105 protein-coding genes and 4 tRNA genes (2 of these 109 only partly in view) are annotated in these 111,296 nt (G+C 62.8%); 65 read left to right on the top strand and 44 right to left on the bottom strand.

The window, feature by feature from the left end:
- Positions 1-304 carry the 3' portion of an adenylyl-sulfate kinase gene (gene cysC, locus ACQ4WR_RS18815; RefSeq protein WP_436489143.1) on the top strand. 233 nt of this gene lie to the left of the window's left edge, so the window shows 304 of its 537 coding nt (coding positions 234-537); the start codon falls outside the window, past its left edge; the stop codon is at positions 302-304.
- On the top strand, positions 301-2,310 hold the full coding sequence (locus tag ACQ4WR_RS18810; protein WP_436489141.1) for a diguanylate cyclase domain-containing protein: 2,010 nt from the start codon (positions 301-303) through the stop codon (positions 2,308-2,310). Before cysC ends, ACQ4WR_RS18810 begins: the two co-directional genes overlap by 4 nt.
- 3 nt (positions 2,311-2,313) lie before the next feature.
- On the opposite strand, the gene ACQ4WR_RS18805 is transcribed toward ACQ4WR_RS18810, so the two are convergent.
- Positions 2,314-3,231, bottom strand: coding sequence for a pyridoxal-phosphate dependent enzyme (locus ACQ4WR_RS18805; RefSeq protein WP_436489139.1), 918 nt, complete (start codon positions 3,229-3,231; stop codon positions 2,314-2,316).
- Between the two features lie 152 nt (positions 3,232-3,383).
- Between ACQ4WR_RS18805 and ACQ4WR_RS18800 the strand changes: the two genes are divergently transcribed.
- Complete coding sequence (locus ACQ4WR_RS18800; protein WP_314631968.1) at positions 3,384-3,719, top strand: hypothetical protein; 336 nt, start codon at positions 3,384-3,386, stop codon at positions 3,717-3,719.
- 55 nt (positions 3,720-3,774) lie between these two features.
- Here the strand turns inward: ACQ4WR_RS18800 and ACQ4WR_RS18795 are convergent, their stop codons facing one another.
- Positions 3,775-4,278: a MarR family winged helix-turn-helix transcriptional regulator gene (locus tag ACQ4WR_RS18795; RefSeq protein WP_102293169.1), complete on the bottom strand. Its 504-nt coding sequence runs from the start codon at positions 4,276-4,278 to the stop codon at positions 3,775-3,777.
- Between the two features lie 365 nt (positions 4,279-4,643).
- Positions 4,644-5,405 (bottom strand): DeoR/GlpR family DNA-binding transcription regulator, encoded by a 762-nt coding sequence (locus ACQ4WR_RS18790; RefSeq protein WP_436489136.1) that lies wholly within the window; start codon positions 5,403-5,405, stop codon positions 4,644-4,646.
- Positions 5,406-5,599: 194 nt separating this feature from the next.
- Here ACQ4WR_RS18790 and glpD point away from each other — a divergent pair, with 194 nt between their 5' ends.
- The 8 genes from glpD to glpK all read left to right on the top strand — a co-directional run bounded on the left by glpD (position 5,600) and on the right by glpK (position 14,831).
- The gene (gene glpD, locus ACQ4WR_RS18785) at positions 5,600-7,168 is read left to right on the top strand and encodes a glycerol-3-phosphate dehydrogenase (RefSeq protein ID WP_436489134.1); all 1,569 of its coding nucleotides are present in this window, start codon (positions 5,600-5,602) and stop codon (positions 7,166-7,168) included.
- An 81-nt stretch (positions 7,169-7,249) separates the two neighbouring features.
- Complete coding sequence (locus tag ACQ4WR_RS18780) at positions 7,250-8,353, top strand: ABC transporter ATP-binding protein (protein WP_436489132.1); 1,104 nt, start codon at positions 7,250-7,252, stop codon at positions 8,351-8,353.
- Between the two features lies 1 nt (position 8,354).
- The gene (locus ACQ4WR_RS18775; protein WP_436489130.1) at positions 8,355-9,458 is read left to right on the top strand and encodes an ABC transporter ATP-binding protein; all 1,104 of its coding nucleotides are present in this window, start codon (positions 8,355-8,357) and stop codon (positions 9,456-9,458) included.
- The gene (locus tag ACQ4WR_RS18770) at positions 9,455-10,342 is read left to right on the top strand and encodes a carbohydrate ABC transporter permease (RefSeq protein WP_102293165.1); all 888 of its coding nucleotides are present in this window, start codon (positions 9,455-9,457) and stop codon (positions 10,340-10,342) included. The genes ACQ4WR_RS18775 and ACQ4WR_RS18770 overlap by 4 nt, the downstream gene beginning before the upstream one ends.
- Positions 10,339-11,145: a carbohydrate ABC transporter permease gene (locus ACQ4WR_RS18765; protein WP_374755226.1), complete on the top strand. Its 807-nt coding sequence runs from the start codon at positions 10,339-10,341 to the stop codon at positions 11,143-11,145. The genes ACQ4WR_RS18770 and ACQ4WR_RS18765 overlap by 4 nt, the downstream gene beginning before the upstream one ends.
- Positions 11,146-11,176: 31 nt before the next feature.
- A complete protein-coding gene (locus tag ACQ4WR_RS18760; protein ID WP_180979313.1) occupies positions 11,177-11,452 on the top strand; it encodes a DUF2160 domain-containing protein in 276 nt (91 codons plus the stop codon).
- 71 nt (positions 11,453-11,523) lie between these two features.
- The gene (locus ACQ4WR_RS18755) at positions 11,524-13,251 is read left to right on the top strand and encodes an ABC transporter substrate-binding protein (protein ID WP_102293162.1); all 1,728 of its coding nucleotides are present in this window, start codon (positions 11,524-11,526) and stop codon (positions 13,249-13,251) included.
- Positions 13,252-13,337: 86 nt separating this feature from the next.
- Positions 13,338-14,831 (top strand): glycerol kinase GlpK, encoded by a 1,494-nt coding sequence (glpK, locus tag ACQ4WR_RS18750; RefSeq protein WP_436489127.1) that lies wholly within the window; start codon positions 13,338-13,340, stop codon positions 14,829-14,831.
- A 4-nt stretch (positions 14,832-14,835) separates the two neighbouring features.
- Here the strand turns inward: glpK and ACQ4WR_RS18745 are convergent, their stop codons facing one another.
- Complete coding sequence (locus tag ACQ4WR_RS18745; protein ID WP_436489125.1) at positions 14,836-15,198, bottom strand: hypothetical protein; 363 nt, start codon at positions 15,196-15,198, stop codon at positions 14,836-14,838.
- Complete coding sequence (locus ACQ4WR_RS18740; RefSeq protein ID WP_436489123.1) at positions 15,195-15,761, bottom strand: YdcF family protein; 567 nt, start codon at positions 15,759-15,761, stop codon at positions 15,195-15,197. Before ACQ4WR_RS18740 ends, ACQ4WR_RS18745 begins: the two co-directional genes overlap by 4 nt.
- 153 nt (positions 15,762-15,914) lie before the next feature.
- On the opposite strand from ACQ4WR_RS18740, the gene ACQ4WR_RS18735 reads away from it, so the two are divergent.
- Positions 15,915-16,424 (top strand): hypothetical protein, encoded by a 510-nt coding sequence (locus ACQ4WR_RS18735; RefSeq protein ID WP_436489121.1) that lies wholly within the window; start codon positions 15,915-15,917, stop codon positions 16,422-16,424.
- An 8-nt stretch (positions 16,425-16,432) separates the two neighbouring features.
- Here the strand turns inward: ACQ4WR_RS18735 and ACQ4WR_RS18730 are convergent, their stop codons facing one another.
- On the bottom strand, positions 16,433-17,068 hold the full coding sequence (locus ACQ4WR_RS18730; protein WP_436489119.1) for a cysteine hydrolase family protein: 636 nt from the start codon (positions 17,066-17,068) through the stop codon (positions 16,433-16,435).
- Positions 17,069-17,210: 142 nt separating this feature from the next.
- Here ACQ4WR_RS18730 and ACQ4WR_RS18725 point away from each other — a divergent pair, with 142 nt between their 5' ends.
- A complete protein-coding gene (locus ACQ4WR_RS18725) occupies positions 17,211-18,179 on the top strand; it encodes a GlxA family transcriptional regulator (protein WP_436489261.1) in 969 nt (322 codons plus the stop codon).
- Here the strand turns inward: ACQ4WR_RS18725 and ACQ4WR_RS18720 are convergent.
- Entirely contained in the window at positions 18,156-19,016 is an 861-nt protein-coding gene (locus tag ACQ4WR_RS18720) for a tetratricopeptide repeat protein (protein WP_436489117.1), read from the bottom strand. The two genes, ACQ4WR_RS18725 and ACQ4WR_RS18720, sit on opposite strands and share 24 nt — an antisense overlap.
- Before the next feature lie 150 nt (positions 19,017-19,166).
- Here ACQ4WR_RS18720 and ACQ4WR_RS18715 point away from each other — a divergent pair, with 150 nt between their 5' ends.
- Together ACQ4WR_RS18715 and ACQ4WR_RS18710 are read left to right on the top strand one after the other, a co-directional pair.
- The gene (locus ACQ4WR_RS18715) at positions 19,167-19,931 is read left to right on the top strand and encodes a helix-turn-helix domain-containing protein (RefSeq protein ID WP_436489115.1); all 765 of its coding nucleotides are present in this window, start codon (positions 19,167-19,169) and stop codon (positions 19,929-19,931) included.
- Positions 19,932-19,989: 58 nt separating this feature from the next.
- Positions 19,990-20,928, top strand: coding sequence for a DMT family transporter (locus tag ACQ4WR_RS18710; protein WP_436489114.1), 939 nt, complete (start codon positions 19,990-19,992; stop codon positions 20,926-20,928).
- Here ACQ4WR_RS18710 and ACQ4WR_RS18705 read toward each other — a convergent pair whose 3' ends face one another.
- Positions 20,929-21,573, bottom strand: a complete 645-nt coding sequence (locus ACQ4WR_RS18705; protein ID WP_436489112.1) for a response regulator transcription factor — start codon at positions 21,571-21,573, stop codon at positions 20,929-20,931. It abuts the gene before it with no gap.
- Positions 21,566-23,482 (bottom strand): sensor histidine kinase, encoded by a 1,917-nt coding sequence (locus ACQ4WR_RS18700; protein ID WP_180979305.1) that lies wholly within the window; start codon positions 23,480-23,482, stop codon positions 21,566-21,568. The genes ACQ4WR_RS18705 and ACQ4WR_RS18700 overlap by 8 nt, the downstream gene beginning before the upstream one ends.
- Before the next feature lie 326 nt (positions 23,483-23,808).
- Here ACQ4WR_RS18700 and ACQ4WR_RS18695 point away from each other — a divergent pair, with 326 nt between their 5' ends.
- Together ACQ4WR_RS18695 and ACQ4WR_RS18690 are read left to right on the top strand one after the other, a co-directional pair.
- Positions 23,809-24,969 (top strand): GGDEF domain-containing protein, encoded by a 1,161-nt coding sequence (locus ACQ4WR_RS18695; protein WP_436489109.1) that lies wholly within the window; start codon positions 23,809-23,811, stop codon positions 24,967-24,969.
- A gap of 26 nt (positions 24,970-24,995) precedes the next feature.
- A complete protein-coding gene (locus ACQ4WR_RS18690; RefSeq protein WP_436489107.1) occupies positions 24,996-26,660 on the top strand; it encodes a methyl-accepting chemotaxis protein in 1,665 nt (554 codons plus the stop codon).
- An 89-nt stretch (positions 26,661-26,749) separates the two neighbouring features.
- On the opposite strand, the gene ACQ4WR_RS18685 is transcribed toward ACQ4WR_RS18690, so the two are convergent.
- The 3 genes from ACQ4WR_RS18685 to ACQ4WR_RS18675 form a co-directional block, all read right to left on the bottom strand.
- Complete coding sequence (locus tag ACQ4WR_RS18685) at positions 26,750-27,316, bottom strand: carboxymuconolactone decarboxylase family protein (RefSeq protein WP_436489106.1); 567 nt, start codon at positions 27,314-27,316, stop codon at positions 26,750-26,752.
- A gap of 130 nt (positions 27,317-27,446) precedes the next feature.
- A complete protein-coding gene (locus tag ACQ4WR_RS18680) occupies positions 27,447-27,794 on the bottom strand; it encodes a hypothetical protein (protein WP_436489104.1) in 348 nt (115 codons plus the stop codon).
- A 148-nt stretch (positions 27,795-27,942) separates the two neighbouring features.
- Positions 27,943-28,443, bottom strand: coding sequence for an Lrp/AsnC ligand binding domain-containing protein (locus tag ACQ4WR_RS18675; protein WP_102293148.1), 501 nt, complete (start codon positions 28,441-28,443; stop codon positions 27,943-27,945).
- A gap of 104 nt (positions 28,444-28,547) precedes the next feature.
- On the opposite strand from ACQ4WR_RS18675, the gene ACQ4WR_RS18670 reads away from it, so the two are divergent.
- From ACQ4WR_RS18670 to ACQ4WR_RS18610, 13 genes are all read left to right on the top strand, one after another.
- Positions 28,548-29,837 (top strand): D-amino acid dehydrogenase, encoded by a 1,290-nt coding sequence (locus ACQ4WR_RS18670; protein WP_102293147.1) that lies wholly within the window; start codon positions 28,548-28,550, stop codon positions 29,835-29,837.
- A 13-nt stretch (positions 29,838-29,850) separates the two neighbouring features.
- Entirely contained in the window at positions 29,851-30,966 is a 1,116-nt protein-coding gene (gene alr / locus ACQ4WR_RS18665) for an alanine racemase (RefSeq protein WP_436489101.1), read from the top strand.
- An 84-nt stretch (positions 30,967-31,050) separates the two neighbouring features.
- Positions 31,051-31,608, top strand: coding sequence for an NADPH-dependent FMN reductase (locus ACQ4WR_RS18660; protein WP_102293145.1), 558 nt, complete (start codon positions 31,051-31,053; stop codon positions 31,606-31,608).
- A gap of 170 nt (positions 31,609-31,778) precedes the next feature.
- The gene (locus ACQ4WR_RS18655) at positions 31,779-33,362 is read left to right on the top strand and encodes a diguanylate cyclase (RefSeq protein ID WP_436489098.1); all 1,584 of its coding nucleotides are present in this window, start codon (positions 31,779-31,781) and stop codon (positions 33,360-33,362) included.
- 134 nt (positions 33,363-33,496) lie between these two features.
- A complete protein-coding gene (locus ACQ4WR_RS18650; RefSeq protein WP_436489096.1) occupies positions 33,497-34,033 on the top strand; it encodes a hypothetical protein in 537 nt (178 codons plus the stop codon).
- A 41-nt stretch (positions 34,034-34,074) separates the two neighbouring features.
- Positions 34,075-34,497: a hypothetical protein gene (locus ACQ4WR_RS18645; protein ID WP_436489094.1), complete on the top strand. Its 423-nt coding sequence runs from the start codon at positions 34,075-34,077 to the stop codon at positions 34,495-34,497.
- Between the two features lie 106 nt (positions 34,498-34,603).
- Complete coding sequence (locus tag ACQ4WR_RS18640; protein ID WP_436489092.1) at positions 34,604-35,047, top strand: hypothetical protein; 444 nt, start codon at positions 34,604-34,606, stop codon at positions 35,045-35,047.
- Position 35,048: 1 nt separating this feature from the next.
- Positions 35,049-36,419, top strand: a complete 1,371-nt coding sequence (locus ACQ4WR_RS18635) for a TolC family protein (RefSeq protein WP_436489090.1) — start codon at positions 35,049-35,051, stop codon at positions 36,417-36,419.
- 2 nt (positions 36,420-36,421) lie between these two features.
- Positions 36,422-37,804, top strand: a complete 1,383-nt coding sequence (locus ACQ4WR_RS18630; protein ID WP_436489088.1) for a multicopper oxidase family protein — start codon at positions 36,422-36,424, stop codon at positions 37,802-37,804.
- A gap of 164 nt (positions 37,805-37,968) precedes the next feature.
- On the top strand, positions 37,969-39,624 hold the full coding sequence (locus ACQ4WR_RS18625) for a methyl-accepting chemotaxis protein (RefSeq protein ID WP_436489086.1): 1,656 nt from the start codon (positions 37,969-37,971) through the stop codon (positions 39,622-39,624).
- Between the two features lie 73 nt (positions 39,625-39,697).
- Complete coding sequence (locus ACQ4WR_RS18620; RefSeq protein ID WP_102293137.1) at positions 39,698-40,465, top strand: transporter family protein; 768 nt, start codon at positions 39,698-39,700, stop codon at positions 40,463-40,465.
- A 92-nt stretch (positions 40,466-40,557) separates the two neighbouring features.
- Positions 40,558-41,067 carry a hypothetical protein gene (locus ACQ4WR_RS18615; RefSeq protein WP_436489084.1) on the top strand — a complete coding sequence of 170 codons (510 nt, stop codon included), beginning with the start codon at positions 40,558-40,560 and terminating at the stop codon, positions 41,065-41,067.
- Between the two features lie 20 nt (positions 41,068-41,087).
- Positions 41,088-42,386 carry an NAD(P)/FAD-dependent oxidoreductase gene (locus ACQ4WR_RS18610; RefSeq protein ID WP_102293135.1) on the top strand — a complete coding sequence of 433 codons (1,299 nt, stop codon included), beginning with the start codon at positions 41,088-41,090 and terminating at the stop codon, positions 42,384-42,386.
- A gap of 44 nt (positions 42,387-42,430) precedes the next feature.
- Here the strand turns inward: ACQ4WR_RS18610 and ACQ4WR_RS18605 are convergent, their stop codons facing one another.
- Entirely contained in the window at positions 42,431-42,946 is a 516-nt protein-coding gene (locus ACQ4WR_RS18605) for a DUF6265 family protein (protein WP_436489082.1), read from the bottom strand.
- 157 nt (positions 42,947-43,103) lie between these two features.
- Here ACQ4WR_RS18605 and ACQ4WR_RS18600 point away from each other — a divergent pair, with 157 nt between their 5' ends.
- Entirely contained in the window at positions 43,104-43,700 is a 597-nt protein-coding gene (locus tag ACQ4WR_RS18600; protein ID WP_436489080.1) for a hypothetical protein, read from the top strand.
- Positions 43,701-43,712: 12 nt separating this feature from the next.
- On the opposite strand, the gene ACQ4WR_RS18595 is transcribed toward ACQ4WR_RS18600, so the two are convergent.
- The gene (locus ACQ4WR_RS18595) at positions 43,713-44,426 is read right to left on the bottom strand and encodes a sensor histidine kinase (RefSeq protein ID WP_436489078.1); all 714 of its coding nucleotides are present in this window, start codon (positions 44,424-44,426) and stop codon (positions 43,713-43,715) included.
- A gap of 318 nt (positions 44,427-44,744) precedes the next feature.
- Between ACQ4WR_RS18595 and ACQ4WR_RS18590 the strand changes: the two genes are divergently transcribed.
- Complete coding sequence (locus ACQ4WR_RS18590; RefSeq protein ID WP_102293131.1) at positions 44,745-45,140, top strand: hypothetical protein; 396 nt, start codon at positions 44,745-44,747, stop codon at positions 45,138-45,140.
- Between the two features lie 101 nt (positions 45,141-45,241).
- Here the strand turns inward: ACQ4WR_RS18590 and ACQ4WR_RS18585 are convergent, their stop codons facing one another.
- Together ACQ4WR_RS18585 and ACQ4WR_RS18580 are read right to left on the bottom strand one after the other, a co-directional pair.
- Positions 45,242-46,225, bottom strand: a complete 984-nt coding sequence (locus ACQ4WR_RS18585; protein ID WP_102293130.1) for a GGDEF domain-containing response regulator — start codon at positions 46,223-46,225, stop codon at positions 45,242-45,244.
- Between the two features lie 302 nt (positions 46,226-46,527).
- Positions 46,528-49,023: an ATP-binding protein gene (locus ACQ4WR_RS18580; RefSeq protein WP_436489075.1), complete on the bottom strand. Its 2,496-nt coding sequence runs from the start codon at positions 49,021-49,023 to the stop codon at positions 46,528-46,530.
- Between the two features lie 326 nt (positions 49,024-49,349).
- On the opposite strand from ACQ4WR_RS18580, the gene ACQ4WR_RS18575 reads away from it, so the two are divergent.
- The 5 genes from ACQ4WR_RS18575 (at position 49,350) to ACQ4WR_RS18555 (ending at position 50,423) form a co-directional block, all read left to right on the top strand.
- Entirely contained in the window at positions 49,350-49,490 is a 141-nt protein-coding gene (locus tag ACQ4WR_RS18575) for a hypothetical protein (protein WP_180979303.1), read from the top strand.
- 11 nt (positions 49,491-49,501) lie between these two features.
- Positions 49,502-49,578, top strand: a tRNA-Arg gene (locus tag ACQ4WR_RS18570).
- 82 nt (positions 49,579-49,660) lie between these two features.
- Positions 49,661-49,737 (top strand) — tRNA-Arg (locus ACQ4WR_RS18565).
- A 78-nt stretch (positions 49,738-49,815) separates the two neighbouring features.
- Positions 49,816-49,892, top strand: a tRNA-Arg gene (locus tag ACQ4WR_RS18560).
- Between the two features lie 454 nt (positions 49,893-50,346).
- Positions 50,347-50,423: transfer RNA gene (locus ACQ4WR_RS18555), tRNA-Arg, on the top strand.
- Positions 50,424-50,478: 55 nt separating this feature from the next.
- Here the strand turns inward: ACQ4WR_RS18555 and ACQ4WR_RS18550 are convergent.
- The gene (locus ACQ4WR_RS18550) at positions 50,479-51,354 is read right to left on the bottom strand and encodes a helix-turn-helix domain-containing protein (RefSeq protein ID WP_102293128.1); all 876 of its coding nucleotides are present in this window, start codon (positions 51,352-51,354) and stop codon (positions 50,479-50,481) included.
- Positions 51,355-51,469: 115 nt separating this feature from the next.
- Between ACQ4WR_RS18550 and ACQ4WR_RS18545 the strand changes: the two genes are divergently transcribed.
- Positions 51,470-52,426, top strand: coding sequence for a phytanoyl-CoA dioxygenase family protein (locus ACQ4WR_RS18545; RefSeq protein WP_436489073.1), 957 nt, complete (start codon positions 51,470-51,472; stop codon positions 52,424-52,426).
- Between the two features lie 92 nt (positions 52,427-52,518).
- A complete protein-coding gene (locus ACQ4WR_RS18540; protein ID WP_436489071.1) occupies positions 52,519-53,664 on the top strand; it encodes an alpha-hydroxy acid oxidase in 1,146 nt (381 codons plus the stop codon).
- Between the two features lie 40 nt (positions 53,665-53,704).
- On the opposite strand, the gene ACQ4WR_RS18535 is transcribed toward ACQ4WR_RS18540, so the two are convergent.
- The 6 genes from ACQ4WR_RS18535 to ACQ4WR_RS18510 all read right to left on the bottom strand — a co-directional run bounded on the left by ACQ4WR_RS18535 (position 53,705) and on the right by ACQ4WR_RS18510 (position 59,153).
- A complete protein-coding gene (locus ACQ4WR_RS18535) occupies positions 53,705-54,409 on the bottom strand; it encodes a hypothetical protein (RefSeq protein WP_436489070.1) in 705 nt (234 codons plus the stop codon).
- Positions 54,410-54,529: 120 nt separating this feature from the next.
- The gene (locus ACQ4WR_RS18530; protein ID WP_436489069.1) at positions 54,530-55,036 is read right to left on the bottom strand and encodes a P-loop nucleotide/nucleoside kinase family protein; all 507 of its coding nucleotides are present in this window, start codon (positions 55,034-55,036) and stop codon (positions 54,530-54,532) included.
- A gap of 206 nt (positions 55,037-55,242) precedes the next feature.
- Positions 55,243-56,073 (bottom strand): DUF6624 domain-containing protein, encoded by an 831-nt coding sequence (locus tag ACQ4WR_RS18525; protein ID WP_436489067.1) that lies wholly within the window; start codon positions 56,071-56,073, stop codon positions 55,243-55,245.
- A gap of 10 nt (positions 56,074-56,083) precedes the next feature.
- Positions 56,084-56,752, bottom strand: a complete 669-nt coding sequence (locus ACQ4WR_RS18520) for a hypothetical protein (RefSeq protein ID WP_436489065.1) — start codon at positions 56,750-56,752, stop codon at positions 56,084-56,086.
- Between the two features lie 42 nt (positions 56,753-56,794).
- A complete protein-coding gene (locus ACQ4WR_RS18515) occupies positions 56,795-57,562 on the bottom strand; it encodes a CPBP family intramembrane glutamic endopeptidase (RefSeq protein WP_436489064.1) in 768 nt (255 codons plus the stop codon).
- Between the two features lie 13 nt (positions 57,563-57,575).
- Positions 57,576-59,153 carry a sensor domain-containing diguanylate cyclase gene (locus ACQ4WR_RS18510; protein ID WP_436489062.1) on the bottom strand — a complete coding sequence of 526 codons (1,578 nt, stop codon included), beginning with the start codon at positions 59,151-59,153 and terminating at the stop codon, positions 57,576-57,578.
- 137 nt (positions 59,154-59,290) lie between these two features.
- Here ACQ4WR_RS18510 and ACQ4WR_RS18505 point away from each other — a divergent pair, with 137 nt between their 5' ends.
- From ACQ4WR_RS18505 to ACQ4WR_RS18475, 7 genes are all read left to right on the top strand, one after another.
- Positions 59,291-59,854, top strand: a complete 564-nt coding sequence (locus ACQ4WR_RS18505) for a GNAT family N-acetyltransferase (protein WP_436489060.1) — start codon at positions 59,291-59,293, stop codon at positions 59,852-59,854.
- Positions 59,851-60,198, top strand: coding sequence for an SMI1/KNR4 family protein (locus ACQ4WR_RS18500; RefSeq protein WP_436489058.1), 348 nt, complete (start codon positions 59,851-59,853; stop codon positions 60,196-60,198). Before ACQ4WR_RS18505 ends, ACQ4WR_RS18500 begins: the two co-directional genes overlap by 4 nt.
- Before the next feature lie 12 nt (positions 60,199-60,210).
- Complete coding sequence (locus tag ACQ4WR_RS18495) at positions 60,211-60,750, top strand: GNAT family N-acetyltransferase (protein ID WP_436489056.1); 540 nt, start codon at positions 60,211-60,213, stop codon at positions 60,748-60,750.
- Positions 60,747-61,451 (top strand): response regulator transcription factor, encoded by a 705-nt coding sequence (locus ACQ4WR_RS18490; protein WP_436489055.1) that lies wholly within the window; start codon positions 60,747-60,749, stop codon positions 61,449-61,451. The genes ACQ4WR_RS18495 and ACQ4WR_RS18490 overlap by 4 nt, the downstream gene beginning before the upstream one ends.
- Positions 61,444-62,667, top strand: coding sequence for a sensor histidine kinase (locus ACQ4WR_RS18485; protein WP_436489053.1), 1,224 nt, complete (start codon positions 61,444-61,446; stop codon positions 62,665-62,667). The genes ACQ4WR_RS18490 and ACQ4WR_RS18485 overlap by 8 nt, the downstream gene beginning before the upstream one ends.
- Positions 62,668-62,742: 75 nt before the next feature.
- Complete coding sequence (locus tag ACQ4WR_RS18480) at positions 62,743-63,630, top strand: extracellular catalytic domain type 1 short-chain-length polyhydroxyalkanoate depolymerase (RefSeq protein ID WP_436489051.1); 888 nt, start codon at positions 62,743-62,745, stop codon at positions 63,628-63,630.
- Positions 63,631-63,693: 63 nt separating this feature from the next.
- The gene (locus ACQ4WR_RS18475) at positions 63,694-64,194 is read left to right on the top strand and encodes a DUF1993 family protein (protein WP_436489049.1); all 501 of its coding nucleotides are present in this window, start codon (positions 63,694-63,696) and stop codon (positions 64,192-64,194) included.
- A gap of 13 nt (positions 64,195-64,207) precedes the next feature.
- Here the strand turns inward: ACQ4WR_RS18475 and ACQ4WR_RS18470 are convergent, their stop codons facing one another.
- From ACQ4WR_RS18470 to ACQ4WR_RS18460, 3 genes are read right to left on the bottom strand one after another with little or no spacing between them, the layout of a single operon-like run.
- A complete protein-coding gene (locus ACQ4WR_RS18470) occupies positions 64,208-64,663 on the bottom strand; it encodes a hypothetical protein (protein WP_436489047.1) in 456 nt (151 codons plus the stop codon).
- Complete coding sequence (locus ACQ4WR_RS18465) at positions 64,660-65,640, bottom strand: D-2-hydroxyacid dehydrogenase (RefSeq protein WP_436489045.1); 981 nt, start codon at positions 65,638-65,640, stop codon at positions 64,660-64,662. The genes ACQ4WR_RS18470 and ACQ4WR_RS18465 overlap by 4 nt, the downstream gene beginning before the upstream one ends.
- Complete coding sequence (locus tag ACQ4WR_RS18460) at positions 65,637-66,599, bottom strand: LysR family transcriptional regulator (protein ID WP_102293113.1); 963 nt, start codon at positions 66,597-66,599, stop codon at positions 65,637-65,639. Before ACQ4WR_RS18460 ends, ACQ4WR_RS18465 begins: the two co-directional genes overlap by 4 nt.
- Positions 66,600-66,747: 148 nt before the next feature.
- Between ACQ4WR_RS18460 and ACQ4WR_RS18455 the strand changes: the two genes are divergently transcribed.
- From ACQ4WR_RS18455 to ACQ4WR_RS18430, 6 genes are all read left to right on the top strand, one after another.
- Positions 66,748-66,957, top strand: a complete 210-nt coding sequence (locus ACQ4WR_RS18455; RefSeq protein ID WP_146012254.1) for a hypothetical protein — start codon at positions 66,748-66,750, stop codon at positions 66,955-66,957.
- Positions 66,954-67,814, top strand: a complete 861-nt coding sequence (locus ACQ4WR_RS18450) for an alpha/beta hydrolase (protein WP_102293112.1) — start codon at positions 66,954-66,956, stop codon at positions 67,812-67,814. Before ACQ4WR_RS18455 ends, ACQ4WR_RS18450 begins: the two co-directional genes overlap by 4 nt.
- Before the next feature lie 271 nt (positions 67,815-68,085).
- On the top strand, positions 68,086-69,330 hold the full coding sequence (locus ACQ4WR_RS18445) for an efflux RND transporter periplasmic adaptor subunit (protein WP_436489043.1): 1,245 nt from the start codon (positions 68,086-68,088) through the stop codon (positions 69,328-69,330).
- Between the two features lie 2 nt (positions 69,331-69,332).
- Entirely contained in the window at positions 69,333-72,533 is a 3,201-nt protein-coding gene (locus tag ACQ4WR_RS18440) for an efflux RND transporter permease subunit (protein ID WP_436489041.1), read from the top strand.
- Positions 72,527-74,044, top strand: a complete 1,518-nt coding sequence (locus tag ACQ4WR_RS18435) for an efflux transporter outer membrane subunit (protein ID WP_436489259.1) — start codon at positions 72,527-72,529, stop codon at positions 74,042-74,044. Before ACQ4WR_RS18440 ends, ACQ4WR_RS18435 begins: the two co-directional genes overlap by 7 nt.
- Before the next feature lie 309 nt (positions 74,045-74,353).
- Positions 74,354-74,911, top strand: coding sequence for a fasciclin domain-containing protein (locus ACQ4WR_RS18430; protein WP_374755225.1), 558 nt, complete (start codon positions 74,354-74,356; stop codon positions 74,909-74,911).
- 54 nt (positions 74,912-74,965) lie between these two features.
- On the opposite strand, the gene ACQ4WR_RS18425 is transcribed toward ACQ4WR_RS18430, so the two are convergent.
- The 7 genes from ACQ4WR_RS18425 to ACQ4WR_RS18395 all read right to left on the bottom strand — a co-directional run bounded on the left by ACQ4WR_RS18425 (position 74,966) and on the right by ACQ4WR_RS18395 (position 81,228).
- Positions 74,966-75,229 carry a hypothetical protein gene (locus tag ACQ4WR_RS18425; RefSeq protein WP_436489039.1) on the bottom strand — a complete coding sequence of 88 codons (264 nt, stop codon included), beginning with the start codon at positions 75,227-75,229 and terminating at the stop codon, positions 74,966-74,968.
- Between the two features lie 54 nt (positions 75,230-75,283).
- The gene (locus ACQ4WR_RS18420) at positions 75,284-75,625 is read right to left on the bottom strand and encodes a hypothetical protein (protein ID WP_436489038.1); all 342 of its coding nucleotides are present in this window, start codon (positions 75,623-75,625) and stop codon (positions 75,284-75,286) included.
- A 115-nt stretch (positions 75,626-75,740) separates the two neighbouring features.
- Positions 75,741-76,763: a serine hydrolase domain-containing protein gene (locus tag ACQ4WR_RS18415; RefSeq protein ID WP_436489036.1), complete on the bottom strand. Its 1,023-nt coding sequence runs from the start codon at positions 76,761-76,763 to the stop codon at positions 75,741-75,743.
- A gap of 73 nt (positions 76,764-76,836) precedes the next feature.
- Positions 76,837-78,081 carry a PepSY-associated TM helix domain-containing protein gene (locus ACQ4WR_RS18410; RefSeq protein WP_436489257.1) on the bottom strand — a complete coding sequence of 415 codons (1,245 nt, stop codon included), beginning with the start codon at positions 78,079-78,081 and terminating at the stop codon, positions 76,837-76,839.
- A 15-nt stretch (positions 78,082-78,096) separates the two neighbouring features.
- Entirely contained in the window at positions 78,097-80,262 is a 2,166-nt protein-coding gene (locus tag ACQ4WR_RS18405) for a TonB-dependent siderophore receptor (protein WP_436489035.1), read from the bottom strand.
- Positions 80,263-80,484: 222 nt separating this feature from the next.
- The gene (locus tag ACQ4WR_RS18400; protein WP_436489033.1) at positions 80,485-80,817 is read right to left on the bottom strand and encodes a hypothetical protein; all 333 of its coding nucleotides are present in this window, start codon (positions 80,815-80,817) and stop codon (positions 80,485-80,487) included.
- Positions 80,818-80,868: 51 nt separating this feature from the next.
- Positions 80,869-81,228 (bottom strand): hypothetical protein, encoded by a 360-nt coding sequence (locus ACQ4WR_RS18395; protein WP_436489031.1) that lies wholly within the window; start codon positions 81,226-81,228, stop codon positions 80,869-80,871.
- Positions 81,229-81,472: 244 nt separating this feature from the next.
- Between ACQ4WR_RS18395 and ACQ4WR_RS18390 the strand changes: the two genes are divergently transcribed.
- Complete coding sequence (locus ACQ4WR_RS18390; protein ID WP_436489029.1) at positions 81,473-82,759, top strand: sensor histidine kinase; 1,287 nt, start codon at positions 81,473-81,475, stop codon at positions 82,757-82,759.
- Positions 82,759-83,493: a LytR/AlgR family response regulator transcription factor gene (locus ACQ4WR_RS18385; RefSeq protein ID WP_102293105.1), complete on the top strand. Its 735-nt coding sequence runs from the start codon at positions 82,759-82,761 to the stop codon at positions 83,491-83,493. The genes ACQ4WR_RS18390 and ACQ4WR_RS18385 overlap by 1 nt, the downstream gene beginning before the upstream one ends.
- A 67-nt stretch (positions 83,494-83,560) precedes the next feature.
- On the opposite strand, the gene ACQ4WR_RS18380 is transcribed toward ACQ4WR_RS18385, so the two are convergent.
- The gene (locus tag ACQ4WR_RS18380; protein WP_102293104.1) at positions 83,561-83,884 is read right to left on the bottom strand and encodes a hypothetical protein; all 324 of its coding nucleotides are present in this window, start codon (positions 83,882-83,884) and stop codon (positions 83,561-83,563) included.
- Between the two features lie 225 nt (positions 83,885-84,109).
- Between ACQ4WR_RS18380 and ligD the strand changes: the two genes are divergently transcribed.
- The 3 genes from ligD to ACQ4WR_RS18365 are packed head-to-tail and all read left to right on the top strand — an operon-like array spanning position 84,110 to position 88,064.
- The gene (gene ligD / locus ACQ4WR_RS18375; protein ID WP_436489026.1) at positions 84,110-86,614 is read left to right on the top strand and encodes a DNA ligase D; all 2,505 of its coding nucleotides are present in this window, start codon (positions 84,110-84,112) and stop codon (positions 86,612-86,614) included.
- Between the two features lie 57 nt (positions 86,615-86,671).
- A complete protein-coding gene (locus ACQ4WR_RS18370) occupies positions 86,672-87,133 on the top strand; it encodes an Rrf2 family transcriptional regulator (RefSeq protein WP_436489024.1) in 462 nt (153 codons plus the stop codon).
- Between the two features lie 16 nt (positions 87,134-87,149).
- Positions 87,150-88,064: an NAD(P)/FAD-dependent oxidoreductase gene (locus ACQ4WR_RS18365; protein WP_436489023.1), complete on the top strand. Its 915-nt coding sequence runs from the start codon at positions 87,150-87,152 to the stop codon at positions 88,062-88,064.
- Positions 88,065-88,103: 39 nt separating this feature from the next.
- Here the strand turns inward: ACQ4WR_RS18365 and ku are convergent, their stop codons facing one another.
- On the bottom strand, positions 88,104-89,018 hold the full coding sequence (gene ku, locus ACQ4WR_RS18360) for a non-homologous end joining protein Ku (RefSeq protein ID WP_436489021.1): 915 nt from the start codon (positions 89,016-89,018) through the stop codon (positions 88,104-88,106).
- A 3-nt stretch (positions 89,019-89,021) separates the two neighbouring features.
- Positions 89,022-89,999 (bottom strand): SDR family oxidoreductase, encoded by a 978-nt coding sequence (locus tag ACQ4WR_RS18355; RefSeq protein WP_436489019.1) that lies wholly within the window; start codon positions 89,997-89,999, stop codon positions 89,022-89,024.
- A 126-nt stretch (positions 90,000-90,125) separates the two neighbouring features.
- On the opposite strand from ACQ4WR_RS18355, the gene ACQ4WR_RS18350 reads away from it, so the two are divergent.
- From ACQ4WR_RS18350 to ACQ4WR_RS18335, 4 genes are all read left to right on the top strand, one after another.
- Positions 90,126-90,707: a TetR/AcrR family transcriptional regulator gene (locus tag ACQ4WR_RS18350; protein ID WP_436489017.1), complete on the top strand. Its 582-nt coding sequence runs from the start codon at positions 90,126-90,128 to the stop codon at positions 90,705-90,707.
- A 68-nt stretch (positions 90,708-90,775) separates the two neighbouring features.
- Positions 90,776-92,416, top strand: a complete 1,641-nt coding sequence (locus ACQ4WR_RS18345; protein WP_436489015.1) for a SulP family inorganic anion transporter — start codon at positions 90,776-90,778, stop codon at positions 92,414-92,416.
- The gene (locus tag ACQ4WR_RS18340) at positions 92,413-92,802 is read left to right on the top strand and encodes an Imm1 family immunity protein (protein WP_436489013.1); all 390 of its coding nucleotides are present in this window, start codon (positions 92,413-92,415) and stop codon (positions 92,800-92,802) included. Before ACQ4WR_RS18345 ends, ACQ4WR_RS18340 begins: the two co-directional genes overlap by 4 nt.
- A 119-nt stretch (positions 92,803-92,921) precedes the next feature.
- The gene (locus ACQ4WR_RS18335) at positions 92,922-93,299 is read left to right on the top strand and encodes a DUF2750 domain-containing protein (protein WP_436489011.1); all 378 of its coding nucleotides are present in this window, start codon (positions 92,922-92,924) and stop codon (positions 93,297-93,299) included.
- Positions 93,300-93,469: 170 nt separating this feature from the next.
- Here ACQ4WR_RS18335 and ACQ4WR_RS18330 read toward each other — a convergent pair whose 3' ends face one another.
- The 7 genes from ACQ4WR_RS18330 to tssF all read right to left on the bottom strand — a co-directional run bounded on the left by ACQ4WR_RS18330 (position 93,470) and on the right by tssF (position 102,698).
- Complete coding sequence (locus ACQ4WR_RS18330; protein ID WP_102294279.1) at positions 93,470-93,949, bottom strand: GNAT family N-acetyltransferase; 480 nt, start codon at positions 93,947-93,949, stop codon at positions 93,470-93,472.
- 79 nt (positions 93,950-94,028) lie between these two features.
- Positions 94,029-95,159 (bottom strand): T6SS immunity protein Tli4 family protein, encoded by a 1,131-nt coding sequence (locus tag ACQ4WR_RS18325; protein WP_258002935.1) that lies wholly within the window; start codon positions 95,157-95,159, stop codon positions 94,029-94,031.
- A gap of 3 nt (positions 95,160-95,162) precedes the next feature.
- A complete protein-coding gene (locus tag ACQ4WR_RS18320; protein ID WP_102294278.1) occupies positions 95,163-97,016 on the bottom strand; it encodes an esterase/lipase family protein in 1,854 nt (617 codons plus the stop codon).
- A complete protein-coding gene (locus tag ACQ4WR_RS18315; protein ID WP_436489009.1) occupies positions 97,013-99,607 on the bottom strand; it encodes a type VI secretion system Vgr family protein in 2,595 nt (864 codons plus the stop codon). The genes ACQ4WR_RS18320 and ACQ4WR_RS18315 overlap by 4 nt, the downstream gene beginning before the upstream one ends.
- 12 nt (positions 99,608-99,619) lie before the next feature.
- Entirely contained in the window at positions 99,620-99,874 is a 255-nt protein-coding gene (locus tag ACQ4WR_RS18310) for a PAAR domain-containing protein (protein WP_102294276.1), read from the bottom strand.
- Positions 99,871-100,929: a type VI secretion system baseplate subunit TssG gene (gene tssG, locus ACQ4WR_RS18305; RefSeq protein WP_436489006.1), complete on the bottom strand. Its 1,059-nt coding sequence runs from the start codon at positions 100,927-100,929 to the stop codon at positions 99,871-99,873. The genes ACQ4WR_RS18310 and tssG overlap by 4 nt, the downstream gene beginning before the upstream one ends.
- Positions 100,893-102,698, bottom strand: a complete 1,806-nt coding sequence (gene tssF / locus ACQ4WR_RS18300; protein ID WP_436489004.1) for a type VI secretion system baseplate subunit TssF — start codon at positions 102,696-102,698, stop codon at positions 100,893-100,895. Before tssF ends, tssG begins: the two co-directional genes overlap by 37 nt.
- Before the next feature lie 237 nt (positions 102,699-102,935).
- Between tssF and tssK the strand changes: the two genes are divergently transcribed.
- A complete protein-coding gene (tssK, locus tag ACQ4WR_RS18295) occupies positions 102,936-104,282 on the top strand; it encodes a type VI secretion system baseplate subunit TssK (RefSeq protein ID WP_436489003.1) in 1,347 nt (448 codons plus the stop codon).
- 102 nt (positions 104,283-104,384) lie between these two features.
- On the opposite strand, the gene ACQ4WR_RS18290 is transcribed toward tssK, so the two are convergent.
- The gene (locus tag ACQ4WR_RS18290; protein ID WP_436489001.1) at positions 104,385-104,660 is read right to left on the bottom strand and encodes a hypothetical protein; all 276 of its coding nucleotides are present in this window, start codon (positions 104,658-104,660) and stop codon (positions 104,385-104,387) included.
- Between the two features lie 10 nt (positions 104,661-104,670).
- Between ACQ4WR_RS18290 and ACQ4WR_RS18285 the strand changes: the two genes are divergently transcribed.
- The 3 genes from ACQ4WR_RS18285 to ACQ4WR_RS18275 form a co-directional block, all read left to right on the top strand.
- Entirely contained in the window at positions 104,671-107,607 is a 2,937-nt protein-coding gene (locus ACQ4WR_RS18285; RefSeq protein WP_436489000.1) for an ATP-binding protein, read from the top strand.
- Positions 107,604-109,775: a sensor histidine kinase gene (locus tag ACQ4WR_RS18280; RefSeq protein WP_436488998.1), complete on the top strand. Its 2,172-nt coding sequence runs from the start codon at positions 107,604-107,606 to the stop codon at positions 109,773-109,775. The genes ACQ4WR_RS18285 and ACQ4WR_RS18280 overlap by 4 nt, the downstream gene beginning before the upstream one ends.
- Positions 109,776-109,949: 174 nt before the next feature.
- A protein-coding gene (locus ACQ4WR_RS18275; protein WP_102299268.1) for an EAL domain-containing response regulator crosses the window boundary here: on the top strand, positions 109,950-111,296 show its 5' portion. The gene runs 858 nt beyond the window's last position; the window shows 1,347 of its 2,205 coding nt (coding positions 1-1,347); its start codon is at positions 109,950-109,952; its stop codon lies off the right edge, out of view.

Raw genomic sequence — 111,296 nt, 5'->3', positions numbered from 1 at the left:
CCTGACTGTCATCGCCGCCTTCATTTCTCCGTACCGCGCCGACCGCGCCATGGCCGCGCAGGTCATCGGTGCCGGCCAATTCATCGAAATCCATGTCAGCACGCCTGTCGCCGTGTGCGAGGCGCGCGATGTCAAGGGCCTGTATGCCAAGGCGCGCGCGGGCCAGATCGCGCAATTTACGGGTGTGTCGGCGCCGTATGAAGCGCCGCTGGATGCCGCCCTGACGCTCGATACGCAGGCGCTGGCACTTGAGGAGTCGGTCGAACGCATCTGCCAGTATCTGTGGCAAAGGCAGCAGCAGTGACGAGCTGGCGAAAACGGCTGCGCCGGCGCCTGCCCGCCAGCCTGAAGGCGCGCATGAGCGTGGTCGTCTTCCTGCTGGTGCTCGGCGCCGTCGCCTTGCTGGCGCTGGCCACCCTGGCCGTGGCCGAACGGGGCATGCGCGACGTCACGGGGCGCCAGCAATATGTGTCGCTGTCCAGCGCCGCCGTCTTCATCGACGAGGAACTCGATGCCAAGCGCAATGTGCTGCGCGTCGTCGCCGACAGCCTGGCGGCTGGCGGCGCGCACGATGATGCCAGCCTGCAGCGCTTCCTGGCCGCGCAAACGGTGCTGGCCAGCGAGTTTTATTCGGCCGGCGTGGTGGCGGCCGACGGCGTCCTGCTGGCCAGCGTGAGCCCGTTCAAGGCGCAGGCGGGGATGAGCCTGAAAGGCCGGCCGTATTTCGAGCAGACGCTGGCAACCAGGCGCTCCGTCATCTCCGCGCCGCTCAACGGCAGCATCTCGGGCATGCCCGTCGTCGTCGTGACGCAGCCCGTCTTCAACGCGCACGGTGGCGTGCGCTATGTGCTGGCGGCCAGCGTGAACCTGCGCCAGCCCGATTTCCTGGGACGCCTGGACGCGCTCAAGCCGGGCAAGGGCGGCTATCTGTACATCATGACGAATGAGGGTGTCATCGTCGAACATCCGGACAAGTCGCGCATCATGCAGCATATCGAGGCAAATGGTCCGATCAGCCTGCCCACGCGGCGCGCCATGCAGGGTTTCGAAGGCTGGATGGCGGGCACCACGGCGCAGGGCGTCGATGCGCTGTTCGCCTACCATCGCATCGCCGGCACGGGCTGGATACTGGCGTCCGTGTATCCGATGAACGCGGCGTTCGCGCCCTTGCATGCGATGCGCAGCAAGATCCTGCTGGCCGCCGTGCTGCTGGCGGGCCTGGCCGGCCTGGCCGGCTGGCGCGTGGTGCTGCGCCTGTTGCAGCCTTTGGAACGGCTGCGCCGGCAGGTACACCAGATTCGCCGCCAGCGCCTGGGCATCGAAGCGCTGCAGATCGAACGGCGCGACGAGATCGGCGACTTGAGCCGCGACTTTTACTCGCTGGTGGCCGAGCGCGAAATCGCCGAGGCGCAGACGCGCGACAGCGAACGGCGCCTGAAGCTGCTGACGGACCACGTGCCCGTGGTGATCGTGTATATCGACCGCGAGCACCGCTACCAGTTCATCAACGCGACGTTTGAAAAATGGTTCGGCAGGTCGCGGCAGGAAAGCATGATGCAGTCTATCCGCGACGTGCTGGGCGAGGAAGCGTACCAGCTGCGCGAGGAGTACCTGCTGCGCGCCTTCGCGGGCGAGGAAGTCGAGTACGAATTTACCATCGAGGGCGAAGGGGGCGGCGCGCGGCGCGCCTTCCAGACCAGTTATGTGCCCGACGTGGACGAGAGCGGGGTGGTGGCCGGCGTGTATGGCCTGATCCATGAAATCACCAAGGTCAAGGCGGTGCACACGGCGCTGCAGTTTGCCGCCGCCACCGATATCCTGACGGGCATCGCCAACCGCCGCCGCTTCGACGAACAGCTGGCGCAGAGCATGCAGCGCACGCGCGCCACGCAGGCGCCGATGGCGCTGGCCTACCTCGACATCGACCGCTTCAAGGCCATCAATGACAGCCTGGGACACCATGCGGGCGACGAGGTACTCAAGGAGTTTGCCAGCCGCCTGGCACGCAGCGTGCGCGCCAGCGACCTGGTGGCGCGCCTGGCAGGCGATGAATTCGTGATCATTTTCGAGGGCGTGAAGAGCGCGGCCGAAGTGCGGCAGATCGGCGCCAAGATCATCGATGCCATCCGCGCGCCATTCGACCTGGCCAGCGGCGCGCTGCCCGTCACCACCAGCATCGGCATCGCCATTTTCCGCGCCGGCGAACTCACGCCGGCGCAGCTACTGGACCTGGCCGACCAGGCCCTGTACCAGGCCAAGGGGCAGGGCCGCGATGGCGTGGCGCTGATCGAGGCGGCCACGCCGCAGTAGCCCTTACAGGCTGGCGGCCCACTGGTCGAGCTGCTGCGTGGTGGCGGTGACGCCGCCGCAGACGATGACCAGCACATTGCGGTACGGCGCCAGCTGCGGCACGTTGCCGTAGACGGCCGCCAGGGCCGCGCCGCACGCCGGCTCCACCACCAGGCGCTGGTCGCCGATGAAACGCCGGCAGGCGTCGACGGCGGCCTGGTCCGAGACCACCACGCTGTGCAGCAGGCGTGTCTGGCTGATGTGGAAAGCCTGGGCGCAGACCTGGCGCGCGGCCAGCGAGGTGGCGATGCTGCTCACGGCGGGCAGGGCCACATGTTCGCGCGCGGCGACGGCGGCCGCCAGCGAGGCGGCGCCCTGCGTTTCCACGGCGACCAGGGCCACGTCATCCCAGCCATTGCGCTGCAAGCCTTGCGCCACGCCGGCCAGCAAGCCGCCGCCGCCCACCGACAGCACCACGGCGTCCGGTTTCAGGCCCGCCTGCGCCACTTCGTCGATCATGCCCGCGTGGCCTTGCCACAGCAGCGGGTCGTCGAACGGGTGCAGAAACGCGTCTTGCGGCGTGAGCATCGATTGCGCCAGCGCGTTGGCTTCCTGCCAGGCGGCGCCATGCACGATGACTTCCGCGCCTTCCTGCGCGATCAGGGCCCTGGCCCTGGCGCTGGTGGTTTCCGGTACGACCACGATGACGGGGATGCCCAGCTGGCGGCCCGCATACGCGACGGCGATGCCGGCATTGCCGCCCGAGGAAGAGATGAAGCGGCTGGCGCCACGGCGCGCATATTCTTCGCACGCCAGGCCGATGCCGCGGATCTTGAAGGAGCCAGGCGGCTGCAAGGCTTCCAGCTTGAGCCAGATGGCGCGCTCGCTGTGCAGGCTCAGGGCGCGCGAGTTGAGCAGAGGGGTTTCGATGTGCAGGGCCATGCGTGTTCCATGTAGACAATCAGACCAGTATCTTAGCCCGGATGACAGTCATGGCGGTGTCCCGCTGAGCACGAAAAATTTCCACACGACAATTTGCAAAGTTGATAAACTAAATTAAATTTTTTTCTACTTTAAAAAACAAAGGAAAAGTAATGGCAACTCGTATTGCAATGAAACACAAGGACACGGGCCTGATGAAAGACGGCTTTTACGGCTTTTCGTGGACCACGTTCTTCTTCGGCTTTTTCCCTGCCCTGTTCCGCGGCGATTTCATTACTTTTATCGGCGCCTTTGTCGTCACGGTAATCATCGGCCTGTTTACCGCCGGCTTCGGCATGTTCATCGTCGGCGTGGTGTGGGCCTTCCTGTACAACAAATACTACACGGGCAAGCTGCTGGAGCGCGGCTACGTGCTGGCAGGTTCGCCAAGCGAAAATGCAGAAGCGGCCGCTGCCATCGGCATCGCCCTGCCATCGCCGACTGCCTGAGCCATCGGCTGGCGATTCCTCCAAGGGCGCTGCGGCGCCTTTTTTTTATCACCCGTCAGTTCAGCGGCGCGCTCTTGAGCTGATGTGCGCGCGCCACTTCCTTCATGGCTTCGAGCAAGTCGTCGCGCAGCTGGCGTGGCAGCTTGCCGAAGAATTCCTCGTCGTTCTGGTCGGCCATGCCTGCCAGTACGGGCACCAGGGCCTCGCCTTCGGTGGTCAGCTCGATCGAGTGCTGGCGGCGGTCGGCCAGCAGGATCGATTTGCTGACCATGCCCTTGCTTTCCAGGCGGTCGATGAGTTTCGAGACGGCGCCCTTGCTCATGCCGGCTACCTGCGCCAGCACGGTGGGCGAGGTGCAGCCGAGACGGAACATTTCGCGCAGCACCACCCATTCGGATACCGTCACGCCATTGGCTTCGGCCTTCTTCTGGAAGCTGTGAGAAACATGGTTGGAAACGAAACGCAGCCAGTAACCGAGATGTGCTTCCAGTTCGCTGACGTGAGCGCTGTTGGGATGGGAGGCTTGCGGCATGGCGGCCGCTTCAAAATTATGGCTCATTTCTTTTCCTTCACTGGGCGGCGCTGCCGGCATGGTTAAGGCCTTGGCGCTTGCTGTCGAGTGGTTTGTTGGGGAATAATCGTCTTGCGTGAGGTAGTTCTAACACTGTTTTCACTGGAAATCATTTAGCTGCAATGCGCTCGTCTTCGCGGTCTTCTTCATTCTATTGCTTTAAGTGCATAAAAAGCAATATCAGGCGAATAATCGTACTGCCGGAGAGGAAGATTAAAAAAATAACGCATGTTGCATCAATGGTAACAGCATTTCTGGTGAATAGATAAATATTTCATATCATTCAGTGTGCTTTCCCACATAAGGCGTCTTGCCCTCGCGACAGCTGCCGTGCCACGCCGCCCCGGTGCGCCTCACGCCGCGACAAGCACCTTGACGCGCGCGTCGCGCAATACTTCGGCAAAGCGGGGCGGCGGCGGCGCATCTGTAAACAGGATGTCCACTTGCGCCAGGTCGGCCAGGCGTACCAGTGCCTTGCGGCCGAATTTATGCTGGTCGGCCACCAGCCACACTTCGCGCGACTGCTCGATGATCGCTTGCGCCACCTTCACTTCGCGCGCATCGAAGTCGCGCAGGCTGCCATCTTCGTCGATGCTGGAAATGCCGATGATGCCGATGTCGACCTTGAACTGGCGGATGAAGTCGATGGTGGCTTCGCCCACGATGCCGCGGTCGCGCCCGCGCACCACGCCGCCGGCCACGATCACTTCGCAGGCCGCGTTGTCAGCCAGGATGGCGGCCACGTTCAGGTTGTTCGTCACCACGTGCAAGCCCGTGTGGCGGCCCAGGGCGCGCGCCACTTCCTCGGTGGTCGTGCCGATATTGATCAGCAGTGAACAGCCGTGCGGCACTTGCGTGGCGACGGCGGCGGCGATGCGCCGCTTGGCCTCGCTGTTGAACACTTGCCGCTGGCTGTAATCGATGTTTTCCACGGACGAGGGCAAGCCCACGCCGCCGTGGTAGCGGGCCAGCAGGCGCGCTGCCTCCATCTGCTTGACGTCGCGGCGCACGGTCTGCGGCGTCACTTCCAGCTGCTGGGCCAGCTCTTCGACGGACATCGTGACCTTCTGGCGCACCACTTCCAGCAGGCGGCGCTGGCGGGGATTCAAATTCATGGGCATGTCTCTTTTAAAATCATAAACGAACAGAAACGAACAAATAGTATTGAAAATATGTTGCTATGTTTTCGTATTCTGGCGTAACCTTATTCATATTGCATGCGTATCACATCAAACTTGATCTTAACGGCAGTTGCCGGCAGTGCCTAGTCTTTCCTGGCGCACCGGTACTTCACAGTGACGGAGTCCCGATGGCGGCAGCACTGCAGGACGAGGAAGCGGCAGACGGCACGCTCGCATGCGACGTGCTGGTGGTGGGCGGCGGCATCAACGGCGCCGGCGTCGCGCGCGACGCGGCCGGGCGCGGCCTGTCCGTGGTGCTGTGCGAAAAGGATGACTTGGCCGCGCACACCTCGTCCGCCTCGACCAAGCTGATACACGGCGGCCTGCGCTACCTCGAATACTATGAGTTCGGCCTCGTGCGCAAGGCGCTGATCGAACGCGAAGTGCTGCTGCGCTCGGCGCCGCACATCATGTGGCCGCTGCGTTTCGTCATGCCGCACGCGAAAGGCCAGCGTCCGGCCTGGCTGATACGCGCCGGCCTGTTTCTCTACGATATGCTGGCGCGGCGCGAACTCTTGCCCGCCTCCAGCGGCATCGACCTCGCGCGCCATGCGGCGGGCCAACCCTTAAAACCCGAGTTCAAGCGCGGCTTCGTGTATTCCGATGGCTGGGTCGACGATGCGCGCCTGGTGGTGCTCAATGCCATCGATGCGGCGGAGCACGGCGCGCGCATCCTGACGCGCACGCGCTGCACGGCCCTGGCGCGCGAAGGCGAGGGGGAGGGCGCTTCCTGGCTGGCCACCTTGCAAGATGCCGACGGGAAACAAACGGCCGTGCGCGCGCGCAGCGTCGTCAACGCGGCCGGGCCATGGACGGCGCAATTCCTGCGCCAGGCGGCGCCCGCCGCGCCGCACCGGCATTTGCGCCTGATCAAGGGCAGCCATATCGTCGTCAAGCGCCTGTTCGCGCATGATCATGCCTACATTTTTCAGCATCCCGATGGCCGCATCGTGTTTGCCATTCCCTATGAGCACGATTTCACCCTGATCGGCACCACCGACCTCGATTACCAGGGCGACAGCGGCAAGGTGGAAATTGACGACGAGGAAATTCGTTACTTGTGCGAACTTTCCAGTTACTATTTCAGCAAGCCTGTCGATCCTGCCGACGTGGTCTGGACGTATGCGGGCGTGCGCCCGCTGGTGGAAGATGCGGCGGCCGATGCCAAGGCCGTGACGCGCGATTACCGTTTCGAGCTGGAGCAGGATGGGGTGCCTTTGCTGAGCATTTTCGGCGGCAAGATCACCACGTTTCGCAAGCTGGCCGAGGAGGCGGTGGATGTGCTGGCACCGCTGTTGCAGCAGGGTGCAACGCGGGGGGCGTGGACGGCCAAGGCTTGCCTGCCTGGCGGCGACCTGTTCGGCAGTGCGCCGCAAAACCGCGCCGTGCGCGAATTCGGCCAGTTCGTGCAAGGCGTGCAGCGCCAATACGCGTGGCTGCCGGCGCCGCTGGTGGCCCGTTATGCGCGCGCGTATGGCACGCGCATCCACGTGCTGCTGGACGGGCGAACGGACGTGGCGGCCATGGGCGAGGAAATCGCCACCGGGCTGTACGCGGCGGAAGTCGATTATGTGCGGCGCCATGAATGGGCCGTCAGCGCGGCCGACATCCTGTGGCGGCGCTCGAAGCTGGGCCTGCACCTGCCGCGCGCGACGGCGGACACGCTCGATGCCTGGCTGGCGCGGCACCCGTTGTAGCCCGAGAAAAGATCGTGCTGGCGACCGCTTCCCGCAGAGGACGCGGCGAAGAATAAGAACACATCACTGGAGGAGAAGCGCGTGCAACTGGTACTGGACAAGATCAGCAGGAAGCAGGGTGCTGACGACTATTTATATCCGATGTCGCTGGCCCTCGTGCCGGGCGCCATCAATGTGCTGCTGGGTACCACGCGTGCCGGCAAGACGACCCTGATGCGCGTGATGGCGGGCCTGGACAAGCCCAGCAGCGGCACGGTCACGGCCGATGGCGTGGACGTGACGGGCGTGCCCGTCAGCAAACGCAACCTGGCCATGGTGTACCAGCAATTCATCAACTATCCGGCCTTCACCGTCTACGACAATATCGCCTCGCCCTTGCGCCTGCGCAAGGTCCCCGAGGAACAGATCCGCGTGAAAGTGCAGGCGCTGGCCGAGCGCCTGCATATCACGCCGTACCTGCAGCGCACGCCGGGCGAGCTGTCCGGTGGCCAGCAGCAGCGCACGGCGCTGGGGCGCGCGCTGATCAAGGATGCGTCATTGCTGCTGCTCGACGAACCGCTGGTCAACCTCGACTACAAATTGCGCGAGGAATTGCGCCGCGAACTGACGGAACTGTTTTCCAGCGGCAGCACGACGGTCGTGTACGCCACCACGGAACCGCTGGAAGCGCTGCAGCTGGGTGGCCACGTTGCCGTGTTGCATGAAGGCCGCTTGCTGCAGCAGGGGCCGACCCTGGATGTCTTCAATGCGCCCAATTCCATCGCCGTGGCGCGCACCTTCAGCGATCCGCCCATCAACCTGATCGCCGCGCGTGTCGATGCGCACGGCGTGGCGCAGGCGGCGGACGGCCTGGCCATCCACTTGAGCGGCGCACAGCGCGCGCGCCTGGGCGGGCGGCAAGACGTGATCCTCGGCGTGCGTGCGCACAGCCTGCATCTGTCGCCCCAGTCCGATGGCGACGTGCCCATCGCCGCGCAGGTGGACCTGGCGGAAATCAGCGGCTCGGAAACCTATGTGCATGCGCGCCGTGGCGAGCTGGCGCTGGTGGCCCAGCTCGGTGGCGTGCACAATCTGGAAATCGGCAGCGCCTGCACCGTGTATTGCCAGCCGCATGCCTTGCTGATCTTCGGCGACGATGGCGCGCTCCTGTATGCGCCAGTGCACGCCACGGCAGGGGGAGCCTGACATGGCGCGCATTGAACTGCTCGACCTGGCCCACGCCTACAAACCGAACCCCACGGCACCGGCCGACTACGCGCTGCGGCCGATGAGCATGGCGTGGCATGACGGTGGCGCGTATGCCTTGCTGGGGCCGTCCGGCTGCGGCAAGACGACCTTGCTCAACATTATTTCCGGCCTGGTAAAGCCGTCGCATGGCAAGGTGCTGTTCGACGGCAAGGATGTGACGCAACTGCCCACGGAAGCGCGCAATATCGCCCAAGTGTTCCAGTTTCCCGTCATTTACGACACCATGACCGTGCATGATAATTTGGCGTTTCCACTGCGCAATCGCGGCTGGAAGGAGGCCGAAGTGCGCAAGCGCGTGCAGCAGGTGGCGCAGATGCTGGAATTGACGGGCGACCTGAAGCTGCGCGCCAGCGGCCTGTCCGTGGACGCGAAGCAAAAGATTTCGCTGGGACGCGGTCTCGTGCGTCCCGACGTGGCGGCCGTGCTGTTCGACGAACCGCTGACGGTGATCGACCCGCACCTGAAATGGCTGTTGCGCAGAAAGTTAAAGGAAATCCATCACGAACTGAAACTGTCGCTGATCTACGTCACGCACGACCAGGTGGAAGCCTTGACCTTTGCCGACCAGGTGGTCGTCATGACGCAGGGCGAAGTGGTGCAGACGGGCAGCGCGCAGGCGCTGTTCGAAGAACCCGAACACACGTTTGTCGGCTATTTCATCGGCAATCCGGGCATGAACCTGCTCGATTGCACGGTGGACGATGGCGGCGTGCGCGTGGCGGGGCAACTGCTGGCCGTGTCCGCTGCCGCCCGCGCGGCGCTGTCGGGCGCGCAAGGCAAAATCACGGTCGGCGTGCGGCCCGAATTCGTTGAATGCCTGGCGACGGGAGAGGGCGGCGAAGCGGATGCGGAAAATACCCTGGCCGCCACCGTCAGCGCCGTGCGCAACATGGGCACGCACTACCTGGCCGAGTTTCGCTTGGGCGGTGCCACCGTGGCGGCCAAGCTGCGCGCCATCGATGCCGTGGCGGGCGCGGATGTGCGGCTGCGCTTTCCCCAGCAACGCACCTTGTACTACGTCAACGATAAGCGGGTGGCATGATGATCAATAACGGTAAAACCGATAACAACCGCCGCGCCTGGCTGCTGATCTTGCCCGTGCTGCTGTGCGTGGCCTTTTCCGCCATCCTGCCGCTGATGACGGTGGTGAACTATTCCGTGCAGGATATTTTGAGCCCCACGCAAAAGGTCTTCGTCGGCACCGAGTGGTTCCGCATGGTCATGCTCGATGGCGACCTGCACAGCGCCTTGCTGCGCCAGCTGCTGTTTTCCGGTTCCGTGCTGGCGATCCAGATTCCGCTGGGCATCCTGATCGCCCTGTGCATGCCGGCCGATGGCTGGAAGGCGTCGCTGGCCCTGGTGCTGATCGCGCTGCCCCTCCTGATCCCCTGGAACGTGGTTGGCACCATCTGGCAAATCTTTGGCCGCGGCGACATCGGCCTGATGGGCTATACCCTGAACCAGCTGGGGTTGGACTACAACTACAACGGCAATTCGCTCGACGCGTGGCTGACGGTGATGGTGATGGATATCTGGCACTGGACGCCGCTGGTGGTGCTGCTGTGCTATGCGGGCTTGCGCGCCATTCCCGACGCGTATTACCAGGCGGCACGCATCGACGGCGCCTCGCGCCTGGCCGTGTTCCGCTACATCCAGCTGCCGAAACTGCGCAATGTCTTGATGATCGCCGTCTTGCTGCGCTTCATGGACAGTTTCATGATCTACACGGAGCCATTCGTGCTGACGGGCGGCGGTCCGGGCAATGCCACCACCTTTTTGTCGCAGTACCTGACGCAAAAGGCCGTAGGCCAGTTTGACCTGGGACCGGCCTCGGCCTTCTCGCTGATCTATTTCCTCATCATCCTGCTGTTCTGCTTTGTGCTGTACACGTGGATGCAGCGCGTCGGCACGGGAGACCAGAAATGATGAACCGCAAAATCAGTGGCGTCATCCTGATCGTCTTCCTGCTGGGTTCCTTGCTGCCCATCTACTGGATGCTCAATATGTCGCTCAAGACCAACGAGGAAATCGTCGGCGTGCTGAGCCTGTGGCCCGAGCAGCTGACGTTCGCCAACTACAAGACCATCTTTACGGACCCGTCGTGGTACAGCGGCTACATCAATTCCATGATCTACGTGGCGCTGAACATGGTCATGTCGGTCACGGTGGCCTTGCCGGCCGCGTATGCGTTCTCGCGCTACAACTTTGTCGGCGACAAGCATCTGTTCTTCTGGCTGCTGACCAACCGCATGACGCCGCCTGCCGTCTTCCTCGTGCCCTTCTTCCAGCTGTATTCGACTGTCGGCCTGATGGATACGCATCTGGCCGTGGCGCTGGCGCACATGGTCTTCAACGTGCCGCTGGCCGTATGGATACTGGAAGGCTTCATGTCCGGCGTGCCGAAGGAAATCGACGAGACGGCGTATATCGACGGCTACAGCTTTCCCCGCTTTTTCATTCGCATCTTCCTGCCGATGATCAAGTCGGGCGTGGGCGTGACGGCCTTCTTCTGCTTCATGTTCAGCTGGGTGGAATTGCTGCTGGCGCGCACCTTGACATCCGTCAACGCCAAACCGATCGCCGCCACCATGACGCGCACGGTATCGGCGGCCGGCATGGACTGGGGCGTGCTGGCGGCGGCCGGCGTCTTGACCATCGTGCCCGGCGCGCTGGTGATCTGGTTCGTGCGGCATTACATAGCCAAGGGTTTCGCGATGGGGAGGGTGTGACATGGAAAACAATACGGATAGCACAGCCAGCCTGTTCGGCTGGATGGCGTGGACGCCGGAAGTGGCCGTCTTTTTCATTTGCATCGGCCTGATGCTGGCCGGCATGACGATCTGGCAAATCCGCTCGCCCAGCATCGAGCGCAAGGGTTTCCTGCCGATGCCGACGACGCGCGGCGACCGCCTGTTCATCGGGCTGCTCACGGCGGCGTATGTGAACCTGGCGTGGGCGGGATTCACGGAAATGCAGCAATCGATAGGTGCCGCCATCAGTTTTGTGTTGCTGTTGATTTTGATGCGTTGGGGATGACCGGCTTGCCGGTGTTGATGGAGGCCGGATCGCCAGCAGGCATCCGGCAATAACTATAAGGGAGATTCACGATGAAATTGAAGTTCACGGTCTTCGCGGCTGCGGCCATGCTCGTGTCGAGTGCGGCCCTGGCTGACGCCAAGCAGGCGCAAACCTGGATCGACAAGGAATTCCAGCCATCCAGCCTGAGCAAGCAGCAACAGCTTGCTGAAATGCAGTGGTTCATTGATGCGGCCGCCAAGCTGAAGGCCAAGGGCATCAAGGAAATTTCTGTTGTCTCGGAAACCATCGACACCCACGTCTACGAATCGAAGACCCTGGCCAAGGCCTTCGAGGAAATCACGGGCATCAAGGTGCGCCACGACATCATCCAGGAAGGCGACGTGGTGGAAAAGCTGCAGACCTCCATGCAGTCGGGCAAGAGCATCTATGACGGCTGGATTTCCGATTCCGACCTGATCGGCACCCACTACCGCTACGGCGCCGTCGAGCCGTTGTCCGACTACATGGCCGCCAAGGGCAAGGAATTTACCAATCCTGGCCTGGACCTGAAGGACTTCATCGGCATCAGCTTTACCACGGCGCCCGATGGCAAGGTGTATCAATTGCCCGACCAGCAATTCGCCAACCTGTACTGGTTCCGCGCCGACTGGTTCGCCCGCAAGGATTTGCAGGCCAAGTTCAAGGCCAAGTACGGCTACGAGCTGGGCGTGCCGCAAAACTGGTCCGCGTATGAAGACATCGCCGATTTCTTCACGAATGACGTGAAGGAACTGGACGGCAAGAAAGTCTATGGCCACATGGATTACGGCAAGAAAGATCCGTCGCTGGGCTGGCGCTTCACCGATGCGTGGCTGTCGATGGCTGGCGCGGCCGACAAAGGCATTCCGAACGGCATGCCTGTCGATGAATGGGGCATCAGGGTGGCGGCCGACAAGTGCACGCCCGTGGGCGCCTCGATGTCGCGCGGCGGCGCCACCAATTCGCCGGCGGCCGTGTTTGCGCTGACGAAATATATCGACTGGATGAAGAAATACGCGCCGCCGCAGGCGAACGGCATGAATTTCTCGGAATCGGGGCCCGTGCCGGCGCAGGGTGAAATCGCCCAGCAGATTTTCTGGTACACGGCATTTACGGCCGGCATGACGAAACCGGGCTTGCCGGTGGTGAACAAGGACGGCACGCCGAAATGGCGCATGGCGCCGTCGCCGCACGGTCCGTACTGGAAAGAGGGCATGCAGAACGGCTACCAGGACGTGGGTTCCTGGTTCCTGTTCAAGTCCACGCCGGATGACCGCAAGGCCGCCGCCTGGCTGTACGCGCAATTCGTCACGTCGAAAACCGTGTCGCTGAAGAAATCGATTGTCGGCCTGACGTTTATCCGCGATTCCGACATCCGCCACGATTACTTCACGAAACATGCGAACGAATACGGCGGCTTGATCGAGTTCTACCGCAGTCCGGCCCGCGTGGCGTGGACGCCGACAGGCAACAACGTGCCCGACTATCCGAAGCTGGCCCAGCTGTGGTGGAAAAACGTGGCCACGGCCATCACGGCGGAAAAAACGCCACAAGCCGCCATGGACAACCTGGCCGAGGAAATGGACCAGGTCATGGCGCGGCTGCAGCGGGCCGGCATGAAGGCGTGCGCGCCCAAGCTCAATCCGAAGGTTGATCCGAATCAGTATCTGTCGGACCAGCACGCCCCATGGAAAAAGCTGGCGAATGAAAAGCCGAAGGGTGAAACGATTGCCTACGATAAATTATTGCAGGCTTGGAAGGAAGGCAAGGTGCGGTAGTCGTGTAAACTTCTGCCGCCGTTGTCCTGAGGCACGGAGCGCTATGGCTCCGTGCCTGTTTTTACCGAATCCCGCACCACCAGACCATGACCAAATACATACTTGCTTTAGACCAGGGCACCACCAGTTCGCGCGCCATCCTGTTCGACCATGCGGGCCGGCCGCACGCCAGCGCACAGCGCGAGTTCCGCCAGATTTTCCCCCAGCCGGGCTGGGTCGAGCATGACGCCGCTGAAATCTGGGCCTCGCAAGAGGGCGTGCTGCACCAGGTCTTGCGCGACAGCGGCGTGGCCGCAGCCGACGTGGCCGCCATCGGCGTCACCAACCAGCGCGAAACGACGGTGCTGTGGGACCGTGCCACGGGCGAACCCGTCGCCAACGCCATCGTCTGGCAAGACCGCCGCAATGCCGCCTTCTGCGAACAGCTGGTCGAGCAGGGCAAGGCGGAGCTGATCCAGCAAAAGACGGGCCTGGTACTGGACGCGTATTTTTCCGCCACCAAGCTCAAATGGCTGCTCGACAACGTGGCCGGCGCCCGCGCGCGCGCCGAACGGGGCGAGCTGGCCTTCGGCACCGTCGATAGCTGGCTGATCTACAAGATGAGCGGCGCCCACTTGACGGACACGAGCAACGCGGCGCGCACCATGCTGTTCAATATCCACACCCTGCAGTGGGACACGGATTTGCTGGCGCTGCTGGACATTCCCGCGTCCTTGCTGCCCGACGTCGTGCCATCGAGCGGCGTGGCCGCGTACACGCATGCGGCCTTGCTGGGCGTGTCCGTGCCCATTGCCGGGATCGCGGGCGACCAGCAGGCGGCCACCTTCGGCCAGGCCTGCTTGAAACCGGGCATGGCCAAGAATACCTACGGCACGGGCTGCTTCATGCTGATGAACGTCGGCAAGCGGCCCCTGCAGTCGAAAAACCGCCTGTTGATGACGGTGGGCTGGAGCCTGGGTGCCGCTGCCAATCAGACCGATTACTTGCTCGAAGGCAGCGCCTTTATCGCCGGCGCCGCCGTGCAATGGATGCGCGACGGTATCGGCATCATCCGCGATTCGTCGGAAGTGGAAGCGCTGGCCACCAGCGTGCCCGATTCGGGCGGCCTGGTTTTCGTGCCGGCGTTCGCTGGCCTCGGTGCGCCGTACTGGGACCCGTATGCGCGCGGCACCCTGATCGGCATCACGCGCGGCACGGGCAAGGCGCACATCGCGCGCGCGGCGCTGGAAGGCGTGGCCTACCAGAACGTCGACGTCTTGTCCGCTATGCAGGACGATGCGGGCATCGCGCTTTCCGAACTGCGCGTCGATGGCGGCGCGGCACGCAACGACATGCTGATGCAGTTCCAGGCCGACATATTAAATGTGCCCGTGGTGCGCCCCGTGGTGACGGAAACGACGGCCCTGGGCGCCGCCTACCTGGCGGGCCTGGCCGTGGGCTTCTGGGCGTCGGAAGAAGAAATCGCCGCCCAATGGCAGGTGGGCCGCCGTTTCGAACCGGCCATGGCGGCCGACGAACGCTTGAGCCGGCTGCACAAGTGGCAGCGCGCCGTGGAACGCTCGCGCGACTGGAGCGAGTGACAGCTTACTGGCGTGCCACGGCTTTTAACAGGCGCGGCAGCAGCAGGGCCGCGCCGCTGGCGCACAGAGCGCTGGCGGCGTAGGCCAGGATCGGCGTGATCGACGGCGTGGCAAATGCCAGCACGAAACTGCCGTACAGCACCACGCCGCACAGCGCACCGGCGCAGGCCGATGGCAGGCGGCCGATTGTTGCATTTCGGCGCTGCGCCACTGCGCCAAAGGCGGCGATGCATATGCCCAGCACCAGCGCGCCAAATAGATACAGGGTGGCAGCGGCGCCGATCGGCTCCGCATCGGTGGCGGCCATCGACGGTACGGCGCAGGCCGCTACCACGCCAAAACCGGCGGCAAACAACAGTGGTCTCATCTTCCTGCTTTCACATAGTAGACGGCATAGCCGACGGTTTCGCGCGGCACGGAATACAGGTCGCGCAGTTCGAAGTAGGGCGCGTGCACGTTGCCGCTGACGGCGATGCCGGCCCGTTCCAAGGCCAGCCGGAAGCGTGGGACGTGAAAATACTGCGTGGCCACCATGGCCGTCCGCCAGCCCTGCGCGCGCATCAGAATGGCCGCGTTGTGCGCCGTGGCTTCCGTGGTCCAGCCTTGATTGTCCTCGATGATGGCGCTGGCCGGTACGCCGCGCGACCGCAGGTAGCGCGCCATGGAAGCGGCCTCGTCGAACCCTTCCTTGCCCGTCGCCCCGCTGACGAGGATGCGCGGCGCCCTGTGTTCCTGGAACTGCTTTACAGCCGCGTCGAGCCGCGCCTGCAGGCGGGGGCTGGGCGTGCCGTCCGGCATGATGGTGTTGCCCGGCACGACGATGACGTCGGCGTGGGCTTCCTTGTCGTTGAGTCCTGCCAGCACCAGGGTGGCGGTAGCCAGCAGGAAAATCATTAGCGCCAGCAGGGCGCCTATTTTCAATCTACGCATCGTCATGCATCCGGCAAGTTTTTTCGTGAGCGCGACTGTAGCAGATCGCGTGCCGGTTTGACTGTTCCCAAGCCGGCGCAAACGGCCTGCCTTCCGTGCTAAGCTTGGCGATCAGGCAAGCTTGGCCTGCCCACCCAGCATTGGAGAACCCGCATGACAGCCATTTCCAGCCTGTTGATCGCCATGGCCTTTGCCGCACAGTCGGGCCAGTATGAAGCTGCGGGCCAGTATGGGCGCCAGGAGCGGGCACAGCGTGGCGAGGATATCCAGCTTGTGTGTTACGGTGAGGCGGAGAAGACCACGCTGGAAAACCACTCCGGCATGGAATGGGATGACGACAAGCACAAGTATGTGCAGAAATCCACCCTGGAGACAGGCAAGAGTCATTTCGATACGGCCGTCAATGTCAGCGTGCAGGGCAGCGCGGCGCAGATCCGCTTGCCGAAACAGCTGGTGCCGCCTATCCACGGCGACAGCAACAATGGCTGGTGGGACTTGATGGACCTGGTCGTCGGCCACGACGAGATACGTGGCCGTTTCCAGCTCAATAGCCTGAACCGTCCCACAGTGGTGATCAACCGCCGCAGCGGCGTGATCACGGTCGACGGCATGATCAAGTTCAGCGGGCGCTGCGACGCCGATGACGGGCACCGGCGCTTTTAGTCACGCTATCAGACAGCGGAAGCAGCCTTGCGCGCGCGCTGGTTCGACAGATAAATATTGTCCATTTCCAGTGGCTTGCCTTCGCGCACGGCATCGAGCCAGTCCTGCGTGCTGGCCACGGCGGCGAAATTCGAGTGGAATACGGTGCTGAATACGCGGTGGATGTCCTCGGCGCTGGCCTTGCCGCCCGCATTCGCGTACGACAGGGTGCCCGTGGCGTCCTGCAGGAATTCCACCTGCAAGCCATCGTGCGCGGCCTGGTAGATGGTGGCAGCGTCGCAGTTGTGCGTCATGTAACCGATCACCGTCAATGTGTCGATGCCGCGGCCCTCCAGCCAGGCGCGCAGGTCCGTGCCCGCAAAGGCGCTGCCCATGGCCTTGTTGATGTGGTGGTCAGCCTGGAAGGCGGCCACTTGCGGGTGCAGCTGCCAGCCATCGCTGCCTTTGGCAAAGATGGGCGAGGCTTCCGGCGCGTCATGCTGGACGACGATCACGGGCACGCTGGCGGCGCGCGCGGCGGCCATGGCTTGCACGATGTTAGGCAGGGAAATGTCGACGGACGGATATTCGATGGGCATGTCGCCCGTGAAGTATTCATTTTGCACGTCGATGACGAGCAGGGCGCGGCGTGGGGTGCTGGACATGGGTTCTCCTTGAGTGGTTGAAAGAGGAAACAGCTCCTCGATACAGCCATTTTCGGCCCGCGCGGCGCAAACAAAAAGTGGCCCGAAGGCCTATCTGCGATAAAATCGGGCCATGACTACCTTTCTTGCCCCTAGCGCCCCCCTGACCGTGGCCGTGATCGCCTTCGACGGCATGACGCCATTTCATCTGTCCGTGCCTTGCCTGGTGTTCGGCGAACAATTTGACGAGCCTGGCTTGCCGCGCTTCAGCGTGCGGGTGTGCGCGGCCGATGCCTTGCCGCTGCGCACGCCTGCGGGTTTCAACATCACGCCCGAGTTCGGCCTCGAAGGCTTGCATGGCGCCGATATCGTCATCATGCCGGCCTGGCGCGACGATTGCAGCGCGGCGCCGGAAGCCCTGGTCGCGGCCTTGCAAGCGGCCAGCGCGCGCGGTGCGCGCATGGTGGGCCTGTGCCTGGGTGCGTTTCCCCTGGCGCAGGCGGGCTTGTTGGACGGCAAGAGCGCGGCCACGCACTGGGGCATGGCCGATCAGCTGGCGGCACGCTATCCGAAAGTCAAGGTCGCGCGCGAGGTGCTGTACGTGGACGATGGCGGCGTGCTGACGTCCGCTGGCGTGGCCGCCGGCCTCGATTGCTGTCTGCACCTGCTGCGCCAGCTGGCCGGCGCCGAGGTGGCCAACCGGGTGGCGCGGCGCTTGCTGGTGGCGCCGCACCGGCAGGGCGGACAGGCGCAGTTCATCGAGCGCCCGCTGCCCGTGTCCGGCAGCGAAGGGCGCTTCGCCGAGGTGCTGGCCGGCGTGACGGCCAGCCTGGGCCAGGCGCACAGCATCGATGCGCTGGCCGAGCGGGCCGCCATGAGCCGGCGCAACTTTACCCGCCATTTCCGCCAGGCGACGGGCACGTCCTTCAAGCAATGGCTGCTGAACCAGCGCCTGGCGCATGCGCAGGGCCTGCTGGAAAAAAGCGCGGCCTCCATCGATGTGGTGGCGCAGGAGGCGGGCTTTGGCACGGCCCTGTCGCTGCGCCAGCATTTCCGCGCGCACTTGCAGACCTCGCCCTCGGCCTACCGCAAGCTGTTCCGGCAGCAGCTAGGGCCGGTCGGGGAAAGCTAGCCGTGCCGGGTCACGGCCGCCTTCGGCCAGCTGCGCGCTGACCGCGATCTGGCGCGCGAGGAAGGTGGCCGCATCAAAGCCATAGCGTTCCTGGAACGAGACAGTTTCCGCGCCCATCAGTTCCGCATAGGTTTGCATCAGGGTCAAGGCGCAGCGCACATTGTTTTGCTCTAGATAGGTGTCGATGGCGGCCAGCAGCACGCGATAATCCGCGTTTTCCTTGCTGCCGCCAAAGTGGAACGACAGCTGCCCGCAGGCGCGCCAGATGGGGTCAGTCGCCGTGTCCGGCATCGTTTGCGTGCGCAGCCATTGCAGGGCTTTCAACGGCGGGCCGCCAAACGATGGGGGGGAAATGATGGCCTGGATGGCTACCCTGACGGCGTCATCCATTCTTCCCGCGCGCACGTACTGGCCATGCAGCAGCACCAGCGCTTCCGTGTATTCGGGCAAGAGGGCCAGCGCCGCTTCCAGCAGCGCGATGGCGGCTGCCGGGTTTTGCTGCGCAATCCATTCTTTCGCTGCCAGGCAGGCGCCGCGCGGCGAGGCGGGGTCGTCGGCCAGCGTTGGCGTGCCGACATACTCGTCGTCCGCTGCCGCATAGCCTTGCAGGAACGCGGCCAGGCTGGAAAAATGCGGCTGCAGCCGCCATTCGTCGTGCCACGTTTCGACCACGATCGGTTCGCTGGCCTCGTGGCCGATGGGCCAGTACAGGCCGAAGGTATCGCCATTGCCCAGTGCGCCTTCGGCAAAGGGAATGAAGCCGAGGGGCGGGTAGGCGGTGCTGTGGTGCCAGTCTTGCTCCAACGAAATGTGGGCCAGGTTTGCAGGGAGTTGCATTGAGGTCGGGTGTGAAAAAAATGCCAGTGTAAAACAAGTGCGCGCTCACCGGCGTTCCCCATGGCAAGGCATAGCGGCATGCGGCGCCGCGCCGATGGCCGATGGCGGAACTGCTAAAATACGGGCTTCTTCGCGCCAGGCGATTTCCCCATGTCCAGCACAGCACACCCAGCAATTGACCTCAGCTTTCGCAGCTATCGGGACATCGGCGCGCCGAACCGGCATGACTTCGTGCAACTGGTGCTGCCCGTGTACGGCCAGTTGCAGCTGGACATCGATGGCAGGCAGGGGAAAGTCGATGCGCAGCGGGGCGTGGTGATCGCCGCCAGCACCTGGCACGCCCAGCATAGCCAGGTGACCAACCACTCCATCATCCTCGACGTGGGGGCGGCGGCCGTGGCGCGCGGCGGCTGGCAGCGCTTGCTGGAGGGGCCCTACACGGCGATCGGGCCAGGCGCCCGCAAGCTGATCGAATATCTGGGCCTGATGGCGCAGCAGCAGGCGCTGACGCCGGCCGTCATCCATGGCTGGACGCCGCTGCTGCTCGATACCCTGCTGCTGCCAGGGCCGCAGGCCCGCTCGCGGCTGGCTGCGCTGATGGTTCGCGTGCAGGCCCAGCCGGGCTTGCCGTGGTCGACGGCATCGATGGCGCGTTTCGCCAACCTCAGTATTAGCCGCTTGCATGCACTGTTCCGCGAGGAAATGGATACCAGTCCGCATGCCTGGCTGCAACAGCAGCGCATCGCGCGCGCCTGCGACTTGCTGGCGACAAGCGACGCCAGCATTGCCGAGATCGCGCTGGCCACCGGCTTTTCCGAGCAGAGCGCGCTGACGCGGGCCATGCGCGACAGCATCGATGCCACGCCGGCAGCCTACCGGCGCCAATCTCGCGAGACGCCGTCAAAAACGCAATAGACTCCGCCAAGAAACGGCGCGCCGGACCCGCCACAATCTCCTTTTCAGGAGATAGAAAATGATTCAAGAGAACAAGACCGGGCTGGGAATCATGGCCGGCATCGGCGCGGGCGCGCTGTGGGGGCTGGTGTTCCTGGCGCCGGCACTGCTTCCCGCCTTCCAGCCGCTGGAATTATCGGTGGGACGCTACCTGGCGTACGGCCTGATCGCGGCCGCGCTGATCGCGCCGGCATGGCGGCGCCTGCTGCGCACATTGACCTGGCGCGAGTGGCGCGCACTGGTCTGGCTGAGCCTGACAGGCAATATCGTGTATTACGTGCTGCTGGCCAGCGCCGTGCAGACGGGCGGGGTGGCGATGACGTCGATGGTGATCGGCCTGCTGCCGCTGGTCGTCACCGTGGTCGGCAGCCGCGACCGCCATGCCGTGCCGCTGAGCAAACTGATCCCTTCGCTGTTGCTGAGCGCGGGCGGGCTGGCCTGTATCAGCTGGCAGTCGCTGGCCGCTCCCGGCCATGCATCCTGGCTGGGGCTGCTGTGCGCGCTGGCGGCGTTGCTGTCGTGGACGGCGTATGCGGTCGGCAATAGCCGCTGGCTGGGGCAGCTGCGCGCGGTCTCGGCGCAGGAATGGAATCTGTTGACGGGCGTGGTCACGGGCGTCGTGGCGTTGCTGCTGGCCATTCCTGTCTCCATGGCGGCCACCGGCCAGCATGGCGCCACGGCCTGGCTGCGGTTTACGGGTGTCGTCATGGGCGTGGCACTGCTGTGTTCCGTCGTCGGCAACGGCTTGTGGAACCATGCCAGCCGCCTGCTGCCGCTGACGATGGTGGGGCAGATGATCGTCTTCGAATTCCTGTTTGCCTTGCTGTATGGCTATGTCTGGGAGCAGCGCTGGCCCACGCCGGTGGAAGCGGCGGCGGCGATGCTGCTGCTGGCGGGCGTGCTGGCGTGCGCGCTGGCGCATCGGGTGGAGCAGCCGGCCGCAGCTGTCTGCCCGTGATCAGCGTCCGCTGCCATGCGCGTTCAGCAGGCGCAGCGTCGTGATGGTGGTCATCAGGTCGGAGAAGGACTCGGCGTGCATCTTGCGCATGACGCTGGCGCGGTGCAATTTGACCGTATGCTCCACAGTGCCAAGTTCGGCTGCGATCTGCTTGTTCAGCCGGCCGGATACCACCAGTTCCATGACTTGGCGTTCGCGCTTTGTCAGCCTGCCCAGCCGCAATTCGATCGAGCGCAGCAGCGTCTGATCCGCGATCAGCCTGCGGTTTAGCGCCAGCGCCAGTTTCACGGCGTCGAGCAGGCGCAGGGCGTCGACGGGTTTGGTCAGAAAATCAAACGCGCCCAGTTTCATGGCCTTGACGCTGCTGGCCACGTCGCCATCGCCAGTCAGGAAAATGACCGGCAGCAGCGACTCGCAACGTAGCAGGTGTTCTTGCAACAGGGAACCGGACATGGCGGGCATGGACAGGTCAAGCACAATGCAGCCCGCTTGCTGCAAGTCGGCGCTCGCGAGAAAATCTTCCGCCGAAGAACATGCCTGGACATGGTAGCTGCCGCACGACAGGATTCTTTCCAGCGCCCGCAAAATGAACGGGTCGTCATCGACGAGGAAAACGCAGGGCGTGGCGGTGGTGGCGTTATTCATCGGTGGGAATGGTGAATTCAATGATGGAACCGAAGGGGTAAGAGGCGCGGGCCCAGATCTCGCCATAATGGGCCACGATGATTTTCTTGCAGATGTTCAGGCCCAGCCCCATGCCGCCCTCCTTGGTGGTGTAGAAGGCATCGAATATTTTCTCGTGATGTTCGGGCGGCAAGCCGACGCCCGTATCGCTGACGGTAAACAGCGCATATTTCCCCAGATAGCGGCGGACCGACAGGTAGACGCATTTGCGTTCGTCCGGCTGGTCCTTGACCGCTTCAATCGCATTCGACAGCAAATTGATCATGACTTGCTGAATCTGCACCAGGTCGCCACTGATGGAGAGCGCATGGTCGCCATATTCGCTCAGGCGGATGTTTTTGAGGCGCAAGTCATGCTGCAGAAACTGGCGCGCACTGGCCAGCACATCATTGACAGGGATGCTGCCGGTCACGCGTTTGCCGGGGTACAGCAGGCGCCTGATTTTCGTGATCACCGTGGCAGCCAGCTTCGCCTGGTCGATGATGTCGCGCGTGATGGCCAGCTGCGCCGATTCATTCAAATGCCGGTTCCTGAGCATGAACTCGGTCGCCTGGGCATTGCTGAGGATCGCCGTGAGGGGCTGGCTTAACTCGTGGGCGATGGCGCCGCACAATTCACCGGCCAGGGTGACGCGCGACAGGTGCAGCAGCTTGAGTTCGTTGTCCTGCAGCGCGATGGTCGATTCCAGTTCGCGCGACCTGGCCAGTTCCATCTCCCGCCGCATGGTTTTCATGGCATGGGCGATGGAGAAACTCAGGGCGACCACGGAAAAAATCGTGCTTTCCGCCAGATAGAAATTACGTTCAAACAAATGCTGGGAGCTGAAGAGATTATCCAGGCTGAGCAGTTTTAATGACAGCGAAGTGCCGAGCGGCAAAAAGGCGACCAGCAAGAAAATGGCATGCGTATTTTTATCCAGGCACAGGCGTATGGTGAGTATCAGCAAGATGCCGATATTAAATAGCACTAGCACGGCATTGGCAGCATGGCCCGCCGCATGGCCAAGCAGGAATGCCAGCGGGGAGATGAGCAACAGTATGATGGTAATGATGTGATAAATTTCCATCAGAATGTTGGGCGGCTGCTCCGACATTTTCAGGTATATTTTTGCGAAAACAAAAAAGAAGAACATGCATAGCGCAAAGGAGAATGGCAGCAGGGGATTATTGAAATCCGGTTGTTTTGGATGAATGAATTCCGTGCTGACGCCATAATAAACGCAGGTGTTAATAATCAGCAGCATGAGAAACACTGCGTAGATAATGTGGATTTTCTCTTTGGTTGAAATAAATAGAAACACGCTGTAAATGCAGAAGGCCAGTAGGCAGCCAAAATACATGCCTGTCAACAGGTGCTCCCTGGACTTTTCCAGGGAAAACGCATCGCTGGTCTGCACGGCAAGGTTCAGGGGTTCCTGAAAGCCGTCAAAACTGGCCAGCCTCGCATATACGGCCAGTCGTTGCCCGGCCGCCATCGTCAAGGGCAGTGACAAGGTCAGCGATTTTTGATAGCGGAAATTGAAATCGCGCCTGTCGCCGCTGCGGACGCTTGTCAGGAGCCGCCCGTCGGTCCGGTCCAGCACATGCCAGTCTACGTAGTCCTGCAGGGGCGTGCCCAGGTCGATGGTCACTGGCAGCGCCTGCTGGCCTGAGTTGTCCAGATTGAACCTGATCCACCAGCAGGCGCCGGTGAAGCCGAAATTGGACGCCTGGCCCGTCACCGTGGTCCAGTGGGCGCTGTGCCTGGTCTCATCGAATTGTTGCTCGCATGTTTTGTCTTCCAGCACCTGGTAATGCCGCAGCCTGCCCAGGTCCGCCGCTTGCGCGACATCCAGCGAGGCCGCTTCCGGCACCCGGCCATGCGCCGCCAAAGCGCATATGCCGATCAGTAGATAAAAGATGAAGCAACGAATAAGCAGGCGGTAATTTTTATTGCAGGTATTTTCCTTGCATTCCCTAAAAAGCAACATTGTATTTATTCCCATGCATGAAGCGATTTAGCTGAAAGCTCAGCGTGTGATCGTACGGCTTCCGTGTGCCTTTATCAATAGAACCAAGGTGTAGTACCACTTAATTGATGACAAATGTACCGTGTAGTAATTGAATTTCCAAGTGGAAATATTTTCTGGCTATGGTGAATAAGAAAATATTAATAAAATTTAATTTACTTAAATACATGCTTGCTTAAATGGGAAGTATGGCTTTGTTATCGATCATGACCATGCGGGGAGTTGGGATGCGTGCATTGCACAGGAAGATGGCGGAAATAGGCAGGGTGGTACATGCCGGCGCACATGATACTTCGCAGCAACGATATTTTCATCGGGAATTAAAGTCGCCGAGTCTTGCATTGCAATACATGGCCTTGATTGGCGTGTTGGCAACTTATGCCATGGCCAGCAGCTTGTTGTATGCGCTGGGAATGGAATTTGTTGTCTGTGTCACCGGTGTTTTGCTGGGAATTGCAATCAGCAGCATGGCGCGCAATTTGCGTTATTTGAATGTCGGCGGACTGGTGACCACCATTTTTTCATCTATCGCTTTTCGCATGCTGCTGTCGGCCAGCGGTCTCGGCGATTACTGGGTCTTCCCCCTGGGTGTACTGATGACCTTGTCCATTTCCGCCATCGCCAGCGATCCCTTGACCTATCTGATCCTGATCCTGGTGGCGTGGCTGTTACTGGGATTGGGTGGTTTCGAGCAGGCGCTGCTGGCCAGCGGCGACTGGTCGCTCTTGTATGCGGCAGCGGCGGTGGTGACCGGTTTGCTTTTCAGCAGCTGTTTTTTTCGATTGCGCTATTCGAATCATGTCGCCACGGCGCGCCTGGAAGATATGGCTTACCGCGATTATCTGACAGGCATACCGAACCGCCGCTGTTTTCTCGATGCGCTGCATGCGGTCATGAATGATGGCAAGCCCCCGCACGGTTATCTGCTGATGGCCGATGTCGATGATTTTAAAAAGATCAACGATGAACTGGGACACGAGGCCGGCGATATCGTCTTGCGCGAACTGGGGCAGATTATCGCCGCGGCGGCGGGCACTTTTCCGCACGGGCGCATCGGCGGCGAGGAATTTGCCATGCTCATCGATGGCGACCTGGCCTGCGTGGCGCGCGTGGCGGAACAGCTGCTGGAGGCGGTGCGGCGCTTGGCCGTGGTCCAGCGGGGCGTGACCATCAGCGTCGGCATCGCGCGTGTGCAGGGGCCTGTCCTGGCGGACAGCTTCCGGCACGCCGATGAGGCGCTGTATGAAGCGAAATTGTCCGGCAAGGATTGCGTCGTCTTTCATGGCGGCGCGTCCGGCCAGGGACAGGCCAGCGCAGGCAGGGAAATGCATCAGAAATCAGGCGGGTAACCGCCACTCCACACAGGGAAAATGATATGAACATCCGTACGATCAAGGGTAAATTGGCCATGGCGTTCGCCGGACTGGCGCTGATGGTGCTGGCCGTTTCCGGGCTTTCCATCACATCGCTGCTCGATGCGAATGCGCGTTTTGATTCCTACCTGAGCGAAACGAATGCCCGCTCGGTGCTGGTCACCAAATTGCAGGAGGCGGTCGACAACCGGGCGATTTCCGCGCGCAACCTGCTGCTGTTTACGAATGCGCAAGATATCGCACAGGAAAAAGATCGGGTTGCCGACGCTCATGCCCGGGTGCAAGCGTCGTTGGGGCAATTGCAGCGCAGTGCGGCGCAATCGACGGAAATTACAGAGACAGCTACCCGGCTGATACGCGAAATGGAAGCGGTGGAAGCCCAGTATGGCCCGGTGGCCCTGTCCATTGTCGAGCTGGCCTTAACGGGCCAGCAGGCTGCCGCCATCGACAAGCTGAACCGCGAATGCCAGCCGCTGCTCATGCGCCTGGAAAAGACTACCGGTGAATATGCGCGCTATGCCGAGAGCCGGGCCGAAGTGCGCTTGTTGGCAGGCAAGCAGGCGTTTGCCGCCCAGCGCAACATACTCGTGGGCGTTTGCCTGCTGGCATTTATTGCCGCCGGCGCCGCCGGCGTGTGGATCGCCCGCACCTTGTTCCGCTCGCTGGGCAGCGAGCCGGCACTGCTGGGCGCCGCGGCGCAAAAGGTCGCCGACGGCGATTTGCGCCTGGCCGTTGACCATGCCGTGGCGCCGGCCGGCAGCGTCATGCATTCGCTGGTGGCGATGCAGGCTGCCCTAGCGGCGATGGTGGGGCAGGTGCGGCAGGCATCGCAGACGATCTCTACGGGGTCCGCGGAAATCGCCATGGCCAATACCAGCCTGAGCTTGCGTACCGAGGAGCAGGCATCGAGCCTGCAGCAGACGGCGGCGTCAATGGAGGAATTGACGGGCGCGGTCAGCAACACTGCGCACGCGGCCAGCAAGGCTGCGGAACTGGCCACGTCCGCATCGCAAGTGGCCAGCCGTGGTGCCGACGTGGTCGCCCGGGTGGTGCAGACCATGACTGCGATCAATGCTGGCTCGCAACGCATTGCCGATATTCTCGGCACCATCGACGGCATTGCCTTCCAGACCAATATCCTGGCCTTGAATGCGGCGGTCGAGGCGGCCCGCGCGGGCGAGGAAGGACGGGGGTTTGCCGTGGTCGCCAGCGAAGTGCGCAACCTGGCGCAGCGCAGTGCGGTGGCAGCCAAGGAAATCAAGGTCTTGATTGACGCCTCCGTGGCCAGCGTGGCGTCGGGCAGCCGCCTGGTGCAGGACGCGGGCGTGACAATGGATGAAATCGTCGATAGCGTCGGCCATGTGGTGGCCATCATCGGCGAAATCAGCGCTTCTGCCAGCGAGCAGAGCGATGGCATCGGCCAGGTCAATGTGGTGGTGAGCCAGCTCGACCGCATGACGCAGGAGAATGCGGCGATGGTGGAGCAAACGGCGGCGGCCGCCGATCAGCTGAAGGACCAGGCCATACAGATGGCGGCGCTGGTTGGCACGTTCCGGATCGGCGACGATGTGCATGATGGGAAGGGCGGGGCGCTCAAGGCGGTTGCCAGGGGCAGTGGCGCGCGCCAGCTCGGGCTTGGCGCCGTCGCCGCGCCACAGGCTGGCTGATTGTCATGGACGCTGCTGGCCGGCGCGGCGACGACCCGGGCGCTTGCGACGCTGCTACCCCTGTCGTGGCGGGGGAAGGGCGAGACGCTTCAGTCGCGCTCCGGCACCGGCACGTTGAAACCGTTCAGCGTGGTCGAGACCAGCGCATACAGGCCCACCAGATAGATCAGCTCGTTGGTGCCGTGCTGGCCAAAGGTCGCCAGTGCCAGCCGGTACAGCGGCTCCGGCAAGGTGCCGCCGCCGCTGAGCGCATAGGCCAGGTCGTAGGCGATGCTTTCCTGCTTGTCCAGGTCGACCGGCTTGACGCCGGCCACCAAGGTGGCCAGGCGTTCGGCCGGCATGCCTTCGCGCTCCGCGACGGCGATGTGGGCATAGATTTCATAGGCCGCGTTGTAGCGCGCGCCCACCACCAGGATGGCGATCTGGCGCACCTTCTCGGGCAAGCTGGCATTGGCCGTCATGGCCAGGGTCAGGTCCCAGATGGCCTTGCCGATGGCCGGTTCGTGCAGCCACGGATTCCACGGACCCATCAGGGCGCCGTCGTCGCGCACGGCGATGAAATCGTTGAAATTGCTGCTGATGCCCTGGCGCATGGCGTCATACAGCGGCTGTTGTTCTGGTGTCAGGTCTTGCGGAGCGATCAGGGGCAGGCGCATGCAAACTCCTTGCTGGGGTGGTGGACGGCGGGACGCCGGAGCCGCAGCCAGTATAGCCAGCCTGGCTGGCAGCCTGCTTGCGCTGTCGTGCGCGGACCACCGCCCGCCCCAGGCCTGCACCGATGGGCAGCTACTTTCTCGGCTCGTGTATGCGGAATTTCCTGACGATGCCCGCCTGGTCGAACATGACGGCCACTTCGCGCGTGCCTTTCTGGCCCAGCAGGGGGATCAGGCGCGTCACGCTGGGCGTTTGCAGCTGGTTCTTGTAGACCCAGACTTCATAGCCGGGATCAAAGCTGACCACGGTGGCGTTGCCCAGGGCCGCATCGAGGTCGAGGCGGGTGGTCTTGCCGACGGTAATGTTCTGATAGATGGCGCCATTGTCCGGCGCGCGGTTGACTTTGTATTCACTGGCGGTGCACATGGCAACAGCCAGGCCCGCGAGGCAGGAAAATGCCAGTTTCATGAATGTGTTCATACGGACTCCCAGTGTGCATCACTGCTTCCAATCTCAGAGGGGACGGGCGTGATGTCAGGACTGGAGTGTGCTTGCGAAGCAGGCAATGTGCTACCAGATTATACAAAGTCGCAAAATGCGATGCCATCGGTACTGGCAGGCGGTACGTTCAGCGCTTCTGCAGCACCTCGGTCGAGAGCGCCAGCGTTTCCTTGATTTCTTCCATTACCACATAGCTTTTCGATTGCGCGGCGCCGGGCAGCTGCAACAGCATGTCGCCCAGCAATTTGCGGTACTCGGCCATTTCGTGGATGCGCGCCTTGATCAGGTAATCGAAGTCGCCCGACACCAGGTGGCATTCCTGCACCTCGGGAATCTGCAGCACTTCGCGGCGGAACTGCTCGAAGGCGGATGCGGATTTTTGATTCAAGGTAATCTCGACAAAGACCAGCAGCTTGGCGCCCAGCGCGGCCGGGTTGACCTTGGCGTGGTAGCCGGTGATGACGCCGTCGCGCTCCATGCGCTTGACCCGCTCGATGCAGGGCGTGATGGACAAGCCTACCTGTTCACCGAGGTCTTTCATCGAGATGCGGCCGTCCTGTTGCAGGATGCGCAGAATGTGGCGGTCCAGCTTGTCGAGGCCACGTGCCGATTCTTTAAGGATTCTCATGATTTATTGCTGAATATCTCGATTTATACGTGAACAAATACTGGCTCTTTCCCAATATGATAGCGGTTAATCTGGCACTAGCCATAAATATAATTGAGGAAACTATGCGTATTGTGATTCTGGGTAGCGGCGTCATCGGCGTCACCAGTGCTTACTATCTGGCCAAGGCAGGACATGAAGTGACCGTCATCGACCGCCAGCCCGGCCCGGCACTGGAAACCAGCTTCGCCAATGCAGGGCAGATCTCGCCCGGCTACGCTTCGCCGTGGGCCGCCCCCGGCATTCCCTTGAAGGCCGTGAAGTGGATGATGCAGCGCCACGCGCCGCTGGCCATCTCGCTCGACGGCAGCGCCGCCCAGCTCAAATGGATGTGGCAGATGTTGCGTAATTGCACACCGGAAGCCTACGCTGTCAACAAGGAACGCATGGTGCGCCTGGCCGAATACAGCCGCGACTGCTTCAAGGTCTTGCGCGCCGAGGCGGGCATCAGCTACGAAGGCCGCCAGCAAGGCACGATGCAATTGTTCCGTACCGAAAAACAGTACCACGACGCGTCGAAAGACATCGAAGTGCTGAAGGATGCGGGCGTGCCGTTTGAAGTGCTGCAGCGCGACGAGCTGTCGCGCGCGGAACCGGCCCTCGAAGCCGTCAAGGACAAGCTGTTTGGCGGCTTGCGCCTGCCGAACGATGAAACGGGCGACTGCCAGCTGTTTACCACGCGCCTGTCGGAAATGGCCGTGGCGCTGGGCGTGAAGTTCCGCTATGGCGTGTCCATCGATGCGCTGCTGACGCAGGGCGACGAGATCGCCGGCGTGCAGTGCGGCGCGGAAATCGTCAAGGCCGATTCCTATGTGGTGGCACTGGGCTCCTACTCGACGGGCTTCATCAAGCCCTTGCTGGACATTCCCGTGTATCCATTGAAGGGCTATTCGATCACCGTGCCCATCGTCAACGCGGCCAAGGCGCCCGTGTCGACCATCCTCGATGAAACGTATAAAATCGCCGTGACGCGTTTCGACGACCGTATCCGCGTGGGCGGCATGGCGGAAATCGCCGGCTACAACCTGGCCCTGAATCCGCGCCGCCGCGAAACCCTGGAAATGGTCGTCAACGACCTGTTCCCCGGCGGCGGCAACACGGCCGAAGCAACCTTCTGGACGGGCTTGCGCCCGATGACGCCGGACGGCACGCCCATCGTCGGCCGCACGCCGCTGCGCAACCTGTTCCTGAACACGGGCCACGGCACGCTGGGCTGGACCATGTCCTGCGGTTCGGCGCAATTGCTGGCAGACCTGATGTCGTCGAAAAAGCCAGCCATCCTGGCCGACGACCTGTCCGTCAGCCGCTACAGCGGCGCGCAGGGCAATACCAAACTGCAACACGCGGTGGCCTGAGATGGCGGCCAGCATGCCTCCGAAAGAGCGTAGCGGCGCCATCCTGACGGTGGATCTCGATGCCGTGCGCGCCAACTACCGCTTGCTGCGCGACAAGGCGCATCCGGCCGCCTGTTCGGCCGTCGTGAAGTCCGACGCGTATGGCCTGGGCGCCGCGCAAGTGGGCGCGGCCCTGTATGAAGAAGGCTGCCGCCATTTCTTTGTCGCCCACCTGGAAGAGGGCATCAGCCTGCGTCCGCACGTGGCGCCCGACGCGGCCATCTTCGTATTGCATGGTCCGCCCGTCGATACGGAAGGCGAATTCACGTCGCATGGCCTGACACCCGTGCTCAACAGCGAGCCGCAGGTGGCGGGCTGGCGCAAGCATGCGCAGGCGCTGGGCACGACCCTGGACGCCATCGTGCAGGTGGACACGGGCATGTCGCGCATGGGCTTGTCGCCGCGGGAAATCGATGGCTGGCTGGCCGATGAACATTTCCTTGACGGTATCAAGGTGCGCTACATCATGAGCCACCTGGCCTGCGCCGACGAACGCCACAACCCGATGAATGGCGAGCAGCTGGCCCGCTTCACGGCCATCCGTGCCCGTTTGCCGCAATACCGCGCCAGCCTGGCCAATTCCTCGGGCATCTTTTTGTCGCCCGATTATCACTTCGACCTGGTGCGCCCGGGCGCGGCCCTGTACGGCATCGCGCCGCACGCCGACGCGCCAAATCCGCTGCGTCCCGTGGTGCGCCTGCAGGGCAAGATCTTGCAGACGCGCACGATTGCCGCCGGCGACCACGTGGGCTACAGCCGCCGCTACACGGCCAGCGAACCGCGCCAGGTGGCCACTGTTTCCGTCGGCTACGCCGATGGCTGGCTGCGCAGCATGAGCAACCAGGGCCTGGCCATCGTCGATGGCGTCAAGGTGCCGCAGATCGGCGCCATTTCCATGGATTCCATCACCCTGGACGTCAGCGCCATCGCCGGCGAACGCGTGGCGCCGGGCAGCCTGGTGGACCTGATCTGCGCCGAACACCCGGTCGACGCCGTGGCGGCCATGGCCAACACCATCGGCTACGAGGTGTTGACGAACCTGGGCGGGCGCTACTACCGCGAATACCAGGGCCTGGCCGGCGCACGCTAGAAGCGTAAATCTGATGCGTATGGCAAGATAGCCCTGTAGTGAGCTTCACTCCAGGGCTATTTTTTCACCATATCGGGGATTTATATGAGTCAATATAACGTTGCAATCATCGTCGGCAGCCTGCGCAAGGATTCCTTCAACCGCAAACTGGCCGACGCGCTTGTCAAGCTGGCGCCACCCGAATTTTCCTTCAAGCATATTGAAATTGGCGATTTGCCGCTGTATAACCAGGACGACGATGGCGCGCAGGCAGAGCAGGTGCTGCGCCTGAAGTCGGACATTTCCGCCTCGCAAGCCTTGCTTTTCCTCACCCCCGAATACAACCGCTCGATTCCCGGCGTGCTGAAAAATGCGCTTGACCATGGTTCGCGCCCGTACGGCCAGAGCGTGTGGGGCGGCAAGCCGGGCGCCGTGCTGGGCGTGTCCGTGGGCGCCACCGGGACGGCGCTGGCGCAGCAGCATTTGCGCAATGTGCTGGCCTACCTCGACGTGCCGCTGCTGGGCCAGCCGGAGATGTTTATCCAGGCCAAGGATGGCCTGTTTGACGAGCACGGCAACATCGGCCCCGCCAGCCTGGGCTTCTTCCAGGGCTGGATGCAGCGCTATGTCGACTGGGTGCGCAAGCATGCCATCCACGCCTGATGCACGTAGCCTGAAGCGTCACCCTTGATGCATATCAAGGCGGCAACGCATGCCGTTGCCGCCTGTACACAATCCTCTTGCCTGGCTGTCAGAATTTCCATTTTGGCACGTTTTACTCGGTATAATGCGCCCTTTCTTTAGCGCAATACTTTCCATTCTCTGCTGACGCCATGTGGACTAAACCTGTTCTGCGCATGAACTTGCGCCGTTTGATCGTGCTCGTGGCCTTCGCCAGCGCCCTGGTGTCGTTGGCTAATACTTTTTATGCCAGCTACCGCGTGCAGCGCCAGCTGCTGATCGATACCACGCTGGAAGCGAACCATGCGTATGCGAGCAAGCTGGCCAGCACGGCCGAGGATTTTCTGCAGTCGGCGCGCCAGCAGCTGGCCTATAGCGCAGGCAGCCTGCCGTCGCGCATGGACGACGACGCCTGGCTGACGGACGAGGCGCAGCGCCTGCGCCTGCAAACCAACAGTTTTAATTCCGTGCTGATCGTCGATGCCCAGGGCAAGGTGCTGGGCGTCTCGCCGGAAACCCTGGCCCTCAAGCACCGCCACCTCGATTCGGCCGGCGCCGCGCAGGCGCTGCGCGAACGCCGTCCCCTGGTCACGCAGCCGTATATTTCCTCGGCAGGCAACCTGGTGGTGTTCATCTCGCACCCCATCGTCGGCAAGGATGGGCGCTACCTCGGCTATGTGGGGGGCAGCATCTACCTGAAACAGAAAAATATCCTGTACACCATGCTGGGCCAGCATTACTACCGCGACGGTTCCTACCTGTATGTGGTGGACCAGAAGCGGCGCCTGCTGTACCACCCCGATCCGGCGCGCCTTGGCAACCTGGCCGGCAGCAATGAAGTCATCGATGCCATCATCGCGCGGCAGGGCGGCGGCAACCGGCGCATGGACAACAGCCTGGGCGTGGACATGCTGGCCGGCTATGCCGTCATGCCATCGACGGGCTGGGGCATCGTGGCGCAGCGCCCGACGGCCATGACCCTGGCGCCGCTGAACCAGCTGATGGCCAATACGGTCTGGCAGTCGCTGCCGATCGCCTTGCTGAGCTTGCCATTCATCTGGTGGCTGGCGAACCTGATTTCGCGGCCCCTGGTGCAGCTGGCCGAGGGTGCGCGGCGCATGGATGCGCCCGGCACGGCCGAGCACATCGCCGCCATCCGCTCCTGGTATGTGGAAGCGGCGCAGATCAAGAAAGCCCTGCTGAAAGGCCTGGCGCTGCTGCAGAACAAGATCGGCAAGCTGAAGACCGACGTGCAGACGGACCCGCTGACGGGCCTGTCGAACCGGCGCGGCATGGCGGCGGCGCTTGATGCCTGGCAGGCGCACGCACGGCCGTTCTCCGTCATCGCCATCGATATTGACCATTTCAAACAAGTCAACGACCGGTGGGGCCACGCCGTGGGCGATGATGTCATCCTGCGCCTGGCCCAGCTGATGCGCGCCTGCTCGCGCGATGCCGACGTGCTGTGCCGCAACGGCGGCGATGAATTCATCATGCTCTTGCCCGATGCCGACCTGGACGTGGCCCTGCAGGTGGCCGAGCGCCTGCGCGCCAAGGTGGCGGCCGCCGTGATTCCCGGCGCGGGCGCCGTCACGGTCTCGCTGGGCGTGGTGTCGTCGGAGCAAGATGCCGGCAAGGCTGGCGGTGCGGAGGCCGTGCTGCTGGCGGCCGATGCGGCCCTGTATGTGGCCAAGGAAAATGGCCGCAATTGCGTGGGCATCACGGAGCCGGCCTGACAGGCGTGCCGTGCGGCATAAACTGATCCGCTGTTTTCTGTTGCATCTGAATCTGTCCGGTTTGCCCGCCAGCGCTTACCATGTGGCCTTGAGAAGCATAACGGGAACCATGGACATGGCAAGGTTGGAAATTAATGACGTTTGAGCAAGAACTTGGCATCCGCTGCGAGGTCGCTGGCCAGTTGCACCCGCTGGCCTTCCTCGGCTGCCGCGGACTCAACTATGGTCAGCACAGCGTGCTGCCGCTGCACCCGTTTCGCCTGAGCGTGCCGGAAGCGGCGCTGGCGTGCCTGCTCGACGAACCCTTCAACAGTTTCGTGCAGGATTGCCGCAAAGACGACCTGCAGGACGAGGAAAGCGACTTGCCCGAGCTGATGCAGGCCGGCTATCCCGACATCACGGCCATGCTGGCGGGCCACCGGCCGCTGCTGGCCGGCATGCTGGTCGACTTCATGATCAGCGACTTGATGGACGCGATCGGGCGAGCCAGCGGCTACCGGAGCCAGGTTCCACGCTACTGGGGCGATGTGGAGGCGGCGGACAACCGCGCGTATTTCATCGTCAATAAAGTAGAGACAGTCTCCTTCGCCGACGGCCAGGTCATATTCGAAGGGCAGGGCTACTACGGCGTCTACGTCATCTGGCTGACGCACGGCTGCCGGCGCAAATAGGGACTTGACCTTCCTCATGTGGGAAGGTTTATAGTTGTGCCATGAACCGTGCCTTTTTCCGCTCTCTTGCCCGCTCGCTGTTGTGCCTGCTGGCCCTGACGCTGCCCTTGCAGGGCTTTGCGTCGGCCATGCGCAGCTGCTGCGTGGATGAGCTTGCGGTGGCGGTGACGGCCGTGCATGCACAGGTACCAGCGCCAATGTGCCATGACATGGCCGACATGCTGGCGCATGAGCAGCCGATGCCGATGAACATGGCCATGGACGATGGTGGCGCCAGCCATCACGGCCACGATTGCAGCAACCATGGCGCGTGTACCGTGGGCGCCACGGCACCGCCCGGCATGCCCGCCTTGCATGCCCTGACCCTGCGCGCGCCGCCACCGGCGCTGGCGCCCGACTCCCTGTTTGCCGGACACATTCCGTCCGGCCCTGAACGTCCCCCCAGAAGCACGCACTCCGCCTGACCGCCCGTGAACCCGGCGGTGCCGCAGCCGTGCGTCCACGCCCGCTGCTGCATGCCAGCGTTCCACCGCGCGCCCGCCGCGCCATACCTGTCATTCAAGGAAGACCATGAAGCAAATATTCAGCCTCGCGCTGGCTGCCGGTGTTGCGCTGGCCGCCGCTGCGCCGGCCTCTGCCCAATCCGTTGCCGCCCCGCAAGAGGTGCAAGCGCCTGTGCCCGCCACCCAGTACCGTTCCGCCTTCGATGGCTACCGTCCCGCCGCCGAGGACGACGCCACGCCCGACCAGACCTGGCGCGCGCTGAACCAGAAAGTCGGCGACGCCGGCGGCCACATGGGCATGATGAAGATGGATGGCCACACGATGCCCGGTCACAAGATGGATGGCCACAAGATGGAAGGCCACAAGATGGAAGGCCACAAGATGGAAAGTCAAAAGAGGGATGCGCACGCCATGCCGATGGACAAGGTGCCGACGCAGCACGCCATGCCCCAGCCCGACGCCAAGCCGGCCGGCCAGCCCGCCCCGCAACACCACCATGAAGGACACTGAGATGGCCCGTTTCAACAAATCAACGTGCTTGACGCCGCTGGCGCTGGCGGCCGTCCTGCTGCTGAGCGGCTGCGCCAGCTTCAGCCAGGATGGCGGCATGCAGGCCGTGTCCGCGCTGGCGGACGCCCGCACGGGCACGCCCGACGCGCTGGCCGTCAAAGATACGGATGACAAGCTGGCGCAGCTGCTGGCCCAGCCCCTGGATGCCGACAGCGCCGTGCGCATCGCCCTGATGAACAACCACGGCCTGAAAGTGGCGCTGGCCGAACTGGGCGCTTCGGAAGCGGACCTGGTGCAGGCTGGGCGCTTGCGTAATCCGGGCCTGTCGTTTGGCCGCTCGCACGGCAGCCACGGCAATGAAATCGACCGCGGCGTGAGTTTCGACCTGGCCGGCTTGCTGACCATGCCCATGCGCCTGAACATCGAGCGCGGCCGTTTCGAGCAAGCCAAGCTGCAGGCGGCCGGCAGCGCCGTGCAACTGGCGGCCGACACGCGCCGCGCGTATTTCAACGCCGTCGCCGCCATGCAGACGGAACAGTTCATGCAGCGGGCGCTCGTATCGGCCGAGGCGGGCGCCGAACTGGCCACGCGCTTGCAGCAGGCGGGCAACTGGAGCCGCCTCGACCAAGCGCGCCAGCAAGTGTTTTATGCCGATGCCGTGAGCGACCTGGCGCGCGCCCGCCACCAGGCCACCGCCACGCGCGAACACCTGACGCGGCTGCTGGGCCTGTGGGGCCGGCAGACGGCGTTTACCTTGCCGCAGCGTCTGCCCGACTTGCCGGCCCAGGCCGTGGAGGCAGGCAATATCGAGGCGCAGGCGATGGAGCAGCGCCTTGACGTGCAAAGAGCGAAACTCGACGCGCATGCGACGGCCGATGCGCTGGGTCTGTCCAAGGTGACGGGGCTCGTCAACGTGCTCGACGTGGGCTACACCAACAAGAGCAGCAGCGAGGCGCCGCGCGAGAACGGCTATGAAGTGTCGCTGGAGCTGCCCCTGTTCGACTGGGGTTCGGCGCGCAATGCGAAGGCGCAAGCGCTGTACGAGCAGTCGCTGCAGCGTACGGCGGGCACGGCCGTCAAGGCCCGCTCGGAAGTGCGCGAGGCGTATTCCAGCTATCGCACGGCGTATGACCTGGCGCGCCACTACCGCGATGAAGTCGTGCCGCTGCGCAAGACGATCTCGCATGAAGTGCTGCTGCGCTACAACGGCATGCTGGCCAGCGTCTTCGAGCTGCTGGCCGACGCGCGCGAGCAGGTGGCCAGCGTGAATGGCGCCATCGAGACCCAGCGCGATTTCTGGATCGCCCAAACCGAATTGCAATCGGCCATCAATGGCAGCGGCCCAGGTGCGGCCACTGCGGCAAAGGAATAATGATGATCACACGTAGAAACTTTTTCATGAACGCGGGCGCCGTCGCCCTGAGTGCGGCCGCCGTCAGCCGCGTGGGTGCGGCGTCGCTGCCGGAAGCTGTCAGCATGGCCGGCGCGGAGACGAAAGCGCCGCCGCCCCCGCCGAACGGGCGCCCGTACAACCCCGTCGTCACCCTGAATGGCTGGTCCTTGCCCTGGCGCATGAACAACAACGTCAAGGAATTCCATCTGGTGGCCGAGCCCGTCGTGCGCGAACTGGCGCCCGGCATGCAAGCCAATCTGTGGGGCTACAATGGCCAGTCGCCAGGCCCGACCATCGAAGTGGTGGAGGGCGACCGCGTGCGCATTTTTGTCACCAACAAATTGCCGGAACACACCAGCGTGCACTGGCATGGCCAGCGCTTGCCGAACGGCATGGATGGCGTCACGGGCCTGACCCAGCCCGGCATCGCCCCCGGTAAAACCTTTGTCTACGAGTTTGTGGCCAAGCGGCCCGGCACCTTCATGTACCACCCGCATGCCGATGAAATGACGCAGATGGCCATGGGCATGATGGGTTTCTGGGTGACGCACCCGAAAGACCCGAATTTCATGAAGGTGGACCGCGATTTCGTCTTCCTGCTGAGCAATTACGACATCGATCCCGGCAGCTACACGCCGAAGATCATGACCATGACGGATTTCAATTTGTTCACCTTCAACAGCCGCGTCTTCCCCGGCATCGACCCGATGGTCGTGCGCCAGGGCGACAAGGTACGCGTGCGCGTGGGCAACCTGACCATGACGAACCACCCGATCCACATGCACGGCCATGAATTCGAGGTGACAGGCACGGATGGCGGCTGGACGCGCCCCGAGTCGCGCTGGCCCGAAGTCACCACGGACGTGGCCGTGGGCCAGATGCGCGCCGTGGAGTTTACGGCCACGGACCTGGGCGACTGGGCCTTCCACTGCCACAAGTCGCACCACACGATGAATGCCATGGGGCATGACGTGCCGACCATGATCGGCGTCGACCACCAGGGCGTGGCGGCAAAGATCAACCAGTTGGTGCCCGGCTACATGGTGATGGGCGAACGGGGCATGGCCGACATGGGCGAAATGCAGATGCCTATCCCCGACAATACCTTGCCGATGATGGCCGGCGACGGGCCCTTCGGCGCCATCGGCATGGGCGGCATGTTTACCACGGTGAAAGTGCGCAAGGACCAGAAACCGGGCGACTACCGCGACCCGGGCTGGTACAAGCACCCTGCCGGCAGCGTGGCCTATGAATGGACGGGCGCCTTGCCGGAACCGGTGCGCGGCCAGGGCGCGGGCAAGCCGGCGGCCAAGGGTGGCGTCGAAATGACGGTGCGCAAGCCGGCAGGTCATAGCGGGCATTGATCGTTTTCTTCAAGGGCTTGCCTAGCATGGCAAGCCCTTGCGCATGTTGCTTTACATCAAGGAATTGTTGGTTAGTGACAATCCGAGCATTTTTTTAGCTGTTTTTTCCCTATATTCAAGGCATACGCTGTGTTTATCAGCCACCACCTGGCTTGGGAGGAAACATGTTGAATCAAATGAAAGTGGGCACGCGCCTGCTCGCGGCCTTCTTTTGCGTGGCCCTGATGGGCGCCATCGTGGCCGGCATCGGCATCTTCAACATGGGCAAGATCGATACCATGGCGGGGCAGATGTACAACAATGAACTGCTGGGCCTGTCGTACATCAAGGAAGCGAATATCGCCCTGATCAAGGTGGGCCGCGCACGCAGCAATTTCCTGCTGGCCACCAGCAACGAGGAGCGCGCGGGGCGCCAGGCCGACATCGCCAAATACCTGGAACAGAACAAGAGCAACCTGGCCAAGGCCCAGCCGCTGTTCGTCACGCCGGCGGCCAAGGAACTGTTTGCCCGCTTTGCCACCGTTGAAGCGGAATACGTGAGTACCTTGCAGCAGTCGCTGGTGCTGGCGGCGGCCGAACCGCTGGCGCAGCGCAGCGCGCAGCTGACGGCGCTGCTGACCAAGACGCGCCAGCATGCCGACGAGCTGGACGGCGTGCTGGATAAATTATCCCTGCAGAAAGAAGAACGGGCCAAGGCGGCAGCCGAACAGGCCTCCGGCGTGTACCAGGCCAGCCGCACTTTCATGATCGCGCTGGTGCTGGGCAGCGTGGCGGCGGGGCTGGCCCTGGGCGCCTTGATCACGCGCGGCTTGACGCGCCAGCTGGGCGGCGAACCGGCGTACGCCGTGCAGATCGCCGGCACCATCGCCGAGGGCGACCTGACGGTGGATATCCGCACGGCCAGCCACGACAGCGCCAGCCTGCTGTTCGCGATGAAAACCATGCGCGACAAGCTGGTGGGCATTGTCAGCCAGGTGCGCTCGGGAACGGACACCATCAATACGGCGTCCGGCGAAATTGCCCAGGGCAACCTGGACCTGTCTTCCCGCACGGAAGAACAGGCCAGTTCGCTGGAAGAAACGGCATCGTCCATGGAAGAACTGACCTCGGCCGTGCGCCAGAACGCGGATAACGCGCGCCAGGCCAATGTGCTGGCCGGCGCCGCCTCGGAAGTGGCGGGCAAGGGCGGCGCCGTGGTGGGGCAGGTGGTGCAGACCATGGAATCGATCAATGCCTCCTCGCGCAAGATCGTCGACATCATCAGCGTCATCGACGGCATCGCCTTCCAGACGAATATCCTGGCCTTGAACGCGGCCGTGGAAGCGGCCCGGGCGGGCGAGGAAGGGCGCGGTTTCGCCGTTGTGGCGGCCGAGGTGCGCAACCTGGCGCAGAGGTCAAGCCAAGCGGCCAAGGAAATCAAGACCCTGATCGGCGACTCCGTCGAGCAGGTGGAAATCGGCTCCAGGCTCGTGCATGACGCGGGCAAGACCATGGACGAAGTGGTCACCAGCGTGCGCCAGGTGGCCGATATCATGCAGGAAATCACGGCCGCCAGCGCCGAGCAAAGCGCCGGCATCGAGCAAGTCAACCAGGCCGTGCTGCAGATGGACCAGGTGACGCAGCAAAACGCGGCCCTCGTGGAAGAGGCGGCCGCTGCCGCCGAATCGCTGCAGGACCAGGCGCAGACCCTGACGGAACTGGTGGGCGTGTTCCGCCTGCATGCCCAGGCCGAGCGCATCGCCGTGCCGCCGGCCAGCAATGTGACGCCGCTGCGCCGGCCCGCCAGCGTGGTGCGCCAAGGCGTGCGGCGCCTGGCCTGACCAGGGCCGCCGCCAGCAAGACAGTCGCGGTGGTGGTAGGCTGATGCTGTTGCTTACTATTGCCGAGTTACCCATGCCGTCGTCCCTCGCCTTGCCGCTCCTGAGCTTATCCCTGCTGCTCGCGCCCCTGGCGCAGGCACAGGATGGCGAGCCCGTGCTGCCTTATCGGCCCTCCGTTGCCAGTCCCGCGCAGCTGCCCGTGCCGGGCCAGCTGGAGTTCGAATTGGGCGGCCTGTCGACCAAAACGGACGAATCACGGCGCGCCAGCCTGCCGTACACCTTGAAACTGGCGTTCACGCCGGAATGGGGCCTGCTGCTCGAAGGCGAGGGCTATGTGCGGGCGCGCGACGATACCGGCCGGCGCGACAGTGGCGTGGGCGACACCACCGTGGTGCTCAAGCGGGCGTTTTTGCTCGACAGTGCCACGGCCCTGGGCCTGGAGCTGGGCTGGAAGGCGCCGACAGCCAGGGAGACGATCGGCAGCGGCAAGAGCGATGTATCGTTGAATGGCATCTTCAGCCGCGACCTGGGCGCCGTGCACATGGATGCCAACCTGAACGCCACGCGCCTGGGCGCGCCGGACCCCGGCACGGGCAGCGTGCAAACGGGCTGGGCGGCGTCATTTTCCACACCTGTCAGTGCGCGCTGGGGTGCCACGGTGGAAGTGTCGGGCACGCGTTTGCGCGGCGCGCCGGCCACGGCCCAGCTCTTGCTGGCGGCCAGCTACAGTCCCACGCCGCGCCTGGCCATCGATCTCGGCATGGCCAGAGGACTGACAGGCGCCTCGCCGGACTGGTCGCTGTTCAGCGGTTTTGTCGTGCCTCTAGGCAAATTGTGGTGAGACTGTGACACTTTCCTTATGTGTCCTTGCGAACAAACAGCCGGCCGAACAAGGACTACAATTGCGGCATAACTGATAAAAGGAGTGTCCTCATGAAAACCCTGATCCTTGCTGCCGCCTTGCTGTCGGCAGCCACCGCTGCCGTCGCCCAGGTCGGCGTCTCTGTTACCGTCGGCCAGCCAGGCTTTTACGGACGCCTCGACATCGGCGACTATCCCGCGCCGCAACTGATCTATGCCCAGCCTGTCATCGTGCAGCGCCCGCAATACTATTCGGCCCGTCCCATCTATTTGCGCGTGCCGCCTGGCCATGCGAAAAACTGGTCCAAGCACTGCCGCAAGTATAATGCCTGTAACCAAGAGGTATATTTCGTCCAGGATAGTTGGTATAACAACCAGTATGTGCCCCGTTATCGCCAGCAGCATGGCGACCATGGCCGTCCCGATTACGGTGACCGCGGCCGTCATGACAACAAGCATGACAAGCACTTTGACAAGCATGACGACAAGCGCGACAAGCATGACAACAAGCCGGGCAGAGGCAATGGCAATGGCAATGGTCACGGCAACGGCAAAGGTAACGGCAACGGGCACAGGGACTAAACAAGCAATCAGGAGGATATTTGCATAGTAAAATCGTAATCGTCGGTGGCGGAGCAGGCGGCCTGGAGCTGGCCTGCAAACTTAGCCGCAAGCTCGGCGCCGGCCAGGTGACCCTGGTCGATAGCCGTCTCTACCATATCTGGAAACCCTCGCTGCATGAGGTGGCGGCAGGCACCCTGGACATCCACCAGGAAGGGCTGTCATACCAGATGCTGGCGCATGACAATGGTTTTACCTATGTCTACGGACCCCTGATCGCGCTCGACGCCGCTTCGAACAGCCTGACCGTGGGTGCCATCGCCACGGACAAGGATGAGCAACTCTTGCCGCAGCGTACTGTCAGCTACGACCAGCTGGTGCTGGCCGTGGGCAGCACCTCGAATTACTTCGGCGTGCCCGGCGCCAAGGAAAACACGATTTCCCTGAATGCCACGGAAGACGCGGAACGTTTTCGCCTGACCCTGCTCAAGCTGCTGGCCATGGCCGAGCAGCGCCAGGGCGACGCGGGCCATCCGGGCGTCGATATCGTCATCATCGGCGGCGGCGCCACCGGTGTGGAACTGGCGGCCGAGCTGCGCGAAGCGAGCGGCGTCTACGCCGCCTATGGCTTCCAGAACCTCAATGCCATCAAGGACGTGCGCATCACCTTGCTCGAAGGCGCGCCGCGCATCCTGGCGCCGCTGCCTGAACGCGTCTCGCTCGCCGCTTCGAAACTGCTGCACAAGCATGGCATCACGGTGGTGACGGACACGCGCGTGACGGCCATCGACAGCGACAAGGTGACGGTTGCCAGCGGCACCAGCTATGCGGCCGATATCTGCGTGTGGGCGGCCGGCATCCGCGCGCCGGAATTCCTGTCGACTTTGGGTTTGCCGACCAACCGCGCCGGCCAGCTGGAAGTGACGGGCATGCTCAATGTGCAAGGCCATGCGAACATCTTTGCGCTGGGCGACTGCGCCGCCTGCGCCGGGCCGGATGGCAAGCTGGTGCCGCCACGCGCCCAGGCTGCCCACCAGCAAGCCGATTACCTGCTGAAAACATTTATGCTGCAAGCCAAGGGCAAGCCGCCGCAAACCAAAGCGTATGAATACCTCGATTACGGCTCGCTGGTGTCGTTCGGCCGCACCACGTCCGTGGGTACCCTGATGGGTTCGCTGAAGGGCCTGAGCTGGTTCGTCGAAGGTTTTGTCGCGCGCATGATGTATGTGAGCCTGCACCTGATGCACCATAACGCCGTGCTGGGCAGCGTGCGCACGGCCGTCATGGCCATGGGGCGTTTCCTGATCAAGCGCAGCACGCCGCAGGTCAAGCTGCATTAAGCAATCAATTGTTTCACCGCTGAAAGGGGCCGCGAGGCCCCTTTTTATTTGCTGCGCGCGACGGGCGCCGCCTCGCAGCGGCCCCGTGTCATGGGAAAGTCGATGGTGGTGAACTTGCCCTTCAAGGTGCCGACGATACTGGCGTGCAAGATGCGTTCGCTGTCGTGGCGGTAGATGATGCGGCTGGGAAAATCATTGTCCAGGTTGGCGAAAATAAACTCGTTCGGCTTGTCCTGGCGCAGCAGGTTGAAGATGACGGGCGGCTGTTCCGACGGCTGCACGATGTAGGCCAGCTGGCCCGGCTCGGTGATGCGGATCTGCACGAATTCAAAGGCTGTGGTCTTGCCGCCCTTGACGGTGCGGCTGGTGCCGAGGAGGGTGCCGCCGGCGGCCGTGCTCCATTGCTCGCCGGAACCGGGCTCGGCGCCATCGACCAGCCAGCAGCCGGCCAGCCAGGCCAGTTTGTCGACCGTGTCGGGCGGTGGCACGGCTTTGTCGGCGGCCTGCGCGGCGCCCATGGCCAGTAGCGCTGCCAGCAAGGTGCTTGCGGTTCGTTGCATGCCATCTCCCTTTGTCGTTCAGATCGCGCAAGTCTAGCCGATGCGCGTCGCGGGTGGCGCCAGCCAGCACGGCAATGGGGCGCGGCATGCAAAAGCATCTATACTCACGGCAACATTTCACGCACTTTTCCATTTACCTACTTGCCGAAAGTCCGCCATGCATGACACTTCCACGCAGCTGCCGCCAGAATCCGCTTCGGTCACGCCCCCATGGCGCTATCTGACCCTGGAAAGCCTGGGCCTGGAGGCGGCCAGTCTGGATTTTTACCAGCTGCTGCTGTCGTGTACTGGTGAGGATGCGGCCGCGCAGATGCACCGCCATGCCATGCATTTCCGCATGAATGGCTGCGGCAGGGCCAGTTTCGTCGCCCACCTGGACGCGCTGCCGGCGCCGCTGGCGCGTTTCCCCTTGTGGCGCACGGAACTGGAAGGCTTGCCCGGCGACCTGCCTGCTGCCAGTTTGCTCGAGCGCGTGCAGAGAGCGCTGGGCCAGCCGCTCCACGCTTTCCTCGCTTCGACTGGCTGGAAAACGGCGCAAGCCGATATCTGGCAAAGCCTGCTGGCGCTGACCCTGACGTCGGGCCAGTTGGCCGAGGCGGCACTGATGCTGCAATTGACGGATGTACTGCGTGTGGGACACTTCCTGCGCGTGCTCGATGGCGGCCTGTGCAGCCTGGCCGGCCACGCCGAACGCCGTGCCGTGCTGGGCGCGCTGCTGGTATTGCCTGAAGGGCTGGCGCCGCTGCCGCGCTGAGCGGGGCAGCGCTTATTCCTTGGGGGCCACGCGCGGCAGGATGACGGTCAGGGCAGTGCCGCCTTGCGGGTTGGCTGCCAGGCTCAGGGTGCCGCCCAGGTAGTGGACTCTTTCGCGCACGGAACGCAGGCCGTGCTTGCTCATTTCCACCGGCTCGCTGGCGGGCAAGCCCACGCCGTTATCCTTGATGGTCATCATCAGTGCGTCGTCGTTGTCATCGATGATGATGTCCACTTCGCTGGCCTGGGCGTGCGTGGCGATGTTGCTCAGCGCTTCTTCCAGGGTGCGCAGCAGGGCCACGCCCACGTTGCGCGGGCAGATCAGTTCATCTTCAGGCAGGCTGCAGCGCACGGTGATCTTGTGCTGCTCGGCAAATTGCGCGGCCAGTTCGCCCAGCGCCACATTCACGCCAAGAAACTCCAGCTTGTCATTCCACAGCTTCATTTGCATCTGGCGGTTGGTTTCGATGACATTCAGCAGCAATTGCTTCATGGTTGCCGCGCGGTCGAGCAGAGCCGCTTCCTGCGGCATCTTTTGCGTCAGCAGCGACAGGTGCATGGTCAGCGCCGTCAGCGACGAGCCCAGGCTGTCATGCAGTTGGCGCGACAGGGCGCGCCGTTCGTTATCCCAACTGGTATTGACGTGACCCAGCAGTTCGCTGAGGTCGGCGGCGCGTTCCGCATCGGCCTGGGCCGTTTCCTTGTTCGGATCTGTTTGTGCGGACATAGCGCCCCGTGAATGGTGAAAGGAAAGACCAAATTCAAGTGGTGGATCATACATGAGGATTTCATCACAGGGCGCATGGATGGAAAATTTCTGTCTTTTAGGCAATTTTAATCTCCTTCCATCTTTTTTGTGCTATGCACAATATTAACCGTCGTGTCATGTGCGGGTGGCACCAGGCTTTGCGCGTGCTACGTACGGCTGCGCACATACCGGCCCGCGCGGCCCTGCCATAGTGGGGGCGTGCATTATCTCCATGCAGCAAAGACGCCATCTGGCGCAGGGTGCCCCCGGCCCTTTACCGTAATGAAAGGACATGCCATGAATATCGATACCATCGTCGACCAGGAATATGCCGACAAAAGCTTCCGCGACATCGTCAACGCCCCCATCAGCGCCTTGCGTGGCGTCAGCCCGAAGGATGCCAAGGCCTTGCAGCAGGCGTTTGGCGTGACCACCGTGCGCGAATTGTCCAACCTCAATTTCGTCAAGTGGGCCAGCGCCCTGGCGATACTGGCCGATGAAGAGGGCATGAGCGGCGAAGAGCGGGCCAAGGAAGAGCTGCTCGATGACGCCGTGGAAATGACCTTCCCCGCCAGCGATCCGATTTCCGTCGATGCGGGCATCACGCGCATCGAGGTGCCGCCCGAGACTGTCGACGCGCAGACGGATCACCAGCATGCGGGCCAGCACGCCGCCGCTGCCGGCAAGAAGTAATCCGCTCGGCCATTAAAAAACCGGCATGCCTTGCGGGGCGTGCCGGTTTTTTTATTCGCCTGCCGATGCATGGCAGGGCGCGACCGTCAGTGCGCATCGCCTCAGGCGATCGAGGGAATGCTGCTTTTTTGCATGTTGACTTGTGGCACGATCACTTCGTGGGGCGAGCAGCAATAGCGGTTCTTGCCGGCGCGCTTGGCTTCGTACAGGGCCGTGTCGGCCACGCCCAGCAGTGATTCGACGGAGGTGGCGTCGTCCGGATAGATGGCGATGCCGATGCTGGTGGACAGGCGCAGGGTCAGGTCATTGATGAAATACGGTTCGGAAATGACTTCGATCAGCTTGGCGGCCGGTTCGCGCGCGTCGCCCTTGCCGGCCAGGTTGCCCAGCACGATGACGAATTCATCGCCGCCGATGCGCGCCACCGTGTCTTCCTTGCGCGAGGCGCCCACCAGGCGGGTCGCCACCATTTTCAGGATGTCGTCGCCATAGCCGTGGCCGTAGCTGTCGTTGATGGCCTTGAAGCCGTCCAGGTCCAGGTACAGGATGGCCGACTTGCCCCGGTTGCGGGCCGATTGCTGCAAGGTGTGTTCGATGCGGTCTTCCAGCAGGCGCCGGTTCGGCAGGCCCGTCAGCGGATCGTGCAAGGCCAGTTCCTGCTGCTGCTTGCTGTATTGCGCCAGCTCCTTGTACAGCAGGCGCACTTCCAGCATGTTGTGGATGCGCTTGTGTACTTCCATCAGGTCGAACGGCTTGCTGATGAAGTCGCGCGCGCCCGCTTCCAGGGCGGCGATCTTGAAGCTGGGCTGGGCAGTGAGCGCCAGCACAGGCAGGTAGCCGCCATGTTCGATTTCCTTCAAGCCTTTCATGACCTGGAAACCATTCAATTCCGGCATTTGCAAGTCCAGCAGGATGAGGTCGTAGCAATGCTCCTTGTGCAAGGGGCATACCTGGGCCGGGCGCATGGTGGCCGTGACATTGCTATAACCGGCATCACGCAGGATTTCCAGCATCAGGTCGACATTGTCGGGGGAGTCGTCGACGACCAAAATTTTGGCTTTCAAAATCTCATCTTGGCTGGGCATGTGTGGTCTCGGTGAATACGGTCTATGCAATGCTGGCTACTACCGCAAATAATCGGCTGACGTCGGGTGGGGACGATAGTAGCGCCTTGCAATAAGATAGGGCGCACAACAGCGCACGAGGCCGCTGCTAGCCTCTCCTGGCAGCCAAGGTTGCCTGTCTCCAGCCTGCCGTACAGGTGTACTTCTTCATTTCAGTGTAGCAAATTTATTGGATGTTGCTTGTAGGACAGTGCCGCGTCTGAAAGTAGGAAGGCCAACCCCTGTAGATGGTCATTTTGTACTCAATTATTTATTTCTTTGCATTAAGTATTTACATTGCATCCATGCTCAGGAACCAGTGCGCCGGAGGCGGCCAGCTGCGCCACGGCGGCCAGCAGGGCCAGGGGATCCAGCGGTTTCGACAGACACGCCTGGAAGCCGCAGTCGAGCGCCCGCTGGCAGTCTTGCGGACGGCTGAGCGCCGTCAGGGCCAGCGCGGGCAGGGCGCCACCGTGTTCGGGCGGACGGGCGTGCAGCTGCGCCAGTAACGCGAAGCCGTCGGTGCCGGGCATGCCGAGATCGCTCACCAGCACATGCGGCTGCACGCTGGGCAGCAACAGCAGCGCCTGTTCGGCGCTGGCGGCGCAGTGCACTTCGGCATGGCTGTCGCGCAAGATGCGCTCCGTCAATTCACGCGCGTCCGCTTCGTCGTCGACCAGCAGTATCTTGATGCCGCGCAAGTCGCACAAGGCGGGCGCTGCGCTGCCCAGCTTGCGTGCCGTTGTGGCCGGCATGCTCAGCGGCAGGCGCACGCTGAAGCAGGCGCCCTGCATTTCGCCGGCACTGCTGGCCGTGACGGTGCCGCCATGCTGCTCGACCAGGTGCTTGACGATGGCCAGCCCCAGGCCCAGGCCGCCATGCTTGCGTGTCGTCGAGGCATCGGCCTGGCGGAAACGGTCGAATACGTGCGGCAGGAAGTCGCTGCGGATGCCGACGCCGTTGTCGGTCACCGTGATGGCCAGGCGCGCGCCGTCGCGGCGCACGTCGATAGTCACCCGCCCCCCTTGCGGCGTGAATTTCAGGGCATTCGACAGCAGGTTCCAGATGACTTGCTGCATGCGGCTGGGGTCGCCGGTGATGGTGCCCGCGTCGTCGGCGATGGCCGTGTTCAGGCTGATGTGCTTGGCGTCGGCCGCCGGGCGCAAGGTGTCGATGGCCGAGGCAATGATGGCGGCCGGCTCGATGGTCTGCAAGTCGAGCAGGACCTTGTCGGAAGTGATGCGGCTCATGTCGAGCAAGTCTTCGATCAGCTGCGCCTGCGCACGCGCATTGCGCTCGATGCTTTGCAGTCCACGGTGCAGGTCGGCCTGGTCGCGCGTGCCGCGCCGCAGCACCTGGGCCCAGCCCAGGATGGCCGACAGCGGCGTGCGCAGTTCGTGCGACAAGGTGGCGAGGAAATCGTCTTTCAGCTGGTTCGTGCGTTCGGCCTCGGCGCGCGCCTCGCGTTCGCTGTCGAGCAGCACCTTGCGTTCCTCCGCGGCGCGCCTGGCGGCCGCATACAGGCGCGTATTGTCGAGGGCGACAGCGGCCTGGGCGGCAATCGCCGAGACGATGCGTTCGCTGCGCGCGCTGAACATGCCCGCCTGCGGGTGGCCCAGCAGCAAGCGTCCCGGCCGCTGCCCCGTGCGGGCGGGCACGGGCAGGCTCAGGCAACTGCGCAGCGGCAGTTCGGCGTCGCTGGCATCCGGTGCCACCTGCAGCTCATTGCTGCGCAGGGCCGGCCCGCCGCGCAGTTCGGCGGCGATGGCGTCGGCTTGTTCCAGGCGGATGCCGGCCACCGCGCGCGCCGGCGGCAAGTCGCCATGGATCTCGGGATCGCTCTCGTCGTCATGGTAAAAGGCGCCGAAGCGCGCGCCGGTGATGCGCGTGGCCGCGTCGACGGCCGCTTGCAGCAGGGACGGCAAGTCGAGGGTGCTGGCCAGGGTGGCGCCCGTGCTGTTGAGTAATTCGAGCACGCGCGTCTCGTCGCGCAGCGCTTCCTGGGCCCGCTTGACCTGGTCGACGTCGGTGCTCGTGCCAAACCAGCGCAGCAGCTGGCCGCCCCGGTCGCGCACGGGGTTGGCCCGCGTCAGGAACCAGCGGTACTGGCCGTCGGCGCTGCGGATCGGGAACTCCATCTCGAAAGGCGTGCCGTCGCGCAAGGCGGCTTTCCAGTCCAGCAGCATTTGCGGCAGATATTGTGGATCGTAGGCGATGCTCCAGCCGTCGCCCGCCATTTGCTGGGCGGTAGTGCCCGTGTAGTCGTGCCAGCGCTGGTTGTACCAGGCGATGGTGCCGTCGAAGCTGGCGATCCATGCCAGTTGCGGGATGGAATTGGCCAGCGCGCGCAAGTCTTCCTCGCTCTGGCGCAAGTGGTCTTCGGCCGCCTTGCGCTGGCTGATGTCCTGGATGTAGGTGGTCAAGCCGTCGCTGGAAGGGAAGATGCGCATTTCCAGCCAGCAGCCCAGCGCTTCATAGTAGAGCTCGAAACTGCAGCTATGCTGCGAGGTCATGGCACGCCGGAACTGCGTTTCCATTTCCGTGCCCAGCAGGGCGGGGCAGGCTTGCCACAGGCTGCTGCCGGCCAGGCTCACGCCCAGCGGGCGCTGCGGCGCGAGCATGTCGGCGCCGCGCGTATTGATATAGCGGATGGTCCAGTCGCGGTCGAGCAGGCTGAAACCGTCGGTGATGCCCTCGAGCAGATTGGCGAGGCGCTCTTCCGACAGGCCCAGCGGCGCCGCTGGCGGTAGCAGGTCTTGCTTGCGTTCATGCTTGGCCATCGGGACTCCTGCAACAATGGGCCTGCCGCACGGGCCGCCGTCTCATGCCGGGGCGGCAGGCCGTGGTGCCGTCGCTGAGTTCAGTTAGTGAGTGGTCATGGCGGGGAGCGTGCGCCGCACACCGTCGCGCGCCGCAAGCGCTCCCTGCATGGCTGGTATTGTAGCTCCAAGCGGCAGGGCGCCACCGCACGCTTGCCGTTTGCGTGCGGCCATGGCGCGACAGCTGTTTTCTGCCCTGCTGCAGATAGTACTGGACAGGCCGGAAACCAGTCCCTATAATCCCGCTTCTTTCGAGACAGCAACTTCTCGATTCGCTGGATGCCACTGTGAAAGCAGAAGTGTTCATCGATGCAAGGCGCAAGCTTTTTGGCAATGAAAAGATGGTGGATGGAGCGGGGCGTCATTCTGCAAAATCAGCTAAGCGATTGAAAAATCGAACTTTTCAAAGCGAAATGAATACGCTATAATGTTTGCCTGCGCGGCTGTAGCTCAGCTGGATAGAGTACTTGGCTACGAACCAAGGGGTCGTGGGTTCAATTCCTGCCAGCCGCACCAGAATACTGGAAATCAGACTTTGTCTGGTTTTGTTGTAAAAAGTTTGACCTCCATGCAGTAGCGGAGATGTTGTAGAAGTTTTGCGGCTGTAGCTCAGCTGGATAGAGTACTTGGCTACGAACCAAGGGGTCGTGGGTTCAATTCCTGCCAGCCGCACCAGTATCACCAAAATGAAGTCCGCTTCGTTTTGACGAAAGTTTCAAGCTTCGCGCCGTTCGGTGAAGTATGTAAGAGTTTGCGGCTGTAGCTCAGCTGGATAGAGTACTTGGCTACGAACCAAGGGGTCGTGGGTTCAATTCCTGCCAGCCGCACCAGTATCAGCAGTAGTGAAAAAACCCGGAAAGTTCGCTTTCCGGGTTTTTTTTCGTTTCCGCCCGCGTACTGATGGCGTGACGTTGACCAGCTTGGACAGGCTGAGGATTTTGCCCAACGTGGCGCTATTCGCGCTGTGGCTGGCGTCTCTGTTGACCGAGAGGAATTTCCCTTCGTGATTCGAGATGCCGAGCGCCCCGACATCATGCCGCCCGTCGTCAGCAAGGTGCCCGGCACCGTCGTGTACTTGCCTGCATTGCCCGGCACGCCGCCGCCGGCAAAGCTGCCTTCGTAAATGCTGCTGCTGCTGATGATGATGATGATGATGATGATGATGATGATGGCATTGCTGCAGGTAGTCGATTTCAGGTTGGTGCCATATTGCCGTCTCAATTGTGACATTTCCACGCTACGCCCTTTGCCATTCTGCAAAGCCCTGCTATAATCTTGTCTTAGGCGGCTGTAGCTCAGCTGGATAGAGTACTTGGCTACGAACCAAGGGGTCGTGGGTTCAATTCCTGCCAGCCGCACCAGAATATCGGGGGTCAGATTGTAAAATCTGATCCCCTTTTTCGTTTCCGGAAGGATTTACGCTGCGCCTCTGGCGCCGCGCCGGTAGTGCCGGCGGAAGGCGCGCGGCGTGGCCGCCTTGGCGGCGCGGAACTGGCGGTTGAAATGCGCGAGGTTGCGGTAGCCGGCTTCCTGCGCGATGACGGCGATGGCCAGTTCGCTTTCGATCAGCTGTTGGCAGGCGCGGCCGATGCGCAGCCGCGCCAGATACTCGCCCGGCGTGCAATGCGCGTGGCGCTTGAAAAAACGGTGGAACGCGCCCAGCGACAGGGCGGCTCGCTGCGCCAGGGTCTCCAGTGCAATCTCTTCGCGGAAATGCGCATGCATGAAGTCCAGCACGCTGGCCATGCGTTTTTGCTGGCCATCGCCATGCACGGGCGCCTGCGCGGCCGATGCCAGCGGCTGCGCGTGCCCATCGGCGGCCAGCGCCAGCAGCACGTCGAGCAGCAGCGGCAAGCGCTGTGGCACGGGTAGCGTATTTAATTGCAGCAACTGTGCGGCGCAACGCGCGCTTGTCTCCGGCGAAAAGTGCAGGGCCGGGCCTGCGCGGCCCGCCAGTTGCCGCAAGCCCTGCAATTCGGGAAAGCAGGCCGCCAGCTGTTCCAGCCACTCCAGGGAAAACCACACGACGACGGCCAGCATGGGCCGGCTGCTGTCGATGCGTTCGCTGGCCGACCAGGTATGCGGCAAATTCGGTCCCAGTAGCACCAGGTCGCCCGGTTCGAAATCACCGAGATGGTCGCCGATATAGCGCTGGCCACGCGCATTGACTGTCAGGGTCAGCTCGAATTGCGGGTGGTAGTGCCAGATGAAGGGAATGGTCTCGAGTTCGCGCCACAACAAGCCCCAGGAGTGGCCTGACGGTATCGTGACTTGTTCAAATAAAGGCGTCATTGTGACGTTTTTTGCGTTTGAATATTCAGGATAGTACCAGTATTGGCCGCCAGCGGCGCATTTTGCCCCGCACAGGCAGTGCACAATCTGTCTCACATCAACACAGGAGACAGCGATGCAAGACAAATACCAGTACGGCGAAGACCGTCCAGGCAACCCTTCCGTGGCCTACATGGAACAAACCCAGCTGCGCGACATTCAAAAACAGCTGCCGCTGCGCGTATTGTCCGAAAGCGATTTTTTACACTGGCAAACGTATGGCTACGTCATCGTCAAGGATGCCGTGCCGCCGGAACAGGTGCGGCGCACCACCGATTTTCTGTGGGAATTCCAGGGACTCGACCAGCACGACCCCGCCACCTGGAACCAGGAGCAGTTGCGCGACCACGCGATGAAGGAACTCAACGGTTCCGGCATGGTCGAGGCCTATCACAACCAGACCCTGTGGGATAACCGCCAGACCCCGCGCGTGGTTGACGCCTTTGTCGATATCTGGGACCGCGAAGACCTGTGGGTGACCATCGATCGCGCCAACCTGAACACGCCGAACAATGGCAAGCGCAAGTTTGGCGGCTTCATCCATTGGGATGCCGACACCACGCTCGACCCGCTGCCCGTCAATGTGCAGGGCGTGCTGGCCCTGTCCGATACCTCGCCAGAAAGCGGCGGCTTTCAATGTTATCCGGAACTGTTCAACAACTTGCTGGCGTGGCGCAAGACGGTGCCGGCGGATCGCAATCCATGGCAGCCGGACTTGGCGACGGTGCCGTATCCGATGGAATTCATCGCCATGAAAAAAGGCGAGTTGTTGATCTTTAACAGCTTGCTGGCGCACGGCATCCGCCCGAACACGTCTACGGATCAGGTGCGCCTGGCGCAATACATCTCTTTTACGCCGGCCCAGGAAGACAATCAGTCCCTGCGCGACTGGCGCGTGCAAAGCTGGCGCGAACGCAGTGCGCCGCAGGGCTATGCGTTCCCTGGCGACCCGCAGGAAAAGGAAAAGCTGCGCTACCCGCAGGCGCGTTTGAGCGAGCTGGGCGAGAAAATCCTTGGCGCGCGCGACTGGTAAGCCACGGCTTGCCAGTCAGACTTGCCTGCCGGATAGACAATTGCGGGCAAATGCACGATCATGGTCCGACTTGCCATCGACCGAGGAAACGCATGAGTATCATCACCTGCATCGAAGACTTGCGCGTGCTGGCCCAGCAACGGGTGCCGCGCATGTTTTACGACTACGCCGATTCCGGCTCCTGGACGGAATCGACGTACCGCGCCAACAACAGCGATTTCGCCAAGATCAAGTTCCGCCAGCGCGTGGCCGTCAACCTGGAAAACCGCAGCCTCGCTTCGACCATGGTGGGCCAGCACGTGACGATGCCGGTGGCCCTGTCGCCCACGGGCTTGACGGGCATGCAGCATGCGGATGGCGAGATCCTCGCGGCCCAGGCCGCTGAAAAATTCGGCGTGCCGTTCACCCTGTCGACCATGAGCATCTGCTCGATCGAGGACGTGGCGGCGAACACGACAAAACCATTCTGGTTCCAGCTGTACGTGATGAAGGACCGCGAATTCATCAACCGCCTGATCGACCGCGCCAAGGCGGCCAACTGCGGCGCGCTGGTCTTGACGCTGGATTTGCAGGTGCTGGGCCAGCGCCACAAGGACTTGCGCAACGGCCTGTCGGCGCCGCCGAAACTGACGATTCCGAATATCCTCAACATGGCCACCAAGCCGCGCTGGGTGATGGGCATGCTGGGCACGAAACGCCGCGGCTTCGGCAATATCGTCGGCCATGCCACCTCCGTCTCCGACATGTCGTCGCTGTCGGCCTGGACGCAGCAGCAGTTCGACCTCAGCCTGTCGTGGGCGGACGTGGAATGGATCAAGCAGCGCTGGGGCGGCAAGCTGATCATCAAGGGCATCATGGATCCGGAAGACGCGCGCCTGGCCGTGGCAAGCGGCGCCGACGCGCTGATCGTCTCCAACCATGGCGGGCGCCAGCTGGACGGCGCGCAATCGTCGATCGAAGCCTTGCCGGCCATCGTCGACGCCGTCGGCAGCCAGATCGAAGTGCACATGGATGGCGGCATCCGCTCGGGCCAGGACGTGATCAAGGCCGTGGCCCTGGGCGCGAAAGGCGTGTACATCGGCCGCCCGTTCTTATATGGCCTGGGCGCCATGGGCGGCCCGGGCGTCACCAAATGCCTGGATATCCTGCGCAATGAACTCGACCTGACGATGGCGTTTTGCGGCTTGCGCGACTTGCAGCAGGTGGACAAGAAAATCCTGCTGCCAGGTACGTTTTAAGGCTGGTGCGGCGGCAATGGCCTGGCCTTGCTGTCGCGTCTCAGCGCCGGATGGAGGCCAGTTTGCCATTTGTGAAAAGCAAGGAACGCCTGCTTTCGTATAACCACTCTTCGTGCGCGCCGGCCGCATCGGATTTTTTGTGCATGCTGACAGGTTTTCCCCAGCCGGAGGCGCGTACCTGCTTCGCGCTCATGCCAATGTTGACGTCGCCTTTTGCTCGCAGGGCGCTCTCGAAGATTATTTCCAGGATGCCTTCTTTCGCCTCTGCTATCTCGATATCTTTGGGCGGCGAGGTGAAAAGATACTCGACAAAGTCCAACCGCGAGCGTTTGGCCGGATCGTAGACATTGCGAAATAGCGTCAGCGGTCCCGGCCTGGAATCGAATAGATAGTTGGAGATCTCCAGCGCCGCGTCCTTGTCATCTTCGAAGACGATCCGCGCATAGTGCCGGAAGTCTTTATCTACATAGCTATGCACGGTGAAACTCGTCGTTTCCGTGACGACAAACTTTTTTCCAGCGGGATTCCCGTCCTCGTCCAATTCCTGGAACTCATAGCGCGAGATGGCTTGTGGATTGGGAACGATCCAATACCTGGTCTCTTTCAAGGATTCAAGCATCAATTTGGCCGCTGCCTCGTTCTTTGTCCGCTCGGCATCGACCGGCGCATATTGCGCCTGGGCGGATCCAGCCAGCAAGGCAAGCAGAATGGCCAGGCCGCTGCCGGCGAACTTTATTATTTTCACGGAATGCTGTCCTGTTTCTTATTGTGAGACATGCAGAGTATCAGCCGAAACGAAGACATGTCAAAAAAAGCATCCTGGTCGAAATTGCACAAGCTGCTGCCGCCAGGCCGCCGGCAAGGATTAACTGCCAGTTTGAACGATGCAAAAACCTTCCGAAGCAGCGGGCGGCACGAAGTGGCGCGTGATGGCGTCAAAATCAGCATCGCTGGTGGAGAACGGATGCAGCCCGCTTGCATTGCGCTGGCGCAAGCGTGCCTTGCATTCCTCGTCCGGCACGTCGAGGTAATGCAGCACGTGCGGCACGCCCGCCTGCTGGAACAGTTCGCGCATCCAGGCACGGCTGGCCGGTGTATTCGCAGGGAAATCGAGCACGACGGACACGCCCGCGCGCAGCAGCTGCAGGGCCAGTGGCGCGATGGCCGCGCGCAGGCGCGCCGCGCAGGCAACGTAGTCGGCCAGGCTGGCAATCTGGCCCGGATACAGCTGCGCCAGCAAGCTGTCTTCGCTGATGCGCACGGACTGTGGCGCGCTGGCCAGCCGGGCTGTCAGGGTGGATTTTCCGGAGGCAATCTTGCCGCAGACGAGGTGCAGGGTAGGGGACGCGCTGGTGCTGGAAGTAGAGGTCATGTTCGCTCGCTAGAAAAGAAATAAAACCTGCGAGACGTCTTGACGGGTGCTGCACATCAAAGCCGCCTCTCAGGCGGCTTTGGCAACGACTATCCTGCTAAGCCACCAGCGTTGAAATGGCGGCAATAATGGCGGGCAGGGAAGTGGTGGTCGCGTGCATGGGGTAACGATGCCATGCGGACATGGCCTTGTCAATGCCAGCGTGCTTACTCGAAGGACTGCCGGTATTGCGCATACGGCTCCATGCCCATGCTGGCGCGGCGCTGCTCCAGGTGCTGCGGATCGGCGATGGGGAAGGCGACGCTCCTGCCATCGCTGCCCGTCTGAAACTGGCTGCCGTACAGCTGCGGCAGCTTGTCATTGGTCAAGTCACGGTCGATCGCCAGGGCCAGCCTGGACGGCGTGATTTCACCTTGCGCGGCGGCCGCGCACATCAGCGCCAGGCTGCTTTTGAGGAAGGCGTCCGAGCCATGCTGGGCGATCAGCCACGCGCTGGCCGCCGCCTTGTAGCCGACCATCATCTGCGTGGGCCAGCCTTTGCTGGCGATGATGTGGCGCAATCGCGCTCCGTTCCTCGCGTCCACCTCGCGCATGCGCTGGCGCGCCGGCAGGTCGGGCCCGCTTGCCGGCCAGTCCGCGCGGGCTGCCAGGTCGTCTTTCTCCATGGCCAGCAACTCCTGCGCCAGCGCCGCTTCCGGCACCGCCGTGCGATACAGCAGGAAGTCCGGCGCGCCGGCCGTTGACGCAGCATGAATCATCTTCGGCTCCGCCTCCCATTGCGGTGCCCGCACGAGCAGCGCCAGCCGGGTGCGTTCCGGCACGTCGATGCGGTAGCGGCCGTTCTCGACCTGGCCGACGCTGTACGTCTTGCCAGGGCTGAGTTCGGCAATGATGATGATGATGATGATGATGATGATGATGATGGCGGGCGGCAGCGCCGCGCCGTTGCTGTGGATGGTGCCGCTAAGCTCAACGGCATCCGCATGGGCGCTGATGCAGAGCAGGTGAATGAAGAGCAGGCGTGACAGGCGTTGCATGGCAGTACCCTCAGGATTGCTCTGGCGACAGGTCGATGCGGGTCCACGTCTGCTGGAACGCCGCCGCATCGAGCGGCTGCGCATGCGGGTCGTCTTGCCGGAACAGGCCGCCAATCAGCATGTCCTGGATGGCGCGCGTGAAACCGCCGTAGCCAGAGGGGTGGCCCCACTGGCACCGCGTGTGGGCGAAGAGGACGGCCTGCTGCTGCGTGGCCAGCTGCGCCAGCGCCAGCCGCAAGGTGGCGGCGGCATCGTCGCCCATGTCCGTGGCATTGGCGCAGACCAGGCGCTGGCTGAACTGCAGGGTCTTGCCCGGCAGGCCCAGCAGCGATTCATTGGCCAGGGCCAGGAACAGGTCGGGCGCCTGACTCTCCTTTTCACAGACGGTCCAGGCGGGCGCCCATGCTTCCAGGCTCATGAAGCGCGTGTCGCTGGTCGCTGGCGTGTGCGCCCACTTGGCATGCGATTTATCATTCCAGCCCAGGCGTCCGAACGGGATCGACTTGCCCTTGGGATTGTATTGATGGCTGCGCACGGCAGCCTTGCCGCCGCGTGCCTGCGCCACGACGGGCGTGATGGCAGCCGCGAACGGCATCCATTGTGCCGCGTTCCACAGTCCCGGCGCATCGGGCGCGGCCAGCAGCAGGTAGACAGCATAATCACGGGCAAAGTACGTCACGCGGCAATCCTTTCAGGCAGGGACAGTGGAAAAATCTTGCTGCTACGCGGCGGCATCGGCTGGTGCCAGCGCGGCCCGCTGGCTGGGGCGCAGCAGGTAGACGCCGTACAGGCACAGGGGCAGCACGGCCAGCAGGGCCGCATATGGCAGGATCGAGATGCCGTCCTCGGCCGTATCGGACAAGGTCGCCGTCACCAGCGCGAAATCCCAGACGCCATGCACGAGGACCATGGGCCAGACCGAGCGGGTGCGCAGGCGGATGGCCGCATAGCCGACGCCCTGCAAGGCGGCGGCGACGGCCTGCCACAAGGCGCCGCTGAAGTCGCCCGTGGCCAGGCCATTGGTGGTGTGCACCACGCCGAACAGCGCCGAAGACATCAGCACGGCCGGCCAGACTGCATGGCGCTCCAGCATGCCTTGCAGCAAGATACCACGGAACATCAGCTCTTCCGACACGGCCACCAGGGCCGCATTGCACGCCACCATCAGCAGCACGCGCGGCATGGGCCAGCCGCCGGCCCAGGCCAGCAACAGCATCAGCAGCGCATACAGCAAGGGCGGCCAGACCAGCCAGAAGGTTTTCAAGGGCTGCGGTGGGTACAGGCCCACGGCGCGGCGCCGGTCGGACGCCAGCACCAGCAGCAGCGAGAACAGCGCGGCCAATGCCCATGACAGACCGATGCCGTTGCTGACGGCCGCCTCCACGGTCAGGTGGCCGGCGGAGGCGAACCAGCGCACGCCCAAAGTCAATCCCAGCCAGACGGCCAGTGCGGCGATAGCGACGGGCAAGGTGATATGGATTCTTGGCATGGAGTAGCTGGCTTTATGCGTGTGGCATGTGGCTGCTGACGCGGTTGCGCCCGCTGTTTTTCGACTGGTACAGCAGCGCGTCGGCCTGGCGTATCAGATCGCTGCTGGTGGCTTGCCGGTCTTGGCTCGGCCGTAGCGTGGCGGCGCCCAGACTGATGGTCACGACGCCGTTGGCGCTGGCAGCGTGCGCAATCTGCAAGGCTTCCACCGCCATGCGGATGGCTTCGGCAACTTGCAGGGCGCCGGCGGCATCGGTTTGCGGCATGATCACGGCGAGCTCTTCGCCGCCGTAGCGGGCCGCCAGGTCTTCTTCTCGTCCCACGCTGCGCGCCACGGCGCCGGCCACGGCTTGCAGGCAGGCGTCGCCCGCCACATGGCCATACTGGTCATTGAATTTCTTGAAGAAATCCACGTCCATCATGATCAGCGAGACGTCATGCCCGCCGCGCTGCGCACGGTGCAATTCATCTGCCAGTTTTTCATCGAAGCAGCGGCGGTTGGCCAGGCCCGTCAAGCCGTCCTGCGAGGCGCGCGCCGCCAGGTCGGCATTCGCGTGCTGCAGCTCGGCCGTAGCCAGGCGCAGGCTGGCCTCGATGCGGTCACGCAGCGCGAACTGCAGCATCAGCTTGCGGAACAGGTACAGCAATGCCGCCCCCGCCACCAGCGAGGCCAGCACGATCTGGATGCTCAGACGCTGCCATTCGGCGAAAATGTCCTCCTTCGACAAGCCCGCCGCCACGATGACGGGAAAGCGCTCCAGGTGGCGGTAGCTGTACAGCCGTTCGATTTCGTCCACCTTGGCCGTCATCATGGCCGTGCCGACCGGCCCTTTCTCGCGGTAGGCGCGCAAGAGGGCGCCGGAGGAAATATCCATGCCGATGATCTCGGGCTGGAACGGGCGCCGGTAAATCAGCGTGCCGTCATCGAGGGCAAAGAATGCCGTGCCCGTATTGCCAAGGTTCAGGCTGTCGTAGATGCGCTCAAAGGAAGCCAGCCCCAGCGTGACCAGCACCACGCCGGCAAAAGAACCGTCCGCCGACTCGACCCGGCGCGACACGGGCAAGACCCATTTACCCGTCGATTTGCTGAGCACCGGCGCGCTGATGCGGCTGCCCAGCTGCTTGTGTGTCTTATGATAGATAAAGTAGTCGCGGTCGGCATTGTTGCCTTCCTGTCCCGTGCCAGCCGAGGTGGCAAGCCAGTCGCCGTGGCTGTCAAAAATGAAGATGCCGGCAATTTCCACGATATTGCGCGACAGCTGCACCAGATGGGACTCCAGGCGCTCGCCCGTATGGTCGTTATTGCCTTCGTTGCGCACGTGTTCGGCGATATCTTCCAGCATCACGTCGGCCACTTCCAGTTCCATGTAGGCTTGCGAGGCCAGGGCGCGGGCCATGTTTTCCGTTGTCGCGCCCGCTTCGCGCAGGCGCACCGTGTGCGAGGACCAGACGATCCAGACGGTCATGCCAAGCAGCAGCGCGCACATGGAGAAAAAGGCGATGCTGGCCCAGATGAGCGCAGGCCGCTTGTGGCTGTGCAAGTCGTCGGGCTGGGGCGGGCCAGCGTCTGCTGCGGTCTTTACTGCGTGCATGGGCGAATCATGAAGTTGGGTCAAAGATAGGGTAAAAATGTTGCCATACTACATTAAAAGCACGGTTACAAAGTTGCCACATTCGTATAGTTGCATGGAATAATAAGGATTGTCCGTTTCAACCAGGATTCGCATTCATGACTTACGCCAAAACCATTACCACCGACCGCCTGATCCTGCGCAAGCCGCAGCCATCCGATGAGGCGGCCCTGTTCGCCATGCATAGCGATCCCGAGGTGATGCGCTATTTCAGTGAACCGCCATGGGAAGATGCGGGCCGCGCCACAAAACAGATCGCCGAGGATATCGCCGCCTTCGAGCAAGAGGAATTCTTCCGTTTCGCCATCGAGCTGAAGGAAACCGGGGAATACCTGGGCAGCTGCAGCCTGTTTTCCGAGCATCGCCTGAACCGCCGCGCCGAGATCGGCTATGCGCTGGGCCGCCCGTACTGGGGCAAGGGCTATATGCACGAAGCCCTGTCGGCGCTGCTGGAATACGCCTTCATGGAACGCGACCTGAACCGCCTGGAAGCGGACATCGACCCGCTCAACGCCGGCTCGGCCAGCGCCCTGGAGCGCCAGGGTTTCAACCGCGAAGGTTTCCTGCCCGAACGCTGGATCGTCGGCGGCCACGTCAGCGACTCGGCCTTGTACGGTTTGCTGCGGCGCACGTGGGAAACGCGGCGCAAGGGCGTGGCGTGAGCCAGCAGGCGGTCGACGCGTTCCAAGAATGGCTGGGCCACGCTCTGCCCGCTTACTACGTGGCCTTCCTCAAGGACTGGGACGAAGACATGCGCGGCGAGCAGGTATTTCTGTACGGCGCAGAGAGCTTAATGGAGCGCAACGAAACCTATGAGACGCGGCAATTCTGTCCCGGCTTCATCACCATCGGCGACGATGGCGGCGGGCGCGCCGTGATGCTGGCGCTGGACGAGGATGAGCGCGCCGTGTACCTGGTTGGCCACGGTTCCATGCAGCGCGACGATTTCGAGCTGGCCGCCGAGGATTTCCACGCCTGGCTGGTCGCCGATTGCCCGGTTGACTGAAAGGAGACAGCGATGATCGTTGACAAGTTGCCCAGTTGCCAGCACCCGCTGGTGACGCTGCGCCACCTCGTGCGCGGCGATGCGCCTGCCTGGTATGCCTACCTGGCCGAGCCCGCTGTCGTCGAGCACACGAGCTGGAACTTGCGCTCCATCGATGACCTGCAGGCCAATTTCGATGCCTACGAGGCCGACGACCCGGCGTCGCCGATCCGCCTGGCCGTGGTGTTGCGCGAGGGCGGCCAGCTGGTGGGCACCGTCGGCTTCAATGCCGTGTCCCCGCAAAACCGCACGGCGGAAATCGCCTACGACCTGGCGCCGGCCATCTGGAACCGGGGCGTCGCCAGTTCCCTCGTCGACTCCGTGACGGACTGGGGCATGCAACATCTTGGCTTGCTGCGCATCCAGGCCACCGTGCTGGACAGCAATCTGCGTTCGATCCGCGTGCTGGAACGCTGCGCTTTCGCGCGCGAAGGCTATCTGCGCAGCTACCGCCTGGTGCGCGGCAAGCCCGGCAACTTCTGGCTGTATGCGCGCATCGCCAGCCTGGCATGACACGCCGCCTGAGCATCCTGCTGGTGGAAGACCATACAGGCATCGCGCACCAGGTGCTTGATTTTCTTGATGGCTTGCAATGGCAGACGGACCATGCGGCCACGGGCGCGCTGGGCGTGCAGCTGGCAACGCAGAACAGCTATGACGTGGTGCTGCTGGACCTGAACCTGCCCGACATGGATGGCTTGCAAGTGTGCCGCGCCATCAAGGCCGGCGCGCCCAGCAATGTGCCCGTCCTGGTGCTGACGGCGCGCGACGCGTACGAAGACAAGGCGCGCGGCTTTCGCGATGGCGCCGACGATTATCTGACCAAGCCGTTCGACCTGCGCGAAGTGGCCCTGCGCTGCGAGGCGCTGGCGCGGCGGCGGCAGCTGCACGTGCGGCAGGAAATGCGCGTGGGCGCGGTCACCTTGCTGACGCGCGAAGGACGCGCCCTGTACCGTGACGTGGCGCTGCCCCTCACGCAGACGGGTTTCAACATCTTGCTGCTGCTGTGCCGCGAACATCCGCACGCCGTCTCGCGCTCGGCCTTGCTGCAACACTTGTGGGGCAGCCAGCCGCCGGACAGCGACGCCCTCAAATCGCACATCTACGCACTGCGCAGGCAGCTGGACCTGGCCGGCGGCGCAGGCGTGCTGGTGACGATACCGCAGCTGGGCTACCGCCTGGCCTTCGATGCCGAAGGTGGCGACGGTGGCTAAAACGATCCGCCGCAGCCTGTTTGCCGCGCTGGCCGGCTTTGCTGTTTTGCTGTGCCTGTGCTACACGGGCCTGGCGCTGGTGATCGCCTATGTGACGGAAGACATGCTGGTGCAGCGCCTGCTCGAGCGCGAAGCGGTGGCCGTCAGCGCGCGCTGGCAGCAAGACGGCAAGCTGACGCCATCCGGTAACGATCTCATCAAGACTTACGCCAGCTACGCCGACCTGCCGCAGGTGGTGCGTGAACAATTGCCGCCAGCAGCGCCGCGCGCTGAAGTATTTACCGGCACGGGCCAGCACTATCACGCGCTGGCACTCGAGCTCGTGACCGGTGGCAAGCCGGTGCGCGCCTATCTGCTGGCCGACGTGGCGCCCGTGCTGGTGGTGCAGCGGCTGGCGCAGGAGGTGGGCGGTGTCGTGGCCGGTGTCGCGCTGGCGCTGGTGGCCCTGGCCCTGCTGCTCGCGTACTGGCTGGCACGGCGCCAGGTGGGGCCGTTGCAGCGGCTGGCAGAGGAAGCCAGGCTGCTGGCGCCTGGCGCCACGGTGCGCTTCAGCGAGCGGGAGCGTCCTGACGAGATCGGTTTCCTGGCGCGCCGCCTGGAAACCACGTTCATGGAACTGCAGGCAGCCCTGCAGCGCGAACACGCGTTCGCCCGCGACATCAGCCATGAATTGCGCACGCCGCTGACCTTGCTGCACAACACCCTGGCACTGGCCCAAGCGCAGGCCCTGGATAGCCAGGCGCAGGCGCAGCTGCGGCAAGCTACGGACGAGATGCGCGCCACCATCGACGTGCTGTTCGCGCTGGCGCGTGCGGAGCAGTTGCCGGGCGAGCCGCTGGAGCTGCGCGGCTGCATCGAACAATCTCTGCTGCGCCTGCTCGACGAGCACCGCTGGGATGCCAGCGGGCTGGCCCTGGACTTGCCCGGGCGGCTGGACGCTGTCGGCAATCCGCAGCTGGCCATGTTACTCGTCAATAACTGCCTGGCGAATGCGCTGTTCCACGGCGGTCCGGATTGCCAGCTGACGATTGCGTATGCGCAAGGCTGCCTGAGCATCGTCAATACCGTGGCGGCGGGCCAGCCGCGGCGCATCCAGGGTTTTGCGCATGGACAAAGCCTGCTGGCCCGCGTGGCGCAGGCCATGCAGTGGAGCATCGCCTTCCATCCTGGCGTCACGCACTACCGGGTCGATATCCTGCCGCGCCTGCCCGCATAAAGCGGCTGGATTTCACCGCGATTTCACCGGCGCCTGCGTAAGCTGTGTTCTCCATTGACCCAAGGAGAGCACCGCATGAAATTTCTGATCAGCCTGCTGGTACTGGCCGCTGGCAGTTTCCCCGCGCTGGCCCAGGTGAGCAGCCTCGTCCATAAAGATGAAAAGCGCCGCTACATCGTCTACACGCCGCCGTCTTACCAATCCCGGCCACAGCAAGCGTTTCCCGTCGTCTTCAATTTCCATGGCGGCGGCATGAGCATGGCCGAGCAGATGCTGTACACGCAGATGAACAGGGCGGCCGACCGTCACCAGTTCATCGTCGTCTATCCGCAAGGCATCAAGCAGGACTGGAACGTGGGGTTCGGCATGGATTACCTGGCGGGCACGGACGACGTCGGTTTCACGCAAGCCATGCTGAGTAAGCTCAGGCAGGACTACCGCGTCGATGACAAGCGCATCTATGCCACCGGCCTGTCGCGCGGCGGCTTCTTTGCCTTGCGCCTGGCGGCTGAATTGCCCAGGCAGTTCGCGGCCGTCGCCTCCGTGGGCGCGCCGATGCCCGTGCCCGTCATCGATCACCATGCCGTGCCTTCGCCGGTGGGCATGCTGCTGATACACGGCACGGCCGACAAGGTGGTCTTGTATGGAGGCAAGAACGGCGGCAAGAGCGGCGGCTATCTGTCCGCCGAGGAAACGTTTGCCTATTGGCGCAAGCACAATGGCATCGACGGCGCTGTACCGCCAGCGCGCCTGCTTTCTGGCGTGCCCGGCGACGATACGCAGGTGACGCAGGTGGAACAAAGCAATGGTGCGCAACAAGTGGCATTGATCACTGTCAAGGAAGGCGGCCATACGTGGCCCGGTGCCGATGCGTTCAATATGGGCCTGCCGATCGGCAAGACGACGCGCGCCATCGATGCGAATGACATCATCTGGGAATTTTTCAGCAGGCAGCGGCGCTAGCACTTTGGCGACGCGGGTGGCTGTGGCACACTCCTGTTATCTTGAATCTTGCACAAGGAATTGATGAACAGCCACCCCGTTCCCGTCTTTTGCCGCTCGCTGGCCCAGCTCTCCGCCATGCTCGACAAGCTTGATGGCCAGCCGCAGCTGCTGGCGGCGCGCTTGCACCCGGACATGCTGCCGTTCGCCCAGCAGGTGCGCGCAGCCGTGAGTTTTTCCCTGCGCGGCTGCTGCCCGCTGGCGGGGCTGGCCGTGGCCGATTTCAGCGCCGCCGCCAGCTTGCAGGAGCAGATCGCGCTGACCATGCGCTACTTGCAGGAGATTCCCGCCGCGCGCTTCGATGGCGCGCCGGAGCGCATCTGCCGCGACCGCGCCGGCTTTGCCGACATCGCCCTGCCAGCCGACGCGTATTTGAATCTGTATATCCTGCCGAATTTTTACTTTCACTTCAGCATGGCGTATGCGATTGCGCGCAGCCATGGCGCACCCATCGGCAAGGGCGATTTCGATGGCTATCACGCGTATGCGCCGGGGTTTTCCTTCGAGCGGCCGGCGGCGGCTTGAGTCGCCTGAAGGGCTAGAGGCCCGCTTCTTTCCACGAAGCCAGTCCCAGCCGCTTCAACAGCCGGCCCGACAGCCCGCAGCTCCAGCAGCTCATCTGGATTTGCCGCTGGCGCGCCGGGTGCGCCTGCCAGGCGCGCTGCGCGTAATCGAGCAGGGCGTCGCTGAGGGGCGAGGAATCGGCCGTCGCAGGCAAGCGCGTCATCAGCGCGCAGATGCCGTGCACGGTGTCACCCAGGCGCAGCAAGCCCGCCAGCAGCGCGCGCAAGACGGCGCCGTCGATGGAACTGCTGGCCTGGGTAAAACGTTGCTGCCAGCCTGCCCCGCGCCGCTGCCACAGGACCAGCAGGGCGGGCACCTCGCCAGGCTGCAGTTGCCCGATCAGCTCGTCCGCTTCGTGAAACAGGTCGAGGCGCGCGTAGTCCTCTTCGTCGCCGCACAGCAGTTCATCCAGCTCGCGCAAGACGCTCATGCCACCACGTTCACGGGCACACCGCGCTCAAACGCTTCCACATTGCCGATCAGGATGTCGGCCAGCTTCTGCATGGCTTCGCCACTGGCCCAGGCCGTGTGCGGCGTGAGGATGAAATTGGGCAGGCGCAAATTTAACAGCGGGTTGTCGGGCAGGGGCGGCTCCTTGGAGAGCACGTCGAAGCCGGCGCCGCCGATCACGCCGCGTGTCAGGGCATCGGCCAGCGCCGCTTCATCGACCAGGCCGCCGCGTGCCGTATTGATCAGCAGGGCGGTCGGCTGCATGCGCGCCAGTTCTTGCGCGCCGATGATGTTGCGCGTGGCCTCCGTCAGCGGCAGGTGCAGGCTCAGCACGTCGGAGGTGGCCAGCAAGTCGTCAAGACTCACTTGCGTCACGCCGTCTTCGTGGATGGGGGAACGGTTGTGGACCTGCACCTGCATGCCGAAGGCGCGGCCCAGCTGCGCCACGGACTTGCCCAGCGCGCCGTAGCCGAGCAATCCCAGGCGGCTGCCCGCCAGGTCGCGGATCGGGTGGCCGAACAGGCAGAAGCGGTCGGACGCCTGCCACAGGCCCGCTTCCACGTCCGCGCGGTAGGCGATCAGCTGGCGCCGCAGGGCCAGCATCAGGGCCAGGGTATGCTCGGGCACGGTGGCGCGCGCGTAGTCGCGGATATTCGCCACGACAATGCCCCGTTCGCGGCAGGCGGCCAGGTCGACAATATCCGTGCCGGTGGCGGCCACGGCGATCATTTGCAGGTCCGGCAGTTGCGCCAGCTCGGCCGCGCGCAGCGGCACCTTGTTGGTGATGGCGATGCTGGCGCCTTGCAGGCGGGCCACCGTCTGCTCGCTGCCCCTGGTGTGCGCATGCTCTTCCCAGCTGTGGGAAAAGGCGGGCCGGCGCACGCTGGCGATCAGGCTGTCGCGGTCGAGAAAGACGATGCGGTGCGGGTGCGGCGATATGCTTGCTGCTACGGTCATGGCTGTGCCTCGGTCAGGTTGGCGCGCGCGCCGGGCAGGCTGCTCTTGCCCTTCAGTTGCGTGGCCGGGTGGTTGGTAAACATGTCGGCGACCCATTCGACAAACACGCGTACCTTGGCGGACAGGTGGCGGTTGGGCGGATAGATCACGTGGATGGGCAAGGGGTCGGATTCCCATTCACTGAGCAATTCCACCATTTTGCCCTGTTCTATCAGGGGCGCAAGCATGAAGTGCGTCATTTGCACGATGCCCAGGCCCGCCAGGCCGGCGGCCGTGTAGGCGTTCGAGTCGTTCAGGGCGATATGGCTGGGCATGGCGATCTGGATGCGTTCGCCGGCGCGCGTGAAATCCCATTCGAAGGTCTTGCCCGTCTTGGCGGAGAAAAAATTCACGCCGCGGTGGCGCGGCAAGTCGTTCGGATGCTGCGGCGTGCCGTGGTAGGCCAGGTAGCCGGGCGAGGCGCAGGTCATGAAGTGCAGCACGCCGACGCGGCGCGCGATCAGGTTCAAATCGCCCAGTTCGCCGCCGCGCACGGCGCAGTCGACGCCTTCCTCGATCAGGTCGACGGGGCGGTCGCTGCAACCGAGTTCCAGCGAGATATCCGGGTAGCGGGCAAAAAAGTCGGGCAGGGCAGGGATGATCAGCTCGCTGGCCAGCGCCGTGGGCGCGTCCACGCGCAGGCGCCCGCTGGGGCTCAGCCGCGTGCGCGACAGCGATTCTTCCGCTTCGCGCACGTCCGACAGGATGCGCACGCAGCGTTCGTAATAGGCGGCGCCATCCGAGGTGATGCTGACGTGGCGCGTGGTGCGGTTCAGCAACTTAACCGACAGGCTCGCTTCGAGCGACTGGATCAGGGTCGAGACGGTGGCTTTCGGCAGCTGCATGTTTTCCGCCGCGCGCGTAAAGCCGCCCGCGTCGACGACTTGAATGAAAACTTCCATGGCTTGCAGCTTGTTCACTTGAATTCCTATCACTTTATGCGCGATTATTCAAAATCCTGAACAATCAATTCGGCATTGCACTCTTTATCAGATTGTAGAACAAGTCTATAGTTGTTGTACTGCAGCATAAATGTGATGCCGCAGGAAGCACAACAGGAGAAAGATCATGGCTCATCGGAATGGAAACTTTGCAGTATTCGCCCTCGTGGCGAGTGTGCTGGCTCTGGCCGCGATGGTATCGACGGATGCATATTCACTGGCGGCGCAAAGCGAAGCCAGCGGTTATAGCGCCCTGACTCATGAAGTAGGCGGTACCCTGTTGTGCCTGAACGACACGGTCATCGATGCTGCGGTGCAGCCGGTGGTGGCGCAATGAGCATTGCCGGCACCGCTGCCGAGCTTGCCCCAGGGCAGGCGCTGAAGATACGCGACATTCAAGTGCAGGGCGCACAAGATGCGCTCGCTGCGCGTCTCTACACGGCCGGCGTGCCAGGCGCCAAGCAGGCCAGCCTGATCGTTTTCTTCCATGGCGGCGGCTTTGTCGATGGCGACCTGGAAGATGCTGACGACTTCCTGCGCTGCCTGGTGCTGAGCAACCCCGACCACGTGGTGCTGGCTTCGAACTATACCCTGGCCAAGGTGCGGCCATTCCCCGCCGCCGTGGAAGACGCGCATGCCGTCTTGCTGTGGGCGAAAAAGAACAAGTCCAAGCTGGGCTGGACGGGCAAGCAGATGCTGGTGTCGGGCATCGAGGCGGGCGCCAACCTGGCTGCCGTGTGCGCCATGATGTCGCGCGACCGGGGCGGCCCGCCCCTCGCGGGCCAGGTGCTGATCATGCCCATGCTCGATCCCGGCCTGTCGACGTGCTCGATGCGTTCCTTGCCGACCTGCCCGGACCTGGCGGAAGTGGCCGATCAATGCGCCGCCGCCTACCGTGGCTATCTGCCGAATGCCGCTGACCGTACCCATCCGTATGCGTCGCCATTGCAGTCGAGCCGTCTGAAGAACCTGCCGCCGGCGCTTATCCTGTCGAGCGAAGATGATCCATTACGCGATGAAGCTGAACAATACGGCAGCAAATTAATTGCCTGCGGCATCAAGACCACCGTGCGGCGCATGGCCGCCGCGCCCCTGCAAGATGCTACCGCCCGCAATGAGTGTGCCTGCAAGGTGCAGGTATTGAGCGAAATCAGCAGTTTCGTTGCCGGACTGGGCCAGGAACCCGAGTCATGAAGCCGCTTTCTGCGGCGCCATAAAAAATTTACACTAATCAGTTTACTTTTTGAGTTTCGGTTGCTACACTGCATAGTGTAGTTCCCATCTTGTCTGCGTTGTGCGTTCGCACAGCCAGCTTCGTCGTCCCCGTCTGCTTTTAACCGGCTGGCGGCCTGTTTACCTTTGATCGAGCGCCGTCGGGCGCCATGGCACCACCATTCACTCTTTTTAGCTGGGTTGCTTCCTGCCGCCCATACCATTAGAAATTTTCATAAAACAGGGAAATAAAATGAAAAACGTTCAACAATTTTCCACTCTACTGAAGCCCCTGGCCGCCTCGCTCGCGCTGGCAGGACTGGTGGCGGTGAGCCTGGCCGGCTGCGATTCGGCCAACAGCAAGGTGCCCGACGCGCCAGCGGCCGGCGGCCCGCCCATCTCGGCCGCCGCCGTGGTGGAAAAACAGATCACGGAAACACAGGAATTCTCGGGCCGCCTGGAAGCGATCGAGCGCGTGGAAATCCGCTCGAGAGTCGGCGGCTTCATCACCGCCGTCAACTTCAAGCCGGGCAGCGAAGTGAAAAAGGGCAATGTGCTGTTCGTCATCGATCCGCGCCCGTTCCAGGCGGAAGTCTCGCGCGCCGAAGGCACGGCCGCTTCGGCCCGCGCCAAGGCGGAACTGGCCAAGCTGGAACTGTCGCGCGCTGAAAAGCTGCTGGCCGAAAAAGCCATCGCCCAGCGCGAATTCGATGAAAAAGCCTCGGGCCTGAAAGAGTTGGACGCCAACGCCCGCTCGGCCCAAGCCGCGTATGAAGCGGCCAAGCTGAACCTGTCCTACACGCAGGTGCAGGCGCCGATCAGCGGCCGTGTCAGCAAGGCGGAAATCACCGTCGGCAACCTGATCGACGCTTCCGCCATCCTCACTTCCGTGGTGTCGACGGACCGCATCTACGCCAGCTTCGACGGCGATGAAGATACCTATCTGCGCGTGGCCGGCACGGCGCAAAAGGGCACGCCCGTCACCGTCAAGGTAGGCCTGGCCAACGAAACGGGCTTCCCGCATGAGGGCAAGCTGGAATTCGTCGACAACCAGCTCGACCCGGCAACCGGCAGTGTGCGCATGCGCGCCACCTTCGCCAACGCCGAGCGCCAGCTGGTGCCAGGCCTGTTCGCCCGCATCCAGCTCGATGGCGGCAATGGCCCGCAGGCGCAAAGCACGGCGCTCCTGATCAGCGACCGCGCCGTCGGCACGGACCAAAGCCGCAAATACGTCTACGTGGTGGGCGCCGACAACAAGGCCGAGTACCGCGCCGTCAAGCTGGGCCCGAACTCGGACGGCTTGCGCGTGGTGCGCGAAGGTCTGAAGGCAGGCGAAAAAGTGGTTGTCAACGGCTTGCAGCGCGTGCGCCCCGGCGCCCCGGTGACGCCGCAAATGGTGGCCATGGATTTCGATCCGAGCGCGCCGGCCGCCCCCGCAAAACCTGAAGCAAAAGACGCCAAGATCGCCGCGAAAGCTGCATCGACTTCCAAGGAATAAACATGAATTTTTCCCGCTTTTTCATCGACAAGCCGATTTTTGCGGCGGTACTGTCGATTGTCATATTCGTGGCTGGGCTACTGTCGATTTTCGGCTTGCCCATCTCCGAATATCCCGACGTCGTGCCGCCATCCGTGGTGGTGCGCGCGCAGTATCCGGGCGCTAACCCGAAAGTGATCGCCGAAACCGTGGCCGCGCCGCTCGAAGAGCAGATCAACGGTGTCGAGAACATGCTCTACATGTCCTCGCAAAACACCTCCGATGGCGCCATGATGCTGACCGTGACCTTCAAGATCGGCACCAACGTCGAGCAGGCCGAGACGCAGGTGCAGAACCGCGTGCAGCGCGCCTTGCCGCGCCTGCCCGAGGAAGTGCGCCAGATCGGCGTGACGACCGTCAAGTCGTCGCCCAACCTGACCATGGTGGTGCATCTGGTGTCGCCGAACAAGCGCTATGACGACATGTACTTGCGTAACTACGCCGTGCTCAACGTCAAGGACCAGCTGGCGCGCTTGTCCGGCATGGGTGATATCCAGATCTTTGGCGCGGGTGACTACGCCATGCGCATCTGGCTCGACCCGCAGAAAGTGGCGGCGCGCGGCATGACGGCCAATGACGTCGTCGACGCCATCCGCGAGCAGAACGTGCAGGTGGCCGCAGGTGTCATCGGCGCCTCGCCGGCAAAAAACTCGGACTTCCAGCTGACCGTCAATACCCAGGGCCGTCTGCAGACGCCCGAGGAATTTGGCGCCATCATCGTGCGCACCAATGCCGACGGCGCCGTGACGCACCTGAAGGACGTAGCGCGCGTGGAAATGGGCGCCAACAGCTATTCGCTGCGTTCGCTGCTGAACAATAATCCGGCCGTCGGCATGGGTATTTTCGAGGCACCGAATGCCAACGCGCTGCAACTGTCTTCCGACGTGCGCGCCAAGATGGACGAACTGAAAAAAGACTTCCCGCAAGGCGTGGAATACCGCATCGAGTACGACCCGACGCAGTTCGTGCGCTCGTCGATCGAAGCCGTGATCCATACGCTGCTCGAAGCCATCGCCCTGGTGGTGCTGGTGGTGATCATCTTCCTGCAAACCTGGCGCGCATCGATCATTCCGCTGCTGGCAGTGCCCGTCTCCATCGTCGGCACCTTTGCCGTGATGCTGGGCTTTGGCTTCTCGATCAACACCCTGTCGCTGTTCGGTCTGGTGCTGGCCATCGGTATCGTGGTCGATGATGCCATCGTGGTGGTGGAAAACGTCGAGCGCAATATCGAAGAGGGCTTGTCGCCGCGCGACGCCACCATCCAGGCCATGAAAGAGGTCAGCGGTCCTATCGTCGCCATCGCCCTGGTGCTGTGCGCCGTGTTCGTGCCGATCGCCTTCGTGCCAGGCCTGTCCGGCGAGTTCTATCGCCAGTTCGCGCTGACGATCGCCATTTCGACCGTGATTTCCGCATTCAGCTCGCTGACCCTGGCGCCGGCCCTGTCGGCCGCTCTCCTGAGGCCGCACGATGCGCCGAAAGACGCGCTGACGCGCGGCATGGACAAGGTCTTCGGCCGCTTCTTCGCCTGGTTCAACCGCTTCTTCGGCCGTGCTTCGCACCGCTATGAAGCGGGTGTCAAAGGTGTGCTGGGCCGCAAGAGCGCCTCGCTGGGCGTGTATGCGCTGCTGGTCGTCGCCGCCATCTTCACCTTCAAGTCCGTGCCGGCCGGCTTCGTGCCAGCGCAGGACAAGCAGTACCTGGTGGGTTTTGCGCAATTGCCTGATGCCGCTTCGCTGGACCGCACGGAAGATGTCGTGCGCCGCATGTCGGACGTGATCAAGTCGGTGCCTGGCGTCGAGTCGACCATTGCCTTCCCCGGCCTGTCGATCAACGACTTCACCAATGCGCCGAACGCCGGTATCGTCTTCGCCACCTTGAAACCGTTCGATGAGCGCACCAGCAAGGAATTGTCGGGCGGCGCCATCGCGGCCGAGATCAACAAGCGCCTGGGCGGCATCCAGGACGCCTTCATCATGGTCTTCCCGCCACCGCCGGTCAACGGCCTGGGTACCATCGGCGGCTTCAAGATGATGATCGAAGACCGTGGCAACCTCGGTTACGACGCGCTGTACAACGCGACGCAGGCGCTGGCCGCCAAGGCTTACCAGACGCCGGAACTGGCGGGCGTGTTCTCGGGCTACCAGATCAACGTGCCGCAGCTGTTTGCCGACGTCGACCGCGTGAAAGCCAAGCAGATGGGCGTGCAGCTGCAAACGATTTACCAGACCTTGCAGATCAACCTCGGTTCGCTGTATGTGAATGACTTCAACCAGTTTGGCCGCACCTATCAGGTGCGCGTGCAGGCCGATGCGGCATTCCGTTCGCATGCGCAGGATATCGCGCAGCTGAAAGTACGCAATGACAAGGGCGAGATGATCCCGCTGTCCTCCTTGATGCGTGTCAAGGACAGCTATGGCCCGGACCGCGTGCAGCGCTACAACGCCTACGCCGCAGCCGACTTCAATGGCGGCGCAGCCCCTGGCGTATCGAGCGGCCAGGCGCAAGTCGCGCTGGAGCGCATCGCCAAGGAAGTGCTGCCGCAGGGGATTTCGTATGAGTGGACGGAGCTGACCTATCAGGACATCTTGTCCGGCAATACGATGATCTATGTCTTCCCGCTGTGCGTGCTGCTGGTGTTCCTGGTGCTGGCCGCCCAGTACGAAAGCTGGACCCTGCCGCTGGCCGTGATCCTGATCGTGCCGATGTCCATCCTTTGCGCCTTGCTGGGTGTGAAGCTGACCGGTGGCGACAACAACGTGTTTACCCAGATCGCGCTGTTCGTGCTGGTGGGGCTGGCGTCGAAGAATGCGATTCTGATCGTGGAATTTGCCCGCGAGCTGGAAGACCATGGCCGCAGCGTCGTGCAAGCCGCGCTGGAAGCGTGCCGTTTGCGTCTGCGTCCGATCCTGATGACGTCGATCGCCTTCATCATGGGCGTGGTGCCCCTGGTGTTCTCGCACGGCGCCGGTTCGGAAATGCGCCATGCGATGGGCGTGGCGGTGTTCGCCGGCATGCTGGGCGTGACCTTCTTCGGTCTGTTCCTGACGCCCGTGTTCTATGTATTGCTGCGCACCCTGGCGCAGCGTTTTGAGAAAAAACCAGCCGCCGCTGCCGCCAAGCCAACAGCTGCGCCAGCGCTGGACCTGGAAGGAGATATATATTGAAAACCAATCTGAGTGCGCGGACCGCCGCGCGGCGCGCGGCTCCGGCCCTGCGCACGGCCTTGACGGCAATGGCAGCGGCCGTGCTGCTGGCCGCCTGCGCGGCGCCCGAGTTCAAGCAGCCGCAGATCGAAACGCCAACCGCGTTCAAGGAAGCGCAAGTGCCCGCCGTGCAGACGGCAGCCGACGGCACGCGCTGGAAGCAGGGCGTGCCAGCCGAACGCCAGGCGCGCGGCGAATGGTGGCTGGCCTTCAATGATCCGGCCCTGACCAGCCTGATTGGCGAAGCCACGCAGGCCAACGCCAACCTGGCCGTCGCCGCCGCCCGCGTCAAGCAGGCGAGGGCGATTGCCGGCATCGCCGAAGCGGACCGCATTCCGCAAGTGGGCGTCAACGTGGGCGGCCAGCGCAACCGCGCCTCCGCCGTGTCGCTGGGCTTGCCGAATGGCGCGCCGGTGGCGGCCACGAATGTCTACCAGGCCAACCTGACGGCCAGCTACGAAGTCGACCTGTTCGGCAGAGTCGCATCGAACGTCAGTGCTTCGCGCAGCGATGCGCTGGCAGTGGAAGCGACCTACCGTTCCGTGCTGCTGTCCCTGCAGGCGGACGTGGCGCAGACCTACTTCCAGCTGCGCGCCACGGATGCGGAACTGGCGACCCTGGAGCAGACGGTGCGCCTGCGCGAGGAAAGCGTGCATGTCAACCAGCGCCGCTACGACCTGGGCGACATCGGTGAATTCGACCTGTCGCGTGCCCGCACGGAGCTGTCGACGACACGCGCCGAAGCCATCGGCCTGCAGCGCCAGCGCGCCACCAGCGAACATGCGCTGGCCGTCCTGCTGGGCAAACCGGCTGCCAGCTTCACGGCGACCGTCAACCCGCTGCAGGACAGCGGCTTCCTGCCCGTGATCCCGGCCGGCATGCCGTCGTCGCTGCTGGAGCGCCGTCCCGACATCGCCTCGGCGCAGCGCACCATGGAAGCGTCGAATGCGCGCATCGGCGTGGCAAAATCGGCCATGTTCCCGGCCTTGACACTGAACGCGTCCGGTAGCGGCGCGTCCGACACCTTCTCGGACATCTTCAAGTGGAGCAGCCGCTCCTGGCTGCTGGGCGCCCTGATGTCGATGCCGATCATCGACGGTGGCCGCAACAAGGCGGCCGTGAGCCGCAGCGAAGCACAGCTGGAAGAGTCGGTGGCGACCTATCGCCAGAGCGTGCTGGTGGCCTTCGCCGAGGTGGAAGACAACCTGGCCGGCCTGCGCATCCTGTCGGGTCAGACGCAGCAGATCGACGAAGCCGTCGTTTCGGCGCGCCGTTCGGCCGACCTAGCGCAAAAGCTGTACGACGCCGGCCGTTCCAGCTACCTTGATTTGCTGGACGCGCAGCGCAACTTGGCGACCATCGAGCGCAATGCCGTGCAATTGCGCGGCAACCGCGCCGTCACCACCGTGGCGCTGATCCGCGCCCTGGGCGGCGGCTGGGGCGAGACGGAGCCGCAAGTGGCGGCCAACTAGTTTCCCGGCACCGCGGGCTGGAACCTTTCCGGCCCGCGACAAGGGAGCCTGCCTGAAACGGCGCCGTGCACAGCATGGCGCCGTTTTTTTATGCCTGCGTCTGCCCGCGCCGCAGGTCGGCCTGGCGCGCGGCGCGGCAGGTAGGCTTGGCGCATGGCGCGGTAGGTCGGCTTAGCGCATGGCGCGTAAGCCGACATCACCCCCCGCACCCAATCAGGACAAAATCAAAAAATAAGTTGAATCCAATCCCCGCCCCACCGCGTAAGTACTCCTGCAATCATGCACACGCAGTCATCCAGGAGATCCATCATGCGCACCTTCCTTCCCGCAGCACTGTTTGTCACATCCATGCTGGCCGCCAGCGCTCCCTTTGCCGCCGACATGACCACCATGGTGGGTGGCCAGAGCATGTACCCGAGCAAGGACATCGTCGATAACGCCGTCAATTCAGCCGACCACACGACCCTGGTCGCTGCCGTCAAGGCGGCCGGCCTGGTCGATACCCTGAAAGGCAAGGGGCCATTTACCGTGTTCGCACCGACGAATGCGGCCTTTGGCAAGCTGCCGGCCGGCACCGTCGACACCCTGGTGAAGCCGGAAAACAAGGCCACCCTGACAAAGATCCTCACTTACCACGTGGTACCGGGAAAATACGACTTCAAGGCGCTGGCCAAGGAAATCAAGATGCACGACGGCAAAGCAACCCTGCCGACGGCCAGCGGCGGCAAGCTGATGTTCGCCATGAACGGCATGCACAACATCGTGGTGATGGATGAAAGCGGCAATAGCGCCAACATCAGCACCTATGACGTGTACCAGTCGAATGGCGTGATCAACGTCATCGACACGGTGCTGATGCCTAAATAAGCGGGCGAAAAAAAGACAGGGAAAACCCTGTCTTTTTGCTTGATGCCGTGCTGCTTACTTGGCTGGTGCAGGCGCAGGAGCTGGTTCCGCAGCTGCCGCCGGTGCTGCTTTTTCCGCAGGAGCTGCCTTCTTCGCCTTGTGATGCTTGGCTTTCTTGTGCGCCGCCGGCTTGATGGCTGCTGCCGGCGCTTCAGCCTTGGCTGCTGGCGCGGCTGCTACGGCAGGCGTCGCTGGCGTGGCGGCAGGAGCTGCTGGCGCCTGGGCGAAAGCGGCGGTGGCAAACAGGCTGGCAACGAGGGTGGCGATAACTTTTTTCATGATGATGTCCTGGTAAGTAGGGTGGCGTATCAAATCGGGTACGTATGTGCTGGATTACTTGGCTGGCGCCGCTTCAGCGGCGGCCGATGCCAGTTTTTCGTCAGCCTTGGCCTTGGTTTTCTTGGCCTTGTGGTGCGCCTTGGTTTTCGTGGTGGCCGCTTCCGCTTTGGCGCTGGCGACTTCCGTTTTCGCGGCGACGACTGCCTTGGCTTCTTTCGCATCGGCCTTGACGACGGCTTGCGCTTCCTTGGCGTCCGCTTTCACGACAGCCTTGGTATGTGCCGCTTCCACTTTGGCGGGAACCGAGGCTGCGGGGGCGGCTGGCGCTGCGGGCGCCTGGGCAAAGGCAGCGCTTGCGAACAGGCCGGCGATCAGGGTAGCAATTACTTTTTTCATGGTGCAGTCCTCAGTGGTGGTTTGTCTGGCATGTCTGTTGGTGCCGGGATGATTCCCGTGTCACTGAGCATAAAACGCGCCCCGGATCGCTGCCGTTGACGGCCATTACAAACGCTTACATCTGCGCGGCATCCGCGTCCAGGATGGCTTTCAGGATGTCTTCCGAACGGCGTTGTCCATAGCCTTTTCCATACGCGCTGGACGCGATGCTCACCACCATGTGGCGGGTCGGTATCACATAGATCTTGTTGCCGCCGTTGCCCGAGGCGAAATGCACGGCGATCTTCTTGCCGCCGATGTCCTGCGTCTTCGCGTACCAGAAATAGCCGTAGCTGTCCGCGTAGCGGTCCGTGGCGCCGATGGCCACGCGCGGCGCCAATGCGGCTTGCAGCCAGGCGGCGTCGATCACCCGCTGGCCGTCCACCACCCCATCATCGAGCACCATCTGCCCGATCTTCGCCGTGTCGCGCGCGCGCAGCGACAAGTTGCCTTGTCCTTTCGGATGGTGTGCCACGTCGCGGCCCCAGCTCCAGCGCGTGATGCCGAGCGGGGCGAACAACACCTTGGCCGCATGCGTTTCCAGGTCGGCGCCGCTGGTGTTTTCCACCACGCGCCCGGCGATGTAGGAACCCAGCGAGTTGTAGCGGTACAGCGTGCCTGGCGCCGTGGCGGCCGGCACGGCGCGCACGAAGGCGGCGGGATCGGGCGCTTCATCGAGTTTGTCTTCATTGCCCGGCGAGTGTTCGTCTTCATCAAAGGCGGCCAGGCCCGAACGCATGGTCAGCAAGTCGTCGATGACAACCTTGCCCGCCGGGCTGCCGGCCACCTCGGGCCAGTAGTCGCCCACCGTTTTGCCGGTGGCCAGCTGGCCGCGCGCCACGGCGGCACCCACCAGCAGCGCGGTGATGCTCTTGCCGGCCGAGCGGATGTCGTGCAGGGTATCGGCCGTCTCGCCGTTGTAATAGCGTTCGGCGACGATGGCGCCATCGCGCAGCACGACGACGGCGCGCAAGTCGCCATGAGTGTCGCGGTCCTGCGCTTGCAGTACCTGGTCGAAGGCGGCATGGGAGGCGTCCTGCGCCAGCGCGGCGCAGGGGAAGAGGAGGGAGGCAATCAGTGGCAGGGACAAGCGGCGCATGGACAGCTTTCGTGGCGATGGGTCGGACGGACAGTGTCGCCCAATTGCGCCGCCGTGTGGCGATCCGCCTGGTTTATTTGCTGAAGTTTGCATGAAGCGGGTGTGCTGGCGCTTCCTGCGTCGGCGTTTTTTCCGCTTGCCGCATGCGCGCGCGGCGCTTGCGCAGCCAGATGACCAGTCCCGTCGCGCTCAGCATGGCCACCACCAGGCCCATGGCGGAAATCAGGATGCGTCCCGGCAGGCCGAGGATGCGCCCCGAATGCAGCGGGAATTGCGCCTGCAGGAAGATGTCGCCCGCGCTGCCCGTGCCCGGCACCACGCCGCCGGCCGGCTTGCCGTCGCGGCCATCGAAATACAGCCACGCATTGCCCAGGCCACCGTCGCCATGGTCGTTGTCCGCCTCGAAGAAGCCCACGCCGTACAGGCCGTAGCTGGATGAGTAAAACACGCCGCCAGCGGGCAGCGTCCAGCCGCGTCTTGTCGCTTCCGTTTTTGCCAGCGCCACCGCCTGTTCGCGCGTCAGCAGCGGCTCGATGGGTTTTTCCGGCGGCTGCGGCGTGCGGCTGTCGAAAGCATTCGGGCTGAGGGTGGAAAATTTCGCCACCAGCGGGCGCATCACCTGGGTTTGCAGATTCATCGAGACAGAGGTGACGGCCAGCACCAGCAGCAGCAACCAGACCCACACGCCGCCCGAGCGGTGCAGGTCGAAGTTCAGTTTGTGGCCGCCTTCGCGCCAGCGGAAGGCCAGCGATTTGCGCCAGCTGCGCCAGTTCGGGAACGACAGGTACAGCGCGATGCCGCAATCGAACAGCCACACGATGCCGACGATGCCCATCAACCACACGCCCAGTTCGATGCCCCAGCCATCGGGAATGTGCATGGTGTAGTGCAGCTTGTACAGGAAGGGCAGCAGGTTTTCGCGCGTCAGCGAGACGACGCCCCACTGGCGCGTGCCCTGGATGGCGCCCGTGACGGGATCGATGGCCACCTGATTGAAGCCCGGCTCAAAAGGCTTGCCCGTCGCGGGGTCGAGCCGGCTCTCGACCGATAGCAGCGCCGTGTGGCCAGGCTCGATCGCCGTGAGCGTGTAGTTGACGCGCAGGCGCGGGTCCTGCGCCTCGAGCTGGCGCGCCAGTTCCAGGCCCGACTTTGCCACCCCCGCTTCCGTGTCGCTGGCGGCGTGGAACAGCTGCGGATTGAGCCAGGCATCAAGTTCGTGATCCCACGAGATCACGGCACCCGTCAGACCGGAAACGAAGAGAAAAAGCGCCACCGCCAGGCCAAACCAGCGGTGCAGAACCACCATTGAAGGACGCAGTCGCATGGCGGCTCCCTAGTATTTCCAGCTCAGGGTGGCGCTGCCATTGCGGCCGGCCGCATACAGCGACTGGGTCCAGTACAGGCTCGTCAGGTGCTTCTTGTCCGTCACGTTGTTCACATTCAGCGACAGGCTGACATTGCGGCTGATGGCGTAGTTGGCCATCAGGCCCAGTTGCGCATACGCGCCCTGGTGCAGGGTGGTCGTGTCGTCGATGCGGTTGTAGATGGCGTCCTGCCAGGTCAGGCTGGCGCCCACTTTCAGCGCCGGTACGGCCGGCACATGGTAGGTGGTGGCAAGGTGGAACTGCTTGCGCGGGATGAAGGTGCGCGCATCCTTGCCGTCGTCGCCCTTGATGTGCAGCTGCGAATAGCCGGCGCTGGCTTGCCAGCCCTTCGCCAGTTCGCCCGAGGCATCAAGCTCGAAACCCTGCGATTCCGAATCGACGCCCTTGTAGAAAGTCTTGAAGTCGGGCGTGGTGCCGGCCGCTTCGGCCACGTTCTTCTGGCGCGTCTTGAACAGCGCGCCGGACAGGTTCAAGCGGCCGTCGAACCAGTCGCTTTTCAGGCCCGCTTCCAGGCTCTTGCCGGTGGCTGCCGCCAGGGTCTGGCCCGTGCTGTCGATGCTGCTTTGCGGGTTGAAGATCTCCGTGTAGCTGCCGTAGGCCGACACATGGCGGCTGATGTCGTACACCAGGCCGATATACGGCGTGGTGTCGCTTTGCGACTTGGCCTGGCTGACGCCATACGCGCTGCCCGTGCTGCCGGCCTTGACGGTGTTTACGCCTGCCAGCAGTTTGGCATTGTCGGCCAGGTTGAAGCGGGCGGCCAGGTAGGCGTTCTTGCGTTCGTCCTGGTAGGCGCTGCCATCGGTCGAGGCGTCAAAGGCCGGTTCAGGGTAGGAGCCGTCGAACGCCGTGCCGTTCGGCAGGGCCGTGCCGATGCCGCGGCCATAATAAGAGATATCGTCGAGCGTGGATTTCGACCAGGCCAGCCCCATGCTCAGGTCATGCTGGCGCCCGGCCAGCGTGAATTTTCCCGTGGCGGCGACATCGAGCAGGCGCTGCTTGTTGGTCGAGCCGTAGCGCGACGGATAGCTGAACAAGCCGTCGCCCGTGGCCTTGTCCGGCGTGCCGTAAACATAGAACAGCTTTGAGTCGGAGCTGGAGCGGTTGTAGGTGGCGGTGGCGGTCACGCGCCAGTCGGCATTGAACTGGTGCGCCAGTTCGGCGAAAGTGCTGTTGTTGAGAATACTCCAGCGCGACCAGTCGGCCGAGGTCGAGGTGGAAATCGGGTAGTTGGTCGGCGTGCCGTCCGTGTAGGCGATGGGCAGGGCGCCCCACATGCCGCCTTTGGCCAGGTTGTTCTGGTAGCTGTGGCCCATGGCCACGGTTGTCGCTGGCGTGAGTTTCGCTTCGACGATGGCGTAGGCGACATCCTTGCGCGGCGAGTAGCGGTCCAGGTAGGAATCGCCTTCTTCATGCGCGACGACAAAGCGCGCGGCCACCTTGCCATCGGCGCTGAGCGGCGTCGATACGTCGGCATCGAGGCGGCGCGTATTCCAGGAGCCGAGGGTGACGCCCGCGGCAGCGGCCAGGCCGGCCGTCGGGCGCTTGCGCACGAAGTTGACGGTGGCCGATGGATTGCCGGTGGAGGAAATCAGGCCGTTCGCGCCGCGCACGATGTCGACGCGCTCGAACAGCGCCGTATCGAGGTCGCCCATCACGTTGCCGAAGACGAAAGGAATACCCACGCCGTCGAACTGGAAATTGGTGATGTCGTAGCCGCGCGCCGTGTAATAGGTGCGGTCCGTTTCCACCGCTTCCACCGTCACGCCTGTCGTTTGCGCCAGCACCTTGCTGGCGTTGTCGAGCTTGAAATCGTCCATCTGCGCGCGCGTGACGACGGAGACGGCTTGCGGCGTGTCGCGCAGCGACAGGTCGAACTTGCTGGCGGAGGCGCTCTTGCGCGTCGTGTACGCGTTCGCGTCGCTGCTGCCCGTGACCGTGATGGTCTGCATTACCGGCGCGTCGTCGGCGGCGCCTTCGGCCGCGGTGCTCTCGGCACCATGCGCCATGCCGGCACCATGCGCCATGCCGGCGCCCAGCGCCAGTGAAATGGCCAGGGCCAGCGGATGCAGCGACAGTGCGGGGCGGGAAGAGGGGACGGTACGACCTGGCATGAAACGGCTCCTGATAGATGAATGCAAATGAGAATAATTCGCAATTCTATTTGAGCGGTGGTCAGGGTGGCAAATTTTTTGTGACTGGAAAGCGTTGTTTTTCGTTTCTTTACATGCTTTTACATGGACTTTGGCAGAGGGGGGCCAGTGCTTTCAGGTGTTGCTGTGGTCGCGCAAAGCAAAAAGACAGCCGAAGCTGTCTTTTTCTGGAAGCGCGGAGGATTACTTCGCCGGCGTTGCTGGAATGGCTTCCGCCGCTTTCGCTTCGTCCGCCGCCAGTTTGGCTTTCTTGGCCTTGTGATGCGCCTTGGCTTTCGTCACTTTGGCATCGGCCTTGGCGCTGGCCACGTCGGCCTTCGCATCGGCTGCAACGGCCGCTTCTTTTGCATCGGCTTTCACGACGGCCTTGGTTTCCTTGGCTTCAGCCTTGGCCACGGCCTTGGTGTGGGCCGCTTCCGCCTTGGCGGGCACCGATGCTGCCGGAGCGGCTGGCGTTTGGGCGAAGGCTGCGGTAGCGAACAGGCCGGCGATCAGGGTAGCGATGACTTTTTTCATGATGTAATCCTTGGTAGTAAAGTGGGCTGGTGACTGCGGGTACGAGGGCGATTATTTGGTGACGGCAGGCGCTGCTTCAGCGGTGGCCGATGCCAGCTTTTCGTCGGCCTTGGCCTTGGTTTTCTTGGCCTTGTGATGGGCCTTGGCCTTGGTGGCGACAGCTTCCGTCTTGGCGCTGGCGACTTCCGTTTTCGCGGCGACGACTGCCTTGGCTTCTTTCGCATCGGCCTTCACGACGGCTTGCGCTTCCTTGGCGTCCGCTTTCGCGACAGCCTTGGTGTGGACCGCTTCCACTTTGGCCGGTACCGATGCTGCCGGCGCTGCCGGAGCGGCTGGCGTTTGGGCGAAGGCTGCGGTGGCGAACAGGCCGGCGATCAGGGTAGCGGTGATATTGACGATGCGGTTTTTCATGGTGCAGTCCTCGGTGGTGGTTTGTCTGGTGTGGCGGGATGATTCCCGTGTCACTGAGCAGAAAACGCGGCTGGGAATGCTTGCGTTGACGGACATTACAAACGCTTACACTCTGCCTGTCGCATGCCGCATTCATGCTTCACAGACGGTGCTTCATGCAGCGATGCTGCCCGCCTGTCGCATGCTGGCCGGGCAGGCTGGTCTGCACGCTAGAATGGCGCCATCTTCATATCGAGCGCATCCCATGTCCGCCATCGCCTTTTCCACCGCTCCGCCATGTCACGATCCGCGCCTGGTGCGCGCGTACCTGAAACAGACCGTGCTGCGCCTCTACGGCGTGATGCTGCCGATACTGGCGATAGTGATGGGTTTGATGTTGCTGCTGCTGATGCACCTGCTCAAAGGCAGCACGGCGGGCTGGTTGCAGCTGGCGTATGGCGCGTTCATGCTGCTGTTGCCAGCCATCTGTGCCCGCACGATGGTGCACCAGCAGCTGCGCAAATTCAGCGAGGAAGGTGTTGCCCTGAGCGAGGAACTGGTGGCGGCGCGCGTCTCGCGTGAACTGGTGTCGCCATTCGACATTTTTACCAGCTTTGATTTGTGCGCGGAGGCGCTGTCCGGCCTGGGGACGGGCCAGGCACTGGGCCTGACGGGGCCGCCGGCCTTTGCGCATGACCCGTTCAAGCGCATCATCGTGCTGGGGCGGCAGCGGCCTTTTTGCCTGTTCGGCGCCACGCAAGTGCGCCTGTGGGCGGAGCCGGGACAGGGTGTACGCATCCACGTGGGCCGCATCCTGAGCGTGCAATGCCTGTGCATGCAGACCGGTAGCGCGTTGCGCGCCGTAGAAGCGGTGACGGCGCAGCTGCAGGCCAGCCTCGCGTGGCGTCTGCGTGCGCAGGATGCCGTATTGCGTGAACAGGCCGCCGAACGCGAAGCCTTGCAGGCGCGCCTGTCCGCGCTGCAGGCACAGGTCGAACCGCATTTTTTGTTCAATACCCTGGCCAACCTGAAGTACCTGGTACGCACGGATACGCCTGCGGCTCTGGAGATGCTCGACCACCTGATTGGCTACCTGCAGAATGCTTTGCCGGACATGCGCTCGGTATCGTCGACCCTGGGCCGCGAAATCGACCTGGCGCGCGATTACCTGGCCCTCATGCAGATCCGCATGGGCCAGCGCCTGTCCTACTCCATCGACGTGCAGGACGATCTGCGCGCCTTGCCGATGCCACCGGCCATGCTCCTTTCGCTGGTGGAGAACGCATTGCGGCATGGCTTGCAGGGCGTGCCGCAGCCGGGCAGCGTGCGCCTGGCCGCCGCGCTGCGGGCTGGCATGCTGGAAGTGGCCGTGCACGATGACGGCGCCGGCCTGGCTGGCAGCGCAGCACATGGTCATGGATTGGGACTGTCGAATATTCATGCCCGTCTGGCGTTGCTTTACGGTGGGGCTGCCATCCTGGAGGTGGCACAGGCAAGTCCGGGCGGCGTGACGGCCATCTTGCGCCTGCCGCTTTCGGCAGGAGGTGCGTGATGCCGCGCGCCTTGATCGTTGAAGATGAACCGCTACTGCGTGCGGAACTGCGCGACCAGCTGCAGCTGCTGTGGCCAGGCTTGCAGATTGCGGGCGAGGCCGGCGATGGCATCGCGGCGCTGGCCTTGATCGCTGGACAGCAGCCGGACATTGTCTTCCTCGATATACAGATGCCGGGCTTGAATGGCCTGGAAGTGGCGCGGCATCTGCCCGCGCACTGCCAGGTGGTGTTTGTCACGGCCTATGCAGAGCATGCGCTGGCGGCGTTCGATGCTGGCGCCGCCGATTACCTGGTCAAGCCGCTGGCGACAGCGCGCCTGCTGCAGACCGTCAAGCGACTGCAGGCGCGCGGCGGGGAGTGCACGCCGCCGGCAATTGCCGTGTGGCAGAAGGTGTTTGCGGGGCCGGCGTCTTACCTGAAATGGATCAAGGCATCGACCGGCAATACCTTGCGCCTGCTGCTGGTGAGCGAGATCGATTTCTTCCAGTCGGATGGCAAATACACGCGCGTGGCGAGCGCCGCAGGGGAAGGGCTGATCCGCCTGACCTTGAAGGAGTTACTGGAGCAGCTCGATCCCGGGCAGTTTGCGCAGATTCACCGCAGCAGCATCGTCAATCTGCATGCGATCGAGCGCATCGACAAGGACGGCACGGCGATGCATATCCGCCTGAAGGGTGGGCGCGGCTCGTTGCCGGTCAGCGAGGCATTCGCGCGCCAGTTCCGGCAGATGTAGCGGCCCCGCTTTCCATGCACAAAAAGACAGCCGAAGCTGTCTTTCTGTGTGGAGCAAGGCTGGTGGATTACTTGGCTGCTGCCGCGGTCGCTTCAGCCTTGTCTTCGGCGGCCTTGGCCTTGGCTTTGCTGGCCTTGTGGTGAGCCTTGGCCTTGGTGGCTTTGGCGTCAGCCTTGGCGCTGGCGACATCGGCCTTGGCATCGGCGGCAACGGCTGCTTCTTTCGCATCGGCTTTCACGACGGCCTTGGTTTCCTTGGCTTCTGCGTTGGCCACTTCCTTGGTGTGCTTGGCTTCGGCCTTGGCTGGCACGGCTGGCGTTTGAGCAAAGGCTGCGGTAGCGAACAAGCCGGCGATCAGAGTAGCAGTGATATTGACAATGCGTTTTTTCATGATGCAGATCCTCGAGAAGTGGGGTTGTAGTTCAGGAGATGCATTTCCCCTGTCACTGAGGCAAAAACGCGCCGTGCGGCAATAGCGTTGACATGGATTGCGGGCAATTACAAACACTTACATTTGCTGGCGCCGGGACTCTCGTCGGCACTCTGTTAGCTGGCGTACCGCGCCGATGGCCCCGGCGGCCTAGACTCGGTGCCATCCTCACTGCATGGGTTCGCCATGAAAGCCGCCTTGAAGACCTACCAGTCCAAGCGCAATTTCGCCATCACGCCCAAGCCCGCTGGCGGCGACGAGGCGCCTGGCGCTGCGCTCACTTTCGTCATCCAGAAGCACTGGGCCAGCCGCCTGCACTACGATTTTCGTTTGGAACTCGATGGCACGATGAAAAGCTGGGCCGTGCCGAAAGGCCCCAGCTACGATACGCACGACAAGCGCATGGCGGTGCAGGTGGAAGACCATCCCATTTCCTATTCCAGCTTCGAGGGCACCATCCCGGAAAAGCAGTACGGCGCGGGCAAGGTCATCATCTGGGACAAGGGGACGTGGCAGCCACAGGCGGCAACGCCGGATGCGCGCAAGGCGCTGGCGGCCGGCGAGCTGAAATTCACCTTGCATGGGCACAAGATGCATGGCAAGTGGGTGCTGGTGCGCATGAAAGGCAAGGGCGACAAGCGCAGCGAAAAGCAGCCGGCCTGGCTGCTGATCAAGGAAAAAGACGAGTATGCCCGGCCAGCGCTGGAGTTTTCCGTCGTCGACGAGTTCCCCGACAGCGTCAAACATAAACCTGTGCCGAAGCGCAAGCAGAGCGAAAGTCCGCCGGCAGCGCCGGTAGCGCCAGCGGCGAAACTGCCCGCCACCTTGTCGCCGCAACTGGCCACCCTGGCCGACGCGCCGCCGCCCGATGCGCAGGATTGGCTGTTCGAAGCAAAATTTGACGGCTACCGCATCCTCGCCCGCTGCGATGGCAAACAGCTGGCCCTGCTCACGCGCAATGGCAATGACTGGACGCACAAGCTGACCAAGCTGCATGCGGCCTTGCAAAAGCTGGGCTTGCCGCCGGGCTGGTATGACGGCGAAATCGTCGTCATTGGCGCCGATGGGCGGCCCGATTTCGGCGCCCTGCAGCGCGCGTTCGAGGCGGACACGACGAGCGAGATCGTGTATTACCTGTTCGATGTGCCGTATTTCGATGGCCACGATCTGCGCGGCCAGCCCGTCGAGGCGCGCCGCGCGCTGCTGCGGCAGTTGTTGCAGAATTTGCCAACGTCGCCGCTTGTGCGTTTCAGTGACACACTCGACGCCGCGCCGCGGCAATTGCTGGCCCAAGCCTGCAAGCTGGGGCTGGAAGGCGTGATCGGCAAGCGGCGCGGTTCGCCGTATGTCTCGCGCCGCTCCGGCGACTGGATCAAGCTGAAGTGCGGGCAGCGCCAGGAATTCGTCATCGGCGGCTATACGGCGCCGCAGGGCGCGCGCGAAGGCCTGGGGTCGCTGTTGCTGGGCGTCCATGATGCAGAAGGGCAGCTGCGCTATGCGGGCAATGTGGGCAGCGGTTTTGACGATGCCGCCTTGCGCGATTTGCGGCGCCGCCTCGACGCGCTGGTCGTGGATACCAGTCCGTTTGTGGGCAAGGCGGGCGGCGTGCGCGCCCCCCTGTGGGTCAAGCCGCAACTGGTGGCCGAAGTCAGCTTTGCGCAATGGACCAGCGGCGGTTCCATCCGTCATGGCGTATTTCACGGCTTGCGCCTGGATAAGAAACCAGCCGCCATCGTGCGCGAGCGGGCGCAGCGGATCGAGAAGGAGAAAACCATGCAGCGAAAGAATACCGAGCCGGACAGTGTCTTGCCGGCCAGTTTCAAGGTCAGCCATGCGGAGCGGGTGATCGACCGGGACAGTGGCGCGCGCAAGATCGACCTCGTGCGCTATTACGCGCTGGTCAGCAAGCTGATGCTCGTGCACCTGCGCGGGCGGCCCGTGTCGCTGGTGCGCGCGCCGGCCGGCGTGGGAGGCGAACTGTTTTTCCAGAAGCATGCGGACACGTCGAAAATGCCCGGCGTCAAACAGCTCGATGCGCGCCTCGATCCCGAGCATCCGCCCATGCTGGAGGTTGCAACGGCGCAAGGCTTGCTATCGGCGGCGCAATGGAATGTGGTGGAATTTCACACGCAAAATGCGCTGGCCAGCAGCTATGACACGCCGAACCGCCTGGTCTTCGACCTCGACCCGGGCAAGGGCGTGGCCTGGCCCGCCATCCAGGAAGCGGCCGTGCTGCTGCGCGCCTTTTTGACGGAGCTGGGCTTGCCCGCCTGGCTGAAAACCAGCGGCGGCAAGGGCTTGCACGTGGTCGTGCCCATCCGCCCCAAGCATGACTGGGACACGGTGAAGGCGTTTTCGCAAGCCATCGTGGCGCACATGGCCCAGATCATTCCGCAGCGCTTTGTCGTGAAAAGCGGACCGAGCAACCGGGTCGGCAAGATCTTCATCGACTACCTGCGCAACGGCCGCGGTGCCACCACCGTGTGCGCGTGGTCGGCCCGCACGCGCTCGGGTCTGGGCATTTCCGTGCCGCTGGGCTGGGACGAACTGGACAAGCTGAAGGCGGGCGATGCATGGAATGTCGGTAACGTGCATAGCCGGCTCGACGTGGGCAACGCGCCGTGGGAGGGCTATGCGCGCAGCGCCAAGGGCATCGATGCGGCCATGAAAAAACTCGATTTCAAAACCTGAACACATTACATACGCAGTTAACTTGCGTTTACTTTTATTCGTAACTATAATTGTTACATGAAAACACCGAGCCGACTCTCCACTGTCCTGCACGGCCTGCTGCACATGGCCGGGCAGGTCGAACCCATGACTTCCGACACCCTGGCGCAATGCCTGCACACGAACCCCGTGGTGGTGCGGCGCACGATGGCCAGCCTGCGCCAGGCCGGCATCGTGCAATCCTTGCGCGGCCATGGCGGGGGCTGGTCGCTGGCACGGCCTTTGTCCGCCATCAGCCTGCGCGACGTCTACGCGGCCTTGCAGGAAAGCGTGACGCTGAAAGTCGATATCGGCGCGCCGCATTCGCAATGCCTGGTCGAGCGGGCCGTGACGCGGGTGCTGGCCGACGTCTACCGCGATGCCGAAGCCATGCTGGTGGCGCGCCTGGGCGACATCAGCCTGCAGGCGCTGCTGCATGACATCGGTGACGGCGCGCCTTTTATTGCCGGCGGCCCGCCGCCTCCCCATTCCCACCCCTAATTGCCAGGAGTTCACCATGTTTGACGTCATCATCATCGGCGGCAGCTTTGCCGGCCTGTCGGCAGCGCTGCAACTGGCGCGCACGCGCCGTCCCATCGCCATCATCGACGCCGGCACGCCGCGCAACCGCTTTGCCTCCCACGCGCATGGCGTGCTGGCGCACGATGGCAAGCCCGGCAGCGCCATCCTGGCCGAGGCGCGCGCGCAGCTGGCCGCGTATCCGAACGTGACCCAGCTGTCGGGCACCGTGCATCTGGCCGCGCCGCTTGCTTCCGCCAAGCTTGCCTTTCAGGTGGCCCTGGACGATGGCACGGTGGTGCAAGGGCGCCGCCTGATTCTGGCCACGGGCGTGCGCGATATCTTGCCCGAGCTGCCCGGCGTGGCCGAGCGCTGGGGCCGGAGCGTGCTGCATTGCCCGTATTGCCATGGCTATGAAATCGGCGGCGGCCCCATCGGCGTGCTGGGCCGGCTGCCCGCATCCGTACACCAGGCCAGTCTGATTGCCGACTGGGGCGACGTGACCCTGTTCACGGCAGGCATGCCGCCGCTCGACGATGACGCCCTGGCATTGCTGGCGCGGCGCAAGGTCAGCATTGAGGGCAGCGCCGTCACCGCCATCGAGGGGGAGTCGCCGGCGATCTCCGGCGTGCGCCTGGCCGATGGCCGTTTGATCCCTCTACGGGCGCTGTTCCTGGCCGCCCCCGTGCAGCAGGCCAGTCCGCTGGCGCAGCAGCTGGGTTGCGAATTGGAAGAGGGCATGATGGGACCCATCGTGCAAGTGGACGCCATGAAGATGACTTCCGTGCCGGGCGTGCATGCGGCCGGCGACGCGGCGCGCGCCATGGCCAATATCAGCTTTGCCATGGCCGATGGGGTGATGGCGGCCGTGGGCGCCCACCATGCGCTGATCACGGAGGAAGGGCAGGCGTAGCCGGCTTGACGCCGCGCAAAAGCGTCAGGCCATTTTGCGTCAGGCCGCCTTGCGGCGCGGCGCCGGCGGCTTGCGCGGCGTGGCTGGCGTGGCCTTGCGCGTGGTCTTGGCCGTGGACGCGCTCTTGCGCGGTGCGGCAGCGGGCGCCTTGGCGGGCGCTTTCTTGCCCAGGCTTTGCTGCAGCAGCGCCACCAGGTCGATCACGTTGCTGCCGCGTTCCTCTTCCGGTTCGGGTGACGGCGGGGTAATCGTCCTGGTCTGTTTCGCCTTGATTTTCTTTTTTACCAGCGCCAGCACGTCTTCGCGGTAGCTGTCGTGGTATTGCTCCGGCGCCCACGCTTCGCTCATGCCTTCCACGAGGGACAGCGCCATCTTGAGTTCCTTGTCCGTGATGCCTGCCGCTTTCAGGGTGCTGCCCGGTAACTCCAGGTCGTCCGTGGCGCGGATCTCGTCGGCAAAGCGCAAGGTGTTGAGCACGATGGCGTCACCGATGCAGACGAGTGCGCATAAATGCTGCTTGGTGCGCATGACTACAGTGGCGATGCCCACTTTATTCGCCTTGCGCAAGGTTTCGCGCAGCAGCGCATAGACTTTCTCGCCGCCCTTGGCGGGCAGCAGGTAATACGGGTGCTCGTAAAAAGTCAGCGGCACTTCCGCCGCATCGACAAAGGCCAATATATCGATGGTTTGCGTTGCCTTGACGTTGGCCTGCTTCAAGTCTTCCTCGGACAGCACCACGTATTCGTCCGTCTTGTATTCATAGCCCTTGATGATGTCGTCCCACTCGACGTCCTTGCCCGTCTGCTTGTTGTAGCGCTTGTAGCCGATGGGGGCGAAGTCGCGCCGGTCCAGCATGGACAGATCCAGTTCATGGTCGAGACTGGCTGAAATCAGCTCGACTGGGATGTGCACGAGGCCGAAGCTGATGGCGCCTTTCCACAATGCACGCGCCATCGCTTATTCCCCCACGCTGCCGGTGATGGGCAGGACGATGCCGCTGATGTAGCTGGAACAGGCTGGCGAGGCGAGGAAGACGTAGGCGGGCGACAGTTCCTCGGGCTGGGCCGGGCGGCGCATGTCCGTGTCGGCGCCGAATTTTTCGATCTCTTCCGGCGACTTGTCTGCCGGGTTGAGCGGCGTCCAGACGGGGCCGGGCGCGATGGCGTTCACGCGGATGCCTTTTTCCAGCAGGTTGCCGGCCAGCGCCATGGTGAACGCGTGGATGGCGCCCTTGGTGGTGGAATAGTCGAGCAGATGTTTCGAGCCTTGCAAGCCCGTCACGGAACCCGTGTTGATGATGGAGGCGCCCCGCTGCAAATGCGGCAGTACGGCCTTGGCCATGTGGAAATAGCCGTAGACATTGGTTTTCATGGTCAGGTCGAAACGCTCTTCGCTCAGGTCGAGCAGGGATTCCGCATGTTCCTGGAAGGCGGCATTGTTCACCAGCACATCGATATGGTTGAACCTGGACATCACCTGGCTGACGGCTTCCTGGCAAAAGCGCTGCTCGCGCACGTCGCCTGGAATCAACAGGCAGCTCTGGCCTTCCGCTTCCACGTAGCGCTTGGTTTCGTTGGCATCTTCATGTTCGTTCAGATAAATGATGGCCACATCGGCCCCTTCGCGCGCATACAGCACGGCCACGGCGCGGCCGATGCCCGAATCGCCGCCCGTGATGATGGCCACCATGCCGGCCAGCTTGCCGCTGCCGCAATAGTCGGGTGCCAGGAAACGGGGTTTGAGCTGCATCTGCGCCTCGATGCCGGGCTTGTCCAGGTGCTGGGCGGGCAGGGGCGTGCCGGGCTGGCTGCGGTTGCCCGTCTGCACCGGTTGTTGGCTTTGCTGTTTGTCTGGCCTGGCGGCGTCGCGCTGATCCTGTTCCTGCTGGATGCTGCGCTGCAAGTTGCCGGCGGATTGATCCTTGTTTTCGTTCATGCTGGCCTCCCTGGAAACGAAAAGCCAGTATCGGCGCGGCGCGGACGCCATACGGTGCGCTTGCTAACAGAGTGGCACAATCTGGCGTAAAGTTATATGATGGTTGACATTATTGTGGGAGGCCAAATGAAAGTGAGCAGAGAGCAGGCGGCGCTGAACCGCGAGCGCATCGTCGAAACGGCGGCCAGGCTGTTCCGCGAAAAGGGCTATGACGGCATCGGCGTGGCGGACCTGATGAAGAGCGCGGGCCTCACGCATGGCGGCTTCTATGGCCATTTTGCCTCGAAAGAAGACTTGATGATCGAGGCGTGCCAGCATGCGCTGGAGAAATCGCTGGAAGGCTGGCGCGCGAAGGTCGCGCGCGATCCACAGCAGGCGCTGCCCGCCATCGTCGACAGCTATTTGACCACGCGGCACCGCGACCAGCCCGGCGGCGGCTGCCCGGCCGCGGCCATGGGCGTCGACGTGGCGCGCATGTCGCCCGGCGCGCGCCCCGCCTTTACGCACGCCACGCGGCAGCAGTTTGCCATGCTCGAGGAGTTGATGCCCGATGCTACTGCCGATGCCACGCCGGAACAGCGGCGCCAGCAGGCCATCGCCACGTTTTCCGCCATGGTGGGCGCCATGGTGCTGGCCCGCTCCATCGACGACGACGCCCTGTCGCAGGAAATCTTGGGCGCCGTGAAGGCGCAATTGCTGCAGGACTGAACACATCGCCCCTGTCAGCCGGCCGCGTCGCATGATAGGCTTCGGTTTTCAGATTTTGGGATGACATCATGCTGCTCTGGCTCAGGCAATACCGGCGTCCTCTGTTGGCCGGGGACATTACTGCCGGTATCGTTGTCGCCATGATGATGGTGCCGCAAGGCATGGCCTACGCGCTGGTGGCCGGTTTGCCTCCCGTGGTCGGCATCTACGCCAGCATCCTGCCGCCCGTGCTGTACGCCGTGTTCGGCAGCAGCATGACGCAATCGGTGGGTCCCATGGCCATCGTCTCGCTGATGACGGCCGCCGCCCTGGCGCCGCTGGCCGACCCCGGCTCTTCCCTGTATATCGTACTGGCCGCCCAGCTGGCCTTCATCAGCGGCATCGTCTTGCTGCTGTGCGGCGTGCTGCGCCTGGGTTTCATGGCCAGTTTCCTGTCGCGTCCCGTGATCAGCGGTTTCAGCAATGGCGCCGCGATCCTGATCATCTGGGGGCAGATCACGCCGCTGCTGGGCGCCAGCTGGCCCCACTGGCACACGCCCAGCCTCGCGCTGGGACTGTCCAGCCTGGCTTTCCTGTGGCTGGCGAAACGCTATCTGTCGCGCCTGCTGCAGCGCTGCGGCCTGAACAAGGTGGCCGCCGATGTCGGCGCGCGCCTGGCGCCGATGGCGCTGGTGCTTGCCGGCATCGTCCTGGTCACATATTGCGGCCTGGACAGCATGGGCGTGCAGACGACGGGCCACGTGCCCAGCGGCTTGCCGGGCCTGAACCTGGCCACCTCCGGCGCCCACTGGCGCACCCTGCTGTCGCCGGGACTGCTGATCGCCTTCATCGTCTTTTTGATGAGCATGTCCGCCGCGCAGACCCTGGCGCAAAAGCGCGGTGAAAAACTGCACACCAACCGCGAACTGCTGGGCCTGGGCGCGGCCAACGTGGCCAGCGCGCTGTCGGGCGGTTTTCCCGTGACGGGTTCCATTTCCCGCTCGGCCGTCAATTTCCAGGCGGGCGCGAATACGCCCCTGGCCAGCATCATCACGGCAGGCTTGCTGGCGCTGGCGCTGGTGGCGCCCACGGGCTGGCTGGCCCTGCTGCCGCTGCCCGTGCTGGCCGCCACCATCATCTTTGCCGTGGCCAGCCTGCTGGACTGGGATACCTTGAAACTGTCGTGGCGCTACGACCGCAGCGATGCGCTGGCCCTGCTGGCGACGACGGCCGGCGTGCTGCTGCTGGGCGTGGAAGCGGGCGTGGTGATTGGCGTGCTGTTGTCGATGGGCACCCTGATCTGGCGCGCCAGCCGCCCGCACATCGCCGTGCTGGGGCGCATCCCGAACAGTGAGCACTTCCGTAACGTGGAGCGCTATGAAGCGAAAACCTTGCCGGAAGTCTTGTTGCTGCGCATCGATGCGGGCCTGTTTTTCGGCAATGTCGAAGCCGTCACGGAGCGCGTGGAAGACGAGTTGCGCGGTCATCCGACGGCGCGCCACCTGGTGCTGGTCTTGTCGGCCGTCAATCAGATCGACAGCACGGCCTTGCTGGGCTTGATTGAGCTGAACAGCGCTCTGGCCAAGCGTGGCATCAGCCTGAACCTGGCCGAAGTGAAAGGACCCGTGATGGACCGGCTGCGCCAGAGCAGCCTGCTGCACGACCTCAGCGGCAAGCTGTATCTGAGCACGGCGCTGGCCATGGATGACTTGAACGGAGAAAAAGCATGACGATGGAACTGAATCTGCATGGCGAGCCACGTGTGGTCGATAGCGTGCCCGCGCTGGAGCAGTCGCTGCTGCAGGCGCGCGCCTTGGCGCAATGCGAGCTGTGGCTGACCATGGCCGAGGATGCGGAGCAAGGCCCGGCCTTGTGCATGCTGCGCAATGGCGGCAATGCCTGGCTGATGTATCTGTCGGGGCAGGACGACCTCAGCTACCATTCGCTGGGCGACGAAGAGGCGCAGGGCGGCTGCAGCTACCTGCTGAGCAACGGCCAGGTGGATGAATATCCGGAAGCGTGGTGCGTGGATGTGGCGGGCTGCGAGCAAGCCTTCGTCGCGTTTTTCAAGGCAGGCGGCGCGCGACCGGATGCCATCGCCTGGGAGGCGGATTGATGCCGCAAAGGTCACTGTCGAGAGCGACACTGATTTGCTGGCCGCGCTCGACGCCCTCGACATGGTGACGGGCTGGTGCGGGCTGGAGTTGCGCGTATGGGACGGGCTGGGGGAAAACCGTGCATCCTGAAAAAATCAGACAGGTGACCCGGTTGCCGGCGCAGCAGCGCTACGACTATTGCGTGCGCAGGGTCGCCGATACGCAAGAAGTCTGGGGTTTGCACCACGATGGCTGGGCGACGGCACAGGTCGATGGCAAGGTGGCGATACCATTCTGGCCGGAAGCCGCATTTGCGCAAGCGTGCGCCAGCGGCGACTGGGCGAACTTCCAGCCGCGCGCCATCGCGCTCGACGATTTTTTGAACAAATGGCTGCCCGGCATGGCGCGCAATGGCCAGCTGGCTTCCGTGTTCCCCGTGCCGCAATGCAGCGCCAGCGTCGCGGCGCCTGCTGATCTGCTTGCCGACCTGCGAGATGAAACCGCACAATATGAGTAATCAAGAAGAGCGCCTGGATGCCTGGTACGACGGCTCGTCCATTTGCCTGATCGCCGTCGGCGCGTAGGGCTACCCGCTGGACCTTGGTGATGAGGAAGTGCGCGCCCTGATCGCGACACTGCTGCAATGCCTGGCCGAGTCCGAAGCTGCCGCTAGCAAAGACTGAAGGTTCAGGCGGCCGCCAGCGCCTTTTCCATTGCCACACTGGCCAGGCTGATGCCGCTGGGGTGTGCATATGCTTCCTCGCGCAAGGCGACAAAGCCGGCGGCCCGGTAGAACGGCACGGCGTTCAGCGACGCGGACAGGTGTAGGCGAGCAATGCCGCGCCTGCGCGCCAGTTGCTCCAGCGCCGCCAGCAGGCGCTTGCCGATGCCGAGTCCCGCGTGAGTTGGATCGACAAAGACTGCGTCTATTTCATGTTTATCTACATCCAGCATGGCGTAGCCGGCAATAGCCTCGTCCTGCATCGCCACGATGCCGCCACCCGCAGCCAGCATGGCGGCATATGCGTCCGGCACGGGCGACGCCGTCCACACAGTAATTTGCTCCGCCGCATAATGCGTGGCGCAGCTGACGCGCACGGCCACCGTGCGCAAGGCCCACAGGGAGTCGATGTCGGCGGGCAGGGCGGGGCGCAGGGTGATGGGCATGGTTGGGATGGTTTCCGGGAAAAAAGGCCATGCTAGCGCAGCAGATTGCGTCACGCCAGGACGGGTGCGTTTTTCCAGCTCACTGCTGTGCAGGCTTGTCCGGATCGATATAGTAGGAACCGGGCGGCGCCCCGGGCACTTTGACGCGGAACTTCAGGCCGGAGAGCAGCTTGTCCCACAAGGCAATCGCTTCTTCGTCGGTGAGCGATGCAGCTTCGGCGGCACCGACCATGTTGTGGGCGACTTTGGTGTACATGGATGCTTCCAATACCGCTGGATAGGCGATATCGCGCGGCGTACCCACCAGTGTCCATTCAAAGTCATGCACTCCATCGGTACGCCGTATTAACGACTCCTCGCCATGCCAGTGCTGCACGTCACGCTTGCCTTCGCGCAGTAAGGTGCGAGGGGGATAGTTCTTGCCTTGCTGGTCTTTCGCCCGCTGGATGCGGGCAAGTAATGATAATTCCCCACGTACCTTTGCCTCATATTCAGCAGGAGGATAGTCGCCGTAGGCATTTTTATTCGATGTAATGGAAAAAGTAACGTCTGGCAAGCTGGGGAAATACAGGCCGGCATCCGCCATTTCCTGGCTATCATATTTGTTGTCACTCATAAAGCCATTTTTGACGCAATAACCAGGTTCCTTGGGAACTTCATTTTCATCGCGCAGGCGTAAGTTATTAGTGCGGACCATTTGATTCCCTATGGAGTCTGCTATTGTTTCACCTTTTCGTGTTGATCCGTCAAGAATGAATATATGGTTTCCTTTTATGGCGTAGGTCTTGAAGATTAAACGCCCATCTTCTTTGGAGAATTCTCCATCATAGTATTGAAGTTGCCAGCTATTTTCTATGGGACCTTTTCCATTGTATGTAATTTCAGAGGTTTGGCTATTTTTTTTTATTTTTTCAATTTCTTCTGCAATGCGTTTGTTTTTTTCTGTCACTCCGCCTGGTATGGTTTTAATTTCTGAAAGAATTGTTGTTCCTCCTGATATGAGTTGTGCTTCTTGCGGAACCTCTAGGGCATAGCGCCCGAAGCATACAATTTTTGTTTTTAAAAATAGTGTTTCCAGACGTTTGCTGAGTTTGAAATTTTCAGGCACTATGATCTCCTTGACTGAATTTTTTTTCGCGTAGGCCGATAGGAATCCCATCGCAATAACTGTGATCGTGAGAAAAATTGTTTTCTTTATCTTATTATTCATGGGTTAATCCCATTTTGCAGTCTTGGCAATTTGTACGATGGAATACAGCATAGATGCCATGACATTTATATCGGCGTAGCTGTTTTGATGCTCATAACCGTTTTCTTCGGCCGCGCCATGTACGAAAAGTGTACCCGTAATGTGCCGGGCAGAACGGTCTGATGGTACTGTCCCATCACCGTGCGCACTGGCTGGCTGTAGCTTTAATTTTAAGTTTTTTCCTCCGGCCTGGACGAGGAGTTGCCCCTTGCTATCATCTTCAAGTAATTTCCATTTTTCAGGTAGCGGCTCAAATTTATTCCACGGATCGTTAGAGCCGCTGTGAAGACCGTCAATTAATTTAAATACGACATCGCCGTAACTTAAAAAATTTCGGGAAGCACAATAGCTTGCATAAGTGTTTTGGTGGAAATTTTTCTCTATGGACGACAGAAATTTTGAGGCGTGTTTTATTCTCTCCATTGTTCTTTCTATACCTCCACCTTTTTCATAAGTGAGGTCTGCGGGATTTACCCATTTAGGATTGATTAGCCTCCACCACGCATTGGCTGGTTGAAGGTAAATGCTTTCCAGTGCAGTTGCCTTATCACGAGGCCAGCTCCATAAAACTTTATCCTGCGCATCTACAATTTTCAGCCAATTCTGGCCATATGCCGCACCTGGCAACATTTCCAGTGGCGCTGGTGCGTTAGCCAGAATGGCGGTAGCATGTATACCGTCGATGCCCAGAATGCTGGCCTCTATTTCTGCTATGGAGCTTTCTCTTTCCTGAAAACCAAAACGCATGCGTTTATATGCCCCTGCGGCACCAATGGTTGGCATCACGTTGTGATAAATGCCCAGAATTTTCACATCTTTATCATCAAGCATCTTCCCATAGCTGGGGTGTATCAATGCACGGGCCAGCAAGCCCCCCATGCTATGCGTGACGATGATGACTTCGTTACATTTGAATCCGCGTTCCTGGTAGCCTTTGACCAGGCCGCGCAGTCGCTCTGCAATAGTGACGGCGGATACCCCATTGCTCTTGATAAAGTTGTAGCCCATCGCATGCACCGGGTACCAACAAGGAGAAATTTTCTTTAAATCGCTGACGGTAATGGCTTTGCCAGAAGATGCACCAAAATTTTTGGGATCTTGCAAAAGCAGTGCGCCAAGACCACTCGGTTGACGCCAGACAGGATGTGGCCTCCTGTCGGAAATCAAGTTATTGAGATGCAATTCGGCTGTCTGCAACATTGTCCCGTACGCACCAGCAAATAACACTTCACTCCATCCTCGCCAACGGGCTATTTGTGCTGGGCTTTGATATGAGCAGGCCTTACCTTGATTTGGGCGTGTTGTTGTCGCGATCCTGTTGCTTCCCATTAAAGGAGGAATAGGTGTAAAGCTGTCCGGCACATTTTGATGCCGTGCATCTGCAGCCTTGGTCTCCGCGCCATCTGGATCAAAACGACTGTTGCTTTCGGTGTAATGGTAGTACTCGACTTCGGTTTCATTTGGATCAAACACCAATTGACGCTGCCGTGGCGACGCATCTTTGAACCAGCCACCCAAGCCATTGCCTGTGAGGACAGCCGTCTTGCCTCCCGCACCCATCATATCGTCTGGCCGCCACGCCCGATTGTCTGGACGGCGCAATTCTTCTTGGCGAACCTTGCTCATCCTTAGATTGCTACCCATCACGCCTGGCAAGAAAATGACAGGAATTACCTTGCCTGGCGGTAGGGTGACGTCATGTCGCGCGGTATCCTTTGTTTCCGTCATCGAAACGGCGAGTTCTGCCCAGCCGCCGACGCCCTGACTAAACTTCGCGGGATGATTGCCTCGATTATTCAAGTCATCACATTTGCTCATGGCAGTTCTCCCTTATAGCGAATGATGTAACTATCCATGCCAGTGGATTTTTGTAGTAGTGTGGAACCGTCTTCCGCGCTTTTGCCAGCCATGTTGCCGTCATCGCGCAGGAGTTCAAAAGCAACGCCAACGGCCGGCGTATCGTCGGCATTCACTAGCAAGACCTCCTGATCGAAACTGCTGTGTGGCCGCTCATTAAATTCCTGCGAAACACTCTTCGGCGCCAGGGTTTCCAGGTTGCCGTTGAATAGCACAGGTGATGAGGTAAAAAATTGCACCTTGTCGCTGATTTCCAGCATGTGGTTGGCGCCGTGCAGGCGTACGCCTTTCTTGCCCTTGATGTTGACCCAGTCCGCCTCGCTGATCAGCGACAGCACTTTATGGGCGAGGATTTCCACCTCGTCGCTATGCGCCTGGATGGATACCTTGCCGCTGGCCGCGATCAGTTTCATGCCAGCCTTGTGCACGAACAGGCTGAAGGTTTTTGCGATGCTGGCAAAGACGCTGTCGCCGCTGGCGAGTGATATATGCTTGCTGCTGCTCAGTGCCACATGGTCGCTGGCGGCCAGGTGAATCGACTGGGCCGTACTCAGCTCGATACCGGCAGGGCTGGCCAGCAGCAGATGTGGCTCGGACAATTCCGGGAAATCGCCGGCCGCACCCTTGATGGCGGCATTTTGCCGTTGCATGGCCTCCGCTACCGCGCCCTGCTGGCTGGCGCTGTCTTGCGCGCCGGCATCCACCGCCATGCTAGACAGTCCTTGCTGCAGCTGCCGCGCTTGCGCCAATCGAGCATGTGTTTCGTCGAGTTGCTTGACCGAGCCGCCGCCTGCCGGCGCTTCGGTGGTGATCAGCATGCCCTTGGCTGCGCGCAGGGCGCCCCAGGCGCTGCTGGACAATTCAAAGCCTTCACCGCGTGCTTCCTTGCGGCCAGCGTTGTCGTCGATACGCGTGATATTGCCTAGTGATAGGCGGCTGTCCTGATGGCCACTGCGCAACTGTGCCTGGATCGATGCCTTGGTATCGTCGAGTACAAGGTGGTTGGCGCTACGGGCGCCCAGTTCACGGCTGCGCAAGCCGGACAGGGCGCGCTGTTGCGGCAGTTGCCATGGCGGCGGATTGGCGCTGTTGTAGACCGTGCCGATGACGATAGGATGGTCGATATTCCCGTCCTGGAATTGCACGACGACTTCCTGGCCCACGCGCGGCAACGCAATGTGCCCCAGTTGCTGGCCCGCCATCGGCATCATGACGCGTATCCATGGCGAACTGCGTTCGTCAAATTCACCCAGGCGGTCCCAGTGAAATTGCAGCCGGACACGCCCCAGTGCATCGGTATGGATTTCCTCCCCGGCTGGACCGACCACCAGCGCCGTCTGCACGCCGGCAACCACACACGGCGTGCTGTTGTAGCCGCGGCCGGGACGCCAGCGGATATCCCTGCGCACGCAAACGAGCTTGTTTGCATAGTGCGAGGGCGCGCTTGAACTCGCCTGGTAGTTATTGCTGGCAATATGCTCAACCGAGATAATCAGATATTCGCGTTCGGCGATACTGTCCGGGCGCTCCTGGCCTGGCTGGTAGCGTTTTTCCTCGGCACTGAAGTGCCCATCGAGCCGGAAGCAAAATCCTGGCTGCACACCACGATGATTGCCACCTGCCTCGAAATACTGGCGCAGGTGGTCGCTTTCCTCCATGCGGCGCTGTGCCAGAGATTCTCCGTCATCGACATTCTTGTAGCCATAAGCGCCCGTATTTTCATACAGTTCATGGGCAAATACATCTCCCTGGCGATTCAGCGAGTAGCCGCTGGCAAGATGTGGTCTAGGGTTTTTATAATCAAAACTGGCCAAGGTCAGTTGTCCGGAGCCTAGTCGTCGCACGGCTAGCCACTGTTTCAGACCATCATCTTCCTTCGACCCCGATTCGGAATGAAAACGGATGGCGCCATCGCCATTCGCTGTCTGGAGCATGTCGGCCAGCGTACTGTTGTCTGCGAGCCATAGCGTGTGGCCATCGGCGCGGTGCTCGTACCAGTAGTGCCAGCCAAGGGCTTCCCAGCGCCGGTGCAGGTGGTTGTAATCCGTTTCGTTGTGCTGGTTGGCACAGCTGAGTTGAGGATCGTCGCCATGCAAACATGTTTTCCAGTCGCGCTGCTCGTAATGTGCAAAGGTCGTTTCGGTCAGCTGCATCAGGCTCTGACCGTGAAAGGACACGTTGTCCTGGCGTAGGCGTGCGAATGCCAGCCATGGTTGCAGCACCACGCGGTACCAGGCAAAGCCACCATCGGCGCGCAGCAGAGAAAATTCGCCTACGTAGCCGTTGAAGTGGCGCAGTGTTCCATCATCGCGCACCATCGATATGGTCACCATGCGCCCCATCATGGACTTGAGGCCAATATGCGCATCATCGGACAGCAATTCGGCGTCGCAGCGGAAGTCGCGTGATAGCTCTTCCCTGGCCGTCAGGGAATTAACCAGCAGGATGGCACCGGCCGGTCCGTCGCCATGGGGGAAATCTATCCTCAGCAGTCGCCGCTCTTGCGCGGCAAGGTCGAAGACGGACAATGCCGCCTGAATGCTTGCGTGCATGGCCTGCCTCCGTTATAACGATGTAATCAAGCGGGCGCCGCAGGCGGTGGTGTCACCATCATAGGCGTACGGTTTGCCCATGTGTCTTGCACCCGCACCGTCAGGCGTGATCGGGAAGCTGCCTTTGCACTTGGGACAGATGGTCATGTCATCGGCCAGCGCAGCGGCCTTTCCCATGATCGTGCTGCCGGACGATGCGCTGCTCACTTTTCCGCCGTGGTCGGTTGCGTCGCCGAGCCGGATGACACCGCGTCCCTGATGTTTCATGGCTGTCTCGCTTTCGCTGCATGGAGTGTTGAAGGCAGTGGCAATAGATAGCGTACTTCTGCACTGCGCGGTTTGCTTCGTGGGGTATGCAAGAATGTGCTCCAGCCCAGGCGCCGCCGCTGCTCTGGCTGGGCGTGCAGGACAAGGGCTGTAATGCAGGGTGGACTCAATATCAGCCGAATTTCATACTCGAGGTCAGGTACGCCAAACAAGGTCAGCATTCTTGCCAGGGCAGCGGCAGCCGTGCTGCGTGGCAGGAAACGCAGCATTCCGGCTGGATCCAGGGGACCGATATGCAGGCATACTCGCCTGTCATGGCGCCATAGACGCCCGCCAAGGGTGGCGCCGCGCGCCAGGGTGAAGTTGCTGCTGCCTAGCAGGCTGCGCCGGTTCTTTTCGAGATGGTTCCAGCCGCCGACAAATTGTTCCAATGTGACCGGGACATCGAAATACTCGGCCAGCACACGGCCGACCGCTTGCGCGCAAACGGGGCGACAGCGCAGCAGGCCCGCGTACCATCCTGCGACATCCGGCATCACGGCACCCGGCTCGCTGTTTGAAGGCAGGGCATGGGCTTGCACGCCTGCGAGTGCCATCAGTAACGGTAATTGCTGGTCTTTTCCATGGGTCTCGAACGACGATTCGGTGCGATATTTTTCCCACGCCTGGCAAAATAGCGACACCATGCGGTGCGAAAAAATGTCAAGGAAGGCCGATACTCCGGCGTCTTTCGTTGACAAACGATACGCATTGATGCGCTCGGAGTGGTGCAGAGGCAAAGTGCCGCTGACGCCTAGAAAGCTCATGAACGTCGGCACCATGGTGATTTGCCCGCTTTCTTCAAGCGACAGCCGTTCGATTTCACTGGCCGGAAAACGCAGGGACAAGCTGTTCGTGAAGCGCAGCACTTGGCTGAACGCTTGCCGATGCGGGACATTCTGCTGACGTAAGCAGCACAGCAGAATACGTATCGCCTGCACGAATTGATAGCGGTACGGTTCGGCCAGCAAGTGTCGGACTACACCAGATTCTGCAGTCCACTTCTTGGTTTGCATCGGATCAGCTCCTCTCCGCTTTGCATGGACAGCACCACCAGCTCAATAAAACTGTTGATTTGTACGTAGAGTCCAAGGAAGTGGTCAATGACCTGGACAAACAGATGCATGCCGCTGCCGATGAACGCTTCCTCGTCGAGTGTGATACGGACTTCCACGCCATGTGCCAAGGAGGTGCCGCGCTTGTGCCGCAGCCACGTCGTCGTCGGCAAGTGCGCCAGCGCGACGATGCCGCTGATCTGGCGCTGCGACGTCGCTGATTGCGACAGGTCATACAGCGTCAGCATTTCTCGCAGCGCTGGCAAGCCTTCCTGGATCAGCGAATGGTGGTTCAGCGCCAGGTGCGAAATCAAACGCCAGTGCAGGCCCGCGCCTGGCGAGAGGCGCCTTGGCTGGCTCGGACGCCGCAGAAGTTGCAGTGGCGGCCCGCCGCCGCATGGCTGCAAGTCTCCTTGCGGCTGGCCGTATTTGAGCGCAAGCGGGAGATCCCGGTTGCTGCATGTCAGCGACAGCGACAAGCTGGCCTTTTCATTGATCAATGGATTGAAGTCGCCGTCAACCAATGTCATTCTTTTTTCATGGCCTGGACTGTTGATGGCAAGCGCCGCATCGTGGCGCATGACCCAGTAATGGCCTTGTTGTGCAGCGCCCTCGCCATGGCGCAGGCTGTACGGCGGCCGAAATTCGGTGAGGGTGCTTTCGCCTCCCCGTTGACGCAGCATGTGCACCGCATCCACGCTGAATACTTCATAGCCATGTGCGTGGGTGGCGTGGGCCAGCACGGAGTAGTCGGTTTTCTGCCGCGTGACGGCGATCGGGACGCCTTCCTGGCGAAATAGATTGACCGCCGGGCTGCAGCCCAGCCGCAAGTTGTCGCCGCACAGGCTGGCCAGCATGCGTGCGCTATCGGAGTCGGGCCGTAAACCCGCCATGCATAGATGCAGGGTGACGCGCTGGCAGCCGAGCGGCAGGGCGCGGCTCATTTCGGTAACGGCGATATCAAAGAAATTGAATTTTTCCGGATACGCGAAATACTCGCCGAGGAGGCGGTAGGCCGGCTGTGAACGTGCGCCGAAAGGTATCAATGCTTCCGCATCGGCGAAGCCAACTGGCGCCACGGGGATGCTGGGCAAGGCGAACCATGCTCCTGCGTCGGTTGAAACAAAAGCGCAGGCTGTGCGCGTGAACAAGGCATCGCGCAGAACAGCGGAAAAGGACGGTTCACCGTCGATGAAAATGCGCAGCGTCGCAGGCGCCGCGTCGAGATGGCAGATACTGATGTTGAGCGAGGAGCTAACCGACGCCGGCAGGCGCACGCCTGGCGGTGCCTTGATCATGGCATCGAAAGTCGCATTTTCCAGCACCGATGCACCCGTGCTTACTTCGTAGACTGTCTTGAAGCGACAGCGCACACCGTGCACGGGAACCGAGTCCATTTCGCTGCCGGCGGGCAGGTGTAGCAGCCCTGCATCAGGCGCCGGTGCGGACAGCTGGACAATGGCGCATGATGGAAAAGGGCGCAGATAATGAGGAAATAGCGCTTCCAGCAACGCTTCAGTAAATTGCGGATAGTCGTCATCGAGCCTTTTCGAGATACGTGCTGCCAGCATGGCAACCGATTCGATCAAGTGCTCCACGTGCGGGTCTTCGCAGGACTCGCCAGACATTTGCAGTTTGCCGGCAATGCGCGGATAGCGTTCGGAGAACTCCCTGCAATGGCGCCGCAGCATGACCAGCTCGCGCTCGAAATAGGGCAGTAAATCGTCCATCTCTATTTTGCCCAGTCACACAGCGTGGCGTTGCGCATTACCGGCGCGTCGTGTGGGGACATGGGAATCTCCTGGGTATTTTTCTGCGGAATGGCCAGTATCCGAGTGTTTGTGCGGAAGTAAATTGCGTTTGCGCAAATAATTGAACCGCGTTGCTGCGCAAGATCAAGGGCTTTCAAGCTGGCAACATCAGACTGGCAAGGCAGGAAGATTCCAATGGTCACCATGGAGAGCGCAATGACTTTGCCAGCAAAATTACTTTGGTCGGAGGGTCTGGCCATCGGCCCGCAGCAATTCCAGCAACTGGACCGCTATCACGAGGCGCGCTTGCAACGGCTGGTTTCCCTGATTAATCCACATTTGTGGGGCGTGCATGCCGTCACCTGGAATAGGGATGCGCTTGCCAACAATAGCTTGCGTGCCGATACCATGTCACTGGTATTTCAGGATGGAGAGATTTGTGAAGCTCCGCTCAGCGATGCCTTGCCGAGTGCCATAGACCTGTCCCAATTGCCGCCGGACGAACACAGTTTTACTTTTTATGCCGCGCTGCCAGCCATGCAGGCGCATGGCGGAAATGTCAGTTCCGCGGGCGCGCGGTATGCTCAGGCGGATATCGAAACGCCGGATTTGTATAGCGAGGCGGTCAGCATAGACGTGGCCTATCTGAAGAAGCGCGTCTATCTGCTGTCGCAACTGGATCCGCTGCATGACTACCTTGCCATTCCACTCGTACGCTTGCACCGTGGCGGTAATGGAAGCTTTGATATCGACACCTCCTTCATTCCACCTTGCCTGACGACCAGCGCAGAACCCGCGCTGCAAAAAATGCTCGACGCGCTGATCGAACGCATGGGTGCGAAAATTGAAGCGCTATATAGCCGTCACCGTCAGCCCGGTAAAAATACGGTGGAATTTCATGGTGGCGATGCCTCGTCGTTCTGGATGCTCAACACATTGAGCACGGCCAGTGCCGCGCTAAGTCATTGCGCCAGTTACCGGCGCCACCATCCCGTATATCTGTTTGAGAAAATGATGGCTCTGGCCGGCGGGCTGATGACATTTTCCAGAAAATACACGCTGGGCGACCTGCCGATGTACCGGCACGAAGATGCCGCCCCGGGTTTTGGCAAGCTCGATTACATCATCCGTGATCTGATCGATACTGTCTTGCTGTCACGTTACTTCTCGATTCCACTGTCCAACGACGTGCAGAAAAACACCCACTATTATGGCCCGCTTGACGCCAAGCGTATCGACCGCCAAACGGAGCTTTGCCTGGCAGTGAATGCAGATATGCCGGCGCTGGAATTGGTGGCAACGGTACCGCTGCAATTCAAAATTTCGTCGCCGGATAATATCGAATTGCTGCTGGCGCGGGCATTGCCGGGGGCAGAACTGCGTCATATGGCGCAGGTGCCAGCGGAGGTACCGGTGCGGCCCAATACCTACTATTTTTCGATCGAGAACAAGGGCAGCATTTATGATGCGATGATCAAGGCTCAGGCAATCGCAATTTATGTACCATCTGGAATAAAAGGATTGAAGCTGGAATTGTTCGGCATCAGCAGTGCCGCCGAATAGCCGCAGCCTGCATTTCATTCATGCCAGTATTGGGCCCAGTTCTGTTGACTGGGTTGGAAAACTTTGCCCGAAGCAATAGACTTGCCCCTGCAGTTGACGTTATCATGTTTTTGTAAGTGTCGGTGGCTGATCAGTCAGCGCGATGGTGAAACATGGTGACAGGCGAAAGTGAGCATGGGCATGGCGAATGATGCGTGATGTGCCGGGCGGCTGGCGGCCTGGTAGCGGGATGGGCAGGGCAGCGGTGCGCCGTTGCTGCCGCGCATTGCTGTTGACGCTATGTGCTGCCGCGGCCCCGGCCGTTTTGGCGGCTTCCGCCAGCAGCACAGCCAGCATAGCCAGTACAAACACCAACGCCAGCAGCAGCACCAGAAGCACCGCCGCGCCCTTGCATGGCCAGCGCGTCCTCTTCCTCAATGCCTATGATTACGGCCGCGCCGGCGTCGAATCGTACACGCGCACCTACGTGGCCGCCATGGTGGCCGCAGGCCTGGCCAGCGAAGACATCATGGTCGAGCACCTGAACCTGAACACCCAGGGCGACCCCGCGCTGCGCGGCGAGATGCGTGATTTGTTGCTTTTAAGATACACATACATGATGGGGCGCAAGGCCGACCTGATCGTTGCCATGCAGCAGCCGGCGCTTGATTATCTGCTGACGGAGCTGGCGCCGCTGGCGCGCGGCGTGCCCGTGCTGGCGATTAATACATCCGGCAAGCCTTTGCCTCCGGGCAGCACCGGCGTCATCTGGCAGCAGAAGGCGAACGTGGATTTTCCCGGCACCCTGGCGCAGGCCATGGCGCTGTTTCCCGAGACCAAAACCATCGTCATGGCCGTGGGTGCCAGCGAGGCCGACCAGGCCTTGAAGCGCAATATGCAGCACGCGGCGCTGGCCTGGCAGGGCAAGGTGGCGATGCGGTATCTGGATAACCTGACCCTGGCGCAGATGCGCGCCACCGTGTCGCACTTGCCGGCGGATACCTTGTTGGTGGTGGGCAATGTCAATCGCGACGTGGCCGGCACTATCGCCACGCCCGTGCAATTTTCCGGGCAGCTGGCGCGCCTGGCGAACGTGCCGGCCTTCGGCATGTACAACGCCAGCATGGGCCAGGGTATCCTCGGCGGCTCCATTTTGCATATCGAACACGCCGCGCGGCAGGTGGCGCAGATGTCGCTGGGCGTGCTGGCGGGCAAGGCGCCTGCCGCGCGCGGCGCCCTGCTGCCGCCCGTGCCGCCCGTGCCCATGTATGACTGGGACCAGTTGCAGCGCTGGGATGCCGACATCAGCCGCCTGCCGCCGCACACCGTCTTTGTCAACCGTCCGCCGCAGCTGTGGCATGAGCACCGCGTCGCCGTGCTGTCGGTGGGCGCCGTCTTTGTCGTGATGGCGGTCCTGCTGAGCGCCTTGCTGCTGCAGCGGCGGCGCTTGCGCCGCGCCGAGAGCGAGGCGCGCGAAAGCGAGCAGCGTTTCCGCGTCCTGGTCGAGCACGCGCCCGAAGCCATCGTCGTGTATGACCTGGACCTGGACCGTTTCGTCGATGCCAACAGCAGCGCGCAGCGCATGCTGGGCTTGTCGCGCGAACAATTGCTGGCGAAGGGACCGTTCGACCTGTACAGCGCCGAGCAGCCCGATGCCTTGCCGCTGGGCTTGATGGTGGAAGAGCATTTGCGCCGCGCCATGCTGGGCGAGCCCGTGCTGGTCGAGCGCAATGTGCGGCGCGCCGATGGCAGCGTCTTTCCCTGCGAAGTGCGGCTGGTCCGCTTGCCCATGGAAGGGCGGCGCCTGGTGCGCAGCGGCATCGTCGATATTTCCGAACGCAAGCACAGCGAACAGGAACTGCTCGGTTATCGTGACCATCTGGAAGAGCTGGTGCAGCAGCGCACGGCGGCCCTGTCCGTTGCCGTCACGGAGGCCGAATCGGCCAACCGCGCGAAAAGCGTTTTCCTGGCCAACATGAGCCATGAATTGCGCACGCCCCTGAATTCCGTGATCGGCTTTTCGCAGATGATGGCCGACTCGAGCAGCATGTTCGAGGAAGAAAAACATAACCTGGCCATCATCAACCGCGCCGGCCACCATTTGCTCACCTTGATCAACGACATCCTGGAGCTGTCGAAGATCGAGGCCGGCCGCATGCAATTGCAGGCCGGGCCGGTGGACTTGAACGGCCTGCTCGACGAAGTGCTCGAGATGGTGCGCATGCGTTCGCGCGAGCAGGGCATCACGCTGCGGCTGGAGCGCACGAACGTGCCGCCGCTGGTGCGCCTCGACGGCGCCAAGCTGCGCCAGGTGCTGTTGAATCTGCTGTCGAACGCGCTCAAGTTCATTGAGCACGGCAGCGTGACCCTGGCCCTGCACTGCGAGGCGCAGGACGATGGCCAGATGGCGCTGGTCTTTTCCGTGCGCGATACGGGCAGCGGCATCGCCGAACAGGACCTGGAACGCATCTTTGAACCGTTCGTGCAGGCCGACAGCGCGGTGGCGCAGGCGGGCACGGGCCTGGGGCTGACGATTTCGCGCGAATTCGTGCGCCTGATGGGCGGCGACCTGTGCGTCGAGTCGGCACTGGGAGAAGGCGCCGTGTTCCGTTTCGCCGTGCGCGCGCCGCTGGTGCTGCGGCCCGCCGCGCCGGCCCTGGCGCCCGGAAGGGTGGCGCGCCTGCCACCGGCCCAGCGCGGCCGCACGGTGCTGCTGGTCGATGATGACGAGAATTGCCGCAAGCTGCTGGCCGGCCTGCTGGCGCCCCTGGGCTTCGTGCTGCAGGAAGCGGCGGGCGGCGCGCAGGCGCAGGCCATGCTGGCGGCACAGCGCTACGACATGGTGCTCAGCGACTGGCGCATGCCGGACATCGACGGCCTGGCGCTGACGCACTGGCTGCGCGCGCAGACGGCGCTGGCGCAGCCGCGCCTGGTGATCATGACGGCTTCCGCCTTCGAGGAAGAAAAGCAGGAGGCGCTGGCCGCCGGCGCCGACGGTTTCCTGCGCAAGCCCATCGAACAGGAACACCTGTTTGCCATGCTGGAGCAGCAGCTGGGACTGCGCTTCCAGCGCACCACCGGGGAGCCTGGCGGGCAGGGAGAACCGGTCCAGGCCTTCGACCTGCAACAGGCGCTGGGCCAGCTGGGCGCCGCCGAACGCCAGGCCTTGCTCGAATCGGTGCGGGCCCTCGATGTGCGTCGCAGCGCCATCGTCCTGGCGGGCGTGGCGACCAGCGCGCCGCAGCTGGCCGCGCATATCACCGGCATGCTGGAGCTGCACCAGTACCAGCCGCTGTGCGCCTTGCTGGCACAGCTGGCCGGCGAAACGCAAGGCGCGGACGCATGACTTTTTCCGCCCCCAAGGACACCCGCCTGGGCGGTGTCTCCATCGTGCTGGCCGTCAGCGTGGCGCTGACCTTTGTCGTCACCGCGCTGCTGCTGGTGTTTGCCGTGCTGTTTTACCAGTCCGAGCGCGAGCAGCGCTGGCAGCAGCTGTACCGCAGCCTGGCCGTCAGCGCAGACCAGCTGGCCGTGGCCATCGAACTGCCGCTGTGGAACCTCGATGAACGGCAGATGCTGGCCATCATGCGCAGCACGCTGGGCAAGCGCGACCTGGTGGCCAGCGCGCTGACGCCCGGCATCGGCAAGGAGGCGCTGGCCCTGCGCCGCAACGCCGCCGGGACGCTCGATACGCTGTCCTCGCAACCGGGCGAACCGGGCTGGCTGGCCGAGCGGCGCGCCGTGACGATGGGCGGGCAAGTCATCGGCAGCGTCACCGTGTACGCCACGCCGGACCTGCTGAACGCGCAGCTGCGCCAGCGCGCGCTGGCCATCGGCGCCATGATCGTGGCGCTCGACGTGATCCTGGTGGCCAGCATCTGGCTGGTGATGTGGTGGCTGATGCTCAAGCCCTTGAAGGCCATCGGCCAGTATGCGGCGGGCGTGAAGGCGGGGCAGAGCGAAGCGTTTGCCACGCCGCCGAAGGCCTGGTTCCTGGGCGAATTGCGCACCCTGTACCGCTCCATCCGCGACATGGTGGCGCTGCTCGACAGCCGCTACCGCGCCTTGCAGCGCAGCGAGGAGCGCGTGCAGATGGCCACGGGCGCGGCCAGCATCGGCATCTGGGACTGGAACGTCAGCAGCGGCGAACTGCAGTGGGATGAGCAGCTGTACGCGCAGTTCAAGGCCGAGCCGGATTGCGGCGTGCCGCCGGCGGCGCTGTGGCGCGCGGCGCTGGTGCCGGAAGACGTGCCGGCGACCAAGGAGGCCATCCGCGCCGCGCTGCGTGCGGGGAACGCGTTCGCGCACGAGTACCGCATCCTGTGGCCCGATGGCAGCATCCGCTACATCAAGGCCGATGCCGTGATTTTCCGCGATGGCGCCGGCCTGCCCCTGCGCCTGGTCGGCTCGAACTACGACATCACGGCGCACCGCGAGGCGGAACTGGAGCTGCTGCGCCACCGCCATCATCTGGAAGAACTGGTGGCCGAGCGCACGGGCGCGCTGTCGGTGGCCGTCAGCCAGGCGCAGGCGGCGAACCGCGCCAAGAGCGTCTTCCTGGCCAACATGAGCCACGAACTGCGCACGCCCTTGAATTCCGTGATCGGCTTTTCGCGCCTGATGGCCGCCTCGCCGAACATGCAGGCCGATGAAAAGCGCAACCTGGCCATCATCCACCGCTCGGGCAATCATCTGCTGACCTTGATCAATGAAATCCTCGAACTGTCGAAAGGCGAGGCGGGACGGCTGCAGCCGCAGACGGCCGTGGTGGCGCTGGCGCCGCTGCTGCAGGAGGTGATGGACATGCTGGGCATGCGCGCCGAGCAGCAGGGCCTGCTGCTGCGCCTCGATTGCGTGGCCGCGCCGCCGGCCGCGCTGCTCGATGCCACCCGCCTGCGCCAGGTGCTGCTCAACCTGATGTCGAACGCCGTCAAGTTCGCGGGCAGCGGCTGCGTGACCCTGCGCGTGCGCGGCGAGCGGCTGGGCGGCGATGACTGGCGCCTGAGCTTTGCCGTCAGCGATACGGGCATCGGCATCGCCATGGATGACCAGCAGCGCATCTTTGAACCGTTCGTGCAGGCCGACAGCGCGGGGCCGAAGGATGGCACGGGCCTGGGCCTGGCCATTTCGCGCGAATTCGTGCAGCTGATGGGCGGCGAACTGACGGTGGAGTCGATGCCGGGGCAGGGCGCCACCTTCCGTTTCACCATCCCCGTGCAGGCGGCGCGCCTGCCGCCGCAGGCGTCTGTTCCTTTGCCCGTATCCGTGCCGGCGCCGGCAGGCGCGCGGCCAGCGCTGCAGCTGCACGACCTGGCGCCGCTGGCGCAGGGTGAGCGGGCTGCCTTGCTGGTGGCGCTGCGCGAGTTGAACCTGGCCCGCGTGGCATCGCTGCTGGCCGCCTTGCCGCCGGCCGCACAGCCGCTGATGGCGCCCTTGCAAGCCATGCTGGAGCAGCACCAGTACCGCCAGCTGTGCGCGCTGCTCGAGGCGGATGGTGCGGAGGCGCCGGCCTGAAAGTGTGGACGGCGAACATCGGTTTAGATAAAAAGGCAAGCAATATGCGGGCGATGGATGGTGCTTAATTGCAATAAAGATTATGATGATAATACGTAGTTCACTGCAAAGAAATGTCTTGTCCAGCGCGGCAATCGACCGCCGCGCCTCATCCAAAGCTGAGAGAACTGCTACATGCATCGCGATTTTTCGGAAGTGAACGCCAAGGGCGAAGTACTGATCGTTGAAGATACGCCGGCCTCGCTCAAGCTGCTGAGTGACCTGCTGGGCGGCGCCGGGTATGCGGTGCGCCAGGCGCCGAATGGCGAACTGGCCCTGTGGACGGCGCAGGCCCGTCCGCCCGAGCTGATCCTGCTCGACGTGCGCATGCCGGGCCTCGACGGTTTTGAAGTGTGCCGGCGCCTGAAGGAAATTCCGTCCTTGCGCCAGGTGCCCGTGATCTTCCTGTCGGCCCAGTACGATACGGACGACAAGGTGCGCGGCTTTGCGCTGGGTGCCGTCGACTTCATCGCCAAGCCTTTCCAGGCCGAGGAGATTCTCGCCCGCACGGACGCCCACGTGCGCCTGGCGCGGGCGCAGCTGCAGCTGGCGCAGGAGCGGGCCAACCTGGAGCGCCGCGTGGCCGAACGCACGGCGGAACTGGAGCAGGTGGCCAGCACCCTGGCGCGCGAAGTGCAGATCCGCCGGGCCAACGAGGAATTGCTGCGACTGTCGGGCCAGGTCTTCGAAGCCACGCAGGATGCCATCCTGATCACCGATGCGGCCGGCGTCATCGTCACGGCCAATCCCGCCTTTACGCGCATTACCGGCTACGCGGCGCAGGAAGTGGTGGGCACCGACATCATGCGCCTGCACGCCGAATACACGGGCGAAGCCGTGCTGCTGGCCCTGCGCCAGGGCTTGCGCAGCAGCGGCTGCTGGTCGGGCGAGGTGCAGACGCGGCGCAAGAGCGGCGACACCTATCCCTGCCTGCTCAGCGCCTCCACCGTGCATGGCCCCGACGGCGCCGTCGTCAACTATATCGGCGTCTTCCTCGATATCAGCGAACGCAAGGCCGAGCAGCACCTGATCGACTTCCTGTCCTACCACGATGCCTTGACGGGCCTGCCCAACCGCGTGCTGATGCGCGAGCGCTTCGAGCAGGCGCGCGCGCAGGCCGTGCGCGATGGCCAGCAGGTAGTGCTGATGTGCCTCGACCTGGACCGCTTCAAGAACATCAACGATTCGCACGGCCAGGCCGTGGGCGACAAGGCGCTGCAGGTGGTGGCGCGTTTCCTCTCCGGCTGCATGCGCGAGGGCGACACGGTGGCGCGCCAGGGCGGCGATGAATTCCAGATCCTGCTGCAGGACGATGCCTTGCTGGGACGTACCCTGGCGCTGGCGCAGACCATCCTGGCCGGCTTGCGCGGGGAGCTCAGCGTCGATGGCGAACGCCTGGCGCTGACCACCAGCATCGGCATCGCCATGTGCCCGGCCGATGGCGACAGCCTCGACGACGTGCTGCGCCACGCCGACACGGCG

This window comes from Janthinobacterium amylolyticum, from assembly GCF_051380655.1.
GTDB lineage: Bacteria > Pseudomonadota > Gammaproteobacteria > Burkholderiales > Burkholderiaceae_D > Janthinobacterium.
This window is presented reverse-complemented; position numbering and strand designations above follow the sequence as displayed.

What these genes read in the sequence shown, in the direction of transcription:
- ACQ4WR_RS18805 (WP_436489139.1), bottom strand. Translation starts at nt 3,231, where the DNA reads ATGGCCCTGCACATCGAAACCCCTCTGCTCAACTCGCGCGCCCTGAGC.
- ACQ4WR_RS18800 (WP_314631968.1), top strand. Translation starts at nt 3,384, where the DNA reads ATGGCAACTCGTATTGCAATGAAACACAAGGACACGGGCCTGATGAAA.
- ACQ4WR_RS18795 (WP_102293169.1), bottom strand. Translation starts at nt 4,278, where the DNA reads ATGAGCCATAATTTTGAAGCGGCCGCCATGCCGCAAGCCTCCCATCCC.
- ACQ4WR_RS18790 (WP_436489136.1), bottom strand. Translation starts at nt 5,405, where the DNA reads ATGAATTTGAATCCCCGCCAGCGCCGCCTGCTGGAAGTGGTGCGCCAG.
- glpD (WP_436489134.1), top strand. Translation starts at nt 5,600, where the DNA reads ATGGCGGCAGCACTGCAGGACGAGGAAGCGGCAGACGGCACGCTCGCA.
- ACQ4WR_RS18775 (WP_436489130.1), top strand. Translation starts at nt 8,355, where the DNA reads ATGGCGCGCATTGAACTGCTCGACCTGGCCCACGCCTACAAACCGAAC.
- ACQ4WR_RS18770 (WP_102293165.1), top strand. Translation starts at nt 9,455, where the DNA reads ATGATGATCAATAACGGTAAAACCGATAACAACCGCCGCGCCTGGCTG.
- ACQ4WR_RS18765 (WP_374755226.1), top strand. Translation starts at nt 10,339, where the DNA reads ATGATGAACCGCAAAATCAGTGGCGTCATCCTGATCGTCTTCCTGCTG.
- ACQ4WR_RS18755 (WP_102293162.1), top strand. Translation starts at nt 11,524, where the DNA reads ATGAAATTGAAGTTCACGGTCTTCGCGGCTGCGGCCATGCTCGTGTCG.
- glpK (WP_436489127.1), top strand. Translation starts at nt 13,338, where the DNA reads ATGACCAAATACATACTTGCTTTAGACCAGGGCACCACCAGTTCGCGC.
- ACQ4WR_RS18745 (WP_436489125.1), bottom strand. Translation starts at nt 15,198, where the DNA reads ATGAGACCACTGTTGTTTGCCGCCGGTTTTGGCGTGGTAGCGGCCTGC.
- ACQ4WR_RS18740 (WP_436489123.1), bottom strand. Translation starts at nt 15,761, where the DNA reads ATGCGTAGATTGAAAATAGGCGCCCTGCTGGCGCTAATGATTTTCCTG.
- ACQ4WR_RS18735 (WP_436489121.1), top strand. Translation starts at nt 15,915, where the DNA reads ATGACAGCCATTTCCAGCCTGTTGATCGCCATGGCCTTTGCCGCACAG.
- ACQ4WR_RS18730 (WP_436489119.1), bottom strand. Translation starts at nt 17,068, where the DNA reads ATGTCCAGCACCCCACGCCGCGCCCTGCTCGTCATCGACGTGCAAAAT.
- ACQ4WR_RS18720 (WP_436489117.1), bottom strand. Translation starts at nt 19,016, where the DNA reads ATGCAACTCCCTGCAAACCTGGCCCACATTTCGTTGGAGCAAGACTGG.
- ACQ4WR_RS18715 (WP_436489115.1), top strand. Translation starts at nt 19,167, where the DNA reads ATGTCCAGCACAGCACACCCAGCAATTGACCTCAGCTTTCGCAGCTAT.
- ACQ4WR_RS18710 (WP_436489114.1), top strand. Translation starts at nt 19,990, where the DNA reads ATGATTCAAGAGAACAAGACCGGGCTGGGAATCATGGCCGGCATCGGC.
- ACQ4WR_RS18705 (WP_436489112.1), bottom strand. Translation starts at nt 21,573, where the DNA reads ATGAATAACGCCACCACCGCCACGCCCTGCGTTTTCCTCGTCGATGAC.
- ACQ4WR_RS18695 (WP_436489109.1), top strand. Translation starts at nt 23,809, where the DNA reads ATGGCTTTGTTATCGATCATGACCATGCGGGGAGTTGGGATGCGTGCA.
- ACQ4WR_RS18690 (WP_436489107.1), top strand. Translation starts at nt 24,996, where the DNA reads ATGAACATCCGTACGATCAAGGGTAAATTGGCCATGGCGTTCGCCGGA.
- ACQ4WR_RS18685 (WP_436489106.1), bottom strand. Translation starts at nt 27,316, where the DNA reads ATGCGCCTGCCCCTGATCGCTCCGCAAGACCTGACACCAGAACAACAG.
- ACQ4WR_RS18680 (WP_436489104.1), bottom strand. Translation starts at nt 27,794, where the DNA reads ATGAACACATTCATGAAACTGGCATTTTCCTGCCTCGCGGGCCTGGCT.
- ACQ4WR_RS18675 (WP_102293148.1), bottom strand. Translation starts at nt 28,443, where the DNA reads ATGAGAATCCTTAAAGAATCGGCACGTGGCCTCGACAAGCTGGACCGC.
- ACQ4WR_RS18670 (WP_102293147.1), top strand. Translation starts at nt 28,548, where the DNA reads ATGCGTATTGTGATTCTGGGTAGCGGCGTCATCGGCGTCACCAGTGCT.
- alr (WP_436489101.1), top strand. Translation starts at nt 29,851, where the DNA reads ATGCCTCCGAAAGAGCGTAGCGGCGCCATCCTGACGGTGGATCTCGAT.
- ACQ4WR_RS18660 (WP_102293145.1), top strand. Translation starts at nt 31,051, where the DNA reads ATGAGTCAATATAACGTTGCAATCATCGTCGGCAGCCTGCGCAAGGAT.
- ACQ4WR_RS18655 (WP_436489098.1), top strand. Translation starts at nt 31,779, where the DNA reads ATGTGGACTAAACCTGTTCTGCGCATGAACTTGCGCCGTTTGATCGTG.
- ACQ4WR_RS18650 (WP_436489096.1), top strand. Translation starts at nt 33,497, where the DNA reads ATGACGTTTGAGCAAGAACTTGGCATCCGCTGCGAGGTCGCTGGCCAG.
- ACQ4WR_RS18645 (WP_436489094.1), top strand. Translation starts at nt 34,075, where the DNA reads ATGAACCGTGCCTTTTTCCGCTCTCTTGCCCGCTCGCTGTTGTGCCTG.
- ACQ4WR_RS18640 (WP_436489092.1), top strand. Translation starts at nt 34,604, where the DNA reads ATGAAGCAAATATTCAGCCTCGCGCTGGCTGCCGGTGTTGCGCTGGCC.
- ACQ4WR_RS18635 (WP_436489090.1), top strand. Translation starts at nt 35,049, where the DNA reads ATGGCCCGTTTCAACAAATCAACGTGCTTGACGCCGCTGGCGCTGGCG.
- ACQ4WR_RS18630 (WP_436489088.1), top strand. Translation starts at nt 36,422, where the DNA reads ATGATCACACGTAGAAACTTTTTCATGAACGCGGGCGCCGTCGCCCTG.
- ACQ4WR_RS18625 (WP_436489086.1), top strand. Translation starts at nt 37,969, where the DNA reads ATGTTGAATCAAATGAAAGTGGGCACGCGCCTGCTCGCGGCCTTCTTT.
- ACQ4WR_RS18620 (WP_102293137.1), top strand. Translation starts at nt 39,698, where the DNA reads ATGCCGTCGTCCCTCGCCTTGCCGCTCCTGAGCTTATCCCTGCTGCTC.
- ACQ4WR_RS18615 (WP_436489084.1), top strand. Translation starts at nt 40,558, where the DNA reads ATGAAAACCCTGATCCTTGCTGCCGCCTTGCTGTCGGCAGCCACCGCT.
- ACQ4WR_RS18605 (WP_436489082.1), bottom strand. Translation starts at nt 42,946, where the DNA reads ATGCAACGAACCGCAAGCACCTTGCTGGCAGCGCTACTGGCCATGGGC.
- ACQ4WR_RS18600 (WP_436489080.1), top strand. Translation starts at nt 43,104, where the DNA reads ATGCATGACACTTCCACGCAGCTGCCGCCAGAATCCGCTTCGGTCACG.
- ACQ4WR_RS18595 (WP_436489078.1), bottom strand. Translation starts at nt 44,426, where the DNA reads ATGTCCGCACAAACAGATCCGAACAAGGAAACGGCCCAGGCCGATGCG.
- ACQ4WR_RS18590 (WP_102293131.1), top strand. Translation starts at nt 44,745, where the DNA reads ATGAATATCGATACCATCGTCGACCAGGAATATGCCGACAAAAGCTTC.
- ACQ4WR_RS18585 (WP_102293130.1), bottom strand. Translation starts at nt 46,225, where the DNA reads ATGCCCAGCCAAGATGAGATTTTGAAAGCCAAAATTTTGGTCGTCGAC.
- ACQ4WR_RS18580 (WP_436489075.1), bottom strand. Translation starts at nt 49,023, where the DNA reads ATGGCCAAGCATGAACGCAAGCAAGACCTGCTACCGCCAGCGGCGCCG.
- ACQ4WR_RS18550 (WP_102293128.1), bottom strand. Translation starts at nt 51,354, where the DNA reads ATGACGCCTTTATTTGAACAAGTCACGATACCGTCAGGCCACTCCTGG.
- ACQ4WR_RS18545 (WP_436489073.1), top strand. Translation starts at nt 51,470, where the DNA reads ATGCAAGACAAATACCAGTACGGCGAAGACCGTCCAGGCAACCCTTCC.
- ACQ4WR_RS18540 (WP_436489071.1), top strand. Translation starts at nt 52,519, where the DNA reads ATGAGTATCATCACCTGCATCGAAGACTTGCGCGTGCTGGCCCAGCAA.
- ACQ4WR_RS18530 (WP_436489069.1), bottom strand. Translation starts at nt 55,036, where the DNA reads ATGACCTCTACTTCCAGCACCAGCGCGTCCCCTACCCTGCACCTCGTC.
- ACQ4WR_RS18525 (WP_436489067.1), bottom strand. Translation starts at nt 56,073, where the DNA reads ATGCAACGCCTGTCACGCCTGCTCTTCATTCACCTGCTCTGCATCAGC.
- ACQ4WR_RS18515 (WP_436489064.1), bottom strand. Translation starts at nt 57,562, where the DNA reads ATGCCAAGAATCCATATCACCTTGCCCGTCGCTATCGCCGCACTGGCC.
- ACQ4WR_RS18510 (WP_436489062.1), bottom strand. Translation starts at nt 59,153, where the DNA reads ATGCACGCAGTAAAGACCGCAGCAGACGCTGGCCCGCCCCAGCCCGAC.
- ACQ4WR_RS18505 (WP_436489060.1), top strand. Translation starts at nt 59,291, where the DNA reads ATGACTTACGCCAAAACCATTACCACCGACCGCCTGATCCTGCGCAAG.
- ACQ4WR_RS18495 (WP_436489056.1), top strand. Translation starts at nt 60,211, where the DNA reads ATGATCGTTGACAAGTTGCCCAGTTGCCAGCACCCGCTGGTGACGCTG.
- ACQ4WR_RS18490 (WP_436489055.1), top strand. Translation starts at nt 60,747, where the DNA reads ATGACACGCCGCCTGAGCATCCTGCTGGTGGAAGACCATACAGGCATC.
- ACQ4WR_RS18480 (WP_436489051.1), top strand. Translation starts at nt 62,743, where the DNA reads ATGAAATTTCTGATCAGCCTGCTGGTACTGGCCGCTGGCAGTTTCCCC.
- ACQ4WR_RS18475 (WP_436489049.1), top strand. Translation starts at nt 63,694, where the DNA reads ATGAACAGCCACCCCGTTCCCGTCTTTTGCCGCTCGCTGGCCCAGCTC.
- ACQ4WR_RS18470 (WP_436489047.1), bottom strand. Translation starts at nt 64,663, where the DNA reads ATGAGCGTCTTGCGCGAGCTGGATGAACTGCTGTGCGGCGACGAAGAG.
- ACQ4WR_RS18465 (WP_436489045.1), bottom strand. Translation starts at nt 65,640, where the DNA reads ATGACCGTAGCAGCAAGCATATCGCCGCACCCGCACCGCATCGTCTTT.
- ACQ4WR_RS18455 (WP_146012254.1), top strand. Translation starts at nt 66,748, where the DNA reads ATGGCTCATCGGAATGGAAACTTTGCAGTATTCGCCCTCGTGGCGAGT.
- ACQ4WR_RS18450 (WP_102293112.1), top strand. Translation starts at nt 66,954, where the DNA reads ATGAGCATTGCCGGCACCGCTGCCGAGCTTGCCCCAGGGCAGGCGCTG.
- ACQ4WR_RS18445 (WP_436489043.1), top strand. Translation starts at nt 68,086, where the DNA reads ATGAAAAACGTTCAACAATTTTCCACTCTACTGAAGCCCCTGGCCGCC.
- ACQ4WR_RS18440 (WP_436489041.1), top strand. Translation starts at nt 69,333, where the DNA reads ATGAATTTTTCCCGCTTTTTCATCGACAAGCCGATTTTTGCGGCGGTA.
- ACQ4WR_RS18430 (WP_374755225.1), top strand. Translation starts at nt 74,354, where the DNA reads ATGCGCACCTTCCTTCCCGCAGCACTGTTTGTCACATCCATGCTGGCC.
- ACQ4WR_RS18425 (WP_436489039.1), bottom strand. Translation starts at nt 75,229, where the DNA reads ATGAAAAAAGTTATCGCCACCCTCGTTGCCAGCCTGTTTGCCACCGCC.
- ACQ4WR_RS18420 (WP_436489038.1), bottom strand. Translation starts at nt 75,625, where the DNA reads ATGAAAAAAGTAATTGCTACCCTGATCGCCGGCCTGTTCGCAAGCGCT.
- ACQ4WR_RS18415 (WP_436489036.1), bottom strand. Translation starts at nt 76,763, where the DNA reads ATGCGCCGCTTGTCCCTGCCACTGATTGCCTCCCTCCTCTTCCCCTGC.
- ACQ4WR_RS18405 (WP_436489035.1), bottom strand. Translation starts at nt 80,262, where the DNA reads ATGCCAGGTCGTACCGTCCCCTCTTCCCGCCCCGCACTGTCGCTGCAT.
- ACQ4WR_RS18400 (WP_436489033.1), bottom strand. Translation starts at nt 80,817, where the DNA reads ATGAAAAAAGTCATCGCTACCCTGATCGCCGGCCTGTTCGCTACCGCA.
- ACQ4WR_RS18395 (WP_436489031.1), bottom strand. Translation starts at nt 81,228, where the DNA reads ATGAAAAACCGCATCGTCAATATCACCGCTACCCTGATCGCCGGCCTG.
- ACQ4WR_RS18390 (WP_436489029.1), top strand. Translation starts at nt 81,473, where the DNA reads ATGTCCGCCATCGCCTTTTCCACCGCTCCGCCATGTCACGATCCGCGC.
- ACQ4WR_RS18385 (WP_102293105.1), top strand. Translation starts at nt 82,759, where the DNA reads ATGCCGCGCGCCTTGATCGTTGAAGATGAACCGCTACTGCGTGCGGAA.
- ACQ4WR_RS18380 (WP_102293104.1), bottom strand. Translation starts at nt 83,884, where the DNA reads ATGAAAAAACGCATTGTCAATATCACTGCTACTCTGATCGCCGGCTTG.
- ligD (WP_436489026.1), top strand. Translation starts at nt 84,110, where the DNA reads ATGAAAGCCGCCTTGAAGACCTACCAGTCCAAGCGCAATTTCGCCATC.
- ACQ4WR_RS18370 (WP_436489024.1), top strand. Translation starts at nt 86,672, where the DNA reads ATGAAAACACCGAGCCGACTCTCCACTGTCCTGCACGGCCTGCTGCAC.
- ACQ4WR_RS18365 (WP_436489023.1), top strand. Translation starts at nt 87,150, where the DNA reads ATGTTTGACGTCATCATCATCGGCGGCAGCTTTGCCGGCCTGTCGGCA.
- ku (WP_436489021.1), bottom strand. Translation starts at nt 89,018, where the DNA reads ATGGCGCGTGCATTGTGGAAAGGCGCCATCAGCTTCGGCCTCGTGCAC.
- ACQ4WR_RS18355 (WP_436489019.1), bottom strand. Translation starts at nt 89,999, where the DNA reads ATGAACGAAAACAAGGATCAATCCGCCGGCAACTTGCAGCGCAGCATC.
- ACQ4WR_RS18350 (WP_436489017.1), top strand. Translation starts at nt 90,126, where the DNA reads ATGAAAGTGAGCAGAGAGCAGGCGGCGCTGAACCGCGAGCGCATCGTC.
- ACQ4WR_RS18345 (WP_436489015.1), top strand. Translation starts at nt 90,776, where the DNA reads ATGCTGCTCTGGCTCAGGCAATACCGGCGTCCTCTGTTGGCCGGGGAC.
- ACQ4WR_RS18340 (WP_436489013.1), top strand. Translation starts at nt 92,413, where the DNA reads ATGACGATGGAACTGAATCTGCATGGCGAGCCACGTGTGGTCGATAGC.
- ACQ4WR_RS18330 (WP_102294279.1), bottom strand. Translation starts at nt 93,949, where the DNA reads ATGCCCATCACCCTGCGCCCCGCCCTGCCCGCCGACATCGACTCCCTG.
- ACQ4WR_RS18325 (WP_258002935.1), bottom strand. Translation starts at nt 95,159, where the DNA reads ATGAATAATAAGATAAAGAAAACAATTTTTCTCACGATCACAGTTATT.
- ACQ4WR_RS18320 (WP_102294278.1), bottom strand. Translation starts at nt 97,016, where the DNA reads ATGAGCAAATGTGATGACTTGAATAATCGAGGCAATCATCCCGCGAAG.
- ACQ4WR_RS18315 (WP_436489009.1), bottom strand. Translation starts at nt 99,607, where the DNA reads ATGCACGCAAGCATTCAGGCGGCATTGTCCGTCTTCGACCTTGCCGCG.
- ACQ4WR_RS18310 (WP_102294276.1), bottom strand. Translation starts at nt 99,874, where the DNA reads ATGAAACATCAGGGACGCGGTGTCATCCGGCTCGGCGACGCAACCGAC.
- tssG (WP_436489006.1), bottom strand. Translation starts at nt 100,929, where the DNA reads ATGCAAACCAAGAAGTGGACTGCAGAATCTGGTGTAGTCCGACACTTG.
- tssF (WP_436489004.1), bottom strand. Translation starts at nt 102,698, where the DNA reads ATGGACGATTTACTGCCCTATTTCGAGCGCGAGCTGGTCATGCTGCGG.
- tssK (WP_436489003.1), top strand. Translation starts at nt 102,936, where the DNA reads ATGACTTTGCCAGCAAAATTACTTTGGTCGGAGGGTCTGGCCATCGGC.
- ACQ4WR_RS18280 (WP_436488998.1), top strand. Translation starts at nt 107,604, where the DNA reads ATGACTTTTTCCGCCCCCAAGGACACCCGCCTGGGCGGTGTCTCCATC.